The sequence below is a fragment of the Pandoraea faecigallinarum genome (assembly GCF_001029105.3).
Classification (GTDB): domain Bacteria; phylum Pseudomonadota; class Gammaproteobacteria; order Burkholderiales; family Burkholderiaceae; genus Pandoraea; species Pandoraea faecigallinarum.
In genome coordinates, this window is record NZ_CP011807.3 from 3744941 (window position 1) to 3858235 (window position 113295).

The following is a 113295-nucleotide window of genomic DNA, read 5'->3' on the forward strand; positions in this document are numbered from 1 at the left end:
CATGCCGCACGTGGAGCGTCAGGCCGCAGCGCTGGCGCTGCTGGACGAAGCTGGCGCAGGGCCGCTGGTCGTGCGCTGGAATCTGAACAGCGGTCATAAGTACGAACAGGCGAAAGCGAAATACGCGCCGTTCGACAGGATCGTCGATCCCGATCCGGCCACACGCGACGTACTTGCCGCACTGGCCACCCACTATGCACTCGCCGGGCAACCCGTCTTCGTAATCGTCAACAACAAGGCCGAGGGGTCGTCGCCGCTGTCTTGCCATGCGCTGGCCGAGCGGATTTCCGACTTGTGGCAGACGGCGCACGCGCCGGACGCTTGATGGCTGACGCTCGACGGCCGAAGCCTGAAACGACAATGGCCTGAGGCCGGCACAACTGCCGACTCAGGCCATCGTCGATCGCTCATGCGACCGGCGGACTGCGCAGTCTTGCCCGGTAATGCCGCGGCTTACGCCACGAGATGCGCAATCGCGACGTCCGGATTCACATCCGCTTCGTAATCCACGCCCTCGATCTCGAAACCGAACAGACGCAGGAACTCGTGCTTGTAGCCCGCGAAGTCCGTCAGTTCGTACAGGTTCTCGTTCGTCACCTTGTCCCACAGTGCCGAAACCTCGCTTTGCACGTCCGGCGAGAGTTCCTTCTGATCGGTGCGCAAGCGGCCTTCTTCGTCGAACTGCGGCGCGGCGTTGTACAGGCTGTCCCTGTACAGGCCGTAGATCTGCTCGATACAGCCCTCATGCGTGCCCTTGGCCTTCATGACCTTGAACAGCAGGGAGAGGTAAAGCGGCATCATCGGAATGGCCGAACTGGCCTGTGTGACCAGCGCTTTCAGCACCGCCACACGTGCGTCGCCGCCGGCGCTCGCAAGCTTGGCGCGGATGCCGAGCACTCTCTCGTCCAGATCCTTCTTGGCAGCGCCAATGGAGCCGTTCCAGTAGATGTCGTGCGTGATCTTCTCGCCCAGATACGTGAACGCGGTGGTCTTGGCGCCGGGGGCGAGTACACCGGCGTCGGCCAGCGCGTCGATCCACATCTGCCAGTCTTCGCCGCCCATGACGGCCACCGTGTTCTCGATCTCTTCCTGCGAAGCCGGTTCGAACACCGATTCCTTCACGACTTCCTTGTCCGTATCGATACCGCGCAGCGTCACCGACTTGCCCACCGGCTTGAGCACGGAGTTGAACACCTGCCCGGTTTCCGGATGCGTGCGGCGTGGTGCCGCGAGGCTGTACACGACCAGATCGACCTGACCGAGATCGTTCTTGATCGTCTCGATGGTCTTGGCCTTGATTTCCTTGGAGAATGCGTCGCCGTTGATGCTCTTCGCGTAGAGGCCCTTTTCGGTGGCGAACTTGTCGAAAGCAGCGGTGTTGTACCAGCCCGGCGTGGCCGGCTTGGTATCGGTGCCCGGACGCTCGAAGAACACGCCGAGCGTGGCGGCGTCGCTGCCGAAAGCGGCGGTGATACGCGCAGCCAGTCCGTATCCGGTCGACGCGCCGATCACGAGCACCTTCTTCGGACCGTTCGCGATCGGGCCCTGCGCCTTCACGTATTCGATCTGTTGCTTGACATTGGCTTCGCAGCCAACGGGATGAGTGGTGACGCAGATGAAGCCGCGCACGCGTGGCTTGATGATCATGGAAACCTCGTTCACAAAATTCGGTGATGCCGGCTCACCCGGCAAACACCGCGCATTGTAAACGAGGTCGGGCGCCGGCCGGCATTTTGGGCCCGTCCGGGGCCGGCTTTTGCGCCATTCGGTAATGCCGGATCAGACGTCGCCGGAGCACTTTCGGATCATTCCGGTGTAGCGACGACCGTGCGATCGATACGCTTCGGAAACTGGATCTGACGAATGCGCCGCACCAGCAAGGCCGCGACGATGGCGGCAACGCCCGTGAGCAGCACCCCGGCATGAACGGCGTTCACGAGCGTCTGACGCGCCGTTTCGACCAGCGGCGCCCCGTCGATGCCCATCGCCCGCAGGTCCGTCAGCAGCTCCGTACGAACGGCCGGGTCGATCAGAATGCGGGGATCGAGCGCCCGTGCCACGGCATGCGCGGCCAATGTCCCGTCGAAACCCGAGACCGCGCCGGCCACGCCACGCGCGTACCAGTGATTGACCAGCGTTCCCACGATGGTCGTGCCGAGCATGCCGCCGACCATGCGGGTCGATTGCAGCAACGCCGTGGTGATGCCGAAACGCTCTCGCCCGGCAATCTCCTGTCCGAACACGTTCATGTTGTTGAGAATGAAGCCGATGCCGATCCCGGCACAGGCCATCGCCAGCGCGAGCAAACCGTGCGGCGTATCGCGATGCGACAGTCCCACGCATGCCGACGCAATGGCGAGCAGGCAGAAGCCGATGACCAGCATGTTGGTCGGGCGCGCCAGCCGCACGACCACCGGCGTATTGATGAAGCTCCCCAGCGCGATGCATGCCGCGATGGGTGTCGCGATCAGCCCTGCCGCCTGAGGACTGAGGCCGAATCCGCCTTGCAGGAGCAACGGTGCGAAAAAGATCAGCGAATACATCACGAACCCGATCAGCACCGACAGTGTGAACAGCACTACGAGTTGCGGGTGACGAAACATGTCGAGCGGAACGATCGGGTGCGTGGCGCGCCGTTCGGTGCGCAGCAACACGAAGCACCCGATGGCTACGGTGAGGAGCAACAGCAGGTTGCCGGTCGATGCGCCGTGCGACGGCACGTTTTCGATGAATATCTGAAATCCGCCGAGCACGACCGCGATCCACAACGCGCCGCGCCAGTCGACACGCACGTCGCCCCGATGCGCCGGCGGGAATTTCGGCAGATAGCGCCACACGAAGTACAGCGCCGCCAGACCCACCGGCAGATTCACGAAGAACGTGGAGCGCCAGCCGAAATGCTCCGAGAGCAAACCACCGAGCGAGGGGCCGGCCGCCGTGCCGATGCCGTACGCCGTGGTAATCACGACCTGCCAGCGAACACGGGAGCGCGCGTCCGGGAAGAGATCGGGTACGGACGCGAATGCGGTGCCGACCATCATGCCGCCGCCAATGCCCTGCAATCCGCGCGCGAACACCAGAAACGGCATGTTGGGCGCCAAGCCGCACAGCAGCGAGGCAACGGTAAACGTCAGTACCGACGCGATCACGAAGTGGCGCCTGCCGAAGTAGTCGCCCAGCCGTCCGAACACCGGCACGGTCACGACGGAAGCCAGCAAGTAAATGCTCGCGATCCAGGCGTAATACTCGAAACCCTTGAGCTCGGCGACGATGGAGGGAAGTGCCGTACTGACGACGGTCTGGTCGAGGGCGACCAGCATATTGACGAGCGCGATGCCGATCATGGCCATCAACGCATCGCGAAAAGGCAGGGGGCGCACGGCGGACTACCTGAAGACTTCATTGAGGAGAGTCGCCATTCTATGCGAAAAATAATGAATATATGAACGTTCATGCGCGGCGCGCATTATCGGCCGAAAGTGCCCCGTATGCCTCGTCGCACATCGATCCGCATCGTTTGATACCTCAACGAATTCGCGAAAACACAACACTCAATGGTCACCTTAAAAAAACTCAACGACTCGGGGCCAACCCTTCCCTACGGCCCTGGGTGACGCGAATCCTGCAAAACGGGCGTTGTCCGATACCCCTTTCGGACACACCTCAACCCCACGTGCCGCCCGGGCGGGCATCATCTTTTCACCGCCATCCACGCGGGACGAAACAAATGCGGCAAAGCCGGACGCATTCGCCAAAACGGCGTCCGAACAACGGCCGCACCATCGCTCGACGCTTCGCAAAGCGTCATCGTCACTTCTATGGAGACACGTCCATGAAACACCGCCCCATGCGCGAAGACTACGAACGCTGGCTGAGCGCACAGCGCGTCAGGACGCTGGCGGACGGGCAGTCCGGCGATCCGGCGACGCTCACATTCCCGGAGATTCCGGCGACCCTGCCGTTTGCCGGTTACGTCGTCTGGTTCCATGGGAACCTCACGTATCTCGACATCCGCTTCGATCACCAGCGCTTTGCCATCGTCACGCAACAGGTGGCGAGTGCCGCAGAAGCGTTCTACTTCGATCATCTCGAAGCCGCTTACGGACACGCCGGCGACGCCGCGGACCCGTGCCTGATCCTGTACGCGAAAGCGGCCGGCGCGCCGGTCTGTGTAGTGGGCTGAGCAATTGCGCACTTTGCGTGAACAGTTAGTGCCTTCTTTCATTGCGTGGGACAGCCCACAGTCTATCGACATCGAATGAGGAGTCTTTCCATGCACTTGCCCTCGCAACCGCTAACGGGTGACTGGCCGCAACTTTCGAACTGGCAAGTGAAGCCGGTCGAAGCGTTGGCCGACGGGCACGCGTTGGCGACATTCACGAGCATCAGGAACCGCCTGCGGGAAGGGCACGCCATGTCAGTGGAATCGCTGAACGCCAGATCCCCCGTGCGCGCCTCAGGCGTCGAGTGCGTCGAGTGCGTCGAGTGCGGCGCCGTGCAAGTGGACGACTATATGCACGACGTACTCGCCGCATTGGTCACGCCGCAGGACGGCAGCCCGTCTCGCCGCTATACGCGCAACGCCGATTTACGAGCGTCGGTCGCTACGGCGCTGGCCCTCCATCCCGACGGTGGCGACGCATTGCTGGAGGCTCGGCTCAAGGCGTTGGGGTTGCCCTCTTTGCTGCGCGACGAATCGCAGTACTTGCCGGGCACACTTGAGGCACTTCGTTACGACGTGGGATCGCGCATTGTGGCGATCGAGCGAAGCAGACTTCCCGATCTCGCAGATCTCGAAGCGCCGGGGGACGCCGCATTGCACGCAGCCGGCGCCCGTGAACTCGCGTATCTCGATGCCGGGCATCCCCATGCAGCGCAGGTGGCCTTGGACCACAAGCGGATTCTCGACTTCCATTACCGTGCAGCGGGCGCCACAACGTGGGAGAGACTTCCCGGTTCTCGCAGTCCGGTAGACCGTGAGAGCCGAGGGACACATGAGAGCAATGAGAGCGAAGAGAGCGGTGAAGACCGTCAGAGCCGTGAGCGCAACGGGATTCTTCGGAGCCGAGGGGGCGGCGAAAGCCTCCGGCAGCGCGCAAATCACGAACAGGGAATCGGCCGGTTCCTTGAGCATCTCGTGCGATGCCGGCAGCGGCGCGAGCCGGCACATCCCCCGGCGCAAGCCAGCGAGCGCGTTCCGATCTCACAGGACATTGAAGTCCAGCGTTCGCGCCGCAAGGCAAAGGGTGAGTCGCCACCGTACCCGCCCCACCCGCTCTCACCCCGGCACGACATTCTTTACAACTGCACGTTGCTCTGAAGGCCTTATGAAGCGCGAAGCGTGCATCCGGGCAACACGCGCCAGCCACTCACGCTTCGCAACACATACACCGTCGTGTCGATCGATGGCCCCGTGCCCTGGCTCACGCGGCGGACTTCAGCCGACGCGCGAACTTCTCGCGGAATTTCTTGAGCTTCGGCGCAACGACATAAGCGCAGTAGCCCTGATCGGGGTGCTGGCGGAAGTAGTTCTGGTGATACGCCTCGGCTGGCCAGAACGTTTGCGCCGGCACGACCTGCGTGACAATCGGGTGCTGGTATGTCATCTCAGCCATCAGTTCGGCGATGAGACGGTCGGCCGCTGTTTTTTGTGCGTCGTCGTGATAGAAGATCGCCGAGCGGTACTGCGTGCCGATGTCGTTACCCTGACGGTTGAGCGTGGTCGGATCGTGGATCTGGAAGAACACGACGAGAATTTCTTCGAACGTGACGACGTCCGGGTCATAGGTCACCTGAACCACTTCCGCGTGACCAGTCTCGCCTTCGCAGACCTGCTCGTAGGTCGGATTGTCCACATGCCCGCCTTCGTAGCCGGAGACGACGGACTTCACCCCGTCCAGTTGCTGATAGCAGGCCTCGAGGCACCAGAAACAACCACCGGCCAGCGTGGCGACTTCGGTACGGGTATCGCTGGGAGACTTCGTCTGCTCTGTCATCTTGACCTCGCTTGTCGACTGCGTTCGAGTGTGCGCGCGCCTCCATTCATGACGCGCCGCACCAAACAAATAGGGCGGGCGACCGATGGTTCGATCGCCCGCCCTATTGTCGCGCAGAAGTTCTGCGAACGGCGCAAATACCTTTTGCGCCCCTCGCCGCTCGGCCGGTGCGCCCGCCGTGCATTGAGGCTGCATCGACCGTACGCCGACCACAGCAGGGCGCGGCTTTATCCGGCCTAATGCGACTCGATGCGACTCGATGCGACTTGATGCGGCCATGCCATCCCTATGGGGCCGCGTCAGCCCTCCAGTTGCGTGATCAGCGGATGCAGCAGACGTGCACCGACACGCGCCGTCAGGCCGTCACGGTCATACGTCGGGTTGTACTCCGCGATATCCGCCACGCGCAGCTTGCCCGAGCGTCGTACCACGCCGATGAGCGCCTCGACCACTTCGAACGCCACGCCATGCGCCGCCGGCGCCGACACGCCCGGCGCCTTCTCGCCCGGCAGCACGTCCATGTCAATGGTCAGATACACGTGGCTCACCGTCGCCAGCTTCTTTTCCAACTGCTCGCACATCTGCGGCAGACGATGCGCGAGCATCGTCTCGTCAAGCCAGTAATCGACGTTCAGCGCGCCCGCGCGCTCGAAAAGCGCTTCCGTATTGCTGTAACGGCTCACGCCGAGACACGCGTAATGGAACGGTGCCCGACGCCCCGCGAGCAGTTGCGAGATCTGCCAGAACGGCGTGCCGGAACTGGCCGTGGGCTGCGCACGCAGATCGAAGTGCGCATCGAAATTGAGAATCAGAATCGGCTCGTCGCGCAGGCGGTCGCCGAAATGCTCCGCAACGCCGAGGAACGTGCCGTAGGCAATCTCGTGCCCACCGCCCAGTACGACCGGACGCGCCCCCGCCGCCAGCACTTCGGCCACGCGATGTCCCAGCGCTGCCTGCGCCGCTTCGAGGCGATCGTCCGCACAGACGATGTTGCCGCCATCGAACACGACAGGCGTGCCTTGCACCGGCAGACTCGCCAGCGCGCGGCGCAGCATGTCCGGGCCGGCAACCGCCCCCGGACGCCCATGATTGCGGCGCACGCCCTCGTCGCTGCAAAAGCCCAGCACCACAGCGCCGCCAGCGATGTCCGAGGCGTCGCTCGCGTCGTAATCGCGCAACACCTGATGCAGACGCAGCGTATGGCCTGCTTCGCCGGTATCCACCCGGCCTTGCCAGACCGTTCGATCGATTGTCATACGTTTTCCTGCCTTGCCTTACCTTACCTGTGTCGTTACCGGATGCCTGCGCACGTTGTTGCGAATGCCACTAATGCCACTAATGCCATCGCCGTGCACCGGCACGATTCACGCGCATTACGCCGATCGCGTGAGCACCGCTTGCAGGAATTCACGCGTACGCGCTTCACGCGGCGCGGTGAAAATCTGCTCGGGCGGTCCGGCTTCGATGATGCGGCCCTGATCCATCACGACAACGACGTCGGCCACTTCGCGGGCGAAGCCCATTTCGTGCGTGACGACCAACATCGTCATCCCATCGTTGGCGAGCGCCTTCATGACTTGCAGCACTTCACCGACCAGCTCCGGATCGAGGGCGGACGTCGGCTCGTCGAACAACATGACCTGCGGCTGCATGGCCAGTGCGCGCGCAATCGCCACGCGCTGCTTCTGACCGCCGGAGAGCGTGCCCGGGTAGACGTCCGCCTTCGCGGCGAGGCCCACCTTCGCGAGCAGTTCGCGCGCCAGCTTTTCGGCGTCGGCGTTCTTCATGCCGCGCAGCTTGCGAGGCGCGAGCGTGACGTTATCGAGGACCGTCAGGTGCGGGAACAGGTTGAACGACTGGAACACCATGCCCACTTCCATGCGCAGATGGTTGAGCGCGTTCTCGCCCATCATCTTGCCGTGATCGACGAGCTTCTTGCCAACGATCTCGATGGTGCCCTGCTCTGCCGTTTCCAGCCCGTTGCAGCAGCGCAGGAACGTACTCTTGCCCGAACCGCTCGGGCCAATGACCACGACGACCTGGCGGGCGTCGACTTCGAAATCGATGCCCTTGAGCACCTGATGGCTGCCATAGGCCTTGCCCAGCCCTTCGATCTTCAGGATCGGGGCGCCGGTGACTTTCTTCACTTCGCTCATTGCACGGCACCTCCGGCACGCAGGGACTTCTCGGCGCGCTGCAACAGCAGCGTGGTAACACCGGTCAAAATCAGATAAACAAAAGCAATCGCCAGATACACTTCCAGCGAGCGATACGACACGCTGATGATCTTCTGGCCTTCATGCATCACGTCGTGAATCGTGAGCAGCGACACGAGGGCGGAATTCTTGATGAGCGCGATGAATTCATTGCCCAGCGGCGGAATCATGCGTACGACCGCCTGCGGCAGAATCACCGAGCGCATGGCCTGACCGTACGGCATGCCGAGCGAACGGGCGGCTTCCATCTGACCGCGTTCGATCGACTGGATGGCGCCACGCACGATTTCCGAGACGTAGGCACCGCTATAGATGCCCAGACCCAGCACGCCGCACACGAACGCCGGCAGCAGAATGTTGAACTGCGGCAGACCGAAGAACAGGATGAAGAGCTGCACGAGCAGCGGCGTGCCACGAATGAACGTGACGTAAGCGGTACAGATGCCGTAGCGAATGCGATTGGCCGGGTTGAGGCGGCCCATGCCGACCAGCAAACCCAGCACACAGCCCAGGGCCAGGGCACAGGCAGTGACTTCGACGGTCACAAGCGCGCCACGCGCCAGGTCCGTCCAGTTTGCCCACACCGGCGAAAAATCGAGTTCCATGCGTACTCCGTCAGTTGCTCTACTGCGCTAATGCCTATGACTTGGGCGGGCGACGTCACCCTGTGATCAGGGATGACGGCCAACCCGCCCGGTATTGCTTTGGTATTGCCTTGCTGTTGCTTTGGTATTGCCCGGATGTCGCCCGGCGTTGCGCGCGGGCGACTGTCTCGACTGCATTACTTCGCGCTACCGAAGTACTTCGTCACCAGCGCAGCGTACGTGCCGTCGGCGCGCACCTTCTCCAGCGCCTTGTTCATTTCTTCGGTCAGCGCCTTGTCGTCCTTGCGCAGGGCGAAGCCGTAGCGCTCGATCGTCAGCGTCTTGTCGAGCACCTTCACGCTCGGATTGGCCTTGGCGTACAGCAGCGCTGCCGGCTTACCGGTCACTGCGGCGTCGGCACGGCCGATCTTCACGAGTTCGAACATCTGGTCGTTCTTCTCGACTTCCACGCGCGAGACCTTCGGATAGTTTTCCGTGAGGAACTGCACCGACTTCGTGCCGACCTGCACCGAGACCTTCTTGCCGTTCAGATCGGCCGGCTCCTTGATGCTGGTGTTATCGGCCTTGACCATAATGGCCAGACCGCCGGTGTAGTACGGGTGCGTGAAGTTCACGGCCTTCAAACGTTCGTCCGTGATGTAGATGGCCGAAGCCGCCACGTCGACACGCTTGGACAGCACTGCCGGGATCAGCCCCTTGAAGTCGATATCCGTCCACTCGACCTTCTTGCCCATCGCCTTGCCCAGCGCTTCGATCATTTCGACGTCGAAGCCCGTACGCTTGCCGTTTTCCACGTATTCGAACGGCGGGAAGGTCGCGTCGGTAGCAACACGCAACACGTCGTCGGCAGCGAAAACCTTGGTCGAGCAGGTGACGGCCAGCGCCATCGTGAACAGGATGTGACGCAATTTCATCTGGTACTCCTTCGTGTAGTCTCAGTTCGGAAAAACCGGTTAAAAGTACTGCAATCGATTCGAAATACGCTCTGCCGCCGCCACCGTGAGGCGGATCAGCTCTTCGTGGCGCTGCGCCACACGCACGGCCGGCGCCATCAGGGTGATGGTGCCTTCCAGACGTTCCTTCGCGGCAAAGACCGGGGCCGATACGCCCCAGACGCCGAAATCCACTTCGCTTTCGGACACCGCATACCGTTGCTTGCGAATCTCCTCGATCTGCGCGATCAGACGCTCCTGCGCCACCGGCTGGCCAGCCAACTGACGGCCGATCAGGTTGTCGCGAGTGGTCTGGGGCAGAAAGGAAAGCAAGGCCTTGGCCGACGCGCCGTGCACCAGCGGATGCGCACGGCCCTTGGCGAACGAGCAACGCAGCGATTGCTCGCTCTCGTGCATGTCGAGACACACGACCTGACCGTTCGCGGCCACGAGCAGACCGACCGTCTCGCCCGTGCGCTGCACGAGGGCGTCGATTTCTTCGCGCGCCTGGGTGACAAGATGCGAGTTGTGGTCGAAACCCCACGCCAGTTGCACGCCCACCGGCCCGGGTTCGTAGAGCGCCTCATGGGCGTGCTCCTGCACCAGGCCCCACTTCTTGAGCGGCACGAGGTGGCGGTAAACCGTGGAGAGCGGCAGGCTCGTTTGCGCGGCGATCTCGCGTGCCGCGATCGGTCGTCCATGACGCGCCACAGTCACGAGGACTTGCAGTACACGCTCGGAGACCGATTGAGCTTCGGTGGTGTCCATCGTCTTCAAAAACCAAAGAAAGCAAAAAATCAGCGGGATGTGCCGCCGATGACGACATGGGCGCTATCTTGCGATGCAATTCCCAAAGTAAAAAATGTAATTCTCAGCAGATGGTAACAAATTGGGAGATTACGCATAGGGATTTTCCCTTACGCATCGCGGGTAGCGGCCATAAAAAAACGCCGAAACCTTTGAAAAACAAGGGTTTCGGCGTTTTTAAGCAAAAACCGAATAAAGCTTCCGATTACCGAATGTGGGTTGCCGTTGACGAATCCCGGCTGTCGGATAGCCATGCGATGAGAATCGGTTTTTGCACTTTCCCAAGTGCGCTCTTGGGCAGGTTCTCAACAATGACAACACGGCGCGGCAATTTGAAGCGAGCGATACGTGTCGCGAGAAAGTCGAGAACGGAGGGTTGCGTGGCGGGCGCCTGCGACGTCGGAACGACGACGGCGACCGGCACTTCACCCCATCGCTCGTCGGGCACACCGACGACCGACGCCTCCATGACGCCGGGACAGTCGACGAGCGCATTCTCGATTTCGGCCGGATAGATGTTCTCGCCGCCCGAGATGATCATGTCCTTGCTGCGGCCGACGACTTCGATGCAGCCATCGTCACGCAGCCGCGCCAGATCGCCGGAGTGGAACCAGCCGTCTTCGAAGCCGGCGTGGCCGGGGGCGCGCCAGTACTCGCGCATCACGTTCGGGGCGCGCACGAGAATTTCGCCGACGTCGCCCGGTGCGACTTCCTGCCCTGCCGCATCGACCAGACGCACTTCCACGCCCGGACACGGGCGTCCCACTGCGCCGGGATGCGCCTTCGCTTCGCCGAAACGCAGCGCGATCGACACCGGACCGGTCTCCGTTGCACCGTACACCTGACCAAGCGGAATGCCACGCGCGTGGAACGCGTCGATGGCCGACATGGGCACCACGCTCGATCCGGCCATCACGCCGCGCAGCGACGAGAGATCCGTCGCCGCCCACATCGGGTGCGTCTGTACGGCACGCAGGGTGGCGGGCACCATCAGCGAGAGCGTCGGACGATGCCGGGCGACGTCCGCGAGCCACGCGGCCGGATCGAAGCGCGGATGCAGCGTGACACTCGCGCCGCGCAGCAGCGCCGGCAACGTCTGAATACAGAGTCCGCCGACGTGAAACATCGGCAATGTCGACAGGACATGATCGTCGGCGCGCATGTCGTGCGACCACCAACTGGCTTCGGCGTTGGCCAGCAGTCCGGCCTGCGTGTGCAGCGCCCCTTTGGGCTCGCCGGTCGTGCCCGACGTATAGGCGAGCAACACGGGGGCATCGGCCGGCACGTCGGGATAGACGACCGGCTTGACCGAAGGCACGGCGATCAGCCCTTCGATGGGGGCGATGGCCGGCGCAGGCAAATCGGTGATGGCGTCTTGCTCCAGCGCGTCGCGAATCTGGCGGGCCGTGTCGCGATGCATGGCATCGAACCAGAGCACGCGCACGCCCGCATGGCGCACGATGGCCGCCAGTTCCGGCACCGCCAGACGGAAATTGAGCGGCAGAAAGATGGCGCCGGCCCGCGCACACGCGAACAGCAACGCCAGTTGCAGTTCGTCGTTCAGACCGAGACAGGCCACGCGCTCGCCCGGCGCAATGCGCCACGTCTCGCGCAGATGGCCGCCAACGCGCTCGATGCGCCGCCACAACGCGGCATAGTCGGTCGTCAGGGCTTGCTCTCCAACGCCGCACCGCAGCGCCAGCCGCTCGGGCGTGGCGCGCGCGTGACAGGCAAGCGCTTCTACAAAAGGCGTCAACTTGTTCTCCGTGACAAGAGAGACGGCGAGGCTATCGTCGCCGCGCCGCGTCGCTGAACCACTGACTTGCTGATGGGCTGCCGACCGAATGTCGTGCGCGCGCCGAAGGGTTGTGCAAGCGCCTTACTCGTCGCGCTCGCCCGGCTCATAGAGCGCTTCGCGGCCGATGCGATCCAGGCACAGCTCGGCGGTCCAGGGCAGCATCAGCGCGCCGCAACGCGAATCGCGATACATGCGCTCGAGCGGCAGCGTCTTGAGCATCGACTGCCCCCCGCACGTGCGAATCGCGAGACGGCACAGCTCGTTGGCATTCTCCATGATCGTGTACTGCGCCGCATAGGCGCGCAGACGCGCGTCCTTGCCGGGATCGGCCCGGCCATCCTGCAACGCCCGCAGGAACAGCGCGCGCGTCTGCTCCAGCATGATGTGCATTTGCGCGACGGCGATCTGCTTGGTCGGGTACATCCGGCGCTTGACCGGCGCCCCCATGCCTTCGGCTTCGCCGCGCAGATAGCGCACCGTGAAATCGTACGCGGCCTGCGCGATCCCCATGTACGTCGGCGCGAGCGTCATGAACATGTGCGGCCAGCGGCTGGCGGCCTGATAGTAGACGCCGCGCGGCATCAGTTGCAGCGCGTCGGCGACGAACACGTCCTTGAAGAGCAGCGTGCGCGAGACGGTCCCGCGCATGCCGAGCGGATCCCAGTCGCCGGTGACGGTCACCCCCGGGGCGTCGCCCGGCACGGCGATGTAGAACGTGTCCTTCATCGACAGCTCGGGTTTGTCTTCCGTGCACAGCACGCCGTAATAGTTTGACGCGCCCGAGAGCGACGCGAAGATCTTGCGGCCGTTGATCAGCCAGCCACCGTCGACCTTCGTCGCCGTCGTGCCGAACGGCGCCTTGCCGGCGGCCGCCGCGCTGCCCTCGGAGAACGGTTGTGCGTAGATCGCGCCGTCCTGAATCACGCGCTCGAAATGATGCTTGCGGTAGCCGGCGTGTTCCGTGCGTTGCTCGGGCGTCATGTCGAGGTCGTCCGCGAGAATGCCGGTCCACATCATCGAGCAGGTGTGCATGTTGAACGTGAGCGCCGTCGCACCGCAGTGACGGCCAAGTTCGGCCGAGACCATCATGTAGGTCGCGAAGTCCGCGCCCAGACCGCCGTCTTCTTCGGGAATGCACAACTTCAGCAGGCCCGCGGCACGCATGTCGTCGTAGTTCTCGAACGGGAACGACGCTTCGCGATCCCAGCGCGCGGCGCGCGGGGCGAGCGACTCGCGTCCGACCTGTTCTGCCAGCGCCAGCAGGCGCCGCTGCTTGTCCGTGAGCGGGTAATGCTCGCCGACGATCGAAGGGGGCTGATAGGCCACGGTAGTCTCCTGATGTGTTCTGGGAATGCGCTTGAGTGAGCGAAGGTGCGCCTGGGATGTCCGATGTACGCCGGGGTGTCTCGCGAGCGCTTATATCCGGGCGAGGAACGCCTGCACCTCGGTGTCGAATGCCGCCGCATGTGTGAGATTCATGAGATGCCCCGCGCCGGGCAGGCAGACGTAACGCGCCTGCATGATGGCGTCGGCCATGCGCGCCATGACCTTCGGCGGTGCGTTGTTGTCGTGCTCGCCCGCGATGAGCAACACCGGCACGCTCAGGCGCGCCAGGGCCGCGCGCTGTTCGAAGCCAACGAGCGCCTGCAACGCCGCGCGATAGGCCCGCGGCGAAACGGCGCCCATCGCCTCGACGGCCAGCGCGTGCGCCTTGCTGCGCGTCGCGTCGTCCGGCTCGCCGAGCATGCCGGGCACGATCGCTTCGGCCATCTCGCGCAAGGTCTTGCCCGCGTCGAGCGGCGCGGTACGCTGGCGCACGAACTCGCGCTGAAAATCGCCGTCCGGTTTACCGAATGCGGCAGACGTGCCGCACAGCACCAGCGCCGCCACATCGCGCGTGAACGGTGCGCCGCGCGCCATCAGTTCCTGTACGACCATGCCGCCCATACTGTGACCGACGAGCACGAAGCGCGAAGGACCCAGCGCATCGAGCAATGCCCGCAGGCTGTCGGCAAGCGCCGCCATCGTCGGCTCGGCTGGCGGGGCGCTGTCGCCATAGCCCGGCATGTCCCACGCGAGCACGCGATAGCCCGCGGCGACGAATGTCTCGAACTGTGCAGGCCAGAGGTCGCGATTCCCGCCAATGCCGTGCAGCAATACGAGCGTGATCGGCCCCTGCCCGGCCACGCGGTACGCGGGGCACGCTGGCGCAGCGGAGGACGTCGGCACGACAACGGATGAGGTTGACGATGCGGACGAAGCGAATGAAGCGCACGGAGCGCACGGAGCGGATGACGCGCACGGGAGTGAAGCGCCGGCGGCCGGCGGAGCAGGCGTCGTCATGCGAATTCGCCCTGAAGTTGTCCGTCACGCACGACAACGTCGCCGTCGAGCGCGATCGTGCATTTGCGTAACGGCAAATCGAAGTGACCCAGCGTGTGGCGCCCTGCCACCTCGTTGGCCCCCGTCGAATAGAGGAAGTTGCCCGCAAAGGCGCGCTGTTCCGTGCCGTTGCAATCGCGCTTGTCGTAGCAGGCGAGCGCATCCCAGCGCGCACGCGGGTTCAGGCCGAAGCCGACGTGCGAGACGGCGTAGGCCTCGCGGTCTGCCCACGCGGAAAAATAGTCGCGCATGAGGTCGACGTCGACGCCCTCGCCGTCGATCGCGACGACGTAATCGTCTTCGACGGTAAGCGCAACGCGCTCACGCAGGTACTGCTTGAAGGTGAGATTGATGTCGCCGGGCGCGAGGACGAGTTGCCCGTTCACGCTGTGCGCGGCAGGAAATGCCAGCGCAAGACCGCCAGGCCAATGCGCCACCTGACCAGGTTTGGCGCACCACCCCCATACACCGCCCACTCGCGCCTCGCGCAGTCCGATGCGCAGGTCGGTGCCCGCCGCGGACGTCACGTGCATTTGTGCTGCACCGCGCAAACGCTTGATGGCCGCGCGCACTTTCGGCTCAAGGGCCGGGTCCGTCGCGCACCGCTCCAGAATCTCGGGATGCTCGTTCGAGACCATCAGCACGCGCGCGCCGCCGCCAAGGATTTCCGGCAGTTCGGGCGCGTGCAACAAGCCTTCGACGGTACAGTCGACCACCAGCGTTGCCGTTCTGAGCGCCGCCACGACGGGAGCCAGTTGACCCAGTGCGTCGCTCGCGCCGGTGGAGCGCACGGGCACCGGGGCCTGCACGCGCGGGCTCGGCACCACCAGCCGGAACGGCCTTGCGCCAAGCGACTCCGCGGCCAGTTGCGCTAATTCCACGTTGACAGGCCGGGATTGCGTTTCGGCTACAATCGCCACCACGTCGCCGGGCCGTATGTCGCAGCGCCGCAAAGTCTCGGCAAATACATCGATCCACTTATGCTCGATTCGCTCGATCAGCATATCGTCTCCTGAGCGCCTGACCCTTGCGCCCCTGCTGGGCTCCGTTGGCCATCACGCGTCTTGTCGATCTGTCGTTCGTGCCATAGTATATGAATATTCATACAAATCAACCCGATCAAATTAGCCGGACGGGAGTGCAGGGAAAGTGAACGCCAAACGCGCCGCAACGCCGGATTTCGACAGCACGGCTTTTCGCAATGCACTGGGTCAGTTTGCGACCGGGGTCACGGTGATCACCACCCGAGCCGAGGACGGTTCGCTCATCGGCATTACCGCGAGTTCGTTCAATTCGGTCTCGCTCACGCCTCCGCTCATCCTGTGGAGCCTCGCCACGCGTGCCGGCAGCATGCCCGTCTTCCGTGAAAATACGCACTACGTCGTGAATGTGCTCGCCGCCGATCAGCTCGACATCTGCAAGCGCTTTGCAACGATGAAGGGCGACCGGTTCGCGGGGGTGCCGTATACGCTGTCCGCCTCCGGAACGCCGGTTCTCGAAGGGGCGCTGGCCTGGTTCGAATGCCACAACCGCAGTCGTTACGACGAAGGCGATCACGTCATCTTCGTGGGCGAGGTCGAGCGTTGCGGCGTACACGCGCAAGCCTCGGATCGCATGCCGCTGATCTTTCACGCCGGCGGCTTTCACAAACCGCAGTCGCTGGGCTAAGACGCGTCATGTCTGCCACGCGATCCGCTTCGGGTACGCCGTTCGTCGACGATTATCTGGCGTACCTGCTTGCCCGAGCGAGCGCGCTCGTGTCCGACGAATTTCACCGCGAAGTCGCTGCGGCCGGTCTCGGCGTGCTGGAGTGGCGTGTGCTCGCCACGCTCTCGGACACCCGGGCGCGTACCGTCAATCAGTTGGCGGACATCGTGCTCGCCAAGCAGCCGACCGTCACCAAGGTCATCGACCGTCTCGAAGCATCGGGTTACGTGGTGCGTGGCGAGAGCGCGACTGACCGGCGTCAGTCGCTCGTCTCGCTCACCGATGCGGGCGTCGCCCATGTTGCCCCGCTGCTGGAGAGCGCCCGCCGTCACGAAGCGCGCGTGCTTGCGCGATTCGGCGAGGCGCAGTCGGCACAACTCAAGGACGCCCTGCGCGAACTCATCCATCAGATGACGCATCGCCGGTCGCTTTAACGCTGCCGCCAGTCCCCGCCCGGCGCCTTACGCCCGACCGCGCCGCCGAATTCCGATGAACTCGCATCGAATTCGACCAATTTCTGGAAAATTAAAATAATCCACCGATAATCCGGCAAAATCGCTTGCCGAATTTCAATCCGACGTTTCACGCCATTCGAATACGCAAGCACCTGCGGCGAGGAATTTCCTAAACTATGTGGGATTTTTCCTTTCATGAATCGCCCTCGCAAGGCGCTTGCGTATGAACGTTTCGAACGCTGCGGATAGCCCCGCGGACCGTCCCCGCACGCACGAGCGTCGCGTATGGGATATCAGTGCACCGCTGAGTGCCGACACGCCCGTGTGGCCGGGCGACACACCGCTTACCGAGGCTCCCGTCTGGCAGATCGGCCCGGGCTGCCCCGTCAACGTGGGGCGCGTCACCCTCTCGCCGCATACCGGTGCGCACGCCGACGCGCCACGTCATTACGACGACGAAGGGGCATGCATCGGCGAAGTCGATCTTCTGACGTATCTGGGGCCGTGCCGCGTCATCCATTGCATCGGCGCGTCGCCGGCGGTCACTCCCGAGATGGTCGAAGCGCATCTGAAGGATGTGCCCTCGCGCGTGCTGCTGCGCACCTATGCACAGGCGCCGGTATCGCGCTGGAACAGCGCGTTCTGTGCCGTGGCCCCCGCCACCATCGATCTGCTCGCCTCGCACGGCGTGACGCTCGTGGGCATCGACACGCCGTCGCTCGATCCGCAGCAGAGCAAGACGATGGACGCGCACCACCGCATTCGCGCGCATCGCATGGCGATTCTCGAAGGGTTGGTGCTCGATGCCATCGAGCCTGCCGATTACGAACTCATTGCGCTGCCGCTGAAGTTCATGCGGCTCGACGCCAGCCCCGTTCGCGCCGTGCTGCGTTCGCTCTGAACGTCGCGGCACGCCCGCTTCTTTTCATCGTTTCCCTTACCAACCAACGCAAACCATGACGTCTTCTCGCAACGATTGTCTGGCCCTCGACGCGGCCGATCCGCTTGCCCCGTTGCGCGCGCAGTTCGACCTGCCGCCGGGCGTGATTTACCTTGACGGCAACTCGCTGGGCGCGCGTCCCATTGCGTCGGCCAAGCGCGCACAGGAAGTGATTACGAGCGAATGGGGTGTCGGCCTCATTCGCAGCTGGAACGAAGCCGACTGGTTCGCGCTGCCGCGCACGCTGGGCGATGCGCTGGCCCCCATCGTGGGCGCGGGCAAGGGCGAAGTCGTGGTGACGGACACCACGTCGAGCAACCTCTTCAAGGTGATGGCCGCCGCGCTCGACGCACAGCGCGTGCGTGCGCCGCAACGCAAGGTCGTCGTCTCCGAGCGCAGCAACTTCCCGACCGACCTGTATATCGTGCAGGGGCTCACGCGTTTGCTCGACGACGGCTACTCGCTGCGTCTGATCGATTCGCCGGACGAATTGCAGAGCGCCCTGGGCGACGATGTCGCCGTGGTCCTGCTCACGCATGTGAACTACCGCACGGGCGCGATGTACGACATGGCCGCGCGCACGGCCGAAATTCACGCATCGGGCGCATTGGCCGTATGGGATCTGTGCCACTCCGCCGGTGCGGTGCCGGTCGACCTGAACGGCGCGAACGCGGACTACGCGGTCGGCTGCACCTACAAGTACCTGAACGGCGGCCCCGGTTCGCCGGCTTTCGTGTGGGTCAACAAGAAGCATCAGGACACGTTCTGGCAACCGCTCTCGGGCTGGTGGGGCCATCGCGCCCCGTTCGCGATGACGCCGGAATACACGCCGGACGACGGTATCGGGCGCTACCTGTGCGGCACGCAGCCGATCGTCTCGCTCTCGCTCGTGCAGTGCGGCCTGGACATCTTTGCGCAGACGTCGATGCAGGCGCTGCGTCGCAAGTCGCTGGCCCTCACGGATCTGTTCATCGAACTGGTGGAATCGCGTTGCGCCGAATTCCCGCTCACGCTCGTGACGCCGCGCGACCATGCGGCACGCGGATCGCAGGTGAGTTTCGAGCATCCGGAGGGCTTTGCGGTGATTCAGGCGCTGATCGCGCGTGGCGTGATCGGCGACTATCGCGAGCCGCGCATCATGCGTTTCGGCATGACGCCGCTGTACACGAGCTTTGCCGACGTGTGGGATTCGGTCGAGATTCTGCGTGACGTGCTGAGCACGGGGTCGTGGGACAAGCCCGAGTTTCATCGTCGTGGCGCGGTGACCTGAGCGAGGAGCTGTCAGTATGAGCAAGACTTCCCCCACGTCCGGCAACCCTGGCGCGCCAGCCGACGAACGCGCCACGCCGGCTCAGGGCGGCTGCCCGTTCGGACATCGGAGCGACGAGACGTCCGGCGCGGCGCCTGCCGCGAAGGACACCTCGCCCGAACCGGCGAATTCGACGCAATGGCACGACGCCAAGCTCGACTTCTCCAAGAGCATGAGCTACGGCGACTACCTGTCGCTCGATCCGATTCTGAATGCGCAGCATCCGCGCTCGACCGATCACAACGAGATGCTGTTCATCATTCAGCATCAGACGAGCGAACTGTGGATGAAGCTGGCGTTGTACGAACTGCGGGCTGCACGTTCGGCCGTGCACAACGACGAGCTGCCTCCGGCGTTCAAGATGCTCGCACGCGTGTCGCGCATCCTCGAACAACTGGTGCAGGCGTGGAGCGTACTGGCCACGATGACGCCTTCGGAGTATTCGTCGATGCGCCCGTCGCTGGGCAGCTCGTCGGGCTTTCAGTCGTATCAGTACCGCATTCTGGAGTTCATGCTGGGCAACAAGAATGCGGCCATGCTTCAGCCGCATTCGCATCGCCCCGATCTGTACCAGCAGGTGGAAGCGGCACTCAAGGCGCCTTCGTTCTACGACGAGGTGGTGCGTCTGCTGGCCCGTCGCGGCTTCGCGATCGCGCCGGAGCGTCTGGAGCGCGACTGGACGAAGCCGACGCCGCACGACAAAAGCGTCGAGGCGGCCTGGCTGGAGGTCTACCGGAACCCGTCGCAGCACTGGGAGCTTTACGAGATGGCCGAAGAACTGGTCGATCTCGAAGACGCCTTCCGCCAATGGCGCTTCCGTCACGTGACCACCGTGGAGCGCATCATCGGCTTCAAGCAGGGGACGGGCGGCACCAACGGCGCACCTTACCTGCGCAAGATGCTCGACGTCGTGCTCTTCCCGGAGTTGTGGCACGTGCGGACTCTGCTGTGACGACAGTGGCGCTGAGCCAGGATCGCCGCACCGTACCGGCAATCGCCGTTGCGCCGTGTTCGGGGCAGCGGCGATTGCCCGTCGATCAGGACTGTCCGCCAAGACGCGCCGCCAACTGTTTCAATCGAGGTCCGATCTCGTCACGAAACACCGAATCCGGAATCGAGGACGACGGCCCACTGCAACTGATCGCGAGCCAGCGATTTTGCCGGACGTCCCTGAGCGGCACCGCCACCGCGTTCACACCCTCGTGCCACTCACGAAACGAGTAGCAGCATCCTTCCCGCTTGTAAGACTCGATGGCTTTATCGACGCCGGACTGCAACGCATCCCATCCGACGTTGCGAAGTGCCGCCGGATTCGCGTCGTAGGCGTCGTGCAGATCCGAGAGCATCGTCTCGCGCTCGGTCGGCGTCATGGCCGCGAGGTAGACGCGCCCCATCGAACTCGTCAACATCGACAGACGAGAGCCGGCGCTCAGGCCAAGCGTGAGATGCGCCGAGTCGCTACGAATCGTCTCCAGATACATCATGTCCAGCCCTTCTCGACACCCCAGCGAAATGGAGCAGCCCATCTCCCTGGCCAGCGCACGCATGTGCGGACGCGCGAGCGTCAACATGTCCGTGCCGTTGAGGAAGGCGTAGCCGAGCGCCAGCACGCCGGCGTCCAGCGCATACTTGCCCAGCTCGGCGTCGTAACGCAGATAACCCAGCTCGGTAAGCGTGTAGGCCAAACGGCTGACAGTCGCCTTGGGCAATCCGGTGCGTGCCGCGAAATCGCGGTTGCCGAGCAAGGTGTCGTCCGGCCCGAAGGCGCGCAGCAATTCCAGACCGCGCGCGAGCGCCGTCACGAACTTGCGCTCGTCGTGCGACGGCGGCACGCCATGCGCCGGTGCACCGGCAAGGGCAGACAGGGTCGTTCGGATCACAGCCATCGCGTACTCCGCTTTTTCGTTTCGCTTTCGATCCCGGGATTTCAGTCCCGAGAAACAGATTCGGCCAGTGTACGCACTAGCCGTTGCCCGGCAAAAAACTTTAGTGTTAAACTAACTTCGATTTCAGAACATTGTTCCGCATTGCGGAACTTTCGTCAAGTTGAACGGAGGAGATGGGTCATGGCAGGCAATGCACAGTTTCACTGGGAAGATCCGCTGTTGCTCGACGCGCAGCTCACTACCGACGAGCGCATGATTCGCGACGCCGCCGCCGCGTATGCGAACGACAAGCTCGCCCCGCGCGTGCTCGAAGCGTTCCGTCATGAGCGCACCGATGCGTCGATCTTTCGCGAGATGGGCGAGATCGGCCTGCTTGGCCCGACGATTCCGGAGCAATACGGCGGCCCCGGCCTCAACTACGTTGCCTATGGTCTGATCGCGCGCGAAGTCGAGCGTGTGGATTCGGGCTATCGCTCGATGATGTCGGTGCAGTCCTCGCTGGTCATGGTGCCGATTCATGAATTCGGCAGCGAAGCGCAGAAGCAGAAGTACCTGCCGAAGCTCGCGAGCGGCGAGTGGATCGGCTGCTTCGGCCTGACCGAACCGAATCACGGCTCCGACCCTGCCGGCATGACGACGCGCGCCAGGAAGGTCGCCGGCGGCTATGAACTGAGCGGCGGCAAGATGTGGATCACGAACTCGCCCATCGCCGATGTGTTCGTCGTGTGGGGCAAGCTCGCCGACGACAACGGCGAGGAAAAGATCCGCGGCTTCATCCTGGAAAAGGGCTGGAAGGGTCTGTCCGCTCCCGCGATCCATGGCAAGGTCGGCTTGCGAGCGTCGATCACCGGAGAGATCGTGATGGATCAGGTGTTCGTGCCGGAAGAGAACCTGATGCCGGGCGTCTCCGGTCTGAAGGGGCCGTTCACGTGCCTGAACTCAGCGCGTTATGGCATCGCCTGGGGTGCGCTGGGCGCCGCCGAATTCTGCTGGCACACGGCGCGTCAGTACGTGCTCGACCGTCAGCAATTCGGCCGGCCGCTCGCCGCCAATCAATTGATTCAGAAAAAGCTGGCCGACATGCAGACGGAAATCACACTGGGCCTGCAAGGCTGTCTGCGTCTGGGCCGCATGAAGGACGAGGGCACGGCCGCGGTCGAGATTACGTCGATCATGAAACGCAACTCATGCGGCAAGGCGCTCGACGTCGCTCGTCTCGCGCGCGACATGCTCGGCGGCAACGGCATCTCGGACGAATTCGGCATTGCCCGTCATCTCGTGAACCTTGAAGTGGTCAACACCTACGAAGGCACGCATGACATTCACGCCCTGATTCTGGGGCGCGCTCAGACCGGCATTCAGGCTTTCTTCTGAGGTATCGAAGCGGCCGCGCGTCGGTTACATCGACACATCGATGCATCGACGCGCGGGCGCATTTGTCCGGTACGCGTCGTTCTCGAGCCGCATGCCGCGGGCCGTCAATCCCACGAGTGACGGCGCGTACCAAACGAAAAAGCCAGCTCATCCGAGCTGGCTGAGCTGGCTTTTTGCCCTCACCGCCGCCGACGGTTTGCTACCGGCTTACTTGTTCGGTTGCGGCGTCAGGCGCAGGTAGGGACGCACGGCCTTGTAGCCCTTCGGGAATTTTTCCTTGAGCACGGCTTCGTCCTTGAGCGACGGCACGATCACGACGTCCTCACCGTCTTTCCAGTTGCCCGGCGTGGCGACCGAGTAATTGTCGGTCAGTTGCAGCGAGTCGATCACGCGCAGGATCTCATCGAAGTTGCGGCCCGTGCTGGCGGGGTACGTAATGATCAGACGCACCTTCTTCTTCGGATCGATTACGAACAGTGAGCGCACCGTCACCGTTTCGCTGGCGTTCGGGTGGATCATGTCGTACAGCTGTGAAACCTTGCGGTCCTTGTCGGCCAGGATCGGGAAGTTGACCGTGGTGTTCTGCGTCTCGTTGATGTCGTTGATCCAGCCCTTGTGCGATTCGACATCGTCGACCGACAGCGCAATGGCTTTCACGTTACGTTTTTCGAACTCGCCCTTGAGTTTGGCGGTCAGACCGAGTTCAGTCGTGCATACCGGCGTGTAGTCGGCCGGATGCGAGAAAAGGACACCCCAGCCATCGCCAAGGTATTCATGAAACTTGATCGTGCCGATCGACGAATCCTGCTCGAAATCGGGAGCGATATCACCCAAACGCAGTGTCATTTACGGTCTCCTTGAAAACCTAAAACTTAGTGGGATCAAGACTAAAGGATGCTAAGCTTAGTCAGAACGAATAAAAAATTTGTTCCAAATAACGTTTCGAAATATACCGTTGTCCTGGTGTTGTTTTCTGACAACGAAGCGTTGAAAGCGGTACGATACGCTCATATCAGCTGCACATCCCTTCCGCATTTTCCTCCCAGAACCGGGTAACGACTATGTCGCAAGCGCATACCAACAAGGAGAAGTTCATGACCGATATCAAATCCGTACTGGCCGACGCCGAAGACCTGCTCAAGCAAGCTGCCAACACGACCGGCGAACGGGCTTCCGAACTGAGCGACAAGGCCCTCGCGCTGCTCAAGCAAGCCAAGGAAAAGGCCTCGGATGTTCAGGTCGTCGTCGTGGAAAAGAGCAAGCAGGCCGCTCGTGCAACGGACGACTACGTGCATGACCACCCGTGGCAGGCTGTGGGCATCGCCGCCGGTATCGGCGTGGTGATCGGCCTGCTGCTCAATCGCAAGTAAGCCTGCACCGACGCAAGCCACTCTCTCGCCTACTCTGCCCGAGGCGGAGCCTGCCTGACCGGTGCGACGGGTCGGGTGGGCCGCCCAGTTCTGCCCATGACCGACAATGATCGCACGACCCCGCCGCGGCCTTCACTGCGGCGCCTCGCCGGTGCGTTGCTCGAGATCGTACAGTCGCGCATCGAACTCATCGGCATCGAGCTGACCGAAGAAAAGGAACGCCTGATGGGCGTGGCTTTTCTCGGCCTCGCCGCAATGCTCTTCGGCGTTCTCGCACTCGTGTCGCTGACCGCGCTGGTAATCGTGATTTTCTGGGACACCTATCGCCTCCAGGCCATGTGCGGCATCTTCATCGTGTATCTCTTGCTCGCAAGCTGGTGCGCCATGCGCGCCCGTAACATTCTGCGCGATGCGCCGATGCCGTTCGAAGCCACGCTGGCCGAGTTCGAAAAGGACCGCGACGCTTTGCGTCCGGACTGAAGGAGATCTGCCCGTGCCGCTGGAACAGAACCGCACTCAACGCCCACGCCGCCCGCGACAGTCGCGGCGTTCGCGCCACGAACTCCTCGCCATTCGCAAGGAACTCGTGCTCACGCGCATCGCCGTCGAACGCGCCGAACTGATTCAGGCCTCGCACATGACGCGCGAACGGCTGCGCAACTTCCGCTGGGTTCGCTATCTGCTGCCCGGCGGTTTCGCCGGTCTCTCCGGCCTCGGTGGACTCGCCAATTCGGGTCTCAAACTGGGTGGGCTGCTCGAACGCTACCCGCTCGTGAGTTCGGTGGCCTCGATCGCGCTCACCGGCTTGTCGCATACGTCGATCGGACGCCTCGCACGGCACGGCATCAAATGGGTTGGCCTCGGAGTACTCGCCTGGCAGGGCATCAAGCTGTGGCAGGAATCGACGAAGTCGTCGGCTTCGCAGACGAAAGCGCCGGACACTGCCGCCGCGGCAACGGCGCGCGCGACGAGTGCCGCGGTCGCTGCCGACTCCCGGAGCGACTCCAGGGCCGACTCCAGAGCCGACTCCAGAGCCGACAAGCGCGGCGCCCCGCCGTCAATGTGAGCGTCGATGCCCGTCGATGCCCGTCTACGCGTCGCAGCGCTTTGCAACGCGGGCGCGACCATAGGCGTTGATGGTGATGCAGATGCGCCGGTCGTGCCCTGCGATTCGCACTGTCCCCGAGAGCCATTTACGCGCTTCCGTCCGGATGAATCCACTCTCCGAGAACGCGAGTCCCTCGGTGTAGTACAAGCCCCATCTCGCTTCGATGGAAACGCCCTGCGGCAAGGGCGCATGGCGGGCCAGCAATAATTCCCCATCATCGAAGCGATGATTGCGGTTCTCGTCGACAAACGTGATCCAGCCGCTGCTCAGACTCGCACCGTCGTGCGGGGCGATCGCAATCCGGCGATGCCGGCCCAGCGCCTCGGCGCGCGCGGACTGCATCGTCGCCATGAAGGCCCGCGCCGTGATGTCCACTCCCACGCGCCGCCGCGCCGCCTCTATCGATGGTGCCACCGCCAGCAAGGCAATCGCGAGCACCGCCATCGCGACGAGGCATTCAATCAAGGTGACGCCGCGCATTGCGCCTATCCCGCCTCGCTCACACATCGCATCGCTCACGACGCCGTCCCGGCATAGCCTTGAGTGCCGAGTTGTCGTGCCACGCAACCACCTCGCGCCAGTTCAGCAAGCGCGACGAGAATGTATCCGGCGCGCCCCGGCCTGCGCCTCGCCCGCGTGGTGTTCTCACCTCATAGACCGCTTGCAGGAAGACGCGAGTCCCCGGCAGCTTGCCGCAGCCCATCGCACTCACCCGGTAGCGGCGTATCGGCGACTCCCTCGCAGCCGTCGCCAACGGGGGATCGGGAAAGACACCGGTAAAGGCAATTCGCTCGATGAAGTACCGTGCGTTGTCCGTTGCCGTGACGTCTCGCCCGTTCCAGTCGACCTTCGCCCACCCCACCACGCGGTTCTGCTCCCGAAAGCCCGTGAGATAGCTTGCAGCGATCACGCCGTGCGGTCCCCTTTCGAACTCGGCCAACGCCGCGATATTGGCGGCCTGCTCGCCATTCACAAGTTTTTCACGGGCCGCCAGAAGTGCCTTGTCGGCCGCCACGAACGCCTCGGCCCTGTCGTTGGTGTACGCAATGAAGCGCATCGCCATCTGCCGGTGTTGCATGCCTGACGCAGCGAGCGTCATCAGGGCTGCCAGCCACATTACGATGAAGACACCAACCATGCCGCCTCCTCGCCAATACCGCCATCGTTGCGGCGATAGGCCACCGCGTTGAACACGTGAAGATGAACGTTGCCGGCGTTGGAAAACCATTTGTACTCACGCCCGCCCGTCGCCTTGTCGAACACCTCGACGGTTCGCCCGGCGCGCGTTTTGCCACCGGCACGCGGCGCACCGCGCAGCACGAGTGAGATCGCCACCGCGCTCACGTTCTCCCAACCGCCGGAGCCGGCAGGCGGATTCGGCGGCTTGCGACGCGCGCTTTTGACCGGCGACACCCAACGTAACGGCCCCGTGCCGTTTGTCCGGATGCCAAGGCGCAGGTACATCGCTTCCACACCCGCAACCAACACCTGCGCGGGATGCAAATCGGTGAAATGCGCCGCGCGCTCCCCATAGCGGCAAAACAGTGAGGGAATGCCGTCTTCGCCCTTGTCGACGTAGAAGATGCTCAGATTGCGGTTGTCGTCACCGCTTCGTGCGATGACATTCATGCCGGCGCAGTTCTGTACCGCGCCACTGCCATTGCCGTTGTCGTCGCCGAACCCGGCGCCGTGAAATTGCACCTCAAGGATCGAACTGCCCTGCCAACCGCGCTTCGGGCAGGTGTCTATCGTGCTGGCGCATTCCGCACTGGCGCGAAGCGACGGCCAGTCGCGCTTGCCTCCATCGTTGAGCGGACGGATCAATCCTTCGACTGGATCCCAGTTGCGATAGCCCGCCATGCCAACCGCGCGCGAAAGTTGCGTGAGCGCGAAGATGGCGCGCTCGTTCACGTCGTATCGCTCGGCCTGTACTCGCCATAATCGAATACCCGCCAGATAGATCGCCGTCGCCGCCGTCACAATGAGCAGGCCCAGCGGCATGGCGATCACCCATTCGAGCAAGGTGAAGCCCCTTGCCCGGTACCGTCGCGTCGCCGGGTCGAGGAGGTCGCGCGTGGTCATGATGGCTGACGGCCGCCGACCAGGCTGCCATTCGTGGCGACGAAGGCTGTGGTGATCGGCGCGTCCGTCGGCAATGACAGCGATGACAGAGATGGCCGCGACACATCCGGTGCGTCCCATGCGTCCCGTTCGTCCCATGCAGCCCATGCGTCCCCTGAGTCCCGTGCGGCCGATGCGTCGGTCGCCACCGACATCCCGCCTGATGCCAGCCAGCGTCGCTGCGCGATGGGCGTCGCGTCCCGCCCGGCGAGTCCCGGCATCGCCATCATGACCACCTTCGGTGTAGCGGCAAGCTCCGCAGACGACATGCCACCAGCCGCCTGCCAATGCGCAAAGCCTTGCGCTCCCGCCATCAAGGCAGTCAGCGTGAACATCACATCGAGCAGCGCAGCGCCTCGCATGGCGTGACGGCGGCGTATGCCATGCGCATGGCGGGCGAGCGCGGCGGTGACTCCCGAAGACGTCGCTGCCCGCGATCGCGCGTCACCGCCCTTCATTCGCGGAAGCGAACGCGGGCGTGCCTCACCTGGGGACGGCACTCCCGGATGTTGCACCGGCAATGTTCGCGCGCGGCGCATCCGCCGATCGGTGCGCACATCTCGCGACGTGTGTTGGCCGGTCATGTGCATCATGTGATGGCGATCCTGTTGCATGGTCGGAGTCCTTATCTCGTTGAGGGTTGGCGACGCGTCCATCGTCGCGCGCCGCTGCCATCACGCCAATCGGACAACACCGCAAATCCACCCCCGCTATCGGCCACCTCACTCTTCGCGTACGCACTGCGGGATACCGCCATGTCACGCGTTCACGCTTGAATTTCACGCACAAAAAAACGGCGACCGAAGTCGCCGTTCCTGGCATGTTGCGCAATGCGCCTTGGTGAGGCTCCGCCGTGACGCCGTGACGCCGTGACGCCGTGACGCCGCGATGCCGCGCGTCGCACGACGCGGGTGCGCGGTCCTCGATCAGCCCTTGAGCGAGTCGATGAGTTCGACGTAAGCCTGCTGGACTTCTTCCTTCGACTTGCCCTTGAGCATTTCCCACGCATCGAATTTGGCGCGTGCGACGAAATCCATCGCACCGGGGCGGGAACCGGTCACGTCGCCTTCGGTGCCCTGCTTGAACAACGCATAGATGCGCAGCAGCGTCAGATTGTCGGGGCGTTCGGGCAGCGTCTTGGATTGGGCTACGGCCTCGTCGAAGCGGGCTTGAAGATCGCTCATGGTGTCTCTCCCTGGGAATACGGTCAGCTTATAAATGTCCCGCGCGACGGGACGGCGAGGGCCGGAAACGTCGAAAGACGTCGAAAAAGGTCAAAAAGGCCGGAAAAGCTCTCGCGTCGACGCACGGAGGTATTGCGAATACAACGCGATCAAGGATAGCGACGATGGTCCGCTCAAGGTAGAGGCCAGCGTAGAACCCCGCGTCTAAACCTCTTGGGAACTGAGTCGATTTTTCAAGAAACCATGCCGCATGGTGCCTCAATGCAAAACGCCCGGCGCGTTGACGTGCCGGGCGTTTCGATTTGTGAGACTTACCTCACGGCGAGGGCTTCAGGTGCATCGGAGCGCCTTCGTATCGCGCCGCGAGATCACGACGCCGATGCCGCAGGCGCCGACGCCGCACCGGCATTCGCCGGCACACTGTGCTCTTCCCAGCCGCCGCCAAGCGCCTTGTACAGCGTGACGAGGTTGGTCCAACGCGCCAGACGCGTTGCGATCAGCGTTTGCTGCGCCGAGTACAGCGTGCGTTGTGCAACGAGCGCGTTCAGGTAGCTGTCCACGCCTTTGCGGTAACGCATGTCCGAGAGCTTGTAGCTCTCGTCGCTCGCCTTCACCAGCGACTCCTGCGCCGCGATCTGGTCGTCGAGCGTGCCGCGTGCGGCCAACCCGTCGGACACTTCGCGGAACGCCGTCTGAATCGACTTCTCGTAGTTGGCGATCTCGATGCGCTTTTGCACCTTGGCCAGATCGAGGTTGGCGATGTTCTGCCCGCCCGCGAAGATCGGCAGCGTGATGGTCGGTGCGAACGACCATGCGCCCTGCCCGCCCTTGAACAGATTGCTCAACGAGGCGCTCGCCGTGCCTGCGCTTGCCGTCAGGGAAATCGACGGGAAGAACGCCGCGCGTGCCGCACCGATGTTCGCGTTGGCGCCCTTGAGCGTGTGTTCGGCGGCCGTCACGTCGGGGCGACGCAGCAACAGATCCGACGGCAACCCGGCGGGCAGATCGGCCAGCAGGCCCTGCCCGTCGAGCGGACGTCCCGGCGGCAGATCGGCCGGCAACGGCTGGCCAATGAGCAGCGCCAGCGCGTTCTCGTCCTGCGCTACCTGACGCGTGTACTGCGCGAAGTTGGCCCGCGCCGTATCGACCGGCGTTTGCGCCTGACGCAGATCGAGACCGGAAGCCGTGCCCACGTCGAAGCTGCGCTTGGTCAGGTCATACGACGATTGCTGGCTCTTGAGCGTGTCCTGCGTGAGCTTGAGCAGTTCCTGATCGGCCAGCCACGTGAGATAAGCCGTCGCGACCTCCGAGACCAGCGTCATGTGCGCAGCCTTGGCGGTGTCCTCGCTCGCCAGATACGTCTCCAACGCCTGATCCTTCAGACTCTGGATACGACCGAACAGATCGAGTTCGTACGACGTGAAGCCCACGCCGACCTGATAGCTGCGGCTGATGCCGGCGCGGCCCGACGACGACAAATCTGCCGGCGAGCGCTGCACCGACGCCTGACCGGCTGCCCCTACCGAGGGCAGCAGCGCCGAGCGCTGAATCTGGTACTGCGCTCGGGCGGCTTCGACGTTGAGCATCGAAACGCGCAGATCGCGGTTGTTCTGCAACGCGATCTCGATCAGCTTTTGCAGGCGCGGATCGGTGAAGAACTCACGCCAGCCCAGCTCGGCGGCCACGACATTACTGTCGGCGGCGCCGTTCTGGTTCGCCGCAGCGGGCGTCTTGTAAGCCGGGCCCGTGGGGAACGACGTGGCGACCGGCGCCTCGGGCCGCTCGTAATGCGGCGCGAGGGTACAGCCTGCCAGGAACGCTGCCGCCAAGGCAATCGGCAATGCTTTGTGCTTCATAGGTCAGTTTCCTTCCTTGGCGGGGCCGCCGGTTGCGTCCGGGTTTTCATGACGTGCCTCCGGATGCTCCACCGTGTCCAGATCCTCATGTGCGAAGCGCTTGCGCACCAGCACGAAGAACACCGGCACGTAGTAGATCGCGAGGAACGTCGCGGCCAGCATACCGCCGATCACACCGGTACCGATCGCGTGCTGCGACGCCGAGCCCGCACCGTTCGAGATCGCCAGCGGCAGCACCCCGAGAATGAACGCCATCGACGTCATCAGAATCGGTCGCAGACGCAGTCGCACCGCTTCCATCGTTGCTTCCATCAGCGTGCGTCCCTGCTCTTGCAGATCCTTGGCGAATTCCACGATCAGAATCGCGTTCTTCGCCGACAGACCCACCGTCGTCAACAGACCCACCTGGAAGTACACGTCGTTGGACAGTCCGCGCAGCGTCGCCGCCAACAGTGCACCCAGCACGCCCAGCGGCACCACCAGAATCACCGAGAACGGGATCGACCAGCTTTCGTACAACGCAGCCAGACACAGGAACACGATCAGGATGGAGATCGCGTACAGCGCCGGCGCCTGCGAGCCCGAAATACGCTCTTCGAACGACAGCCCCGTCCACTCCAGACCGATACCCGGCGGGAGTTGCTTCGCGATTTCTTCCACGGCCTTCATCGCATCGCCCGACGACTTGCCCGGTGCCGGCATGCCCTGGATTTCCACGGCAGGCACACCGTTGTAACGCTCCAGACGCGGCGAGCCGTACGTCCACTTGCCCGTGGCGAAGGCCGAGAATGGCACCATCGTCCCGCTGCTGTTGCGCACGTAGAGCTTGTTGATGTCCTGCGGCAGCATCCGGTCCTTCGGTTCCGCCATCACGTACACCTTCTTCACACGACCGCGGTCGATGAAGTCGTTGACGTACGACGAGCCCCACGATGCCGACAGCGTCTGGTAGACGTCCGAGATCGACAGGCCCAGCGCCGCGGCTTTCTCTTCGTCGACGTCTACCTTGTACTGCGGCGTGTCGTCCAGACCGTTCGGACGCATGTTCGCGAGGTTCGGATTCTTCGCCGCCATGCCCAGCAACTGATTCCGGGCCGCCATGAGCGCGTCGTGGCCAAGGCCTGCGCGATCCTGCAACTCGAAGTCGATACCGCCCGCGTTACCGAGTTCCGGCACCGACGGCGGGTTGATGGCGAAGATCATGGCGTCCTTCACACTGGCGAACGCCTGATAGGAACGCGCGATCACGGCCTGCACCTTGAGGTCGGACGACTGACGGTCTTCCCACGGCTTCATCATCGTGAACGCCAGACCCACGTTCTGACCCCGGCCGTTAAAGCCGAAACCCGTCACCGTGAAGATCGAACGAACCGAATCCTTTTCCTTCTCGAGGTAGTGCTTCTCGACCTGCTTCATGACGTCGAGCGTACGTTCCTGGGTCGCGCCCGGCGGCAATTGCACGAGGTTGAAGAAGTACCCCTGGTCTTCGTCCGGCAAGAATGCGGTCGGCATGCGCACGAACAGGAAGCCCACCACCGCCACGATCACCACGTAGACGACAACGAACGGTGTGGTGCGCTTCAGAATGCGCTCCACCTGGCCCTGATACGCCTTCGAGCCGTTGTCGAACTTGCGGTTGAACCAGCCGAAGAAGCCGCGCTTCTCGTGAACTTCGCCCTTCTTGATCGGCTTGAGGATCGTCGCGCACATGGCCGGCGTCAGCACGATAGCCACGAGCACCGAGAGCGCCATGGCGGCCACGATGGTCAGCGAGAACTGGCGATAGATCGCACCGGTCGAGCCACCGAAGAATGCCATCGGCACGAACACCGCCGAGAGCACGAGCGCCACACCCACCAGCGCGCCGACGATCTGATCCATCGCCTTCTTCGTCGCTTCCTTCGGACTGAGCCCCTCTTCGGCCATCACCCGCTCGACGTTTTCGACCACCACAATGGCATCGTCGACGAGCAGACCGATGGCCAGCACCAGACCGAACATCGAGAGCGTGTTGATGGAGAAGCCGGCGGCCCCCATGATGCCGAACGTACCGAGCAGCACGACCGGCACGGCAATCGTCGGGATGATCGTCGCCCGCAGATTCTGCAGGAACAGATACATCACGAGGAACACCAGCACGATACCTTCGATGAGGGTCTTGATCACTTCCTCGATCGAAATCTTCACGAACGGCGTGGTGTCGTACGGATAGTCGACCTTCATGCCCTGCGGGAAGTACGGTTCGAGCTCGGTGACCTGCTGCTTGACGGCAGTCGCCGTTTGCAGCGCGTTCGCACCGGTGGCCAGCGTAATGGCCAGACCGGCTGCCGGTTTGCCGTTGTATCGCGCCACCACCTGATACGACTCGCCGCCGAGTTCGATGCGCGCCACGTCGCCCAGACGCACCTGCGAGCCGTCCTTGTTGACCTTGAGCAGAATCTTGCGGAACTGCTCCGGCGTTTGCAGACGGCTCTGCGCCGTCACGGTCGCATTGAGCTGCTGGCCCTTGACCGCCGGCGCCCCGCCCAGTTCACCGGCCGAGATCTGCACGTTCTGCGACTGAATGGCGTTCGAGACGTCGATGACGGTCAGGTTGTAGCCGTTGAGCTTCTGCGGATCGACCCACACGCGCATGGCGTATTGCGAACCGAACAGCTGGACCTGACCCACACCGTTCACACGGCTGATCGGATCCTGCACGTTGGCAGCGATGTAGTTCGCCAGATCGATGTCGGTCATCGTGCCGTCATCGGAATACGCACCGATCACCAGCAGGAAGTTCTTGGTTGCCTTGGCCACCTTGATACCCTGCTGTTGCACCTGCTGCGGCAGCAGCGGCGTGGCGAGTTGCAGTTTGTTCTGCACCTGCACCTGAGCGATGTCGGGGTTGGTCCCCTGCGCGAACGTCAGCGTGATCTGAGCGGTACCCGAGCCGTCGGACGTCGACGACATGTATTCCAGGTGATCGATACCGTTCATCTGCTGCTCGATCACCTGCGTGACCGTATCCTGCACGGTCTGCGCCGAAGCGCCCGGATAGGTCGCGGTGATCTGCACGGACGGCGGTGCGATCGGCGGGTACTGCGAGACCGGCAGCTTCAGAATCGAAAGCGCACCGGCCAGCATGATGACAATGGCGATCACCCAAGCAAAGATCGGGCGATCGATAAAAAACTTTGCCATGAATGAGGCTCCGCGTTATTGGGCTTTGGCGCTAGAGGCGGCGTTGGCCTGCGATGCGCTCGCAGCGGCCGGTGCGCTGGCACCCGCCGGGGCTTGCGCCTGGGTACCCGGCAACTGCGCCGGAACCGCCTTCGCCGGCGCGCCCGGGCGCGCCTTCTGAAGACCGGACACGATCACCTGGTCGCCGGCTGCCAGACCCGAACTCACCAGCCACTTGTCGCCGATCGCACGGTCGGTGACGAGTTGACGGAGCTCGACCTTGCCTTCCTTATTCACGATCAGCGCCGTGGGCTGCCCCTTCTGGTCACGCGTGACGCCTTGCTGCGGCACCAGCAGACCGCCTTCCTTCACGCCTTCCTGGAGTCTGGCGTGCACGAACATGCCGGGCAGCAACTCGCGGTTGGGATTCGGGAAGATTGCGCGCACGGTCACCGAGCCGGTCGTCTGGTCTACGGTGATGTCCGAGAACTGGAGCTTGCCTTCGAGCGGGTAGGTCGTGCCGTCTTCCAGCGTCAACTCGACCTTGGCGGCGTTCTTGCCGGCGCTCTGGAGCTTGCCGTCGGCCAGTGCGCGACGCAGACGCAGGCCGTCGGCGGCCGATTGCGTCACGTCCACGTACATGGGATCGATCTGCTGCACGGTCGTCATGAGCGTGGCCGCGCCGGCTTGCACGTAGGCCCCTTCGGTCACTTGCGACAGGCCGGTGCGGCCCGAGATCGGGGCCGGCACGTCGGTGTAACCGAGGTTGATCTTCGCCGTATCGACCGCCGCCTTGCCGGCCTGAACGTCGGCATCGGCTTGCAGCGCCGCGGCGACTGCATTGTCGTAGTCCTGCTTCGACACGGCTTCGACGGCGACCAGTTGCTTGTAGCGATCGGCCAGCAGCTTGGTGGACGCCTGGTTCGCCACGGCCTTCGCAAGCGTTGCCTTGGCGTTTTCGTAAGCGGCCTGATAGGTTGCCGGATCGATCTTGTACAGACGCTGGCCTGCCTTGACGTCACCGCCCTCGGTGAAATCGCGCTTGAGCACGATACCGTCGACTCGCGCACGCACGTCGGCGACGCGATAGGGTGCCGTGCGGCCGGGCAGGTCGGTCGTCAGCGTAACGCTCTGGGGTTGCAGCGTCACGACGCCGACTTCCGGCACCATGCCCTGCGGCTGCTGCGGCTTCTTGCCGCACGCGGCCAGGGTCAATACCGCGAACGCTACGGCAGTGACCATCCCCAGTGAACTTCTCTTGACGTGCATATACGCCCCCGATAAATGGAATGCGGTCAAACAAAATGACGAATACGTTGCGACGATTGCGACGGCGAAGGCCGGTCCGCAATCCCGTCGCACAAGGCGGGCGGCGAATGCCAAAAGGCCCGTGGTGAGCGGGCCGCCGGAGACAAGCCCGCGTGGCGGGCCAACAAGACGTCCCCGGGCGCGGCGGTCGCCGCGCACGCTGGCACTCGAGTGAGATCGTCGAACAGGCTCCGGGACATCAGGCGACCTTGGCATGCGCACCTCATATCGAACGAGGCGGCGCGTCCTTACCAATTCGCGCTCTCCGGCCGGGAAGGTTTCCCCTTAGAGGAGGCAGCTTAAATGGTCCCTGTGCAATAGAGCAAGCGGCTGCTATTATAGATACATTCATGAATGTATGTAAATCACATTGCGTCGCACCATAGTGCGGCGCCGTTTACATCGCATTCCACAATTTCCGCCGCCCCCTGTGACCCTGTGACACGACGATGGCCCGCAGAACGAAAGAAGAAGCGATCGAGACCCGCAATCTGTTGTTGGATACCGCCGAGACGGTGTTCGCTCAGAAAGGCGTGTCGCGCACCTCGCTTGCCGACATCGCCGAAGCCGCCGGCCTGACCCGCGGCGCCATTTACTGGCACTTCAAGAACAAGATCGATCTCTTCAACGCCATGACGGACCGTATTCGTCTGCCGATGGAGCGCATGATCGACGAAGAATGTGCTGAACCCGAGAACGGCGACCCGGTGCAGCGCATGCACGAGATCTGCAAGCTCGTGCTCAAGGAAACGGCTCGCAACGAGCGCCGCCGCCGCGTGCTCGACATTCTGTTCCACAAATGCGAGTACACCAACGAGATGCTCTCGGTGCTGGAGCGCCAGCGCGAAGCCTGCGCGGATGGCAAGCAGCGCATCATGCGCGACATGGAGCGCGCGATCGAGCGTGGTCAGTTGCCGGCAGGTCTGGACACGCGCCGCGCGGCCATCATGCTGCATGCGCTCGTGGTCGGCATGATGTCGGACTGGCTGTTCCTGCCCGACTACGATCTCGGGGCGGAGTGCGACGCCGTGGTCGACGGTTTTTTCGACATGCTGCGCACCAGCCCCGCCATGCTCCGCCCCGGCAGCAAGCCGGGTCAGCCGGTATCCGCCTGAGCGCCGAAGGGTCCCGTCAAGGACCACCCCCGATTTACTACATATATTAATTAGCAGTTGCGGCCGGACCGGCCGTCTCGCGACCCGATGGCCCGTTCCTCAACGGACATCACCTACGCACACTGTCCCGCACTGTCCCGCACTGTCCCGATTTCTCCGTTTTGTCACGCGGCGTTGCCGCATCGCACCCCATTCGCGTACCGTGATATCGCATATCGCTGTACAGCGCCGCAGCGTTATATATAATCCTACACAACGCATCGGAGGCCCCGCCTGCGCAGCCATTCTTTAGCCATTCGCAGCCCGGCCGCGCCCGCACGCCCCGGCCCGCCGATGCCGACACGCCGCATTGACGCCACACTGATGATTGCCACCGAGGTTCGACGTCGCACGTCGCGTCGGCTTTGGCACTACCCGCCGGAGACCCTTTTCGTGAAAGCTGCTGTCGCAATTCCCGTTACCGTTAGCCTGAAATCGCGAGCCACGCAGGCCACGCGAGCGACCTGCACGGTGCTGCGCCGCTCGCTGGGCATCGCCGCCGTTGGCGCCAGTCTGTTGTTTTCGGGCCACACCGCCGCCCAGCAAGTGTTTGCCGCAGCCAGCATGAAGGATGCACTCGACGACCTGTCGGCCGCCTACACGAAGGAGACGGGCAAGAAGCCGGTACTGGTGTACGGCGCGAGTTCGACGCTCGCGCGCCAGATCGAGAAAGGCGCGCCGGCCGATGTGTTCATTTCGGCGGACCAGGACTGGATGGATTACGCTCAGAAGCATGACCTGATCGACACGGGCACGCGCCGCAATTTGCTGGGCAACGAACTGGTGCTGATTGCGCCGGCCACGACCACCGGCGACGTCGACCTCAGGTCCGGCACCGACCTCGATGCGAAAATCGGCAACGGCAAGCTCGCAATGGGCGATCCGGCCCACGTGCCGGCGGGCCTCTACGGCAAGGCCGCCCTCGAAAAGCTCGGTATCTGGCCGAAAGTGCAGGGCAAAGTCGCCGCCGCCGACAACGTGCGCAATGCGCTGCTTCTGGTCGCACGGGGCGAAGCGCCGTACGGCATCGTCTACAAGACGGATGCCAACGCCGAGAAGCGGGTGCGCATCGCCGGCACGTTTCCCGCCGACAGTCATGCTCCGATCGTCTATCCGGTCGCCGTGACGAAGCAGGCCAATCGTGCCGACGCCGATCCGTTCTACAAATTCCTGCTAACGCCGGCGGCTCAGGCCACGTTCCAGCGTTTCGGTTTCAGCCGTCCCTGATCCGGCACCCGAGGACATTGCAGACATGGGCCTGACCCCGGACGAATGGGGCATCGTCGAACTCAGCCTGCGCGTCGGCCTGTGGGGCACGCTATGCAGCCTGCCGTTCGCCTACGCCGCTGCCTGGCTGCTCGCACGCCGGCGTTTTCGCGGCAAGGCGCTGCTCGATGCCGTCCTGCATTTGCCGCTCGTGCTGCCGCCCGTCGTCGTCGGCTTCGCGCTACTGGTGCTGTTCGGCGCCCAGGGCGCGATCGGCAAACTGCTGCGCGAGTGGTTCCATTTCACCTTCGCCTTTCGCTGGACGGGCGCAGCGCTCGCAGCCGGTGTGATGGGCTTCCCGTTGCTCGTGCGTGCGATCCGTCAGGCGCTGGAGGCATCGGACACGAAACTGGAACAAGCCGCGCAGACGCTCGGCGCGGGTCCCTGGCTCACATTCCTCACCGTGACGCTGCCGCTCACGGCGACCGGCGTGCTGCATGGTTTCGTGCTGGCGTTCGCGCGTGCGCTCGGCGAGTTCGGTGCAACGATCACGTTCGTCTCGAACATTCCCGGGCAGACGCAGACGCTGCCGCTGGCGATCTACACAGCCACGCAGGTCCCCGATGGAGACGCGATGGTCTGGCGCCTGTGCGCGATATCGACCGTGCTGGCTGTCGCCACACTCATCTTCTCCGAAGTCATGATCCGTTTCGGCCATCGCAAGGCGCTCGGCCATGACGGTTGAAGTTCGCCTCACACATCGCTTCGGCAACTTCGCGCTCGACGCCGAATTCGCCGCCGGCATGGGCGTGACCGCGCTGTTCGGCCCGTCCGGCAGCGGCAAGAGCACCGTGGTCAACGCGGTATCCGGACTGCTCAGGCCGGATGCGGGGCGCATCGTCGTGGGCGGCGACGTGCTCTTCGACAGGGCCAACGGTATCGCGCTGCCGACGTGGCGCCGCCGCATCGGCTACGTATTTCAGGACGCGCGCCTGCTGCCGCACTTCACCGTGCGGCAGAATCTGCTGTTCGGACGTTGGCTGCGCCGCCGTGACGTTGCGGCGGCGGGCGGCGGCGCCATTGCGCTGGAACATGTGCTCGAGGTGCTCAACCTCGGCCACCTGCTGAACCGGCGTCCGGGCGCGCTGTCCGGCGGCGAGAAGCAGCGGGTGGGGATCGGCAGAGCGTTGCTGTCATGCCCGCGCATGCTGCTCATGGACGAGCCGCTCGCTTCGCTCGATCATGCGCGACGTCTCGAAATCCTCGACTATCTGAACCGCATTCGTCACGAACTGAAGTTGCCGGTGCTGTACGTCACGCATTCGCTCGACGAGGTCATGCGGCTCGCCGATCAGGTGGTGCTCTTCAGGGAGGGACGCACGATCTCGCAGGGCGCGCCGGCCGATGTCCTCAACCTGCATCGCGACGCACTCGACGGCACGACGGAATCGCCGGGCACGGTGCTGGATACGCGCATCGTCGCGCACGACACGCAATACGGACTCACGGAGCTTGCCGTCGATGGCAGCGAGACCGTTCGGCTGCGTGTGCCGCGCGCGGGCGGGGCGCCGGGAGACGCCTGCCGCATACTCGTGCGCGAGCGCGACGTGGCAGTCGCCACCTCCGCACCGGCCGACACAAGCGTGCTCAACGTACTTCGCGCACGCGTGTCGACGCTGCGCGATCTGGGCGACGCGGTGGAGGTCGACGCGGCGTTACTCGGCGGGGGTGCGCAAACCTCCCTTCGGGCTCGGATCACGCGCTACTCCGCCGACCAGTTGCGGCTCGCCCCGGGCCGCGACGTGTATTTGCTCGTCAAATCGGTAGCACTGACGCGATGATGCGATGACGAAACACCGCGCGTCCGTCGGGGCCGCGTAGCGAATCGGCAACATGGCCAAAGCACAAGGCGTCGCCACGGAATTCCGCTGCGACGCCCTGATGCTTTGATGCCTACCTGCCGCGATGCGCCTTACTTGCTCATCGCGTCGCCCTTGCCCATGGCGTCGCCCTTCTTCATCGCGTCGCCCTTGCCCATCGCGTCTCCCTTGCCCATGGCGTCGCCCTTCTTCATCGCGTCGTGCTTGCCCATCGCATCGTGCTTCGCCATCGCGCCGCCCTTGCCCATGGCATCGCCCTTGGCCATCGCGTCGCCCTTGCCCATGGCGTCACCCTTGCTCATGGCGTCCTGCGCAAACGCTGCGCCCGTACCGAGCGCCAGACCCATTGCCATCACTGCCAGATATCGTGTCTTCATGCTATTCCTCCAAGAGTGAGAAGTTTCCATCGAGACGCTGCCTGCGCGTCCCGTCCATCGTGCAGCGTTGTGCGCCCAGGCCGGTCGAGCCGCCCCGGGGTGTCGCATCAACTGCCGCCGAACCAGTTGTAGCCCTGGTCCTCCCAGTACCCGCCCGTATACGTGTTGGTCACGTAAATCGCTTGGATATGTTTGGGATTCTTGTAGCCGAGCTTCGTCGGCATACGCAGCTTCATCGGAAAGCCGTATTCCCTCGGCAGCGTCCGGCCGTCGTAGGTCAGCGCGAGCAGCGTCTGCGGATGCAGCGCCGTCGGCATGTCGATGCTCGTGTAGTAATCGTCCGCGCACTTGAAGCCAACGTATTTCGCGGAAGTGTCTGCGCCGATGCGACGCAGAAAGTCGGCGAACGTCACGCCACCCCACCGGCCGATGGCGCTCCATCCCTCCACGCAGATATGCTGGGTGATCTGCTCGGACGCACGCGTCGCGGCGAAATCCCGCAACGCATCGAGTCGCCAGGGCGCCTTGTCCGCGATCAGCCCGGATAACTCCAACCGGTAATCGGTCTCGTCCACGTCGGGCGCGTCGTCGATCGGGTAGAACGCATTGAACGGGAACGGACGCGTAATGGCAGACGCCGGAAACGTCGGCGCCAGCGCGTCTTTGCGAAACAGCGCCGCCTGTACACGGTCGTTCCAGCGCGAGATCTTGATCAACGCCGACTCCACGCTGGCGTTGTCATTGAGCGAACAGCCCGAGAGCAGCGCCACGCCGCCGAGCGAGAGCGTGCGCGTGAGAAACGCGCGGCGCGAGGGCTCGGTGACACGGCGCGCCACCAGCGCGCGGGCTTCGCGAAGCACGGCCTCGCCGTCGCGGACGATCGGCGCGTCGGGCGCGACGATCCGGGGTTTGCGTTCGAGTGTCATGGCAGTACCGTCCTGATCTTTCGTCTCGTTCGTCTCGTTCGTCTCGTTCGTGCCGTGCTGGGGGTTCACGATGCCTGACGTCGCCCGGCGTCGTTTCGAACTTCTCCGCCGCCAACGCGCTCAGCGTCCCGTAATCATGGTGCGCAGCGTGCGCGGCACCAGTGCCACCATCGCCACGTGGACCGCGATAAATGCCACCAGTCCTGCCATGGCAATGAAGTGCACCAGACGCGCGCCCTGAAAACCACCGAAGACGGCGACCAGCCAGCCAAGCTGCACCGGCTTCCAGATGGCGAGTCCCGACGCGACGAGCAACACCAGATCGAGCACCGCAAACAGATAGGCAGCGCGCTGCACCTGGTTGTAGTGACCGGGATCGTCGTGCGCGAGGCGGCCTCGCAGCGCCGCAACGAGCTCACGCACCACGCCGATCGGTGTCAGTGGAAAAAAGCGCCGCGAGAAGCGCCCGCTCGCCAGGTTCATCGCCAGGTAGATCAGGCCGTTGGCCGCCAGCAGCCACATCGCCGCGAAATGCCATTGCAACGCGCCGCCGAGCCAGCCGCCAAGCGTGATTTCGTTCGGGAAGCGAAAGGCGAAGATGGGCGACGCGTTATAGATGCGCCAGCCGCTCATGATCATCGCGACGACCGCCAGCACATTGAGCCAGTGGGTCACGCGCAGCCACCCGGGTTGCACCGGTGCGCCATGCACGGGAGACGGTGCCGCAGGGGGCACGGACTTCGTCAAAGTGGACATCGGCGTCTCCATCAAAAAGTGACTTTCGATGGCGCTAGTGTCGCGTCGCTGCGGTGACGAAGTCCTCACAAAAACTTAACGTTTTCGTGAAAAACGAGGAATGCCCTGAATAAGGAATGACAAACGGTGTAGCAAGCGGCGTCGCTATACGTTCTTACGTGTCGTTGTGCGGTGTCATGCGTCGTCCGGCGCGACGTTCGCGCCGCGTTTGAGATACGCGTCGAAGGTCGGAACGTGCGCGTCGATGAGCGAGCGGATTTCTTTGATGAGAGTGTCGTAATGCGCGACGAGATTCTGCGCAAAGGGCGTAAGTTGCGCCCCACCGCCGGACACGCCGCCGATGTGACGCATGACGAGCGGTTCGCGAAATTCGTGGTTCATCGCTTCGACGAGCAGCCACGCGCGCCGATACGACATGTTCATGCGACGCGCCGCTGCCGAGATCGACCCGGTGGCGTCGATGGCGCGCAGCAAGGTCAAACGCCCCGGGCCGAACACCGGCGTCTCGCCGTCGCGAATTCGCACGCGAACGTCGTAGCCTGCCACACCGGCCGCCGCCGGCTCCCGGGCCGCGGCTTCCAGCGCCTCGGCCGTCGCGAGCAATTCGCTGGCGAGCGAGTCCTGCGCTTCGTTGTGGTTGGCCGATGTCATCGCAGCGCCCTCTTCATCGCCCTCATCGCCCTCATCGCCCTCATCGCCCTCATCGCCCTCATCGCCTTCATCACCTTCATTACCGTGGTTCGCTTCGTTCTCGTCATTTCCCCGCTTCGCGGCTTGCGCGCCGATTGCGCCTTGCCGCCGACGGCGCTCAACTGGCATGGTTGCCCCACAGCACGATGAAGATCAGCACCAGCAGCGCGACGGCCCACGGCCACCAGCGCGCCATCTTACCGCGTGCCGACGGCATGTCGCGCATGGCGGCGTCGGTGGCGAGCGCAGCCGCGACCTCGCCGTCGGCCGCGACGGGATCGTTGAGCCGATGATGCGGCGCGATCGCCAGGCTCAGACGACGGAAGAATTCGTCGGCGAGTTCGCGCGCCGCGCCATCCATCTGCGGTGTGTCGAGTCCCGCATATTCGCCGCCGAACTTCGCCTGGAGGTCATACGTCAGCAATGTCGTCATCGGTCCTTGCGAATGCAACGTGACGACGGCCCGGCCGCGCGTGAGTCCGGCAGACGACCCCAGCCCGTCGAAGGTCAGGGTGTAGGCCGTGGGCGCGACCACGTCGGTAAGTTTGATGCGCCCGCTCCAGCGCCCGCCCACGGGACCAAGCGTGGCGGCCACGACGATCGTCCACGTCGTGTCGTCGATCCGCTCGATCGACTCGCACCCCGGAATGCATCCCTGCAATACGCCGGGGTCGTTCAGGGCGATCCATGCGACGTCCCGGGAAACCGGAAGTTGCCGGCTGCTCTGTAGTTCCATGGCTTCGTCTCCTTGAGCGCGCGACGGCTGTCGCGGACGGTGCGTCCTGCCGCGAATGGGAAGGAAAGCGGTGGAGCGGTGCGGCGTTGTCTCGAACATCGAACTATTGTGACATGAGTTACCGCTCCTCAGATCACACGTGCGGCAGTTCACCCCGCGCACGCGCCCGCCCGGGCCCTGCTCGCCGGCACCTCCGTACCGGCGAGCCGTTGCGGACCCACGCAGACGGCTGTGGACCGCTGTGGACCGCTGCCGGTACGACCGACCGGAATATCAGCTGGAATACAGCGCTCGCCAAGGCGCGATATACTCACCGCATCACATCGGGCGGCGCGCTATCGGAATCCCCGGAGGCCTTTGGCCACACGGCGGCGGCCCGCGTATTGGCGAAGGAAGCGAGTGCTATGGACAGTGTCGATCTGGAAGTGCTGAAGTCCGCCGTACAGTGGACCCGCGCGGGCTTTTTCGTCACGCTGGGCACCGTTGTGCGCACCTGGGGCTCGGCCCCGCGCCCCGTGGGGTCGATGCTTGCAATCCGGGAAGACGGCCATCTGGTCGGCTCCGTATCCGGCGGTTGCGTCGAAGACGATCTCGTCGCTCGCATTCGCGCCGGCGACTGGCCCCAGGATCGCCCTCAAATCACCAGCTACGGTGTGACGGCCGAGGAAGCGCATCGCTTCGGCCTGCCCTGCGGCGGCACACTGCAACTCGTGCTCGAACCCGTGCGGGAAGCTTCGCGCATCGAAGCGCTTCTCGACGCCATCGGCCAGTTCCGCCTCGTCGTTCGCGAACTGGACATGAAGACGGGCGCCGTGCGCATGGCGCCGGGCCATCACACACCGTCCGTCGAATTCGACGGCGAGCGTCTCATCACATCGCATGGTCCGCGTCATCGGCTGGTCGTGATCGGCGCAGGACAACTCTCGAAGTACGTGGCGAGCATGGCCTGCGCCCTCGACTATCACGTGATCGTCTGCGAGCCGCGCAGCGAGTATGCGCACGAATGGCAGGTGCCCGGGACCGAACTCTCGCGTGAGATGCCCGACGACCTCATCGTGCGTCTGCAGCTCGATTCGCACAGCGCGGTGCTCACGCTCACGCACGACCCGAAGCTCGACGACATGGCGCTGCTCGAAGCGCTGAAGTCACCGGCGTTCTACATCGGCGCCATCGGCTCGCGCCTGAACAATGCCCGACGTCGCGAACGCCTGTCGCTGTTCGATTTGAGCACGACGGAAATCGAGCGCCTGCATGGGCCGGTCGGCATGCACCTCGGTGCGCGCACGCCCGCCGAGATTGCCGTCGCGATTCTTGCCGAGATGACTGCCATCAAGAACGGCATTGCCGTCACGCAGACGTTCGCGGTGTGCACCGAAGACACGGCTGCCCGCAGCGGGACGTCCACCGACGACTGCCGCAGCGCCGCCTGAGCATTGACGCCGTGCGGGTCGGCGTGGCCCCCTGCGGCCGGGGGCAGCCGGGTGTATCCGGCGTGGCCTCGGCGCGGCTTCGGCGCAACAAAAAAAGCGCCGCCACGAAGCACATGGCGGCGCAACTCGCTCACTCGTTGCAGAGTGGTACTGCCTGGTACTGCTCGATACTGCCTGGGTTAGCTCATCGTCCGTGGTATTGCGCGTGCACAACCGGCCGGCACATCAGTCGTGCGGCCACAGGAATGATGCGACGGCGTGCCCCTTGGCCGAAACCTTCACATCCCGGGTCATGGGTTTGCCGTTGTACGTCACCTTCACGGTGTAATTGCCGTCGGGCAACTTCACCAGCATGTACGGGCCTTTCGCGCGCGTGTCGAGCACGGTCGTGCCGCCACGCAGAATCTCGACCTGCGCATCGGCGATGTACTCGTTCTTGCCGTCGCCACGTGCGGCCATCTCGATGGATAACGGCCAGCGCGACGCTTCCCGCTTGAAAGTGCCCGACTCGTCGCTGTCGATACCGCCCGAGACGTAGGTCACATTGCCTTGCTGCATGGTCTCGGGCAGCGTGCCGCCCTGCGCGTGGGCGACCGACACGCCGCCCAGACCACCCGCGAGTGCTGCGGCGGTAGCGGCTGCCACCGACCAGCGTTGCCATTGCTTCTGCCACATGTTCACCTCCCCTTGCATGACTGCTCGATGCCGGATCGTCCCGACGGGCCGCCGCCGGGACACAGGTAGCGCATGGCATCCCGTAACGGTCATATCAGCGGTATCGCTGCTCAACCGAGATCGACCGGGATGAAAATCTGTTGTCCGTCGCGCTGCACGAGCAACGCGACATTATTGCCCGCCTTCTTGAGCTTCTCGCTCAGTTGCGCGGCGCTCGTAACGGGCGTGCCGTTGAGCGAGAGGATGATGTCGCCCTCTTCCACCCCGGCCTGCGCCGCCGGACCGCCGGCACGGGCGACCAGCAGCCCGTTCGTGACCTGCGCTGCACGTTTTTCCTGCGGCGACAGTTCACGCACGGCAAGCCCCAGACGTCCGTGCGTGGCCGAATCGTCGGCGCTCGCGACATCCTTCTTCTCGCTGAGCGCTCCGATCTTCACACTCACGTCCTGCTTCGCGCCGTTACGCCACACCGTGAGCGTCGCCGTCTGGCCAGGGCGCATATCCGCAATCTTCTCCGGCAACTGCGCCGAATCTTCGATGGCCGTGCCGTTGACTGCGAGAATCACGTCGCCCGGTTTCAGGTCGGACTTCGCCGCCGGGCCGTTCCTGTCGATGGACGACACGAGCGCGCCTGTAGGCTTGGGCAGACCGAACGACTTCGCGAGCGACTGATTCACTTCCTGAATCGCCACACCGATGCGGCCACGACTCACCTTGCCGTACTGCTGGAGCTGCGTCTTGACCTTCATCGCCATGTCGATCGGAATCGCGAACGACAGGCCCTGGAACCCGCCGGTACGCGAGTAGATCATCGAGTTGATACCGATGACCTCACCGTTCAGATTGAACAGCGGTCCGCCCGAATTGCCCGGGTTGACCGGCACGTCCGTCTGGATGAACGGCGTGTAGTTCTCGTCAGGCAGCGCGCGCGCCTTGGCCGACACGATACCTGCCGTTACCGTGTTGTCGAAACCGTACGGCGAACCGATGGCCACGACCCATTCACCGGCCTTCGACTTCGACGGGTCGCCGATTTTCACCGTCGGCAGGCCCGTGGCGGCAATCTTGAGCAATGCCACGTCACTCGCCTTGTCGCTGCCCACGACCTTCGCCTTGTACTCGCGCTTGTCGGTGAGTTTCACCGTCACCTGGCTCGCGTCGTCCACGACGTGTGCGTTGGTGAGGATGTAGCCGTCCGGACTCACGATGAAACCCGACCCGAGACTGCGCGTCGGCCCGCTGCCATCGCCGCCGTCATCGCCATTGCCACCGCCGTCGTTGCCCGGCGCGCCATAGAAACGACGGAAGAACTGAAACAGCGGGTCGTTCTGATCCATGCCCGGAGGCAGTTGGCTGGCTGCCGAGCCGCGCGGCCCCGAAGGTTTCCCATCGTGCGTCACACTGATGTTGACTACGGCGGGTCCGTATTGTTCCGCCAGTTGCGAGAAGTCCGGCACCAGCATGCGGGGCGCGGTATTCGGCGTGTTTTGTCCGCTCGCGGCGAGGGCGGCGGCGGGAGTGGCCGTGGCCACGCTCGCCGCGCTGGCGTCGCTGACCACTTCCGAGGCGAGCGGCGTCTGCCAGTGCTGGCGCCCCGCGACGTAACCGCCCGTCAACGCGACGAGCACCGCACCGGCAACCAGCGTACGAGTGAGCTTCGAGGTCCGCATGAGTCTCTCCTTACCGACAACCACGTTTGAACATGACTGCCATCGTAGAGACGCTCCCTTAAGAGAACCTTAAGGCCGACGATCGGTGGACACTTTCGTGCGTCACCCCCTCAAAAGACACGCATCGGCGGCGAATTGTAGGGCTCGCTGAGCGCTTTACGTTACGGTTGCCTGCGTTTGAAGGCACAACTCGCGTAGTTCGCCTTGCGGACGACGGATGCCGCTGTCTACGGTGGCGTAGTGGCGCAATTCCGCGCCGCGTGTTTTTTGCCTACAGGAGAGTCGCGATGCGTACGCAATTGGATCGTCAGGTTTCCCGAGCTTCCCGAGCCCGTCGCTGGATGGGTGCCGCGGGTGCCTTCATGTGTCTGGCGTTCACGGTGTCTGCCCAAGCCGCCGCCGGCAATGGCAACGGCCCGGGCACCCAAGGTCCGGCCGAATCGACGCCGATGCAGGGACAGATGCCGGGGCAGACGCCCGAACCGATGCAGGCACAGAACGGCACCTGCCCGAAGGACGCCCCGGCCGATCAGGCGCTCGTCGGCAAGTCGCTCGCCGAAGCGAAATCGATGCTGCAAGGATGTCCGTGGCGCATCGGCATGCAGGATGGCAAGGCCATGCCGGTCACGCGCGACCATCGTCCGGATCGCCGCACGCTCACGATCGAGCATGACAGGATCACCGACGTGACGCGCGGATGAGCGCCATCACTTGGCGCAAGCACGGTGCCGGTGGCGACACCGGTGCCGTGCCATGGCGCGAGGAACAAGTCAGAGCGCGGGAGGTGCGGACGTCGCGCCGCCGAAGCTCACACGCACGCGCAGCCCGTGGCCATTGCGTGCGTCGAACAACTCTACGCGCGCACCATGCGCGCGAGCAATGTTGCGCACGATAGCGAGTCCCAGACCGCTGCCTTGTGCGCGCGGCGCGGTATTTTCATCATGAGCGGCTGGAACCGGCGCCTCGGGAGACGTCTGACCTTGCGCCGTTGCCGCACCACCGCGGAAGAAGCGATCGAACACCCGTTCGCGCTCGGCGGGCGGGATACCCGGTCCCGTATCCTCGATCTCGACGACCGGCGACGGCGACGCCGACACCAGGCGCACGTCCACGCGCCCGCCGCGTGGCGTGTACTTCAGCGCGTTGTCGACGAGATTGCCGAAGAGCGTCTGCAATGCATCGGCGTCGCCTCGTACGCGACTGATGGCCGCGAGCGCATCGGGCGCGTCGAGCCCGAGATCGATGCCGCGCGCCACCGCCAAAGGCGCGTGATGCGCCACCACGTCCTGCAACAACGGCGCGAGCGGCAATTCGGCGAAAGCGGCGGCGGCGCGCGCGGCATCCGGCTCCTGACGCGCCAGCGTCAGCAATTGCGCCACCATGTGCGACGAACGGCGCACGCCCTCACGCAGGTCGCGCATCGCTTCGGCACGCGCCTGCTCGGTGTGTGCGCGTTCCAGCAACTGCACCTGAAGTTGCAGGGCGGCCAGCGGCGTTCGAAGTTCGTGCGCAGCGTCGGCAACAAAGGCCTTCTGTTGCACCAGCGCTTCGTCGAGCCGGCCGAGCAGGCTGTTGAGCGCACGCACCAGCGGCCTCACCTCATCGGGCAATCCCGCTTCGGGGAACGCCTCCATCGCGCCGGGCGCACGCGCGTCGAGCGCCTTCGTCACGCGACGCAGCGGCCGCAGCCCGCGCCCGACCACGATCCAGACAAGCAGCCCCAGTAGCGGCATGGCCACCACCAGCGGCAACAATGTGCGCAGCGCCATCGACACGGCGAGCGAATCGCGGATGACCATCGGCTGCGCGAGCTGCACAACGTTGTCGCCAACGAGCGCCGCGTAGACGCGCCAGTCGCCAGCCGGTGTCCGCACGGTCGTGAAACCGAGTTCGGCGCGTGGCGGCAGCGGCGTGCGCGGATGCGAGTAATACAACTCCACGCCGTTGCGGCTCCATATCTGGATGACGAGACCTTCCGTGTCGTTATGCTCGCCCGGCACGCTCGAAAACGATTCGGCAGGCAACGACAACGCCATCTGTTGCAATTGGAAGTCGAACAGTTCGTTGGCCTCGGTACGCGCCTGGCGGAAGATGGCAATGCCCGCGAGAACCAGCGCGACGGCCAGCGTTATCAACAGCCCCACGAGAAGACGACGGCGGATCGAGCGCATCAGGTCGCCTCCGGAGCATCGTTCACATCGCTCACATCGTTCGCCTCGTCCATGCCGCCGACGTTGGCCGGCATCATGTAGCCGACGCCGCGCACGGTACGAATGGCGTCGGCCCCGAGTTTCTTGCGCAGGCCGTGCACGTGGACTTCGACGGCATTGCTCGCGACCTCCTCTCCCCAGCCATAGATGCGTTCTTCGAGTTGCGTCTTCGACAACACGGCGCCGGGACGGTGGAGTAACGCTTCGAGCACGGCATATTCGCGCGCCGACAGCACGACGGGCGAGCCGTTGCACGAGACCTGACGTGTAGCCGGATCGAGCACGATACCGCCGTGACGCAGCAGCGGTTCGCTGCGCCCGGCCTGACGCCGCACGAGCGCACGCAGCCGTGCGGCGAGTTCGTCGAGATCGAACGGTTTGACGAGGTAGTCGTCCGCCCCGGCATCGAGGCCTTTGACGCGGTCCGCCACAGCGTCGCGCGCCGTGGCGATCAGCACCGGTAATGTCTGCCCGCGCCCACGCAACGTACGTAGCACGTCGATGCCGTCGCGACGCGGCAGACCGAGGTCGAGCAGCAGCGCGTCGTACGACTCGACAGCGAGCGCATCGAGTGCGCGCTGGCCGTCGCCGACATGGTCGACCGTCCATCCGTCCTGCCGCAGCCCTTTCGCGACGGCTGTCGCAATCATCGTGTCGTCTTCCACCAACAGGATTCGCATGAATCGAGCACCGTTATATGCGTTGTCCGAGCGTCACATGACGGGCGCGCAACGTCGCATGATGTTGCCTTCGAGTGACATTCCGCCCGGAATTCGACTCATTGTAGCGACAGTTAGCGGCACGCCGGACTTACAATGGCACGCACGCGCCGCGCGCCAAGACGCATTCGCGGCCAACTTTACCGCTTAACATTGCTGCACAGCCGCGTCCGCTCCGGCTCTGTTTGTGCCCCTCGCGCATTCGGTCCGCACGGTTTCGCTGCGCGCAACATTGGAGAACCCCGCCCGCCATGCGCGTCCCTCGCCTGTCCTTCTTGCCCCGCTTGTCGTTTCTGCCCATCCCGCCCCTCCCGCCCCTCCTGCCCCGCTCGGCACGCCGCACCGGCGTCCTCCATGCCGCTCGCGCCCGCCTAACAGCCTTGAGCGCGGCGCTGAGCATGGCAATGCTCGTGAGCGCACCGGTGCAGGCGAAGCCCGCCAGGCTCGCGAAGCAGGCGCCCAGGGTCCCGGTCACCGCGGCGCACGCCACCCCGCTGCCGCAGCCGCTGGCGCGCGCGCTTGCCGCGAGCAAGGTCCCCGCGTCGCATGTGAGTGTCATCGTGGCGAAGGTCGACAATCCGCTTCAGACACGGGGCGCGATTCCCGCACCGATGCTCGCGCTCAACCCCAACGTGCCGCGCAATCCGGCGTCGACCATGAAGCTCGTCACGACGATCGTCGCCCTCGACACGCTCGGTCCGGATTACCGCTGGCGCACGCAGGCGTTCACCGACGGGTATTCGGACGGCCGCACGCTCAACGGCAACCTGTACTTCAAGGGCACCGGTGATCCGAAGCTCGTACCCGAGGAGATGGAAAAGTTCGTGGCGGAACTGCACAACGCGGGCGTGACGAACATCAATGGCGACATCGTGCTCGACCGCTCGGCGTACAGCGCCGACATCGGCGCACAGGGCCCCATCGACGGCGACACCGACCGCCCTTACAACGTCTCGCCCGACCCGCTGCTGTACTCGTTCAAGGCAATGTCGTTCACGTTCACCAGCAATCCGAACGGCACGGTGGATGTCGGTGTGCTGCCGCCGCTCGCGAACCTGCAGGTCTCGAACGAGATGTCCTCGGTGCCCGCCGGCAATTGCGGCGACTGGCTCACCCGCATTCACCCGACCCTCAGCACGACGCCCGACGGCGCGTATCTCGCGCACTTCTCCGGGGCCTATCCGGCGTCGTGCGAAGACAAGGGATGGAACATTGCGGCGCCCGATCGCGACCGCTTCTTCCTCGGCGGGTTTCGCGCCCTGTGGCAGGCGTCGGGCGGACAGTTCAACGGCAATGTGCGGACCGGTACCGTGCCGCCGGGTGCGCGCCTTCTTGTCACGCATCGCGGTCAGACACTGGCGCAAGTCGTGCACGACATGAACAAGTTCAGCAACAACGTGATGGCACGGCAACTGTTCCTCACGCTCGGGCTGAGCGCCGATGGCAAAACGCCGGCAAGCATCGCCCGTTCGCGTGAAGTCCTTAACCGCTGGCTCGAGAAGAACGATCTCGCCATGCCGAGTCTCGTCGTGGAGAATGGTTCGGGCCTCTCTCGCATGGAGCGCATCAGCGCCATGGAACTGGCGCGTGTGCTGCAGCACGGCATCAACAGCCCGACCGGTCAGGTGCTTGTCGAGTCGATGCCGACGGTCGGTGTGGATGGCACCATGCGCAATCGTCTGGTCGATCGCGAAGTCGCGGGCAACGCGCATATGAAGACAGGCACGCTCGACGACGTGGGCGCGGTCGCCGGTTACGTCGCCACACGTTCGGGCAGTACCTACGTCGTGGTGTCGCTCATCAACGACCCACGCGCCAGCAACGCACGGGGGTTCAACGACGCCCTGATTTCCTGGGTGTACGAAAACGCACCGTAACTTGGGTTAAGTCTCCGTCTGCCGAGGAGACACTCCAGGCGGGCGGACCTATTTGACGTTTCCCTCTAACACGGCGCCGGCGCGGTCCGTTCGCGTCAGAATAGACGTTCCATCGGTGTCACCCGCGCCAGACCCATGAGATGCGGGGACACCGGTTCAGATGACCCAATCGTGAGGAGACGCGAGGTCATGAACGTCGAACTGATTCTGCTGGCGCTCGCACCGGTATTCATGCTGTGCATTGGCATCGAAGCCTGGTACTGGCGGCGCCGCCGCCCAGGCATGTACAGCCTCAAGGACACCGTGAGCAACGCCACACTCGCGCTCATGCACCAGGGCGCCGACAAACTCGCGTGGCTGCTCATCGTGCCGGTCTACGCGTGGCTCTACGACCATCACCGCCTGTTCACGATGCCCGCCGGCTGGGTCGGCTTCCTGCTGCTGTTCGTCGTGCAGGACTTCCTCTATTACGTATTCCATCGCGCCAGTCACCGCATTCGCTGGCTGTGGGCCGCGCACGTCGTGCATCACTCGTCGGAGCGTCTGAATCTGTCCACAGCCTTCCGCCAGAGTCTGATGTATCCCGTTGCGGGCATGTGGCTGTTCTGGACGCCGATGGCGCTCATCGGTTTCACGCCCACGCAGATCGTGGGCGTAGTACTGCTCAATCTCGCTTTCCAGTTCTTCGTGCACACGCAGGCGATCCCGAAGCTCGGCTGGCTGGAGTATGTGCTCAACACGCCCTCGATCCATCGGGCGCATCACGCGCGCAATCCCCGTTACATCGACCGCAATTACGCGGGCGTGCTGGTCGTCTGGGATCGTCTGTTCGGCTCTTACGTCGAGGAGAGCGATGCCGAGCCCTGCGAATTCGGCATCGTCGATCAGATTCACACGCACAATCCGATCACGCTGACGTTTCATGAGTGGCGCACGATGGCACACGATGCCGTCACGATGCCGGGCTGGCACAACAAATGGATGGCGCTGTTCGGACCGCCGGAATGGCGGCATGCGTGGCAGGCGTCGCAGCGCACGCAGCCCCCGCAAGTCACGCAAGGGTAAGAGGCGTCAGGCGATGCGTTCGAAAGCCGCGGCCGCCCGGCCGAGACGGTCGGCGACAGCGGCCCACGCGGGCGTGTCGGGCAGGCGTTCGAAAAGGATATGCGTGACGTTGGCGCGGTCGAGGCGTCGCAGCATCGCGTACAGGTCGGTCGCCAGTGCGGCGGGCGTTGCGGGCAGCACGATCTTCACGATGCCGTCGGACTCGGCAATGTCGACCGGCAGGGCCGCCAGCGTCGGCGCGAATGCCACCACCGCCACGCGCTCACCCGCCGGGTGGACAGCCAACGCCGCCGCAAACTGAGCGGCGTCGCACAGATACAGCGGCGTGCGCGGAGCGTAATGCGCCTTGAGTGTGCCCGAGGCGCGCGGCGCGTCGCTGTCCTGCCCGGGCAGACGCGGCATCTCGCCCAGCACTTCGGCGATCTGCGCGGGCGTAATATGCCCAGGACGCAGCAGCGCCGGGAACCCACGCGAGAGATCCACGATCGTCGACTCGATGCCGACGGCCGCCTCGCCGCCATCGAGCACATGAACGGTCACGCCCGGCAGACCGGCGAATTCGTCACGCACGTGCTGTGCGGCGGTCGGACTCACCTGCCCGAAACGATTGGCCGACGGCGCGGCCACGCCGCCCTGCCCGCCCTTGATACGTTCGAACTCGCGCAACAACGCCTGTGCCACTGGATGCGACGGGCAACGCAGACCGACCGAATCCTGACCGCCGGAGACAGCGTCGGGGATATGCGGGGCGCGCTTGAGAATGAGCGTGAGCGGACCGGGCCAGAACGCGTCCATCAGCTTGCGGGCAGCCGGCGTGACGTCGTCGCTCCAGTAACCGGGATCGCCGTCCGGTGAAAAATGCACGATGACCGGATGATTGGCCGGTCGCCCCTTCGCCGCGTAAATCGCCGCCACGGCGGCAGGACTCTCGGCGTCGCCGCCGAGGCCATAGACCGTTTCCGTCGGGAACGCGACCAGTTCGCCCGCGGCGAGTTGTTCCGCCGCTCTGGTGATGGCCTCGGCGGACGGCATGACGATGCGCGGCAGATCGGGCGTGGTCATCGTTCAGTCTTCCAGCGGGATATCGAGGCTCGCCGCTGCCGTCACGCAGGCGTGCCGCGCTTCGTCGAGCGAGGCCCCGGCGAACGTGATGTGCCCCATCTTGCGGCCCACGCGCGCGTCTTCCTTGCCGTAGAGATGCAGGCGGGCGGAAGGCAGCGCCACCACGTCGGCCCACGCGGGCACTCGCGCCCGGTCCTTTGCAGGACCTTCGAACCAGACGTCGCCCAGCACGTTGAGCATCACCGCAGGCGAATGCTGGCGTGTCTCGCCGAGCGGCAGTCCGGCCATCGCGCGCACCTGCTGATCGAACTGGCTCGATGCGCAGGCATCGATCGTGTAGTGACCGCTGTTGTGCGGGCGCGGCGCCATTTCGTTTGCCACGAGCGAGCCGTCCTTCAGGATGAAGAACTCGACGCACAGCACGCCCACATAATCCATTTGCGACGCAATCGCTGCGGCCGCCGCGCGTGCGGCGTCGGCAATGGCCGGCGCCGCATCGGGCGCGGGGACAGTGGTGGTCGCGAGAATACCGTCGATGTGCACGTTCTGCGCGAGCGGATACGTGGCCACCGCACCATCGGCACCGCGAGCGCTCAGCACCGAGACTTCGAAGGCCAGTGCCAGGCGCTTTTCCAGCACGCACGGCACGCCACCGAGCGCGGCATAGGCCTCGCGGGCTTCGGCCGCGGTGTTCACGCGCACCTGCCCCTTACCGTCGTAGCCCAGGCGTGCCGTCTTGAGAATGCCGGGCAACACGCTCTCGATGGCCGAATCGCCGATGGCGGCGAGCGCTTCGTTCGATTCGATCACCAGATGCGGCGCGACAGGCACGCCGCAACTTTCGATGAAACGCTTCTCCGCGACACGATCCTGCGCAATCGCGACGCAGCGCCCGGCGGGGCTCACGGTCGTGGTTCGGGCCAGGAAGTCGAGCGACTGCGCCGGCACGTTCTCGAACTCGGTCGAGACGGCCGGACATAGCGTGGCCAGCTCGGTCAGGGCCGTTTCGTCGCGATAGTCCGCGACGATCAGTCGATCGGCCACGGCGCCGGCCGGACAACGCGGGTCCGGGTCCAGCACGCAAACCTTGTAACCCATCGACTGGGCGGCAAAACAGAACATGCGGCCGAGTTGGCCGCCGCCCAGCATGCCCAGCCATTGGCCGGGAAGGACAGGCGCAGCGGAGGCAGAATTCATCTTCGTGAAAGCGCAGGCAGTAGCGGGGACGTTGGGGGACGTTGGCTTCTTTTACAGCGCCGGCAGCGTCATGCCGCGGGCCGCTTCGGTCTGCTTCGCGCGAAACGCGTCGAGCCTGGCGGCAAGCGGCTTGTCACCGGCCGCGAGCATCGAGACGGCGAACAGGGCCGCGTTGGCCGCGCCCGCCTCGCCGATAGCGAAGGTCGCGACCGGCACGCCCTTGGGCATCTGCACGATCGACAGCAGCGAGTCTTCGCCACGCAGGTACTTGCTCGGCACCGGCACGCCCAGCACCGGCACCGTCGTCTTGGCAGCGATCATGCCCGGCAGATGCGCGGCACCGCCGGCACCCGCGATGATCGCGACCAGACCGCGCTCGCGTGCGGCTTCTGCGTAGCGGAACATGTCGTCCGGCATGCGGTGCGCCGAGACGACCTGTGCTTCGTACGGCACACCGAACTCGGCCAGAATGGCAGCCGCGTTCTTCATCACTTCCCAGTCCGAGCTGGACCCCATTACCACGCCAACGCGCGGCGCCACGGCTTGTTTCTCGCTCATGTCGTCGGTCGTCCCGCTCACGCCAGTTGCTGACCGGTCAGGCGCTCGAGCGCCTCGCGGTACTTGGCAGCCGTCTTCTCGACGACATCGGCCGGCAGTGCCGGTGCGGGCGGGGTCTTGCCCCAAGGCTGGGTTTCGAGCCAGTCACGCACGAATTGCTTGTCGAACGACGGCGGATTGCTGCCCACCGCGTACGAATCCGCCGGCCAGAAGCGCGACGAGTCGGCCGTCAGCGCTTCGTCCATCAGGTGAAGCTTGCCGTCGTCGTCCAGTCCGAATTCGAATTTCGTGTCGGCAATGATGATGCCGCGCGTGGCCGCATAGGCGGCGGCTTCCTTGTACAGACGGATGGATATCTCGCGGATCTGCTCGGCCAGTTCGCGGCCGATGCGGCTCACCATGTCGTCGAAGCTGATGTTTTCATCGTGCTCGCCCAGTTCGGCCTTGGCCGCCGGGGTGAAGATCGGCTCCGGGAGTTGCTGGGCGTTTTGCAGGCCGGCCGGCAGCTTCACGCCGCACACGGCGCCCGTTGCCTGATAGTCCTTCCAGCCGCTACCTGCCAGGTAGCCGCGCACCACGGCTTCGACGAGGATCGGCTTGAGGCGCTTGACCACGACGGCGCGGCCTGCGACCTGAGCGGCTTCGTCGGCCGCGACGACCGACTCCGGCGCCACGCCCGTCAGGTGGTTCGGCACGACGTGCGCGAGCTTGTCGAACCAGAAGTTGGCCATCTGGTTGAGCACCCGGCCCTTGCCCGGAATCGGCTCGCCCATGATGACGTCGAACGCCGAGAGGCGGTCCGTCGTCACGATCAGCAGCTTGTCGTCGCCGACGGCGTAGTTATCGCGCACCTTGCCGCGCGAGAGCAGCGGCAGGCTCTTGAGGGAGGATTCGTACAGGGCGTTCAGAGCGGGGGTAGTCACGGCGGGACCCAATATCAGGAAGGGCAAAGGCGTAATTATACGCGCGTCGGCGGGCGATTCACGAAGATGTCGGCCCCACGATGCCCCGGGGCCGGCATCTTGCCCGGGGCGCCCGCCGATGCATGCGTGCGAAAACGCTTCGGGCACCGGGCTGCGCCGGCCTTCCCGGGTTCAGGTCCGGAACTCGTTTTCCAGACGCGCCTTCTGGGTGGCATGCACGAGCAACGCCACGACCGGCGAGCGCGATATCGGGTTCGTCAAGACGCTGCCGCGCCGCTCGCATTCGCGGTGCCAGTCGGCCACGGACCTGACGTCGTAGTACTTGTTGTCGCACGTCAGCCCGTAGTCGTCGAGCGACACCAGACGCACGGCGTCGCGGCTCTGCGGGTCGACATCTTCCTGCGAAATCCGGTCGACGTGTGCGCCGACGTAAGCCGGGCTGAGAAAACGCACACCGCACAGCACGTCGACCTCGTGATGCAACCACAGCAACGCCGTGCCCGGCGGCAGGCCACCAGAGGCCAGCAGCGGCGCCACGCGCTCGAAATTCGCTTCGAGAATGTCTGCCAGCCGGCGACGCCCTTCGCGGCTTTGCCAGTCGACGTGGCCGCTCGCGACCAGCTCGGGCAGACGTTGCCGCAACAGGACGACCTTGCGCTCCCAGCGCGGATCGCCCCGCCCCGGCGCGCGCAGCATGGCGCTTAGCCTCGCCAGTTCCGCGATCAGGTCGAGGCCGCGCGCCGCCACGCCGATATGGTGATCGCTGGCCTGCGAACGCTGGCGTATCGCTTCGGTGCCAAGCTGACTGCGCAACCGCACGTCGCCATCCTGCAATTGAAGCGCTGCGCTGGCAATGACCGCGCACGGCCGGGCGATGCCATGCTCCGAGCAAACGAGCGGGATCTTGCCGGGATTGTCCCGCATGAAGTCCGCCACCCCCTTGCCCGCACGCCAGAGCGTCGCGCTGTCGATCTTCGCGTCGATGCGTGTCATGCCGTCGAATGCCATGAACCGGACATGGGACAGGCCGCCCTCGAGATGCCCATAGGACGGTGGCGACGGCCTCGACGAGGTCGATGGCCGCGGCGTCCCCGCCGGCGCATCTGCCTCGCGCGGGTCGGCACTGCGGCGTGCGACGCGGCAGAGGTACGCGCTGATCGGCCGCTCGCAATAGCCGTGCCGAGTCTGTGCCTCGCGAGGCTCATGCTGCCCGCCCAATGCGCCCGGCTCCACGCAGAAGACAGCGCCGATCTGAGGATTGGTCTTGAGCATGAGCGTCAGCACACGCGCCTCCGCCGGTGTGGCCGTCGGTCCCACGATGAAGCGATGTCCACCCAGATCGATCAGCCCGTAACGCGTGCATTCGGCCCCGACGCGAATCAATCTCGACGTATTCACGCCATAGCGGTCGGCCCAGTCTTGCGCCATGGCACGCGTCGATGACGCCCAGTCCGGCGACGGATCGTCGCACTCCCAAAGCCGAATCGGCATCGCGATCGGCCGCTGCGCCTCAGTCCGGTCTTCGGTGCGCACACGGCATGTGGCAGGGTTTTGCCAGTCGGCCGCCATCGTCATCGGCATGTCTGGCGACGGATCGACCGAAGCGTGAACCGGCGCGGCGGCTGAATTGCGCGCGTGCCGCGCCGGCGAGGGCTGCGCAGTCTGCGAGGCCTGTGCCGACGCATGGGAAACGCCTCCGGGTCCGCGTAGCGCTGGCGTACGGTTGAGCGTCCCCGTCAGGTTCCTCGCCATGGCGTTGGCACGCGGCGGCGGTGCGGCGCTGGTTTCGTCTGGGCTGGGCAGCCCGAGGCACCGGGTGACGGCCTTGGGAAAACGGTTGAGCGGCATCGATAACTCCGGGGTAGCCCATGACGGGCAGGTTGGCGGGAGGCACGGAGACTGCCACGCCAGTCGCGGGCGGACTTCCGGGATCGATCGCATGCCTGTCGTTTCACGCCGGAACTGCGCGGAATCACGGCCAACGGCATAGGAAACCGCGTGCGGCGGGACATCGCCGAAGGGCGGGATTTCACCGTCGCGCCCCGAAGACGGATGTTGCCTAGAATGGAAACGTTCACCCGGCCAATGGGGGCTGCCATGACAACCCGATCAGGAACGGACCATGTCCGGCAGCCACGTCTCGTCCGGCGTGCCGCTCAGGCGCCGCTGATGGTGCTGCTGGTGCTGGCAGGCGGTGCGCACATGGCGCAAACCGCCCACGCACAAACGGCGAAAGTGGCGAAAGTGGCGAAAGTGGCGGAAGTGGCGCAAACGGCGCCCGTCTCACCGCCTCACCGGACAACGCGGCAAGATGCGACACCTCACGCGATACCTCACGCGGCACCTCATACCGCACCTCATACCGCACCTCATGCCGCACCGCGCACGGCATCCGGCGCCGGCGCATCGAGTCCATCGGCCGATGCCGCCACTTCGCCAGCCCTGCCTCGCCTGATCGCCATCACGCCGCAGGATAACGACGACATCGCGCGCTTCGCGCTTTACGCGGCGCGCGATATCGAACAGTTGGGCTTGCAGTTTCCGGCACACGCGAGCAACGCCGGCAATGCCTCGCCGGACACGGAGGTGGTCATCACGATGAGCCTGCGCGACGGCGCGACCTCGCGCATGCGCGACTTTTCACGTCAGCATATGAACGAGCCGATGACGCTGATCGTCGACGGCGTGGAGATGCTTACCGCAACCATCCGCTCCGAACTCGGCGGGAAATTCCAGTTGCAATTGCCAAAAGACAAGGCCCGGCTCCTGTTCCAGCGTGTGCTGGCCAAAGCCGGGCCTGCGACCTGAGCGGCAACGCCGCCCGGGCCTGCTTACTTCACGATCTGCGCGAGGTCGCCGCTCTTGTACTTCTCGGCCATCTTCTCGAGCGAGATGCTCTTGATCTTGCCCGCCTGACCTTCGCAGCCGAACGACAGATAACGCGCCTTGCAAACCTGCTTCGCGGCTTCGCGGGCCGGCTTCAGGTAGTCGCGCGGGTCGAACTTGCTCGGGTTTTCGAACAGATAGCGACGGATCGCGCCGGTCATTGCCAGACGGATATCGGTATCGATGTTGATCTTGCGAACGCCGTGCTTGATGCCTTCGACGATCTCTTCGACCGGCACGCCGTACGTTTCCTTCATGTCGCCCCCGAATTCACGGATTTCGGCGAGCAGTTCCTGCGGCACCGACGACGAACCGTGCATCACCAGATGGGTGTTCGGAATGCGGCGGTGGATTTCCTTGATGCGGTCGATGGCGAGAATGTCGCCCGTCGGCTTGCGGCTGAACTTGTAAGCGCCGTGCGAGGTGCCGATGGCGATGGCCAACGCGTCGCACTGCGTCTGCTGCACGAAGTCGGCAGCCTGGTCCGGGTCGGTCAGCAGTTGTTCCCGGGTCATCGTGCCGTCGGCGCCGTGACCGTCTTCCTTGTCGCCCTTCATCGTTTCGAGCGAACCCAGCACGCCCAGTTCGGCTTCCACCGTCACGCCGATGTAGTGCGAGAACTCGACGACCTTCTTCGACACTTCGACGTTGTATTCGTAGCTGGCCACCGACTTGCCGTCGGCTTCGAGCGAACCGTCCATCATCACGCTAGAGAAGCCGCTCTTGATAGCGGCCATACACACGGCCGGCGATTGGCCGTGATCCTGGTGCATCACCACCGGGATATGCGGGTACGCTTCCACCGCAGCCGAGATCAGGTGGCGCAGGAACGCTTCGCCAGCGTACTTACGGGCACCGGCCGACGCCTGCATGATGACCGGCGCACCGACTTCGTCGGCGGCGGCCATGATCGCGGAGACCTGCTCCAGATTGTTGACGTTGAAGGCCGGCAGACCGTAGCCGTTTTCGGCGGCATGGTCGAGCAGCTGTCGCATAGAGACTAGGGGCATGATGTTCTCCTTGGAATCAAAAACTAAGCAAATCTTTCCTCGATCCAGAGGCGCCCCCCATGACGACAGCTCGCGTCGCGGCGCGGCGGGGGTCTTGCCCCCCACCCCGCCGCCCTCGCGCGGCCTTCATCGTCATGCGTGACCCACCTGGACGATCTTCAACGTATTGGTACCACCGGGTTGTCCCATCGGCTCGCCCACCGTCAGCACGATCGTGTCGCCACGCTTGACCACACCGCTCGAGAGCAACAGTTGCTCGGCTTGCTTGAGCGCGTGATCGCGGTCGTGCGTGGCGTCTGCGCGCATGGCGTAGACGTTGCGATACAGCGCCATCTTGCGGTGACTGCTCAGTTGCGACGTCAAGGCAAAAATCGGCACATGGATCTTGTGACGGGACAGCCACAACGCGGTCGCGCCCGACTCGGTCAGCGCCACGATCGCTTTCGCGCCAAGATGATACGCGGTAAACAGGGCGCCGGCCGCAATCGTTTGATCGATGCGTGTAAAAGTTTGGTCCAGCCAGTCCCGATCGAGTTCCACGGTCTCCGAGCGCTCGGCTTCGACGCAAATCGCCGCCATCGTTTCGATCGTTTCGACCGGATACTTGCCCGCGGCGCTCTCGGCCGAGAGCATCACGGCATCGGTACCGTCGAGCACGGCGTTGGCGACGTCCGACACTTCGGCGCGGGTCGGCACCGGATTGTGGATCATCGACTCCATCATCTGCGTGGCCGTGATGGTCGTCTTGTTCATCTCCCGCGCGAGCTTGATCATGCGCTTCTGAAGTGCCGGAACCGCCGCATTGCCGACCTCGATGGCCAGGTCGCCACGCGCGACCATGATGCAGTCCGAGGCCGCCAGAATTTCTTCGAGCGCCGGAATCGCTTCGGCACGCTCGATCTTCGCGATCATCAGCGGCTTGATGCCGTACGGCTCGCCTGCCACGTTCGCCAGACGCCGCGCCATTTCCATATCGGTGGCGTTCTTGGGGAACGAGACCGCAACGTAATCGGCGCCCAGCGCCATCGCGGTCTTGATGTCTTCCATGTCCTTGGCGGTCAGCGCCGGCGCGGTCAGCCCGCCACCCTGACGGTTGATGCCCTTGTTGTTCGACAGGTCGCCGCCGACCTTCACGGTCGTATGGATCTCCTGATCGATCACGCGATCGACGATCAGCACGATCAGGCCGTCGTTGAGCAGCAGCACATCGCCCGTGCGCACGTCGCGCGGCAGTTCCTTGTAATCCAGCCCGACGCGCTCATCGTTACCGAGTTCGCAGTTCGCGTCCAGAATGAACTTCGCGCCGGCTTCGAGCGTGGTCTTGCCGTTCTCGAACTTGCCAACACGAATCTTCGGGCCCTGCAAGTCGGCCATGATGGCCACTTCGCGGCCCGCCGCCTTGGCGGCCGCGCGCACCATCTCGGCGCGCTCGATGTGATCTTGCGCCTTGCCGTGCGAAAAATTCAGGCGAACGACGTCGACGCCTGCGGCGATCATGCGCGAAAGCACTTCCGGCGTGCTCGATGCCGGACCGATGGTGGCGACGATCTTGGTGGAGCGGTTCATTACATCCATCTCTTCATCCTCTTTTGGTAACAGCGCTTTCGACATTACTGGCGCTTAGAGGTTTGTAACGCAATTAGGCCGCCGCAGGTTAACCAAAAAGTTCGTATTGTCCGTACGAAATCGTTTGATTCGATCTCATACGTTCGCAATAAAGCGGTCAAAACCGCCGTCCGCGAACGCATTCCAGACCGCCCAACCTGCCCGCAAGCCCCGCCCCACCAGCCTTTGGACAACTCGCCCGGCGCGCCGGATCAGTTCGACTGCGCAGCGCGTTGTTGCAGCACGTCCACAGCCGGCAACGTCTTGCCTTCCAGGAATTCCAGGAACGCGCCGCCGCCGGTCGAGATATAGCTCACCTGATCGGCGATACCGTACTTGGCAATGGCGGCGAGCGTGTCACCACCGCCGGCGATCGAGAAGCCCCGGGCTGCGGCGATGGCGCGCGCGAGCACTTCCGTGCCGTGACCGAACTGGTCGAATTCGAACACGCCGACCGGGCCGTTCCACACGATCGTGCCGGCGTTGCCCAGTTGCTCGGCGAGCTTCGCGGCCGTTTGCGGGCCGATGTCCAGAATCATGTCGTCGGCGCCCACTTCGGCGACCGGCTTCACCGTCGCTTCGGCCGTTGCGCTGAATTCCTTGGCGCACACGACATCCGTGGGAATCGGCACCGAGGCGCCGCGCGTGGCCATGGCGTCGATGATGGCCTTCGCTTCGTCGACCAGATCGGCTTCGGCAAGCGACTTGCCGATCGGCAGTCCAGCGGCCAGCATGAACGTGTTGGCGATGCCGCCACCCACGATCAGTTGGTCGACCTTGTCGGCGAGCGTTTTCAGAATGGTGAGTTTGGTGGACACCTTGGAGCCGGCCACGATAGCCACGAGCGGGCGCGCCGGTGCGTTCAGCGCCTTGCCCAGCGCTTCGAGTTCGGCGGCGAGCAGCGGGCCGGCGCAGGCGATGGGCGCATACCTGGCGATGCCGTGCGTCGTGGCTTCGGCACGGTGGGCGGTGCCGAATGCGTCATTCACATAGATGTCGCACAGCCTGGCCATCTTCTGCGCCAGTTCGTCGTTGTCCTTCTTCTCGCCCTTGTTGACGCGGCAGTTCTCCAGCAGCACGACCGTGCCCGGCGCCACCTCGAAGCCGCCGTCGACCCAGTCGGACACCAGCTTCACTTCGCGGCCAAGCAGTTCCGACAGACGCTGCGCCACCGGGGCGAGCGAATCGGCGGGCCTGAATTCGCCTTCGGTCGGGCGGCCCAGGTGCGACGTGACCATCACGGCGGCACCGGCGTCGAGCGCCATCTGAATGGCCGGCACCGAGGCGCGGATTCGCGTGTCTTCCGTGATTCGGCCGTTATCGTCTTGCGGCACGTTCATATCGGCGCGGATGAAGACACGTTTGCCCGCGAGGCGGCCCTGAGCGATCAAATCGGAAAGACGTACGACGGAAGCCATGAGAATCCGGAATAAATAGTGGGAAAAACATGCATTTTAACCGATCCACCCCACCGGATGCCCATTTTCACGGCCGGGCGTTCCGCCTACAGGAACAGCCGTCCAAGCGTGTAGACAGCCATACCGATCGCGATCATCTCGATCATGTTCTTGCGCCAGATGAACCAGCCCGTGGCCGCCACCGCCGCTGCGAGCTTGTGATTGCCCAGATGCACCGCGAACTGATGATCGAGCAGCACCACTTCGGGCACCACGATCACGGCGAGCGCCGCGGCGGGCGCGTAGCGCAGCGCACGTTGCAGGCGCTGGGGCAGCGCGACCCGCTCTCCCGCGAGCAGGAAGAAAGTGCGGGTGACGATGGTGATCGCCGTCATGGCGACGAAAGCGAACCAGATTTCGAATGTGCTCATCCGCGACGATCCTCCGACGGATGACGCGCCGAGTGCACGGCGTCTTTCTGCGGTTCGACCGCGTTGGGGCCAGCCGCAGCGGGCGGGGACGCCGCGATCGGCACCTTCACCGGATGCGCCGGCGCAAGCCTTTTGGCATGGCGTGCCGCCAGTTCGTCGCACACCATGCCGGCCGCCAGCGCGCCGAGCACGCCCAGCACGAGATTGAGGCGATACGGCAGATCGAACGCCAGCACGCCGATGAGCGAGGCCAGCGCCACCGCCAGCATGGTCGAGCGGCTGTTGATCGTGTGAACCATCATGGGAATGAGCGCGAGCGTGCCGGCGAACCCGAGTCCCCAGCTGTCGGGCACGAGCGCTCCGAGCACGATGCCCAGAATCGTCGACACGTGCCAGACCGCCCAGTTGCTGAGCGTAATGCCGTAATAGGTCCCTTCCTTGCCCGGTACGTAGCCGTTGCCGAAGTTCTGATTCATGAACATCACGAATCCGAGATCGCCGTTGACGTAGCCGAGCGCAATGCGACGCGGCAACGACAGGTAGGAAAAATGCGGTTGCAGCCCGGCGCTGAAAATCACGAAGCGCAGGTTGACGATGCCGACCGTGAGCAGAATCGTCCACAGCGGCATGCCCGCGGCGAACAACGGCAGCGAGGCCAGTTGTGCCGAGCCGGCGTAGAGCATCAGGCTCATGCCGATGGCCTGCGGCACGGTCAGCACCGATTTGCTCATGGCGACACCGGTGACGAGCCCCCATGAAAAGATGGCGGGCAAAAGCGGCGAAATAATGCGAAAACCGGCCGCGAACCCTTCACGTTCAGCGGCAGGCAAACGAAGCATTGGCATGGTCGGCTGGGGGGGCGAGCGCCGTGACGAACGGCGCGGAGTCTGGCATTGCGGGGCAAAGCGGTCCCGACGGCGCCCGGCACGCCCAAGATGACCGCTAGCGGCCACTGCGCCCGCCAGGGTTGCCGGAATGTCTCTTGAATATGTTCGTCTTTGGCGGCGGACGACAAGCCATTATAGCCACGGTAAACGGTTACTTAGTACGCGAAAAACTGTCGTGCGCCTGATTTTTCCGATCTCGCCGCGGCGTTGTAGCATACGCACCACGCGGGCTGGCTGCGCGGCGCGGCGCCCGGGCATGGAACGGGTGAGCCATCCGCAAAGGGCTGCTGCTGCTTTACAATAGCGTCTTTTGGCAAGCGGGCAATGGCTCGCAACGCCCACCGAATACCCATCACGGTCCGAACCCCATGAGCGAAGTCAAACAAATGCCGGTCGTCGAAATCGGCGGCGAAGATCTCCCGGCCTACTGCCCGAACCCGAAGATGCCGCTGTGGAGCAGCCATCCGCGCGTCTACATCGACGTGAGCCATGGCGAAGCCGCCTGCTCCTATTGCGGCACGCGCTATCGTCTGAAGCCGGGTACCGTGATCAAGGGTCACTGATTTCCTGTTTGCCTCGCGATGCGGACCCGGTGGGCGGCGCGCAGCAAGTGCGGCTTGCGCCGATTGCCCCGCCCCGCCCGGTCCTCCGCCCGTTTCATCGTCACGCTTAACGTATAGAGTCTCCGCCACGATGCATAAAGCCTTGGTGATCGCCCCCAACTGGATTGGGGACGCGCTGATGGCGCAGCCGTTGTTTACCCTGCTCAAGCGTCTGCATCCGCGTCTGACCATCGATGCGATCGCGCCCGGCTGGGTCGCCCCGGTGCTGGAACGCATGCCGGAGATTTCGCGCGTCGTCGCCACCGACCTCGCGCACGGCAAATTGCAGCCGCTCGAGCGCTACCGGCTCGCGAGCGTGCTCGCCGACGAGGGTTACGACGCCGCCTACGTGCTGCCGAATTCGCTGAAGTCGGCCCTGATTCCGTGGCTGGCGCGCATTCCGTTGCGTATCGGATACAAGGGCGAGCAGCGCTACGGCCTGCTCAACGTGCGCCACACGAACCCGCGCAAGGACGAGCGTCCGCCGATGGTTCGGCACTACGCGGCGCTGGCGTTCGCGCCCGGCGCCAAACTGCCCGAGACGCTGCCCACACCGCGCATCGAGGCCGATCTGAACGAGTCGGCCCGCGTATTCGCGCGCTTCGGCCTCGATCTGCGCGTGCCGCTTGTGGTGTTCTGCCCGGGCGCCGAATTCGGGCCGGCCAAGCGCTGGCCGCCTGGTCACTTCGCGCAGCTCGCGCAGTTGGTCCGCCGCTCGTTCCCGTATGCACAGATCGTCGCGCTGGGTTCCGGCAAGGACGGCGCGCTGGCGCAGCAGATCGCCGCCGACGCCCCGTTCGTGCGCAACCTTTGCGGGCAGACCTCACTCGCCGAAGCCTGTGCGCTGCTCGCGCGCGCCAACGCCGTGGTGAGCAACGACTCGGGACTGATGCACGTGACGGCCGCGTTGCGCCGGCCGCAGATCGCCCTGTTCGGTTCGTCCGATCCGCGCCACACACCGCCATTGTCGGATCAGGCGCATATCCTGTGGCTACAATTGGAATGCAGCCCGTGTTTCGCCCGCGAATGCCCATTGGGCCATACGCGCTGCCTGAATGAACTGATGCCTGAGCATGTGTTCGTGAACCTGCGCAACATTTTGCTTACCCAGCGCTGAACCCCGGCGCCGGACCGCGCAAAATGCGAGACGTCGAAAGGCTTCGGCTCGATCCCGGTAACACTCAACGGTAAATCCTCATGCCACGTTTTGTCCGTCTGTTCGATGCCGCCAGTGAAACCATCACGGCCTTTTATGACGCGCTGCGCCGGGGCCAGACGGACCGCGCCATGGCGCTTTGGGCGAACGAGGATTTCGTCAGCTACATTCGCGCCGACGGCACTCGCTGGGACGGGCTCGAGCAGATCCGCAGCGGCCTCGTCGCGCAATTCTCCCAGAGCGTGGTGCTGATCGATTCGCTGGACACGACCGAATACGACACCGTCGGCACGGTCGTACACACGGCGACCGAAGCCATTCGTGTCGGCAACGAAGACGCCGGGCAAAACACTGCCCAGCTCATCCACACGACCTACGTTCTGGTTCACGAGCAGGGTGACTGGCGCTTCGCCCACATTCACTCCAGCCCGCTGCCGCCGCATGCCGTCGAGCAATTCAGCCTGATGATGCACGCGCGTCCGGACGGGCTGCATTGATCGGACCGGTGCCCGGATGACAGCGCGCCAGGCGCCCTTTCTCGCACAGGATTACCGGCCGCCCCGGTGGCTGCCCGACGGGCATAGCCAGACCATCTACCCCGCATTGCTTGGCCGCCGCCCGTCGGTCGAGTTCCGTCGCGAGACATGGGATACGCCCGACGGCGATTTCGTGGACGTCGACTGGCTGATTGCACCGCCCGCGTCCGAAAAAACGCCGCCCGCGCCCGAGGCACTGGTCGACACGCCGCTCGTCGTGCTGTTTCACGGGCTGGAAGGCGGCTCGGGCAGTCATTACGCCCGCACCCTCATGCGTGAAGTCGAAGCGCAAGGCTGGCGCGGCGTAATCCCGCACTTTCGCAGTTGCAGCGGCCGCCTGAACCGCGCCCCGCGCTTCTATCACTCGGGCGACAGCACCGAGGTCGACTGGATGCTGCAACGCCTGCGCGCCAGCACGTCGGGGCCGATCTTCGCGGCTGGCGTGTCGCTCGGCGGCAACGTGCTGTTGCGCTGGCTCGGCGAGCGCGAGGGCCATGCCTCGCAGGTCGTGAGCGCGGCCTGCGCCATCTCCGCGCCGCTCGATCTCCGGGCGGGAGGACTCGCGCTGTCCCGTGGTTTCAACATGGTGTACACGCGCAATTTCCTCGGCACGCTCAAGAAGAAGGCGCTGGCCAAGCTCGACCAGTACCCGGGCCTCTACGACCGTGCGCTCATGATGGCGGCGCGCGATCTCGGCGAATTCGACCATGTGGTGACCGCGCCGCTACACGGCTTCCATAGCGCCTTCGATTACTACACGCGCGCCTCGAGCAAGCCGATCCTGCCGGCCATCGAAGTGCCGACGCTCGTCATCAATGCCCGCAACGACCCGTTCCAACCCGCCAGCGCCCTGCCCGGCGAAGACGACGTGGGACGCTTCGTTCAATTGCTGCAACCCGCGCACGGTGGACACGTCGGCTTCATGAGCGGGCCGTTTCCGGGCGGCCTGACATGGATGCCGCGCACGGTCGTCGACTATTTCCGTCAGTTTCTGCGGAGTGCGGTGTGAATGCCGCGTGAGCGTTCCATGAGCCCGCCATGCGTGCCCGGCAAGTCCCATGCGAGCGCCGCGCAGGCGTTCCGGGCACGTTCCGGCCCATCGACATACATGAAGGTGTCCTAATGGATGAAATCGTTCGACAGGCGATGGCCAAGTGGCCCAATGTGCCGCATTGCTACGGCTGGCTCGCCCTGGATCGCCGAGGCCAATGGCGCATGCGCGACGAACAGGCCCAGGCCGAAGGCTCGGCGGGCGATCCGATTCGTCACGCCGCATTGATCGCGTTTATCGCCCGCAACTATGCAAGCGACGACGAGGGCCGCTGGTATTTTCAGAATGGCCCGCAACGGGTTTACGTGTCGTTGGCGTACGCGCCGTTCGTGGTGCGGCTGACCTGGGACGCGTCGGCGAACGACGGTCGCGGCGCGCCGGTACTCATCGATCAGTTGGGGAAGGCGTTCGTCCCGCAGATCTGTCTGCTGGACGAAGACGGCAACGTGGCCTTTGCGGGGAACGCGCAGGGCGAAGAGAATACGTCGCTCGCGTTGCTACACGACCACGACATCGATCTGCTTACGCAGGTCTCCAATCTGCCGCAGGCCTATGAGATTGCGCAGACGTCGGACGATACCGCAGAGGCCAAAGGCGCCGTGCGACTGCATTGGCGCAACGGCGATGCCTTGCCTTTCATGACGGTGCACGCTGGCACGCTGCCTCAGACGTACGGGTTCGAGCGCGATCCCCGCGCGAGCCGCGCCGATTGACACGCGCCCCGGGGACATCGCCCCCGGACGTTCTCGCTGCCGTAGACAACGATCGTCGAATATTGCCGCCGAGAATCACCACCGAGAATCACCGCCGAAAATCACCGCCGAAAATCACCGCCGAAAATCACCGCCGAAAATCACCGCCGAAGGTCGTCGCCGAAGGTCGTCGCCGAAAAGGTCGGGATATCGGCGCAGGTAGAACGTCTCGACCTCGTCCCTGGCGTCACGCTGTGTCAGAAGCCGCCACGGCTCGCGCGAGACGCCCGCGGCGAGCGCGGCGGTGCAGGCCACGCCCACGTACCAGCCGTATTGCCCGCCCTCGGTGCCGGCGACAGACGACGCGCCATAAAACGCGAACGACAGCAGGCTCGCGAATTGCCCGGTCAGCAGCGTTGCGCTGGCGACTCTGATACGCACGGAGGATGGCATCGCCATGACGCGTCTATCGACGCCCGTCATGGACAGACAAGCCCCGAAGATGCCAGCAGCCATCAATGCAGCCCCCAGCGCGACGACGGCACTTGAGGCCGACGCGGTAACGAGGCTCGCGCAGAGCGCCACCCAGACCGACAAGTAACCCGGCCTTCGTCTCAACACGCCGGATAACAGCGGGTGGACGAGAACGACACCGCCAATCGACCCGGCAACGAACATGGAGACCAGCCACCCCACTTGTGAGTCGTCGAGACCGGTGCATCTCACCAATTGGGGAATCAGTATCGGCACGACACCCGCCGTTGCAACACCGAGCAAGATGTCTTGCAGCGAGAAGAATCGTTCGGCTGGCAAACGGAATTTCAGCACGAAGCCCGCGAGCGCCAGTCGCCAATGCGTCTCACGGCGGGTTGACGCCGTGCCCCCGGCGACCTTCGTTGCCGGCCATACCGGCAATCGCAGCGCCGGTGGAATCAAGAAACACCCGAGTATCGCGACACAACCCATGGCGTATTCGTGGCGCCAGCGTGCCAATGCGCCGGCGGCCAGCAAGGGCCCGCCAACGCGACCGAGATTCACGACGACCCGCCGCAGACGAAATGCCGACAGTACGCGGGCTCTGCCCGGCGTCTCCGCAGGGTAGAGACTCAGCAACGGTTGCACGACTGCGAAGGCGATCACGGCAATCACATCGTTCACCACCCAAAACACGAGGCTTTGCGTGGCGCTCATCGCCGCCAGCCGTGAGACGCCGGTGAGCGCAATGACACCACAAGCCCCGCGCATGACCCGACCTCGGGGTAATCGTTCGGTCCACGTGGCAGCAAGAGGCAACGCGATGACGGCACATACGGCGAGCGCCATCTCGTAGATCACGACGCTCGCGGTGCCGAATCGCGCAAGCAGGACGAACGGCACCATCGCGTTCCACATGCCGAGATAGGCTGCGAGCAACGCATCCAGGAGCAAATAGATGACGAATGACGGCACGATGAGATGAAAAGATGAACAGCCGCCCCGATAGACTGGGCGCGGCCGCCGCAGCGTTGGGATGCAAGCTCAGCCGAACTGCTTGTTGAAGTCCTTCTCGTCTTCCTTGTCTTCGCGATAGCGGCGCTGGAACTCGTGCAGTTTCGCGTCGATGGTCGACATCTCGTAGAAGTCGGCGTCGCCCGCATCGCGCGCCAGCTTCAACTGGCTGACCGCCGCCATCCATTGCCCCTGCAAGGCATATTGCTCCGCGAGCGCTTCATGCTGGCGTGCACGCTTGCCGCCCGCCGCCCACGCCCCGGCCAGCGCCCGCCACCAGATCGGTTCGCTGCGGTAGCGCTCGACCTGCGCCTGCAGGAACTTCGTGGCTTCCGGTATGCGCTGGCTGGCAACGAGAGCGTCGGCGTACGCCATGTCGGCAGCCTGCGACAACGGAAACGCGGCGCGCGCTTGCGTGGCGATGCGCAACGCTTCCTCGGGGCGGCCCGACTGCCGCGCAATGTCCGAACCCAGCACGGCCAGACTCGGCGTGCCCGGCCCCGTCCCGCCAAAGGCCGTGCGCGACTTTTCCAGCGCATCGCGTGCAGGTTCCCAGCGGCGCTGCTTGAACTCGGCGAGTGCGACAGCGTACCAGGCACCCGCCACACTCGGGGCTGTCTGGGTGCGAATGGCGGTCCGTTGTGCGTCGGCGATCGTCGCGTAATCGCTGGCCGACTTCTGTTGCAAGACGAGCGCGCGGGCGCGCACGAACGCGTATTCCGGCGATTGCTCAGGCTGACGGTACCCCGCGCCGCGCGAGCGATTGAGCATGTCGGCAATGCGATCGGTCGTGAGCGGGTGAGTCCGCACATATTCCGGCACCCCAGCTTCGTTAATAGCGTCGGCGCGTTGCAGGCGTTCGAAAAAGGTCGGCATGGCGTATGTATCGAAGCCGGCCGCTTGCAGCAACTGAAAGCCGACGCGATCCGCCTCGCGCTCCGCGTCTCGCGAGAAGCGCAGTTGCCGGTCGACGGCCAGCCCCTGCCCGCCCATCGCGATCCCCATGCCGAGGTCGGGACTGCGCGCGCCGATGCCCGCGAGCAAGCCAAGCAGCAGCCCGCCGAGCGCAATCCACGAATTTTGCGATTGCTGCCCGAGCATGCGCGCGATGTGGTGTTGCAGCACGTGCCCCGTTTCGTGACCGACCACCGACGCCAGTTCCGACTCGGTGCGCGTGGTGACGATCAGGCCGGTGTTGATGCCGATGAACCCGCCGGGCAGCGAGAAGGCGTTGATCGCCGGATCGCGCACGACGAAGAACTCGAAGCTCTGGCTGGCATCGAGTCCGACCTTGCGGGTGGCCGACACGAGCCGGCTGCCCAACGCATTGATGTAGTCGGAGAGCAGCAGGTCCGAGAGGTAATCCGGATCGGCGCGGATCGCGCGCATCACCCGCTCGCCGAGTTTGCGCTCCATCGCAGGCGACAGGTCGGACGCCGAGCTCTGCCCCAGCGTCGGCAAGCCTTGCGCAGCCGCCCGTGTCGGCACGATGGCGCTTGCGAACGTCATGACCGTCATCGCGGGCAGCAGCGCCCCCGCGATGGCGCGCCGCCAGCAAGCGACGCCGCTCGCGCGGGAGGTGACGACATGGGGCGTGCGGGCGAGCGTCGGCATGAGCGTCACGTGGGCATGTGCCGGCGAAGCTGAAGGAAACCAGGCATCGCGCATGGCGGGCAGGACATGCTGGAAACCGCGCAAAACGAATGCGATGAACGGAACGAAGGCGACGAAGGTAACGGACGGGGCATCGGCGTGTGATCGGCGTGGTTGACGTGATCGGCTTACGGATGTCGGGAAAGGCGCAGATATGGGCGCAGCGCGGCGCTGGTCATTCTTGGCTGCTGCTATGATAGCAGCCAGTCGCGCACGTTCCGCACCCCGGCCCGAACGTTCGAAACGTCAACCGATTCAAGCTCGCGACCGGCACGAACGCGGCGCATCCGGATCGCTGCCGCGTGCGTTCCCGGACATCTCCGGGCGATTTCCGGCATCTTCCCAGCACCTTCTCAGCATCGACTCATGGCAGAACTCACCCACTTCGACACCGCCGGACAGGCCCACATGGTTGACGTCGGCGGCAAGGACAGCACGCACCGCATCGCGGTGGCGCGCGGCACCATCCGCATGAAGCCGGAAACCCTGGCGCTGGTTCGCACCGGCACGGCCAGGAAGGGCGACGTGCTGGGCATCGCCCGCATCGCCGCCATTCAGGGCGCCAAGCGCACGGCCGACCTGATTCCGCTATGCCATCCGCTGGCCCTCACGCGTGTGACGGTGGAGTTTCTGATCGACGACGGCGCGAACGCCGTTCATTGCCGCGCGCAGGTCGAAACCATCGGCCGCACCGGTGTCGAGATGGAAGCGCTCACCGCCGTGCAGGTTGGCCTGCTGACGATTTACGACATGTGCAAGGCCGTCGACCGCGGCATGACCATGACCGACGTACGCGTACTGGAGAAGCACGGCGGCAAGTCGGGCGACTGGGTGGTGTCCGAATAAGCCGCCAGCGGCGGGACGATTACAGGACGGCATACGGCGGCTAACCGGTTCGCGACGCCGTCCACTGCACTGCCAGAATGCTCGCGAACACCATCGCGAGGCCGGCAAACGCCAGGCCTTCGATGGCTTGCCCCAACAGCACCCAACCGAGTACGACGGCCGTGAGCGGGCTGAGCAATCCCAGCGACGACACGGCCACCGGCGCCAGTCGCGCGATGCCGCGAAACCACAACGCGTAGGCCAGCAACGCGCCCGCCATCGACAGATACGCGTAACCCGCCACCTGGAACAAGGTAAGCGACGGCAACGCCGGATCGGCCATCACCGCCACCGGCACCAGCATCAGTCCTCCCAGCAGCAGTTGCCAGCCAGTCAACGCAAGCACCGGCATGCTCATCCGCCAGCGACGCGTGAGATAGGTCCCCGTCGCCATGCTAGCCGCACCGGCCAACGCCGCCACGATCCCGACGGGCTCGAAGACCGTACTCGGGGACAACAGCAACACCGCCATGCCGACAACGCCAGCCGCGGCCGCCCACACGGTGCTCGCGAATGGGCGCTTGCGCTCAACGCCCCACGCCAACGCCATGACGAGCAACGGTTGAATCGCCCCCACCACGGCGGCCAGACCACCCGGCAGCCGGTACGCCGCCACGAAAAGCAACGCCTGAAACGCGCCGATGTTCAATGCCGAAAGCACCAGTAAACGCGCCCAATCGCCCTTTGCGGGCAAACAACGCGCATGGAGCAACAACAGCAATCCCGACGGCAATACCCGAATCAATGCCGCCGTGAACGGCCGGTCGGGTGGCAGGAGTTGTGTCGTCACGATATAGGTCGAACCCCAGATCACGGGTGCGAACGCCGTAAGCAGTACATCGAGTCCGCTCACACGCCCAGGGATTTTCGTGGTCACGATGATTTATCTTCAGTTCAAGATAAATCGAAGTTTGGTATCCTTTTGTCTTGATGTCAAGATAAAAAGGAACGACGTATGACGAATCGGCCGGCAGGGAATGACATGGCTCGACGGCAACAAGGGGACACGACTGGCGGGGATGCCGTCGACACGATCCTCGCGCAATGGCACCGCGAGCGTCCCGACCTGGATGTCTCGCCGATGGGAATGATCGGCCGCCTCAAGCGTTGTGCCGCGCTTGTTCAGCAACAACTCGACGCAACGTTCGCCGAGTTCGACATGAGCGGGTGGGAGTTCGACATGCTGGCAACGCTGCGCCGGTCGGGCGCGCCGTATCGGCTCGCCCCGACCGCTCTGTTTTCCACGTTGATGGTCACGTCGGGCACGATGACGCACCGGTTGCAGCGGCTGGAGGGCCGGGGATGGATCACGCGCGTCGCCAATCCGGACGACGCCCGCAGCACGCTCGTTCAGTTGACCGACGACGGCTTCGCGCTGATCGAGCGGGCGGTTGAGGCGCACGTTGCCAACGAACATCGTATGCTCGCACCGCTTACAAAAGCGTCGCTCACAAACATTGACACCGGATTGAGCGACTGGCTGCGCGTGCTGGAAGGCAACAAATAATGACACCCGGTCATGCCGGACGTGACAGAGGTCCGGCATCGCGAACCTGTGTGCCTCTATCGCGACGTCAGGTCATCGCCGGCATGGCGATCGTCATGCCGCCACGGCCGTGCCCACACGCTGACGTTGCGGCCAGAAGTACCACACGGCGCCAATCGCCTGCAGCACCACCAGCATTGCCCATGCCGCGAAGTGGCCCTGCGCGCTGTGCGTGTCATAGGCCCCCAGCACGGCCCCCACGCCGACCTGGCACAGAAAAATCAGCAGGAAGATAACGAGGGTGAGCGACGTGTTCACGCGTCCGATCAGGGTGCCGTGGAAGTGTTCGGCCAGGACTGCGTACGACAAAATGCCCGTACCGCCGAAGATTCCGTACGCCGCCCAAAGCCAGACCGGCGGAATCGGCGCACGCAGCATCAGTAGCAATTGCACGGCCACGAACAGCACCATGCCCACGCCCGAGAAGGCGAACAGGCTTACCCCGCGCCGCTCCAGCGAGCGCGCCGCCGCGCCGAACACCACGCTCCCGGCCATCATCGCCAGTCCAACGACCGAGACCAGCGAGGCCGCCTGCACTTCCGACAGCCCTTCGACATCGCGCATGAAGGGGGCCATCCACAGCGATTGCATCGCGTAGAACACACCTTGCGTGATCCCGGAGAGCGACGTCACTTTCCAGAACATGCCGCTGCTCAATACCTTGCGCACGCCTTGCAACGCCTCGGACAACCCGCCCGGCGCGTGTGAGCCGGGCTTCTCCGGCGCACCGAACCACAGCGCCACCGACATGACAACCGTAAGCGCCGCCAGCCCGAAGGACACGACCCGCCAGTCCGTCAGGCCCAGCAGCCAGTTCAGCGGCGTGCCGACGACCACGCCGCCCATCCCGCCCACGGCCATCACCAGACCATTGACCAGGGGCAGACGCGCGACCGGGAACCACTGGGCGAGCGCCTTGAACGCACTTCCCAGACACACCGACACGCCAACGCCGATAAGCAGACGCCCGACCATCAGCGCACCGATTCCTTGCGCCAAACCGAACGTCGCCGCCCCGGCCGCCGCAAGCAGCAGGACCAGCGACGCGACACGGCGCGGCCCGAACTTGTCGAGCAGCACGCCCGCGGGCAGTTGCGCTCCGGCGAAGCCCAGAAAGTAAAGGCTTGTGAGCAGACCGAGGTCGGCGGACGAGAGACCCAGTTCGCGCGTCATGAACGGCGCAAACCCGATATTCACCCCGCGATACACGTACGAGACGAAGTAGCCGCAGGCGAATAGCACGAAGATTCTGATGGCTTTCGACATGGAGTAAACCCTGATAGCTCGCTTGAGGTTCGATTGTCGATGCAACGGCGAATGGAAGCCAACGAAACCTTTGTGCTCGCATTGTGAGTAGAATTTGACACTATGTTCCAGCACCTCCCTCCCCTCCAATCGCTGCGTGCGCTTGAAGCAGCCGTGCGTCACCGGAGCTTTACGCGCGCCGCAGAGGAATTGAATTTAACGCACAGTGCGGTCAGTCATCACATGCGCTCGCTGGAGCAGCAACTCGGCACCGCGCTGTTTCGCCGGGCGGGTGCGCGGATGATTCCGACGAGCGTCGGGGCGCGTCTGGCCGAGCGCGTGCGCATCGGCATCTCGGAACTCGACGAAGCCATGACCGAGGCCAAGGCGGGCATCACGCCCGATGCCGCCCCGGCCATCGTCCGCCTGGAAATCAGCGTAATGACGGATCTGGCGGCGCAATGGTTGATTCCCCGGTTGTCGCGCTTCAGCGAGCGGCATCCCGGCATCGATCTGGTCGTGCGGATTCATGCGGACATCTCGGCGCCCGATCCGTATTCGGTCGACGTCGGCATCTGGCACCAGCGCGTGGAAGCGACGGGATTTGTCACCCGCAAGTTGCTCGACGACTTCGTGATCGCCGTCTGCCGGCCCGATCTGATCGCCCGGGTACCGGGCTTCACTGTCGCCGACACCCACAAACTGCCGATGCTGCGCTTCGCCTACCGGTCTTGGCGCGACTGGCAGATCGCAGCAGGCCTGCCGCCACACGAGCCGACGCGCGGGCCGATCTTCGACGACTCCGGTCTGTTGCTGCGCGCGGCTCTCTCGGGACACGGCGTTGCGACCGCGCGCAGTCTGCTCGTGCGCGATTCGCTCGCCGCGGGGGAATTGGTGCAGATAGGCGACGTGCGCGTGCCGCCAAGTCTGGAATACCACGTAAGCTGGCGGGAAAATCATCCGCGCGAACGGGCGATTCACGCGTTCTGGGACTGGATGCAGGAAGAGATTGCGGCCACGGCGCCGCTGATGCCGTCCCCCATCAAAGGCGGAACGAGCTGAACGAACGATGCGAACGATGCGAGCGGCGATGCGAACAATGCGAACAATGCGAGCGGTGCGAGCGGTGTGAGCGGTGTAAGCGGTGTGAGCGGTGTAAGCGCGTGTGAACGATGTGAACGGCGAACGAAGCGCGGGCGCATCGCGCATAAAAAAACGGCAACGCATCCCGAGGAATGTGTTGCCGTTTCTGGCGTGGGCTCCGGCACCCGGATCGAAATCCCGGCGCGAAGCCCGGTAGCCAGGCACCCGGAGCGCCTTGCGGCGCCCCGTCATGCAGTCTCGTGCGAGACTTACATGCCCATGCCCATGCCGCCCATACCGCCCATGTCGCCCATACCGCCGGCCATCGGAGCATCTTCCTTCGGCAGTTCGGCAACGGCGCAGTCCGTCGTCAGGAGCAGGCCCGACACCGAAGCGGCGTTTTGCAGTGCGGTGCGAGTGACCTTGGTCGGGTCCACAACGCCCATTTCCACCAGATCGCCGTACTCGCCGGTCGAAGCGTTGTAGCCGTAGTTGCCCTTGCCGGCAACCACATTGGCCACGACGACGCTGGCTTCTTCGCCACCGTTGGTGACGATCTGGCGCAGCGGCTCTTCCATGGCGCGCAGGACGATCTTGATACCGGCGTCCTGATCGGCGTTGTCACCCTTCAGGCCCGAGACGGCCACACGTGCACGCAGCAGCGCGACACCACCGCCCGGGACGATGCCTTCTTCCACGGCAGCGCGGGTAGCGTGCAGCGCGTCTTCCACGCGTGCCTTCTTTTCCTTCATCTCGACTTCGGTCGCAGCACCGACCTTGATCACGGCAACACCGCCGGCGAGTTTGGCCACGCGCTCTTGCAGCTTTTCACGGTCGTAGTCGCTGGTGGCTTCTTCGATCTGGGCACGGATCTGCTTGACGCGTGCTTCGATGTTCACGGCTTCACCGGCGCCATCGATGATGATGGTATTTTCCTTGCCGATTTCGATGCGCTTGGCCTGGCCCAGCTCTGCGAGCGTAGCCTTTTCGAGCGTCAGACCGATTTCTTCGGCGATGACCTGACCGCCCGTCAGGATGGCGATGTCTTCCAGCATGGCCTTGCGGCGGTCGCCGAAGCCCGGGGCCTTGACGGCGCAGGTCTTCAGGATGCCGCGGATGTTGTTGACCACCAGCGTGGCGAGGGCTTCGCCTTCGACGTCTTCGGCGATGATCAGCAGCGGACGGCCAGCCTTGGCGACTTGTTCCAGGATCGGCAGCAGGTCACGGATGTTCGAGACCTTCTTGTCGAACAGCAGGACGAACGGGTTCTCGAGGATCGCGACTTGCTTTTCCGGGGTGTTGATGAAGTACGGCGAGAGGTAGCCGCGGTCGAACTGCATACCTTCGACGACGTCCAGCTCGTCTTGCAGCGACTTGCCGTCTTCGACGGTGATCACGCCTTCCTTGCCAACCTTGTCCATCGCCTTGGCGATGTAATCACCGATCGAGGTGTCGCTGTTGGCCGAAATCGAGCCGACCTGAGCGATTTCCTTGTTGGTGGTGCAGGGCTTGCTGATCTTGCGCAACTCTTCGATGGCGGCGCCGACAGCCTTGTCGATACCACGCTTGAGGTCCATCGGGTTCATGCCAGACGCAACGTACTTCATGCCTTCGCGAACGATCGACTGAGCCAGCACCGTAGCGGTGGTGGTACCGTCGCCGGCGTTATCGCTGGTCTTGGAAGCCACTTCCTTGACCATTTGCGCGCCCATGTTCTGGAGCTTGTCCTTGAGTTCGATTTCCTTGGCGACCGACACGCCGTCCTTGGTCACGGTCGGGCCGCCGAAGCTGCGCTCGAGCACGACGTTACGGCCCTTCGGGCCCAGGGTCACCTTGACTGCGTTCGCGAGGATGTTGACACCCTCGACCATCTTGGAACGAGCGGCATCGCCGAAAACGACTTCTTTAGCTGCCATTGCATTAACTCCTTGAATACTTTACGTAGATGTCTGGGGGCAGACAACTCAGGCGGCCACGACGGCCATGATGTCTTCTTCGCGCATGACCAGCAGTTCCTGGCCATCCACCTTCACGCTTTGGCCGGCGTACTTGCCGAACAGAACGCGGTCGCCCACCTTCACGTCGAGTGCGATCAACTTGCCTTGATCATCGCGCTTGCCCGGGCCGACGGCCAGGATCTCGCCCTGGTCCGGCTTTTCGGCGGCGGCGTCCGGGATCACGATGCCCGAAGCGGTCTTCGTTTCGTTGTCCAGGCGCTTGACAATAACGCGGTCATGCAAGGGACGAAGGTTCATTACAAGCTCCTCTTTCTCTCAGTGAGATCGTCAAAACTAAATATGCAATGAATTGCATATCCGACAAATTCATGGCGTTAGCACTCTGCGCCAACGAGTGCTAATTATAGGGACGGGGTTTTACGATTTCAAGACGCGGGGTTTTCCCGGATGTCGGAAGATGCGGCCGGGGTTCTCCGGAGCGTTCGCCATTCCCACCCCGCGGCTGTTCGTATGAGCGATTTCCTAAGGCACCTCCGGGAAATCCGTGGCATCAAAGCGGGGGGCGCGAATGACGGACTATCCGTCCATCGAACGCCGGTCCGGCCGGATACGGACAACCGACGCGCCACCCGCCCCATCCTTCCCGTACCAAGACGGGAAGTGCCGGGGACACCACCGCAAATCGAGGAGCCAGGAGATGAAAGAACTTGCCGGAGCCGCTGGCATCGCCGCGACCAGGACGGGAAGTTGGGCGATGTCCCGCCGCGACGTATGCATATTGCTGACCAACGCCGTCCTGATGGTCGCACTCATATTCGTGCTGCCGTTCGACGAAAAAACCAATCGCGGGCTCGCTCTCGCCGTCTTCGTCGCTGTGCTCTGGCTCTCGGAGGCCGTGCATCTGACGGCCACCGCGCTCATGGTGCCGGTGCTCGCCGTCATGCTGGGCATTCTGGAAACGCCAGCCGCGCTCACCTCGTTCGCGCACCCCATCGTCTTCCTGTTCTTCGGCGGCTTCGCGCTCGCCACCGCCATGCGAATTCAGGGACTGGACCGCTTCCTCGCCAACCGGCTCCTGCATCTGGCCGGGGGACGCATGGGCCGCGCCGCCCTCATGCTGTTCATCGCCACGGCCCTGCTGTCCATGTGGGTGAACAACACCTCGACCACGTCGATGATGCTGCCCCTCGCGCTCGGCATCCTCTCTCAGCTCGACGCCACCCGCGACCGCAAGACCATCACCTTCCTGCTGCTGGGCATTGCCTACAGCGCAAACATCGGCGGCCTTGGCACCATCGTCGGCAGCGTGCCCAACGCCATGGTCGCCACGCATCTGGGCATCGACTTCCTGACGTGGGCCAAATTCGGCGTGCCGCTCGTCGCCGTATTGCTCCCCCTCATGATCGCCACGACCTATGTCGTGCTACGCCCGCGACTGGACCAGACCGTCGACACGACCGCCGAATCGCTGGCGTGGACCGGCCCGCGCATCGCGGCCGTCGGCATCTTCGCGTTCACCGTCGTCTCATGGATCTTCAGCCAGCAGATCTCGGCCTGGCTCGGTGGCGTGAAGCAGCTCGACACGATCATCGCGCTGCTCGCCGCCATCCTCATCGCCACAACCGGCGTTGCCTCCTGGAAGGAGATTCAGGCGCACACCGACTGGGGCGTGCTGCTTCTGTTCGGCGGCGGCCTCACGCTCAGTGTGGTGCTGCGCAACTCGGGCGCGAGCGTCGTGCTGGCACAGGGTGTGTCGAGTGCTTTCGCGACCAGCCCCACCCTCGTGATCCTGCTCATCACCGCCGCGTTCATCGTCTTTCTCACCGAACTGACGAGCAACACTGCCAGCGCGGCGATTCTCGTGCCGATTTTTGCGGCGATCTCTTTATCGCTCGGCATGCCCGAGGCGCTGCTCACGATGGTGATCGGCATCGGCGCGTCGTGCGCCTTCATGCTGCCCGTGGCAACCCCTCCCAACGCCATCGTGTTCGGCACCGGCCGCGTGCCGCAGAGTGCGATGGTGCGCGCGGGATTCGGGATCAATGTCGTCTGTATTCTGGTGATCGCGGCGTTCGCGTGGACGCTGTGGCGCTCGCCCCCCCTGTGAGTCGCCGTTCGCCTCCGACGATTCGGCGCGCTCGCCACGCCTTGACAGGGTTTCGATCGTCCCTTGGTAGTCGCGTGATGCCCCATCCGTGAGGCCCTGAGGCAGACACGTCACACGGAGCCGGTACAATCTTGGAAAAATACCTTCGAATACCTCCGGCAACCTGTTGCGATGATGTCTGCTTCACCTGCCCGAACTGTCCGATCCATGCTTTTTTCACGTCCCGCGCGTGGTGCTCCGGCGCTTGCTGCCCTTACCACCGCACTTACCGCCGCACTTACCGCGGTACTGGCCGGTTGCGCCAGCCCGCCGCCGGGAACGCCCCCGGCCAGCCCGCCATCGGCGAGTGTCCCGGTAAGCGCGCCCGCGAATCCCGCCGCGTCCCCCGCTCCCGATACGCCGCAAGCGGCCGCGCCGCTCCCGTGGTGCGTGCAAACGCCCTTGCGCGAAGAAGACGACCTGATGCGCAACTTCGGCGGCATTCCCGCCGGCGTTCGCAAGATCGAGGAAACTCGCTTCATTGCGAGCTACGACCGCAGTACCGGCAAGGTCGGCCCGCTCGATAACGGCAATCGCTTCGTGATGGAGTTCGACGCGCAGGGGCATCTGCTCGCGAGCACCGACCGCGGACGCTACACCTACGACGCCGACGGCCGGCTGCACAGCATCAATGGCGCAAGCGTCGACTGGGAGAGCCCCGGCGCATGGGTGGTGCATGCCATGCGGCACCCCGCGTGGAAGGAACAGGTGCGTCAGGAAGACGGTCGCCTCGAATGGACGCGCAGCATCGTCCCGAATCCGGGCAACCTGCATCATCGCCGCCCGGGCACCGTACAGACGCGTCAGTTCGACGACGAGTGTTTCGCGCTCTCACGGCAATGGGAAGCGCCGAACGAGGCACGTCAGGTCGTCACGGCGGACGGCCGTGTCCGCCCGGCGCCGAAAATGGTGTCGTACCGCACATTCGCGAGCGTCGAGCGCAAACCCGACGGCAGCCGCATCGTACGCGAGAACGGCGCGGCAGCTTTCATCGACGGCCAATGGCTGCCGCTGGCGTGGGACAACGAGGTCTCCGAGTATTCACCGCGTCACGAACTGCTGCGCGTGACCCGGACCGACGCCGCCACCGGCGAACACCACGTGTCCGAGTATCACTATAAGTACGACGACCACGGCAACATCGTTCGCATCGTCATCACTTCACCCGCAGGCAAGTCCGGCGAGAAGATCGATCCGTTTGCCAACGTCTTCGTGCGCAAGTTGACGTACTTCGACGCGACGGCGGCGGCGCCGTCGGCCGACAAACTTACGTCGGCAAAGTAAAGCGGAACGTCGCGCCCTGCCCTGCCTGACCGGCCGTGTCCACGAGTGTGATACGCCGGTCGTGCAGTTGCAGAATGCGATGCACGATCCGCAATCCCAGCCCCCCTTCGCGACGCGCCCCACCGACCGTGAACGGTCGCTCGAACAGCCCCTCGCGCGCGCTCTCCGGAATGCCCGGCCCCGTGTCGCTCACCCGCACCTCGATCTCCGAGCCCACCGGCGCGACGGCCACCATGATCTCGCCGCCCGACGGCGTATAGCGCAGCGCATTTTCCAACAGGTTGGTGAGCACGCGCTCGATCAGCCCGAGATCGGCGCGCGCCGCCGGAATTTGCGGCGCCAACTGCGCGCGCAAGACCACACCGCGCGACTCGGCACTCAGTTCGAACTTCTGGAAGACGTCCTGAATCAGGTCCGTCACGGAGAACGGCTCGGCCTCGGGCTGCACGAAACCATGCTCCAGACGCGCCAGCTCGAACAAGGACTGCGCCAGAGCGCCGACCTTGCGACTCTGATCCAGCGCGATACCCAGATAGCGCCGCCGTTCGGCAGGCGTGAGCGTCGCATCCTTGAGCGATAGTGTCTCGAGATACCCGTGCATCGACGAGAGCGGCGTGCGCAGATCGTGCGAGATGTTGGCGATGAGTTCGCGGCGCTCCTGATCCTGACGGGTCAACGTGCGCCACTGCGTGCCCAGGCGCTCGACCATTTGACGAAACGCTCGTTCCAGCACCACGATCTCGTCGTTCGGTCGCGGCGGCTGGCCGGCCAATTCCCCATCAAGCCCGGTGGACGCGTTCGACACGGCGGCGACGGGCGGCGGCGCGGCGTCCATGTCGAATTCCCTCACGGTATCCGTGAGACGCCGCAGCGGCCGGGTAATGAGCGCGAACGCCGTCAGCCCGGCAACCAGACACAACGCCGCCACGAGTCCGATGGACCACAACGCCGTGTTCAGCGCAGCGCTCGTCGCACCACGCTCGGCGAAACGGTCATGCGCCTCACCGAGCAGCACGACATACACGTACCCGACTTCGCGACCGTCCACACGCAACGGCGCGGCGCTGAAGACCTTGCGCACGCCGGCGTTACGCGGATCGTCGCCATAGATCGGCAGCGATTCGCCGTCGAGCAGTTTGTGCACCGGTCCGAGATCGATCTGCATGCGACGCAGACGCCCCTGCGGCGCCGCGTGGCCGGTAATGCGTCCCTGCGCGTCGAGCAGATAGACCTCGACGCTCGGATTCACGACCATGAGTTGTCCGAACAGACGCCGCACGGCATCGGGCTTCATGCCGTTCGCATCCATCAGTTGCGCATTGGCGGCAATGTGTTCGGCCAGACCGCGCGAGAGCCCCTGAATCACTTCGGCCTCGTGCATGCGATTCGCCCGCACCTGCATCCAGGCCGACGTGCCGCTGCATATGAGCAGCAACACCGCGAACACGACCGACAGGCGTTGGGTCAGTGTGAGATTCCAGCGACGCATCATGCGGCTCCCGCGTTGGCGCCCGGCGCTTCGGACGCCCCGTCGCTGGCAAATTTGTAGCCACGTCCCCATACGGTCAGAATGCGCGCCGGCTGTGCCGGGTCGGCCTCGATCTTGGCGCGCAGCCGGTTGATGTGGGTATTGACCGTATGTTCGTATCCCTCGTGCTGATAGCCCCAAACCGCATTGAGTAAGTCCATGCGCGAGAAGACCTTGCCCGGCTGACGGGCGAAGAAGTACAGCAGATCGAACTCGCGCGGCGTGAGATCGAGCGACTTGCCGGCGAGCGACGCCTCGCGTGCGATCGGATCGATGAACAGTCCGGCAATCGCCAGGCTGCCCGCTTCCATGCGCGCGTTGCGCGCCAGCGCATCGACGCGCCGCATGAGCGCCTTGACCCGCGCCACCAACTCGAGTACCGAGAACGGCTTGGCGAGATAGTCGTCGGCGCCCAGTTCCAGGCCGAGAATCCGGTGAACCTCGCTGGAGCGGGCGCTCGTGATGATGATCGGCGTGTAGCGGGTCATCTCGCGGGCACGGCGGCAGATTTCCAGTCCGTCCACGCCGGGGAGCATCAGATCGAGAATCAGGGCGTCCCAGCCGCCTTCGGCCAGACGGCGCAGGCCCTCGTTGCCATCGGCGCAATGCACGACTTCAAAGCGCTCGTCGCGCAAATGCAGCGTGAGCAGGTCGGCGATATGCACGTCGTCTTCGACGAGCAGGACACGGCGCGGCGATTCCATCAGGGGGACGGCTCCCGGAAAGTGAGTCTTGATGGCCCCCATTGTGCGCAGAACCGGCCGCCGGAGGTATCACGAATTGTTTAATTTTACGTGAGGACTTCGCCATCGCCGGGGCACTAACCTTCAGTCATCGATCCGGCGCGGATCCCCTCTGTGCCGTACCACCGCCGTCGCGCTCCCCGGTTCTTGCCGCGGCGGAGCCAGCCCGCGCCGGATCGTCCCACTGACCGGAGCATGCCATGAGATTGTCCGATTTGTACCCGCCCAAGCCGCGAGCGCCGCGACAGGCCGCGCAGCGCGCTCCCGCCGCCACGGCCAGTGCTCGCCAGGCGCCTGCCCGCCGCGTGTTTCTGCTCGGCGCCACCGCCGCGGCGGCAGCCGTCGCCGCGGGGCTGGTCCCGCGCCTGGTGCGCCCGGCGCTCGCCGCGGATAGCCGTCAGGGCAACGCACCCGAGCGTTTCGAGGTCGCCCTGAGCGACGCCGAGTGGCGCAAGCGCCTCACGCCCGGCCAATACGACATCCTGCGCCGGGAAGGCACTGAGCGCCCGTATTCCAGCCCGTTGAACGACGAACATCGCGCAGGCACCTTCGCGTGCGCCGGTTGCGCGCAACCGTTGTTCTCGTCACGTACCAAGTTCGAAAGTCATACGGGCTGGCCGAGCTTCTGGACACCGCTCGACAAGGCCGTGGGCACGCGCACCGACACGACCTTCGGGATGGTTCGCACCGAAGTCCATTGCAGCCGCTGTGGCGGCCACCTGGGACACGTGTTCGACGACGGCCCGAAGCCAACCGGTCTGCGCTACTGCATGAACGGTCTGGCCATGACGTTTCATCCGCAGGCCGCCTGACGACGACAACACCCCGAATCCGCAGTCCGCCGGTCGCAGCGATACCACGCCCGGCACCGATGGAACCGAAAGGGTTGGCGGCTCGGGGCCGGCCAACGCCTGCCTCCAGCCTGATAGCAACACGCCTCGTCCGCATCCCGACCTCGGACGTCGCCAAAGGAGCGCTTCATGACTTTGCTCGTCCTTGCCTATCTCGGCGGGATTCTGACGATCGTCAGCCCGTGCATCTTGCCCGTGCTGCCGTTCGTATTCTCGCGTGCCGGCCAGTCGTTTTCGCGCAGCGTGCTGCCGATGCTCGCGGGTATGGTGCTGATGTTCGCGCTCGTCGCCACGCTCGCGGCGGTAGGCGGCAACTGGGTGGTGCAGGCGAACCAGTACGGACGCTGGCTGGCGCTCGCCCTCGTTGCCATCTTCGGCGCAACGCTGCTGTTCCCGAAGCTGGCGGAACGCCTCACGCATCCCCTCGTGTCGTTGGGCAACCGTCTGACGCAATCGGCGCAAGGCGGTACAGCGCCGGACGGCAAGGCTACGGGCGCAGGGCCGGGCGCGTCGTTCCTGCTGGGCATTGCCACCGGTTTGCTGTGGGCGCCGTGCGCCGGCCCGATTCTCGGTCTCGTGCTCACGGGTGCGGCACTGCAAGGCGCGAGCGCCGGCACCACGCTGCTGCTGGCTGCCTACGCTGCGGGCGCCGCCACGTCGCTCGCCCTTGCACTGCTCGTCGGCGGACGCGTCTTCGCGACCATGAAGCGCTCGCTCGGCGCGGGCGAATGGATCCGCCGTGTCCTTGGCGGCCTGATGCTCGCAGGCGTCGCGGCGATTGGGCTGGGCCTGGACACCGGTGTGCTCGCCCAGCTTTCGACGGCATCGACAGGCGGCATCGAGCAACGTCTGGTGGAGCGGCTGGGCGGGCGGCAGCGTATCGGCAATATCGGCAATATCGGCACGGCGAACAGCGCGGACAGCACGACTGCCACCCGTGCCGCCAACAATAGTCATGTCGCCGATGCCGCCGCAGCTCCGGGACAAGACACGCCGGCATCTGATGCCAATCCCGGCGGCGGCCCCGCCATGGTGGCCGCAAGCCGTGCCATGGCGCGCACGGCGACCAACGCAGTGGCAACGCTGCCCGTTGAAGGTCAGTTGCCCTCCCTCGACGGCGCAGTGCAATGGCTCAACTCGCCGCCACTCACTGCGCAGGCGCTTCGCGGCAAGGTCGTGCTCGTCGACTTCTGGACGTACTCGTGCATCAACTGCCTGCGCACGCTGCCGTACGTGAAGGCGTGGGCGGAAAAGTACCGCGACCAGGGTTTGGTCGTCATCGGTGTGCACGCCCCGGAATTCGCCTTCGAGCGCGACATCGGCAACGTCAGGAAGGCGGTGAAGGATCTGGGCGTGAACTACCCGGTCGCCATCGATAACAACTACGCCATCTGGCGCGGCTTCGACAATCGGTACTGGCCGGCGCACTACTTCGTCGACGCGCAGGGTCGCGTGCGCTACCACCACTTCGGTGAGGGCAATTACGCCGAGTCGGAGCGCGTGATCCAGCAGTTGCTGCGCGAAGCCGGCGCCAACCGGATCGCCGACGGCATTACCGAAGTGAAGGCCAGCGGCGTTCAGCAAGCCGCCGACTCGGGTGACGTGCGTTCGCCGGAAACGTACGTCGGCTACCAACGCGCCGAGCATTTCACGTCGCCGGGCGGCGTCGTGAAGGACAGGACGAACGAGTACCGGGCACCGTCGGCCCCGTCACTTAACCAGTGGGGGCTCGCCGGTGGCTGGAGGGTGGGCCCCGAACAGGCCACCGCGACGCAAGCCGGTGCCCGCATTGTCTATCGCTTCCACGCACGCGACCTGCACCTTGTGCTCGGTCCGGCAAGCGACGGCAAACCCGTGCGGTTTCGCGTGACGCTCGACGCTCAGGCACCGGGCGACGCACACGGCACCGATGTCGCCGCAGACGGCACCGGCATCGTGACCTCGCAGCGTCTGTATCAGTTGGTTCGTCAGACGGGCGACGTTCGCGAGCGCACCTTCAGCATCGAATTCCTCGACCCGGGGGCATCGGCGTATGCCTTTACCTTCGGCTGATCGCCCCGTATGACACCGCACCACCGCACGTCGCGAAACCGGCGAGCGCCCTGACCACCGCACCACCGAGGCGTTCACCGACGCCGGGAGTTTTCAAATGACCCAGTTCCAATCGAACCCGTCGAACCCATCGCACCTGTCGCACATGACGAATCTCTCGAACGCTTCGATGCATTCGCAGCAAGCATCGACGCCCACGCCGCAGGCCTTCGCGCCCGCGGCGCCTGCGTCATCGCAGGCCAAGGCGCCTGCTTCGCCGGCCGTCGTCTCGTCACACGCGTTTTCGAACCTGCGACGCGCGCTGCTGGGCGCCGCCGCTGTCGTGGCCGGTGTCTTCGCGTGGCAAGGCGGTGCGTTCGCCTTCGGCACGGAAGACGCAGTTGTCATCGCCGCGCCAAAACTCGACGAACCATCGACCGGCGCACGCACGGAAACTGCCGTCTTCGCGGGCGGTTGCTTCTGGGGCGTGCAAGGCGTCTTCCAGCACGTGAAAGGCGTGACGAAGGCCGAGTCCGGCTACGCGGGCGGCACTGCCCGCACGGCCGACTATGAAACGGTCGGCACAGGCTCGACCGGTCACGCCGAGTCGGTCCAGGTGACGTTCGATCCGCGGCAGGTGTCCTACGGCAAGCTGCTGCAAATCTACTTCTCGGTGGCGCATGACCCGACGCAGGTGAATCGTCAGGGCCCAGACTCGGGTACGCAATACCGCTCGGCCATCTTCCCGATGAACGATGCGCAACGCCAGGTCGCTGCCGCCTACATCGCGCAGCTCGACGCCTCGCACGTCTACAGCAAGCCCATTGCGACGAAGGTCGAGAAGTACACCGGCTTCTATGCCGCCGAGGGCTATCACCAGGACTTTCTGACCGAACACCCGAACTATCCGTACATCGTCATCAACGATCTGCCGAAGGTGAGGAACCTCAAGCGCATCTTCCCCGCGCAGTATCGCGACACGCCGGTGCTGGTAAAGACAGCGTCGGCCAAATGACTCGTCGGCTATCGGCTTTCGGCCAGCTTGTACACGCGCAAGCGATGCCCATCCGGATCCGAGGCGACGAAGGTACGGCCGAAGTCCATCGTCGTCGGCGCCTGAAGAATCGTGATGCCCCGTGCGCTCCAGTCTTCCCACGTCGCATCGACGTGGGCGTTCGACGCGACCGGAATCACCACCTCGCTGCCGCCCGGCGGCGCAATCACCGTCGGTGCCACGGCGTAGCGCGCCCACAGCCCCAGCTTCATTCCCGACGCAAAGGCGAACAGGGCAAATCCCGGCGAGGCCTCGACCGGCTCCATGTCGAACAGCTCGGAATAGAAACCGGCGCTCTCGGGCGGGCTTGCAACGTATAAATTGATCATGTCCGGATGTGGCATGACTCGCTCCTGTCGTTCGTTATCGATGAAGTTTTCCCAAGGACACGCGCACCGGTCGCTCGTCTGTCGAACGCCGTCGCGCGTTGTCGTGAACGTCATCGTACGAAGAGATGCTGTCAGTTTTTGTCAGCAGTGGGAGTCAGCCTCTGCCGCTCGTCTCGCGCCACGCCTTGAGCAGCGAGCGGCGGCCCCGGGGATAGCGGGTCTCGAACACGGTCATGGCTTCGATACGGTCACAGCGAAAGCTGCGGAAATCGTCGCGCAGTTCGCACCATGCGAGGATCATCCGCACGCGATCGAAGAAGCCCAGCGCGAACGGCCAGACGACGCGCTCGGACATCCGCCCGGCCTCGTCCCGATACGAGAGACGGAGTTTGCGCTCGGCGCGAATGGCCTCGCGAATCTCGGTCAGCTCCACGACCATGGGGGGCAACGGATCGCCCGGTCCGATGAGCAGCGTGGACGCTTCAAGCGATGCGCGCAGATCCGGCGGCAGGGCCGCCGCGATCTTCGCCAGCGCGTTGGCAGCCGCATCGGCGAGCGCCCCGTCGGTGCGCCTGGCGACCCAACGCGAGCCGAGCACGATCGCTTCGATTTCCTCCTCGGAGAACATCAGCGGCGGCAGCATGAAACCCGGCTTGAGGACGTACCCCAAGCCCGGCGCTCCCTCGATATGCGCCCCCTGCGACTGCAATTCGGCGATGTCCCGATAAAGCGTGCGCAAACTCACGCCAAGCGAAGTGGCGAGCGCCGCACCCGCCACCGGATAGCGATGACGGCGCAGCAGTTGCATGAGGGAGAAAAGACGTTGTGTGCGGGACATGGCGCGCATTATGCGCCATGTCCGCGTCGATGCGCGGCGCCGGCCGGCGCCGCGGCAAACTTCGCATTGACTTCCGGTCTACTTCTGACGCAATTGCCTGACGATCTCGGAATTCACGTCGCCCGCCTGCCCGCCGTAAGCGACGCGCAGGTAGTTGGACAACTCGGAGATCTGCGCGTCGGTGAGCCGCTTGTCGAATCCGGGCATGTCCTGCATCGCTTCGAGCCCCGGGAATTTCTGAGCTTCCACGCCATCGAGAATCGCGACGATCAGATTACGCGGGTCCTTCTGGCGCACCGTCGAATTGCCCAGCATCGATACCGCCACGTGCGGCTTGCCGGTGCCGTCTGCCGCGTGACAGCCGGCGCACACGGCGAGGTACATGTTGCGGCCTGCCGTCAGCTTGCCCGTATCCGGAGACTGCGGCAGCGGCTTGGGCGCCGGTGGCGCATCGCCGAGCAGGTACGTCGAGAGCGAACGCAGGTCGTCGGGCGTGAGGTACTGCGTGCTCAGATGCACCACCGGATACATCTCGCCGAATGCCGACCCTTGCGGTGCGATCCCCGTGCCGAAGAACGTTTGCAGATCCTTCACCGTCCAGCCGCGTGCGGCCAGCGCTTCGGGCGTGAGGTCGGGCGCGGCGATGCGGGCAAGCGCCGCCCCGCCGAGCGGCCTGGCCTTGTCCAGTTGCCCGAACGTTCCCCGCGGCGTGTGGCATTCCGCGCAGTGACCGAGCGCGTTGGCGAGATAGCGTCCGCGCAGCCAGTCGGCAGACTGTCCCTTGGACGCGTCGGGCAACGTGTCCTTGAGGAACATCCAGTCCCACGCCCGCATGGCGAAGCGCATGTTGTACGGGAACGAGAGATCGTGCTTGCGATTGGCCACCGCGACGGGCTTCACCGACATCAGGTAAGCATAGAGGGCGTCGCTGTCCGCGCGCGTCATTTGCCGGTAGGACGTGTAAGGCATCGCCGGATAGAGCACCTTGCCGGGCGCCACGCCGTCATGCAGGGCGTGGTAAAAATCGTCCGCCGTCCAGCCGCCGATGCCGTTCGTCCTGTCCGGCGTGATGTTGGTACCGTAGAACGTGCCGAACGGCGACTTCAGCGGCACGCCGCCCGCGAACGGCGCGCCGTCCGCGCTCGTATGACAGGCGGCGCAGTCGGCCGCCCGGGCAAGATACTTACCGCGCGCGATGAGCTCGGCGGGTGCTGTCGGGGCGGATGCGGGCCCGTCGGCCGCCGTTGCGCTGGTTACGAGCGACGGCACCAGCGATGTTCTGGGCTTGGGCGGCTGCCCGGGTTCGGGCGGCTTGGGCGCCGTCGAGTCGTTGCAGGCGGTCACGAGCAATACGGCCGCGACACACGCCGCACGAACGCTCCATCGGGTCACGCGAGTCAGATGCATGGCGGCTCCTCTCATTTCGCATCCTTCACGCACCCCGGCGTTTTCAGAATCACGTCGCGCACCGCCTCGTAGTAGCGCACATACCCCGTGCACCGGCAGATCTGATCGTTGAGTCCTTCGGTGATCGCCGCCTCGAGATCCGCGCGTGCCACCGGCTTGCGCTTGAGCCGCTCGACGAGCACCGTCGCCGCATTCACGAACCCCGGCGTGCAATACCCGCACTGGAAGCTGAAGTGATCGAGGAACGCCTGCTGAATCGGTGCGAGCGTGACTTTGCCGTCGGCATCGCGCGTGGCATGCCCCTCCACCGTGCGCACGGTCTTGCCATCGAAATAGTTCGCGCCGGTGATACAGGTGCGTACGGTTTCGCTGCTGCCGTCGGCGTGATCGACGATCACCACGCACGCGTGGCAAATGCCTTGTCCGCAGCCCAGACGCGAGCCGGTCAGGCCCAGCGTCTCGTGAAGGAAGTCGATCATCATCAGGCCCGCGGGCACGTCCATCGGGCCGTGCGACACGCCATTGATCTTCACCGTGACGGGCAATGTCTCCCACGGCGTCTTGCCGCCCGGCGGGGCCGGGGCCGCCACGGGCGCCGTCGTGGTGCCCGGCGTGCCGGGCGCGCCTGTGGCGCCCACCGCCGTCGCCGCACTTGCGTTGTTCGTCTGTTGCGCCATCGCGCCCGACGCGCTCGCGCCCGATGCCGTCCGGGGTGCGTTCGTCGTGTCCGTCATGCCAGTACCTCCTGGATCTTCTCCGGCGTCACCGGCAAATCCGTAAATCGATGGCCGATCGCATGCGCGAGGCCGTTCACAATCGCGCCCACCACGGGAATCATCACCACTTCGGCAATGCCCTTGGGCACATCGGTCTCGGAGATCGGCGGCAGCACTTCACCCGTTTGCGTCCACACGGCGACGTCCACCGCTCGTGGCAGGTGGTAGCGGTTGAAGTTCCACGTACCGTTGCCGGGACCGTCCTCGTACAGCGGCAGATACTCGTGCAACGCGTGCCCGATGCCCATCGCCAGACCGCCCTGCAACTGCCCGGAGACAAGTTGCGGCGAAATCTGATTGCCGCACTCCATGATCGAGTGGTGCGTGAGCAGTTCGACCTTGCCCGTCGCCTCATGGACGGACAATTCGACCAGCGTGCCCACGGCGCTGTAATAAGTCACGGCGGCATTGTTTCGCTGCACGGGCGGGTAGTACACGCGTTTGCGATCGAGCGTGCGATAGCCGGTTGCGGGCGTGGGCGCAGCCACGTGCATGCCCGGGTGGCCGGAATCGGGCGACGGCGCGCCCTTCGCACCGTGCGAGCCGCTCGCGGCGGCTGCCGCCACGGCGGGCGATGCCGACTTCGCCGGTGCGTTGCCGCTGCGATGCGCCGTCCTGGCCGCAACCGTATGCGTGGCGGGGGCCTGTGCTGCCGCGGTTGCCGGGTTTGCACCGCCCTTGCCGAAGCGAAGCGCGATGCCGTCGACCGGCAGGCGCTGCGTCACGCCATCGCCAAGATCCCAATCGGCTTCGGCCCACTGCCAGCGATTGAACACATGCACCGTCGCGCCTGTCACCAGCCCGAGGTCGTGCGCCGTTCTGGCGAGCATGCCGAGCGGCAGTGCTTCGAGCCCGGCGGCCGTAAGCTTGCCATCGACCCAGCGCGCATCTTCGGCGCGTACCACGAGCGGTGCGGCCTGACCGCCGCCCAGGCCGCGCCGCCAGATCGAGAGCGCTGCGGGCCATAGCCCTTGCAGGAACACGAGGCGCGCCGCTTCGCGCGTACTGTGCGTGAAATAGAACGCGGAGTTCGTCGCGCTGGACGGTGACGCATAGCCCGGCGACCAACGTGGGTTGGCGGCGAGTTTGTCCTGATCGGCCTGCGACATGAGGTACGGATCGCCGCTGGTGACGACCGGCAACTCCGGCCAGTCGGTGATGGCGATGTGCACGTCGGTCGCGGGCATGCCGAGCCATTTCGCCACGGCGACCGCCTGCGACGTGGAGGTTCCCGTGCCGATCTCCGCGGCCGTGTGATACAGCGAAATCCTGCCCGTCTCGTCGAATTCCACCCGCGCGAACGACGTCTCGGCGCCCGTGCCGAAGTCCTTCTGCACGCACGCGAATCCCACACCGTAGCGGCGCCCCGGATGCGCGGCTTCGTACTCGGCCTTCTTCTTCGCACGCTGCGTCCACAACGGATGCGCCTTCGCGCGCGCAAGCACCTCGTCCACGCGCACCGCACCGGCCGGAATCGCGCCCTGCGTGTTCTTCATGCCCGAGCGCAAGGCGTTCTTGAGACGGAAGTCGATGGCGTCGACGCCGAGTTGCGCGGCCATCTCGTCGATCATCATTTCGGTCGCCGCCATCGACTGCAACGTGCCGTAGCCACGCGCCGAGCCCGCATCGATGGCGCGCGACGCAATCGCCACGCTCGCCAAGTCGCTTTGCGGGAAGTAATAGATCGACTGGGCGGCCGTGGCACCGACCATCGCCACCGAAGGCGAGAAGTTCATGCGCCCGCCGCCGTTGCACTCCATGTCGGCCGCGAACGCCTGTAACATGCCCGTCTCCTTGTCCACCCCGATGCGGTAACGCATCGTGAACGCGTGGCGCTTGAGCGACGTCTGGAACTGCTCGTAACGGTCGTTCGCGAGCCGTACCGGCAAGCCGTCGCCGTACATGGCGGCCGCCAGTCCGTAGAACGGCATGTTGTAGTGATCCTTCGAGCCGTAACCGACCGTGTAGCACGGATAGACGATCAGACGCCTGACCGGCAGGCGCCCCTTCGCAGCCATCGCCGCGGCATTCTCCGCGACTTCGGATGGCGACTGCGTGGGCACGACCATGTGCAGCGTCTGCGTCGCGGCGTCGTACCAGCAGTTGGCGTTATCGGGTTCGAGTGCCGCCGTGTCGACGGACTGCGTGCGGTACTCGCGCGACATCACCAGCCAGTTCGCCGGCGGATGGGCTAGCGCATCGCCGATCTTGCCGGCGTATGCCATGCCTTGCTCGTCGAGCTTGCCGTGGTCGTTGCCGTCGGGCCAGACAGGCAGGTGCTTGCGCATCATGCTCGGGAAGATCGGCGCGTCCTTGAGACTGGAGTAGACGTCATCGTCATAGGCCGTTTTGCCGCCCACGCGCACGTACCGGAAGCTCCCCCACGGGTCGCGCTCCAGCGGCCCCGTCACGTCGCCATAGCGAATGATTTCGTCGTGGAACTTGAGCTTGTCCTTGGCGAACCGGAAGCGGGTGAAATCGCGGTAGATCAAGATCGCGACGGCATGTCCCAGATAGGCGGGCGTCTTGCCCGTGGGCAGGAGCATGTCGTCGCCGTAGAACTCGGGAAAGGCAATGCCGTCTCGCGCCAGATCGTCGGCCGTCACGATACGGTCGGGTTGCAGGCCGTCGTCGAGACGCGAGAGATCGAAGCCGAGATAGGGCCGGTCGGCGAGCGTCGTGCGCAGCACGAACGCATGCGCCTGCTGGGCGGGCCAGCCCGGCATGTCGCGCGCGCGAACGTCGCGCGCGAATATCTTGCTGCCGATGACTTTGGCCGTGCCGTCGATGCGGAATCTGGCTTGTCCTCTGGCGGCGTTCCATGCCACCGGCGTGAGGTTCCTGTCTTCGAAGAGCGCAGCGAAGGCGCGGCTGCCCATCGGGGCGATATACACGGAAATGCCCGCAATCACCGAGGCTTTGAGAAACCCGCGTCGCGTCAAAGCGAAACCGGGAGACGCATCGGTGGCCTGAGCGGCGGGAGAATATTGGGATGTTGCGCAAGCGGCATCATGGCGAGCGTCATCGCTCGACACTGCCGCTGTTGGACTGTGTTTTCTTGGCAGGCGCGGCATAAGCGTTCCGTCCGTCTTGTTTTGGGGGGGACGTGTCGCAATCACGAATGCGATGCTGCAACTCCCGAACGACAAAACGGCACTGCAACGACTCACGCGGTCACGACAAAAGTTACGTCGTCATGGCCCCCACGATACATGTTCACAATGCGTGACATTCGCGCGCCGTGATGCGCTCGTGAAGTTCGATAAGAACACGCTTCATGAGTGACACCGGACGTTTCAAGGCTACACGCCGGCTCCCGGAATGACAAGGTTGGACATGACGCACTGCGTGAGAACACCGTGCGGGCGCGACGCATTGCGCACCGGTTGGCGGGCGTGAGCAGGCGGTATTTACGATGAATGATGTTGGCTATGCCAAATAAGAAATGCCGCTATATCCAGACGGAGACAGCGGCATCGAAGCGGTTTGTGCAGCGCGTGCTTTTGGGGCGCTCTGCGCCAGCACAGCAGTTAAACGATGCGTAATTCCATGCACGTCAGATCGAGCCAGCGGCCGAATTTGGTGCCCACTTCGCTGAACGTGCCGACCGTGCGAAAGCCGAGTTTTTCATGCAGGCGAATCGAGGGCGCGTTCTGCGCTTCGATGGCGGCAATCATGACATGCACGCGCAATGCGCGCGCCCGTTCGATGAGCGCGCGCATCAATGTCTCGCCAATGCCGCCGCCCCGCGCATGCCTGTCGATGTAGATCGAATGTTCGACGGTATGGCGATAACCGTCGAAAGCGCGCCAGTCGCCGAACGACGCGTAACCCACGGTCTTGCCCTCGCGCTGCGCCACGATGACCGGATAACCGCGCTTCAGACGCGCGGCCAGCCACTCGCGACGATTGTCGAGGTCGACGAGGACGTCGTTCCAGATGGCGGTCGTGTGCTCGACGGCGTCGTTGTATATGTCGCGAATGGCGGGGAGGTCGGCGTCGGTGGCGTCGCGAATCGTCAGTGTGGCGGATGAAGCAGTCATGTCGGTGGTCCCGCAAGCAACTTGCCGTGAGTCACTGTAAATCACGGTGAGGTCACGGTGTGGGAAGCGTTCGTGTGTTGCCGTGTCGCATGGCATCGATATCCATTTTACTAGAAATATATTTCCATTAAACTGGACACCATGGACATCAACGAACGCATCGCCCGCCGGGTGCGCGACTTGCGCAGCGAGCGGGGTTACTCCCTCGATACGCTGGCCGAGCGCAGCGGCGTGAGCCGTTCGAGCATCTCGCTCATCGAGCGCGCGCAGACAAGCCCCACGGCCAACGTACTGGACAAGCTCGCTACGGCGCTGGACGTCACGCTGGCGTCGCTCTTCGACGAGAAGGCCGTCGCCGGCGCCTCGCCCTCGCCGCTGTCGCGATACGCGGACCAGCCCGTTTGGACCGATCCGGATTCCGGATACGTGAGACGCAATCTGTCGCCGTCGCAGCCGTCACCGCTTCAGTTCGTAGAAGTCCGGTTCCCCGCCGGCGAGCGCGTCGCTTACGACACCGGCGCGAGAGACAACGAGATCTGGCAGCAGATTTGGGTCATTGCCGGCACCATCGAAATCACGCTCGGCGCGACCACCTGGCGGCTCGACACCGGCGATTGCCTTTCGATGCGCCTCGACCAACCCATCGGTTTTCACAATCCCGCGTCGACCACGGCGCGCTACCTCGTCGGCCTCGTGACCTTACCGTTCGTTCCTGCAAGGAGATCGTCCTGATGTCTCCCGCCCCAATTACGGTGCAACGGCTGGACGGCGCACAAGCGCTCGCCGCCGTCGACGCGCTGGCCGACGTTCTCATCGACTGCGTGGAAGGCGGCGCGTCGGTGAGCTTCCTGCTGCCGCTCACGCGCGAGCGCGCGACGGCATTCTGGCGCAAGGTGGCCGAGAGCGTCGGCCGGGGCGAGCGCGTGCTGCTCGTGGCGCGTCGACGACGTGAGGAGGCCGGAGCCGACGGCAATGCAGACAATAGTGCCGGCGCTTGCGGCATCGTCGGCACGGTGCAACTGCTGCTCGATTTGCCCGAGAACCAGCCGCACCGGGCGGACGTCGCCAAGATGCTCGTGCACCGCTCGGCGCGCCGTCAGGGGGTGGCGCGGCAACTGATGGCGGCCGTCGACGACGTGGCACGCGCCCACGAGCGTCACGTCCTGGTGCTCGATACCGTGACCGGCGGCGACGCCGAACGTCTCTACCAGCGCAGCGGCTGGCAGCGAGCAGGCGACGTGCCGAAGTTCGCCCTGATGCCCGATGGGGCATTTTGTGCGACGACGTTCTATTACAAGCACCTCCGATAGGCGGCTGGCAGCCGTTCGCCGGGCCGGTTAGTGCAGCGCCGCCAACCCCGCGAGTAACGCTTTGTGAAAGGCTGCGGGGTCCTGCATCTGCGGTGCATGTCCCAGATCGGGGAATTCGACGAGCGTGGAGCCCGGAATCGCGGCGTGTGCCGTCTTCGCGAGCGCGGGGTAGTGGCCGATGCGCGCCTGCACTTCGGGCGGCGAGAAGTCCTTGCCGATGGCGGTCGTGTCCTTGTCGCCGATCATCAGAAGCGTCGGCACGCGAATCTTGCCAAACTCGTACACGACCGGTTGCGTATAGATCATGTCGTACAGCAGCGCCGAATTCCACGCCACGATTCGCTTGCCCGGCCCGCGATACATCCCGGCAAGCATCTGCACCCACGGCTCATAACGCTCGCTCCACTGACCGGCGTAATAGGTCGATCGCTCATAGCGGCGGATGCCTGGCGCGCTAGTGCGCAATTCGCGGTCGAACCACTCGTCCACCGTTTTCGACGGCACGCCGAGCGCCTTCCAGTCTTCCAGACCGATCGGGTTGACCAGCACCAGTTGCTGCGTCTGCGCCGGATACATCAGTGCGTAACGCGCGGCCAGCATGCCGCCTGTCGAATGCCCGATCACGGTCGCCGTCTCGATACCGAGCGACATCAGCAATGCGTGCGTGTTGTTGGCGAGTTGCTGGAAGCTGTATTGATATTGTGCGGGCTTGCTCGACTTGCAGAAGCCGATCTGATCCGGCGCGATCACGCGGTATCCCGCGCCAGCGAGGGTATCGATCGTTTCCTGCCACGTGGCCGCGCAGAAGTTCTTTCCGTGCAGCAAGACGACGGTGCGCCCGTTGGGCTGCGCGGGCATCACGTCGATATAGGCCATGTGCAGCGGCGTGCGCTGCGACATGAAGTCGAAGCGGTTGACCGGATATGGATAAGCGAAGCCCTGCAACTCCGGTCCATAGGCAGGTCCGGCATTGCTCTCGGCATTGCTCTCGGCGTTGCTCGCGACAAAGCTATCGCCATTGCTCTCGGCGTTGCCACGCGCAGGCGCCGTCGCAACGATCGTTGCACTGCTTGCGGCACGGTGCTGGGGATCGCCCCCCGGGGCCGGCGGGGTCGGCGCGGCGTTCGCGAGCGTCGCACAAAAGAGAGAGATCAGACTGACGGCAGCGTGTCGCGAAAGGCGGCACGCGCGCCGATAGCGCATTGACGGCATGGCAGAGGGCGGGCGCGATGGCACGGGAAGTGGAACAAGATGGAATGGGACGATTCTGACATGTCCCCAAATTTTGCGAGTGACACCCCATGGACACCCCATGGTCGCCACGCCGGAGAGGTTTGCCGCCCGGGAATACGGCAAGCCGCATGACTCGCGCAAGAACAACGCGTCACCGGCATGCAGGGAAAGCCCCTTATTTATGAGGGGTTATTCGCCACACTTTCTTTACATCTTCACCAATTTTTCGAAGCCGTGGCGTGCCGCATGTTTCGGTACCCGCAACGCTATGACGGTGGGCGCTCACATTACAAGTAAGTGAGCGCGAACCCCGTCAGGGCTGACGTTAGGGGAATGTTGCCACGCTTCAAACGCCCGTATAAGCGAGTCCTCGCTTCGGAAACCGAAAGAATTGCGCAAAATTCGACCGCCATCATGCGTTGCGCGCATGGTGGCCGGAACTTTGACGTTTTGGGAATGGTTTTCAGAGCGGCCCGGGAAACTCGGTAAAATCCGCAGCGGCATGGGAAGGCGTCCATATATGAACGGTACCCCCTTGCACGAGAGGTCGATCGTCGCCAGGGCCTCTCACCGAAGTCGAAGTCAACGGCGGGCACGCCGCCCAAGGGAAGACAAGCCTCAGATGAAAGCGCCCAGCAACCTGATTACTGGTGAAGTGCGGACCAAAATCCGCAGCATGATTCTCGCCTCGGAACTCAAGCCCGGGCAGCGCCTCATCGAGGACGACCTCATCCAGTTGCTCGGCGTAGGCCGCACACCGGTGCGCGAAGCTCTGCTGATTCTGCAAGGCGAGGGGTTCATTGCCCGCAATCGCGGCTGGGAAGTGCAAGGGGCCGATCACCTTCCCGTGCGCGCCATCTTCGAGAGTCGCATGGCCGTCGAAGCCGAAACGGCGCGCCTCGCCGCGCGCAAGATCACACCCGAGATGTGCGACGCGCTCGACGCCCTCATCGAGCAGATGGAGCCGAGCGGACATCAGCCACGTCTGGCGTTGAATCGTCTCAACACGGCGTTTCACGACCTGATCGTGAAAGCGGCGGATAACGTCGTTATCGCGCAGTTTCACGAACGCACGCAGTTCTATTACTGGGCGCTACGCGTGCCCGTCATGTTCTCGGACGAGCAGCTGCGCGCGACCAACGAACAGCATCGCGAAATACTCGCAGCGCTGCGCGCGCACGATGAAGCACGCGCCGAAACGGTTGCGCGCGCCCACGTCGAAACGACGATGCATATCGTCGAGCCCGCCTTGCCGCGCTAACGCGACGACATCGCTTACCGCGACGACGCCGGCCGGGCGAGCCTTGCGCAGCCGCCCCGTCAGGGCACTTACTGCGCCCTTTAACTGCGCCCTTTCCCACATCTTCTACCGCACCAGATACCCGGCAACGCGCCAGCGGCCGTCGATACCGAACACCATCGTCACCATTTCCTGCGCCTCGGCCTTGTTCTCGAACACGGTGTCGTACTGAATCACCACATACTCCCCGTCCGGCTGTCCGGGCAGCGAACGCGTGAATACGGCGTCGTGCGTCTTGCGCGACTTCACCTTGCCCAGCGGCGAGCGCGCACTTTCCAGGCTGCTCGCCCAGTCCTGCGCCGAGATCGCTCGCTGAAACACCGGCGCAGCCTGCTGCCAGCTTTGTTGCGCCCGGTTCACGTCGGCCAGCCCCAACCAGAGATTGGCGGCTTCGAGCGCCGGACGCATATCGCGATTGATGTCCGCCGCCGGGGCGGTGGCGTTGCTCGCCGGCGCGGAGAACAGCGGTGGCTGCGCCGAACGGCGTTGCATCGGTTCTTGCTGGGCCAGTGCGGGCACGGCGCCCAGACCGGCCGACATGCCGAGGGCGAGCGCCGCCGCGCGCAGAAAAAAGGAACGATGTGACGAATCGGAATGGGCCGTCGGCATTGACGAGAACTCCTCGAAGCATGAATGGCAAACCCGGCCATTCTACTGGCGTGGCACGCGAAGGACTGTAACGCGCATCGCGCCGTACATTACAATGCTCAACACATGTCAGCCCCCCCCATTGGCCATTGCCATGTTGACGACGTCCCTGCTTGCGATCACCTCACTGCTCAGCTTCATGATGCTGCTGATCGTGGGATCTCTTTTACGCTCTCGCGTGGCAGGTGTGCGTGAATGGTGCTTCGCCAACGTCGCCGTCCTGAGCGCCCTGCCGCTGTTCGCCCTGCGCGGCGTCGTCCCCGACTTCCTCTCGATTCCCGTTGCCAATCTCACGCTTGGCGGCGGCCTGACGCTCTACTATGCCGGCTGCGCACGTTTTCTCGGACGCCCGCCTCGCTGGCATCTGCTCGGCGCGTCGCTGGGCGTGCTCGCCGCGGCAATGCTTTTCTGGCATTACGGCATCGACAATCCGCAGCTGCGCGTCGTCATCGTTTCGGCTTATCACGCGACGTTACTGCTCGCCACCGCGCTGCTGATCCTTCGGCATATCCCGCCACGCCGTCACCCATATAACTATTGGCTGACCGCGGGCATGGCGGCCGCCTTCGCCGTGGGTCACATCGTGCGCGGCGTCGTATTCGGGTCGGCGCCCGCACCGGGCCCCGAAATCTTCGCGCCGACCCTGTTCAACACGGTCATGCTCACGATCGGCGCGATCGTCATGCCCGCAATGACGATGGGCTCGGTGCTCATGATTCACGACGCCATGCTCGCCACGGCCGAAGAAGCCGCCAATCGCGACTATCTCACGGGCGCGATCTCTCGCAAGCACTTCGACCTGCTGGCGCGTCAGGAGATGGCCCGGGCGGTGGCGCGTGGCTGGCCGTTGTCGATCGTCGTCATCGATCTCGATCACTTCAAGGCGATCAACGATACGCACGGCCATGCCGGCGGCGACACGGTGCTGCGCGAATTCGTGAAACTGGTGCGCGACAGTCTGCGCGAAGGGGATGTCTTCGGACGGCTGGGCGGCGAGGAGTTTGCCGTGCTGCTGCCCGGCACCGACACGCCGGGCGCCATCCGCATCGCCGAGCGGTTACGCACGCAGGCGAGCCGGCATCTCGTGGCAGGTCCGTTCGGGGTATGCCACTACACGCTGAGCGGCGGGGTCGCGACGTGGCTGGAGCATGAAAGCCTGGAGGCGCTCTGCATTCGCGCCGACCGCGCGCTGTATGCGGCGAAGATTTCCGGGCGCAACCTCGTGCTGTCCGACGTGCTGCCAAGCGATGAGACGGCGTCGGAGGCGGGTTGACGGTACTCCCGTCGTCAGGCGCTCGCGCCTTGCGCCGCATCCGGAAAGAACCGGCGGCGCATGCGCGCCACGTACGCCGTCAGATTCGGATGGTTCTCGATCTCGTCGCGTAACGGCTGCCGGAAGCTCGGCGTCATGGCCCCGGCGATGAAACCGAAGGCCGTCGCATCGGCGCCGCACGGGGTCTCTCCGAAGAAGTACGGCTTGTCGCCGAGCATCTGCGCGGCAGCCTGTGCGCCCCGCGCAAGCAGTTGACGCTGCTCCTCCGGCTGGTAACGTCCTGTGCCTTGTCCGTGCAGGGTGTTGCGGATCTTGCGACGGATCACCGCCTGCGCGACGGGACGCACCGGCCACGGAATCGACTTGAAGAACGAGGCCGGACCCCGGGCGAAATTCTCGTCGTCGCACCACCTCGCCTGCACCACGTGCCAGTAAAAGTGGTCCTCCAGCGCCTTCTCGAACATCCATGCGGCGCCGCGCTGTTCCGGCGTCAGTCCGGCGTCGAAGTCGAACCCGTATTTGCGCTCGATGTGCAGCCGGATCAGAGTCGAGTCGGCCACGATCTGTCCGTCGTCGTTGATATAGGGCAGCTTGCCCTTGGGGGCGCGACGAAAACCGCCGCGATCCGTGCGATACGGCAGCCCGGCAAACTTGAGCAGCATCTCCGCCTTGACGACGAACGGACTCGCGTCGGGCAGCCCGAATGCCGGGCCGAAGGTATACAGAGTCAACATCGGGTGTGCGCTCCTGTGCGGAAAGAATGGCGCAGAGTATTACACGCCGGGCCGCCCGCGCGGCCGCCCGCTCGACGTGCGCCGGCAACACCGGACGTGCCGCAGTGCGCCGAAACTGACGGCATCCCGCTCAGAATACGTGACTCGCGCACTGTGATTTTATACAGTATCATATCCCCCAATCGAGGAATATCTCATGGAAATCATCGACTGGGATCAACTGGCGCTGAGCGCCGCCGAACGCGACCTGACCGGTATCGTGCGCGAGATCGCCGCCCGCTACGCACGTGACGGGCGTGCGGTGTCACATCGTGCGCAAGCCACCGAAACAGGCGCCGCAGGCAATGCCCCTTCAATGACGCCGGACTGGCGCACGCTCGTGGCCATCGCGGACGAAGCGGAGGCGGACCTCGGACTTCACGCGCGGCATGAGCCGTGGGTGCTCGCGCGCCTGCTGCGCCTGCCCGGCGACGAAGCGCTGCGGCGCGGCGGCGAATTGCCCTCGCTCGACGCGGCGGTCGATCTGCAATGGCCCGACATGGCTGCGCCCGCGGTCTTTCGCGCCATCGTGGCTGCTTTTGCGCACGACGATCTGCCGGCGGACGATGCGGCATCGCCGCTGCCCGGCGGGACGATGCTGCCGTGCGCATCGGTTACGGCGGCTGCGGTCTGCGCGGTAGCGATCGGCACCGGCGTCCCCACGCGGATGGCCTGAGCCGTCAGACACCGCCCCCACATCCATTCCGCAAGACTGAGGAACCACCCGGAACGGGGTTCCGGGACGCCAACAGGAACGAGGTTCACGAAGTGCCCGAGAACGTGATCGAAGACGCTGCTCCGCATGCCTGGCAAGGCGCTCGCGAGGTCATCCCCGAGATGATCGATCCCGACGCGCTTGCCCGCTCCCTGCCCGCGCCGATGGTCTTCGTGGATCTGGAGACGACGGGCGGCAACGCGCTCGAGGACCGCATCACCGAGATCGGCGTGGTCGAGGTCGGCCCGCACGGCGTGGAGCAATGGAGCACGCTGCTCGATCCGGCCGAGCCGATTCCGCCGTTCATTCAGAAGCTCACCGGCATCACCAACGAGATGGTGAAAGGCCAGCCATCGTTTGGCGCGCTCGCGCAGGGCCTGGCCGAACGCCTGCAAGGCAAGTTGTTCGTCGCGCACAACGCCCGCTTCGATTACGGCTTTCTCAAGAACGAATTCCGCCGTGCCGGCATGGCTTTTCAGGCGGACGTGCTGTGTACCGTGCGGCTGTCGCGCCTGCTGTTTCCCTCGGCGGCACGCCATGGACTGGACGCACTGATCGCTCGCTTCGGCCTCACGCCCCAGGGGCGCCACCGTGCCCTCGCCGACGCCGATCTGCTCTGGCAGTTCTGGCAAAAGCTCCACACCCTCTATACCCCCGAACTCATCGGACAGGCGGTACAGCGGGTCACGAAGCGCTCAAGTCAACCGCCGCAATTGCCGGACGAAGCCATCGACGCGCTGCCCGACAGCCCTGGCGTGTATCTCTTCTACGGCGAAGGCGACACACTGCTGTATGTCGGAAAGAGTGTCGACGTGCGGGCGCGTGTGCGTTCCCATTTCTCCAGCGACCATCAGGCCGCCAAGGACTTGCGTATCTCACAGGAGATTCGCCGGGTGGAGGTGCGCCGCACGGTCGGCGAGTTGGGCGCGTTGCTGCTCGAATCCCGGCTGGTCAAGCAGTTGCAACCGGTGCACAACCGCATGCTGCGTCGCGCGGCGAGTTTATATAGCTGGCAGTTGTCGCAGGACAGCGATACCCCCAAACTCGTCAGCGCCAGGACGGTCGACTTCGCCGGCGCCGATTCGCTGTATGGCACGTTCACGTCTCGTAATGGCGCCGAGAATGCACTGCGCGCGCTGGCCGACGAGCATCGGCTGTGCTGCGCCCAGCTCGGGCTGGAAAAAGTCGCGAAAGGGCGTCCGTGTTTCGGCTATCAGGTCAAGCGCTGCGACGGCGTGTGCGTGGGCGAAGCGCCGCTCGCCGCCCACACATCGCGTACACGCGAAGCCCTCGCAATGCTGCAACTCGAAACATGGCCGTACGACGGCCCCATCGCCATCGAGGAACACAGCGACGATGGCGATGCCGTCGACTACCACGTAATCGATCGCTGGCAATATCTGGGCAGCGTGGCGTCTCGCGAAGCGCTCGACACGCTCGTCGATGGCATGCCCGCCGCCACCGGCTTCGATCCGGACATCTACCGTTTGCTGGGGCGGCGTCTCGCCGTGCCGGTGTCCAGCGGCGAGACGGCCGGCACCATCACAGAGCCGTCCCCCGCGCTGTCCGCTCGCCGCTCGCCGTCCCCGCTCACGATCCTGCGCCTCACGCGTGCGGCGTTCCGTCTGAGCCACGTCGAACCGCCAGTCGACACGCCCCCAAAGCCTCGCGGCGTTGCGCTGTTGCGTCGCCGTCACCCCCGCCCCGAAGATCCGAACCAGTTGCGACTGCCGTTCGACCCGCATTAGCCGTCCCTCGCGCGCCCCTGCCGTCTCGCTTCCTGCGTCTCACCTCGCGAGACGCCTTCGCACGTCGTGCATCGTGCCTAAATTTCTTTCCGCCTTGTGCCACCTAGGCAAAACCCGCCTATCCACTTCGGGTCATGAGCATATAAATATTAAGTATTTGCAAGACGCATGCTGGCAGCCGAAGAATACGCAATCCGAATACAACAGGACTTGCGGCATCGACGGCCGTAGCGTCGTCGACGACCGGGGATCCGGGGCGTAGGGGTACGCGCCGGGTCCTCGCCCCACACCGAGCCAGATGGAATTACGCCAACTCGAAGCCTTCGCGGCGGTCATGTCGACCGGCAGCATTACTGCTGCCGGGCGTTTGCTCGGGCGCTCGCAACCTGCCATCACGCGCATGATTCAGGAGCTGGAAGCGGAGATCGGCTACGCCCTGTTCACGCGCAGCGGCCCGCGCGTCACGCCGACCGAACAAGGTTTTCTGTTGTTCGAGGACGTCGAGCACGTGCTCGCCGGTTTGCAACAGATCCGGTCCCGCGCCGACGAGATCGCCCGCGGCCAGACCCGTGCGTTGCACGTCGCCGCCACGTCGGCACTGGCCGCCGGGCTCGTTCCGGCAGCGCTCGCCGTGCCAGGTCCTGCACGCGACACCCATCAGATTCAACTGCGCAGCACGTCGCCCGAGCAGGTGGTGCACGCCGTACTCACCGGTGCGGCCGACATCGGCGTGACCAGCCTGCCGCTGGAACATCGCGGCATCGTCGTACACTGGATCGGCGAAGCCGCATGCGTGGCGGCCGTGCATCGAGACGACCCGCTGGCCGGCCACGCGCGCCTGCCGCTGGCCGCCTGTGCCGGACGACGCATCATCACCATGCAGAACCCGTACCGCCTGCGCCGCCGCCTCGATCAGGCGTTTGCGCAGGCGGGCGTCGCGCCGGCCGGCCTGATCGAAACGAACGCGTCGATCAATGCGATGACGGCCGTGCGCGCCGGCCTCGGTGTGGCCGTGCTCGAACCGGTGACAGCCTACGGTCTGCCACTCGCCGACGTGGCCGTGCGTCCCATCGACGCCGACATTCCGTTCTTCTTCGGTGTCATTACCCGCGACGCCCGCGCACCGTCTCCCGCCGCCCTCGCTTTCGTCGACGCGCTGGCCAACGCCGCACGCCATCTGTTGCCCGGCTTCGCGCAGCGCGCCGCCGCCGAACACGCCCAAGTCTTGCAGTCGCTCTACGGCGACTTGCCCGCTCCCAAGGAAGCCCAGTCGTCATGACCACGTCCCCGACCTCCGCCACCGGCCTGCCTGCGCTCGAAGCGCGTCTGCGTCAGGACCTCGCCTGGCTCGAACTGCCCGCCAGGCATTGGGTGCCCGAGCGCACGCACGATGCGCAGCCCGTGCTCGACGTCGCCATCGTCGGCGGCGGCATGGCCGGACTGGCCGCCGCAGCGTCGCTCACGCACCTGGGCGTGGGTGCTGTCATCTTCGATCAATCGCCGCGCGGCTTCGAAGGACCGTGGGCGACCACGGCGCGCATGGAAACCCTGCGCTCGCCCAAGCAACTCACGGGCCCGGCGCTCGGCCTGCCTGCCCTGACCTTCCGTGCGTGGTTCGAGGCGCAATTCGGTCTTCAGGCGTGGGAAGCGCTCGACAAGATTCCGCGTCTGCAATGGATGGACTACCTGCGCTGGTATCGCGACGTGCTCGCCATCGACGTGCGTAACGAACACCGCATCGACAGCGTGACGCCACGCGGCAGCGACGGACTCGTCGAATTGTCCGTGACGTCGCCCGAAGGCCACCGCATCGTCTACGCGCGCCATGTCGTGCTGGCCACGGGCCGCGACGGCCTCGGCGGACCGACTGTGCCTGCGTTCGCCCGCGACCTGCCGCGCCGCTTCTGGGCGCACTCGTCGGACGTGATGGATTACGCGACGCTGCGCGGCAAACGCGTCGGCGTCGTCGGCGCGGGTGCTTCGGCCATGGACAGCGCCGCCACCGCGCTTGAGGCGGGCGCGGCCGGCGTCGATCTGTTGATTCGTCGCGCCGACATTCCGCGCGTCAACAAGGGCAAGGGCGCCGGCAACCCCGGACTCACGCACGGCCACCTCCATCTTCCGGACGAATGGAAGTGGCGCATCCGTCATTACGTGAATGCGCAACAAGTGCCGCCGCCGCGCGGCAGCACGCTGCGCGTGTCGCGTCACGCGAATGCGCGTTTCAATCTCGGCGCACCGATTCTCGACGTCGTGCCGGTCGGCGACGAGCTGCGCGTGCGCACCGCCAAGGGCACCTTCGTGCTCGACTTCCTCATCTTCGCGACGGGCTTTCGCATCGATATCGAGGGACGGCCGGAGTTCGCCCCGTTCTCGAAATTCGTGCGCAAGTGGAGCGATCGTTACACGCCCGCCGCAGGTGACGAAGACGCCGAACTCTCGGACTCGCCGGATCTCGGCCCGACCTTCGAATTCCAGGAAAAGACGCCAGGGGAATGCCCCGGTCTCGAGCGCATTCATTGCTTCTGCGCACCGGCCACGTTGTCGCACGGCGCCGTCTCGGGAGACATCCCGGCGGTCAGCGAAGGCGCGAAGCGGCTGGCGCAGGGGCTCGCGGGCACCTTCTACCGAGAAGACGTCGCGCATCACTACGCCAACATGGAGGCGTACGCCGAGCCGGAAGTCTACGGCGACGAATGGACCCCGGCCCCGCCGCCGCCCGCCGTGCCGGACATGGCCGCATCGGCAGACAGGGAGCGTCTCGCATCATGACCGCATGGATTCTGCGCCGCGCGCTGCAAGCGGTGTTCGTGGTGTGGCTGATGACGCTGATCGTGTTCGTCGGCCTGCACGCCATCGGCAATCCGGTCGATATCCTCATCGGTCAGGACGTCGATCAGATCGACCGCGCGCGCATCATCGCGCAGCTCGGCCTCGACCAGCCGTTGTGGCGTCAATACCTGTCGTTCCTGAGCGGCGCGCTGCACGGCAATCTGGGCAATAGCTACGTGTACAACGTGCCGGCCATCCAGTTGATCCTGCAACGCCTGCCCGCCACGCTGGAACTGGCGTTTGCCGCGCTCATTCTTGCGGTGCTCATCGGCATTCCGCTCGGTCTGTTCGCCGGCCTGTATCCGCGCAATCCGATCTCGAAGCTATTGATGACGGGAAGCATCGTCGGGTTCTCGCTGCCGACGTTCTGGGTCGGCCTGATGCTCATCATGTTCTTCTCGGTGCATCTGAGCGTGCTGCCCGCGAGCGGCCGCGGCGAGACGGCAGGTCTGTTCGGCGTGCAATGGTCGTTCCTCACCGCCGACGGCTTGCGTCACCTGATCCTGCCCGCGCTCAATCTGGCGATGTTCAAGATCTCGCTGGTGATGCGTCTCACGCGGGCCGGCGTGACGGAAGTCCTGCCGCAGGACTTCGTGAAGTTCGCGCGCGCCAAGGGTTTGTCGCCGTTGCGCGTCGTGCTCGTCCATGTGTTGCGCAATACGTTGATTCCGCTGGTGACGGTGTTGGGGCTCGAATTCGGTTCGACCATCGCCTTTGCCGTCGTGACGGAAAGCGTGTTCGCGTGGCCCGGCGCGGGCAAGCTCATTCTCGACAGCATCAATTCCATCGACCGCCCGGTGATCGTGGCATATCTCATCGTCGTGGTGTGCCTGTTCGTGTCGCTCAACCTGATTGTGGACGTGCTGTATAAGTGGCTCGATCCGCGTGTGCGCGTGGAGGCCGCTGCCTGATGCCGCTCCATCCCTCCTCCAACGGCACCCCCGCGCCGGCGTTGGCGACGGAACCGGTGCCGATGCGCCGCGAATCGCCGTGGCAGCAAGGACTGCGCGAGTTTCTGCGCTCGAAAAGCGCCGTGCTCGGCCTCGTCGTGCTGGCGATCCTGATCGCCGCGGCTCTCGCCGCGCCGTGGATCTCGCCGCAAAATCCGTACGACCTGAGTCAGCTCGATGTGATGGACGCGCGCCTGCCGCCCGCCACCGCGAACGGGGCCGCCACGTACACCTACTGGCTCGGCACCGACGGTCAGGGTCGCGACCTGCTCTCCGGCATCATCTACGGGCTACGGATCAGTCTCGGCGTGGGCGTCGGCTCGGCGCTCATCGCGGGCATTCTCGGCACGATTCTCGGACTGGTCGCCGCGTATGCCGGCTCACGCGTCGACGCGCTCATCATGCGCGTCGTCGACTTGCTGCTCTCGTTCCCGTCGATCCTCGTCGCACTGATGATCCTCGCGTACGTCGGCAAGGGCATCGGCAATGTCGTGCTCACGCTGGTGGTCCTCGAATGGGCGTACTTCGCACGAACGGCGCGCGGACAGGCGCTGGTCGAATCGCGTCGCGAGTACGTGGAGGCAGCGCGGTGCCAGGCGATTCCGAACTGGCGCATCGTGCTCGGGCACATCCTGCCGAACTGCCTGCCGCCGCTGATCGTCGTCGGCTCGCTGCAAGTCGCCCGCGCCATTACGCTCGAAGCCACTTTGTCGTTCCTCGGCCTTGGCGTGCCCGTTACCGAGCCGTCGCTCGGCCTGCTCATCGCGAACGGCTATCAGACGATGCTCTCCGGCGAATACTGGATCAGTCTGTATCCCGGCCTGGCGCTGCTCGTCACGGTCGTCGCCATCAATCTCGTGGGCGACCGCCTGCGCGATGTGTTCAATCCAAGGTTGCAGAAATGAGCGGCGCAGTCCCTTCCTCATCGGCAGCATCGGCGTCATCCACGCCCTTGCCCCTCACACTGGAGGTGCGCCATCTGCGCACGCAGTTCGTCACGCGCGCCGGCACGCTGCCCGCCGTGGACGACGTCTCGTTCTCACTGCCACCGGGCCACATCATGGGCCTCGTCGGTGAGTCCGGTTCGGGCAAATCGGTGACCGGCTTCTCGATCATGGCGCTCGTGGATGCGCCGGGGCGCATCGTCGGCGGCGAAGTGCTGTTCCAGGGCCGCGACCTCACGAAGATGTCGCCCGCGGAGCTGCGTCACCTGCAAGGCAATCGCATTGCGATGATCTTTCAGGACCCGATGATGACGCTCAATCCGGTATTGCGCGTCGACGCGCAGATGATCGAAGCCGTGCGTGCGCACCGGAAAGTATCGAAGTCGCAGGCACGCGAGCTTGCGCGCGACACGCTCGGCATGATGGGCATTCCGAGTCCCGACGAGCGCCTGCGCGCCTATCCGCACCAACTCTCGGGCGGGATGCGTCAGCGCGTGGCGATCGCCATCGCGATGCTGCATCGCCCGGACCTCATCATTGCCGACGAGCCGACCACGGCCCTCGACGTCACGATTCAGGCGCAGATTCTGTCGGAAGTGCAGAAGCTCGCGCGCCAGAACGGCACTGCGCTCATCTGGATCACACATGACCTGTCGGTGGTCGCCGGGCTGGCCGACACGCTGGCCGTGATGTATGCGGGACGCATCGTCGAGCAAGGTGCCGTCGACGCCGTGCTCGACGCGCCGGAGCACCCGTACACCGCAGGCCTGATCGGCAGTCTGCCGAGCCTGAACAAGCGCGGTCAGCGCCTGCGCCAGATTCCCGGCATGACGCCGAATCTGCTGAACATGCCCACCGGTTGCGCATTCGCGTCGCGCTGCGCCTATGCGACGGCAGTCTGTGGCGAGCGTCCCGAAATGACGCCGACATCGCCGGGCCGCCTCGTGCGCTGCTTCCACCCGGGCGCCGCACTGCAAAAGGAGATGGTATGAGCACGCCGCTGCCGCAAAGCCAGCCGGCCGGCGCCGGCTACGGCAAAACAAACAGCCCGAGCGCGACACTGCCCGCACCCATCGTCTCGCTGCGCGGCGTGAGCAAGCGTTTCGGCGAGCGAAAGGTCGGTGTGGCGGGACGCCTGCTCGAACGCGCGGGCCTGGCTCACCGGCCCGCCGTCGTGCGCGCGGTCGACAACGTCGATCTGATCGTCAAGCCGGGGGAAGTCGTCGGTCTCGTGGGCGAGTCGGGCTGCGGCAAATCCACGCTCGGACGCATGCTCGCGGGGCTGCTCAAGCCGTCCTCGGGCGAAGTCCAGATCCATGGACGCGCGGCGCAGTCGCTGAGCGCGGACGAACAACGCAACGCCCGCCTCAAGATCCAGATGATTTTTCAGGATCCGTACGCGAGCCTGAACCCGCGCCTGCGCATCGACCGTATCGTTGGCGAGGGCGCACTCGTGCACGGGTTGACGGATCGTGCCGGCTTCGACGACTACGTCAGCGCGCAATTGCAGCGTGCGGGTCTCGACCCCGCATTGCGGCACCGCTATGCGCACCAGTTCAGCGGCGGACAGCGCCAGCGGATCGGCATCGCCCGTGCGCTGGCCGTGAATCCCGATCTGCTGGTGTGCGACGAAGCCGTGGCTGCGCTCGACGTCTCCATTCAGGCGCAAATTCTGAATCTGTTCATGGACCTGCGCGAGCAGCTTCGGCTCACGTACGTTTTCATCAGTCACGACCTCGGCGTGGTCGAGCATCTGTCGGATCGCGTAGTCATCATGTATCTCGGACGCATCGTCGAGAGCGCCCCGGTCGACGAAATTTTCCGTCGCCCGAACCATCCTTACACGCAGGCGCTGCTGGCGGAGATTCCGCGCATTGACGTGCGTCACAAGACTTTCTCCGCGATCCGCGGCGAAATCCCGAGCCCGATTGCGCCGCCAGGCGGCTGTCACTTCCATCCGCGATGTCCGCACGCCATGCCGCGATGCCGTACGGAAGTGCCGACGCTGCGCGGTGTGGCGATCCATCACGTCAGCGCGTGTCACCTTAACGATCAGTGAGCCGGCTCGCTGACTTTCCATCCCATCACTCACGACCAGGATCGATTGATAATGAAACGCTTCTTGTTGTCCTCTCTGGCAGCCGCTTTGCTCGTCACGAGCGCAGCGGCGTCTGCCCAAAACAGTCAGACACTGCGCATCGCGTTTGCCGATCCGCTCTCGTCGCTCGACCCGCAGCTGAACAACCATGCGGGAGACCGTTCCGTCGATCTGCACTTCTGGGATCTGCTCGTCGAAAACAAGTGGAACAAGCTTCAGCCGGGCCTCGCCGTGTCGTGGAAAGCGCTCGATTCGAAGACGTGGGAGTTCAAGCTGCGCCCGAACGTGAAGTGGCACGACGGTCAGGCATTCACCGCCGCCGACGTCATCTACTCGTATCAGCGCGCGCGTAACGTGCCGGGCAGCGTGGCGACGTTCGCGGGCTACCTGCGCACGATCGACACGATGAGCGCGCCGGATCCGCTCACGCTCGTCGTCAAGACCAGGATTCCGAACCCGGATCTGCCGCTGAACCTCGCATCGGTGCACATCGTGAGCAAGCACGTGGGCGAGAAGTCGAACACGGACGACTACAACGCGGGCCGCGCCGTGGTCGGCACGGGGCCGTTCAAGTACGTTTCGTACACCCCGGGCGATCGTGTGGAGATGGTGCGCAACGACAGCTACTGGGGCGGCAAGCCGGAGTGGGAGAAGGTCGACTATCGCTACATCAACAACGGTGCAGCGCGTACTGCCGCCCTGCTCGCCGGCGACGTCGACGTGATCGACAAGGTGTCGGCGTCGGACATTCCGCGTCTGAAGAAGGCGCCGAACGTCACGGTGTACCCATACCCCGGTCTGCGCGTAATGCTGCTTCAGCCGACGTTCCGCGAAGGCACCAACCAGTACATCACCGATAACGCCGGCAAGCCGCTCGCCAGGAACCCATTGCTCGACGTGCGCGTGCGTCGTGCGCTCTCGCTGGCCATCAACCGCGAAGCGATCGTCTCGCGCATCATGCAGGGCACGGCCAGCGTGGCCAACCAATGGATGCCGAAGGATACGTTCGGCTACAACCCGGAAGTGAAAGACATTCCGTTCGACGCCGCGCAGGCCAAAAAGCTGCTGGCTGAGGCCGGTTTCCCGGAAGGCTTCAAGCTGACGATGCACGTGCCGAACGACCGTTACCCGCAAGGTCCCGAAACGGCACAGGCCGTCGCGCAGTTCTGGACGCGCATCGGTGTGAAGACACAAGTGGAAGTGGTGCCCTGGGCGGTGTATTCGAGCCGCGCGAACAAGAACGAGTACGCCATGACGATGCTTGCATGGGGTAACGGCACGGGAGAAGCGAGCTACGCGCTCGTGAACGTGCTGGCAACCGTCGACGCGAAGAAGGGTCTCGGAGCGTCGAATTGGGGCCACTACAGCAACCCGGCCATCGACAAGGCGCTCGACGCGTCGACGGCCGAGTTCGACGAGGGCAAGCGCGAAGCGATCCTGCGTCAGTCGGTGAAGGTGGAGACGGACGACGTCGGCACGATCCCGCTGTATCACTACCAGAACATCTGGGCCGCGCGTAAGGGCCTGAAGGTGACGCCGTTCACGAGCGATCGCACCGTTGCGATGCAAGTGACGAAGGCCGCCAAGTAAGCCGGCCGCCGCGTTATGACGTCATCGCATACTTCGTCGCTGATATTGACGGCGACGCCCGCCGACGCCCTGATCGATGTGCCGCGTCACCTCGTGGTGCGCGGCGCGGCGCCCGGGGCGCACGTCACGCTCACCGCCCGCACCGCGCGGGCCGGCGGCGTGGTGTGGCACGCGCATGCCACGTTCGTGGCGGACGCCGACGGCGTCGTCGATGCCTCGCGCGACGCACCGGTGAGCGGGAGCTATCGCGGCGTGTCCGCGATGGGCCTCGTCTGGTCGCAGGTGCCGGAAGACGGCAAGAGCCGCGATGTGTTCCCGCAACCGGTCATCGCTCCGCTCGTAACGACGGTTATCGCGCAGGTGAGTCACGCAGGTACAGCGGCTCTCGCAGGCGACGACGCAGCCGCGTCGCACGCGCATCCGGTGCCCGGGAACACGTCGTCGGTATCGTTCACGCAACGGCTTGCCGCCGACGGCGTGACGCGGCGTGACGTGCGGGAAGACGGGCTCGCGGGCACGCTGTACCTGCCGCCGGGCGACGGGCCGCATCCCGCCGTCATGGTCCTCAACGGCTCGGGCGGCGGGATCAACGAACCGCGTGCGGCGTTGTATGCGTCGCGTGGCTATGCGGCGTTTGCCCTCGGCTACTTCAAGGGCCCCGGGCTTCCCGACTACATCTCCAACACGCCGCTCGAATATTTCAAGAGGGGCATGGACTGGTTGCGGCGCACCGTGCGTCCGGCCCATGACTTCGTGGCGCTCTCGGGGCAGTCGCGTGGCGGCGAGTTGGTGCTGCTGCTCGGTGCGACATTCCCCGACGCCGTCTCGGCTGTCATCGGTTACGTGCCGAGCGCACTGATCCACAGTGCGCAGAACGCCTGCGATCCGGCCATCGGCCGTGAAGGCCTGACGTGGCTGCTCGGCGGCAAGCCGCTGCCGCACATCTGGGAAAACAACCGGACGGCGTCGTGGGCGCCGTTCGACGAAGGACCACCACCGCATCGTCACGCCAACGCGATGCTGACCGCGTTGGATGACGCGGACGCCGTCGAGCGCGCCCGCATCCCCGTCGAAAAGATCCGTGGGCCGGTGATGTTGCTGTCTGCCGGAGAC

General features: G+C 64.7%; 107 protein-coding genes (2 of these 107 only partly in view). 48 read left to right on the forward strand and 59 right to left on the reverse strand.

All coding sequences use genetic code 11. The annotated features are described in order from the left end of the window. Nucleotides 1–325 carry the 3' portion of a DUF72 domain-containing protein gene (locus AB870_RS16355; protein WP_064674855.1) on the forward strand. The gene continues 827 nt to the left of window position 1, outside the view, so only the last 325 of its 1152 coding nucleotides appear in the window; its start codon lies off the left edge, out of view; it ends in the stop codon at nt 323–325. Between the two features lie 128 nt (nt 326–453). Here the strand turns inward: AB870_RS16355 and fabV are convergent, their stop codons facing one another. Together fabV and AB870_RS16365 are read right to left on the reverse strand one after the other, a co-directional pair. Then, nucleotides 454–1647, reverse strand: a complete 1194-nt coding sequence (gene fabV, locus AB870_RS16360) for an enoyl-ACP reductase FabV (protein ID WP_047905524.1) — start codon at nt 1645–1647, stop codon at nt 454–456. A gap of 158 nt (nt 1648–1805) precedes the next feature. Further along, nucleotides 1806–3344, reverse strand: coding sequence for an MFS transporter (locus tag AB870_RS16365; protein WP_047908305.1), 1539 nt, complete (start codon nt 3342–3344; stop codon nt 1806–1808). Nucleotides 3345–3832: 488 nt separating this feature from the next. Between AB870_RS16365 and AB870_RS16370 the strand changes: the two genes are divergently transcribed. Then, nucleotides 3833–4183, forward strand: a complete 351-nt coding sequence (locus tag AB870_RS16370; RefSeq protein ID WP_157112360.1) for a hypothetical protein — start codon at nt 3833–3835, stop codon at nt 4181–4183. 90 nt (nt 4184–4273) lie between these two features. Continuing rightward, the gene (locus AB870_RS16375) at nt 4274–5320 is read left to right on the forward strand and encodes a hypothetical protein (protein WP_071386892.1); all 1047 of its coding nucleotides are present in this window, start codon (nt 4274–4276) and stop codon (nt 5318–5320) included. A gap of 103 nt (nt 5321–5423) precedes the next feature. On the opposite strand, the gene msrA (AB870_RS16380) is transcribed toward AB870_RS16375, so the two are convergent. The 10 genes from msrA (AB870_RS16380) to AB870_RS16425 form a co-directional block, all read right to left on the reverse strand. Next, the gene (msrA, locus tag AB870_RS16380; protein ID WP_047908306.1) at nt 5424–5996 is read right to left on the reverse strand and encodes a peptide-methionine (S)-S-oxide reductase MsrA; all 573 of its coding nucleotides are present in this window, start codon (nt 5994–5996) and stop codon (nt 5424–5426) included. A gap of 299 nt (nt 5997–6295) precedes the next feature. Next, nucleotides 6296–7252, reverse strand: a complete 957-nt coding sequence (gene hutG, locus AB870_RS16385) for a formimidoylglutamase (protein ID WP_047905527.1) — start codon at nt 7250–7252, stop codon at nt 6296–6298. A 117-nt stretch (nt 7253–7369) separates the two neighbouring features. Continuing rightward, the gene (locus AB870_RS16390; protein ID WP_047905528.1) at nt 7370–8152 is read right to left on the reverse strand and encodes an amino acid ABC transporter ATP-binding protein; all 783 of its coding nucleotides are present in this window, start codon (nt 8150–8152) and stop codon (nt 7370–7372) included. Then, nucleotides 8149–8817: an amino acid ABC transporter permease gene (locus AB870_RS16395; protein WP_039396703.1), complete on the reverse strand. Its 669-nt coding sequence runs from the start codon at nt 8815–8817 to the stop codon at nt 8149–8151. Before AB870_RS16395 ends, AB870_RS16390 begins: the two co-directional genes overlap by 4 nt. Before the next feature lie 176 nt (nt 8818–8993). Then, complete coding sequence (locus AB870_RS16400) at nt 8994–9731, reverse strand: transporter substrate-binding domain-containing protein (RefSeq protein ID WP_053059413.1); 738 nt, start codon at nt 9729–9731, stop codon at nt 8994–8996. A gap of 39 nt (nt 9732–9770) precedes the next feature. Then, a complete protein-coding gene (locus AB870_RS16405) occupies nt 9771–10517 on the reverse strand; it encodes an IclR family transcriptional regulator (protein ID WP_047905529.1) in 747 nt (248 codons plus the stop codon). Between the two features lie 244 nt (nt 10518–10761). After that, a complete protein-coding gene (locus AB870_RS16410; protein ID WP_047905530.1) occupies nt 10762–12312 on the reverse strand; it encodes a class I adenylate-forming enzyme family protein in 1551 nt (516 codons plus the stop codon). Between the two features lie 123 nt (nt 12313–12435). Continuing rightward, nucleotides 12436–13680, reverse strand: coding sequence for an acyl-CoA dehydrogenase family protein (locus AB870_RS16415; protein ID WP_047905531.1), 1245 nt, complete (start codon nt 13678–13680; stop codon nt 12436–12438). A gap of 90 nt (nt 13681–13770) precedes the next feature. Further along, nucleotides 13771–14583 (reverse strand): alpha/beta fold hydrolase, encoded by an 813-nt coding sequence (locus tag AB870_RS16420; RefSeq protein WP_237169963.1) that lies wholly within the window; start codon nt 14581–14583, stop codon nt 13771–13773. 110 nt (nt 14584–14693) lie between these two features. Further along, complete coding sequence (locus AB870_RS16425; protein WP_047905533.1) at nt 14694–15740, reverse strand: 2,5-dihydroxypyridine 5,6-dioxygenase NicX family protein; 1047 nt, start codon at nt 15738–15740, stop codon at nt 14694–14696. 145 nt (nt 15741–15885) lie between these two features. Between AB870_RS16425 and AB870_RS16430 the strand changes: the two genes are divergently transcribed. Continuing rightward, nucleotides 15886–16404, forward strand: a complete 519-nt coding sequence (locus AB870_RS16430) for a flavin reductase family protein (RefSeq protein WP_047905534.1) — start codon at nt 15886–15888, stop codon at nt 16402–16404. A gap of 8 nt (nt 16405–16412) precedes the next feature. Continuing rightward, nucleotides 16413–16877, forward strand: coding sequence for a MarR family winged helix-turn-helix transcriptional regulator (locus tag AB870_RS16435; protein WP_047905535.1), 465 nt, complete (start codon nt 16413–16415; stop codon nt 16875–16877). On the opposite strand, the gene AB870_RS26450 is transcribed toward AB870_RS16435, so the two are convergent. Beyond that, the gene (locus AB870_RS26450) at nt 16874–17095 is read right to left on the reverse strand and encodes a hypothetical protein (protein ID WP_157112361.1); all 222 of its coding nucleotides are present in this window, start codon (nt 17093–17095) and stop codon (nt 16874–16876) included. The two genes, AB870_RS16435 and AB870_RS26450, sit on opposite strands and share 4 nt — an antisense overlap. A gap of 26 nt (nt 17096–17121) precedes the next feature. Here AB870_RS26450 and kynB point away from each other — a divergent pair, with 26 nt between their 5' ends. From kynB to kynA, 3 genes are read left to right on the forward strand one after another with little or no spacing between them, the layout of a single operon-like run. Further along, nucleotides 17122–17799: an arylformamidase gene (kynB, locus tag AB870_RS16440; RefSeq protein ID WP_047905536.1), complete on the forward strand. Its 678-nt coding sequence runs from the start codon at nt 17122–17124 to the stop codon at nt 17797–17799. A gap of 55 nt (nt 17800–17854) precedes the next feature. Further along, a complete protein-coding gene (gene kynU / locus AB870_RS16445) occupies nt 17855–19108 on the forward strand; it encodes a kynureninase (RefSeq protein ID WP_047905537.1) in 1254 nt (417 codons plus the stop codon). A 16-nt stretch (nt 19109–19124) separates the two neighbouring features. Then, the gene (kynA, locus tag AB870_RS16450; protein ID WP_047905538.1) at nt 19125–20099 is read left to right on the forward strand and encodes a tryptophan 2,3-dioxygenase; all 975 of its coding nucleotides are present in this window, start codon (nt 19125–19127) and stop codon (nt 20097–20099) included. Nucleotides 20100–20184: 85 nt separating this feature from the next. On the opposite strand, the gene AB870_RS16455 is transcribed toward kynA, so the two are convergent. Continuing rightward, nucleotides 20185–21033 (reverse strand): IclR family transcriptional regulator, encoded by an 849-nt coding sequence (locus AB870_RS16455; RefSeq protein ID WP_237169964.1) that lies wholly within the window; start codon nt 21031–21033, stop codon nt 20185–20187. Nucleotides 21034–21213: 180 nt separating this feature from the next. On the opposite strand from AB870_RS16455, the gene AB870_RS16460 reads away from it, so the two are divergent. After that, entirely contained in the window at nt 21214–22407 is a 1194-nt protein-coding gene (locus tag AB870_RS16460) for an acyl-CoA dehydrogenase (protein ID WP_047905539.1), read from the forward strand. A 207-nt stretch (nt 22408–22614) separates the two neighbouring features. On the opposite strand, the gene AB870_RS16465 is transcribed toward AB870_RS16460, so the two are convergent. After that, the gene (locus AB870_RS16465; protein ID WP_047905540.1) at nt 22615–23253 is read right to left on the reverse strand and encodes a peroxiredoxin; all 639 of its coding nucleotides are present in this window, start codon (nt 23251–23253) and stop codon (nt 22615–22617) included. A gap of 215 nt (nt 23254–23468) precedes the next feature. Here AB870_RS16465 and AB870_RS16470 point away from each other — a divergent pair, with 215 nt between their 5' ends. From AB870_RS16470 to AB870_RS16480, 3 genes are all read left to right on the forward strand, one after another. Continuing rightward, nucleotides 23469–23777: an ElaB/YgaM/YqjD family protein gene (locus AB870_RS16470; RefSeq protein ID WP_157112362.1), complete on the forward strand. Its 309-nt coding sequence runs from the start codon at nt 23469–23471 to the stop codon at nt 23775–23777. A gap of 96 nt (nt 23778–23873) precedes the next feature. Further along, nucleotides 23874–24257 (forward strand): phage holin family protein, encoded by a 384-nt coding sequence (locus AB870_RS16475; protein ID WP_047905541.1) that lies wholly within the window; start codon nt 23874–23876, stop codon nt 24255–24257. Between the two features lie 13 nt (nt 24258–24270). After that, on the forward strand, nt 24271–24843 hold the full coding sequence (locus AB870_RS16480) for a DUF3318 domain-containing protein (protein WP_053059414.1): 573 nt from the start codon (nt 24271–24273) through the stop codon (nt 24841–24843). Nucleotides 24844–24867: 24 nt separating this feature from the next. On the opposite strand, the gene AB870_RS16485 is transcribed toward AB870_RS16480, so the two are convergent. The 8 genes from AB870_RS16485 to AB870_RS16520 all read right to left on the reverse strand — a co-directional run bounded on the left by AB870_RS16485 (nt 24868) and on the right by AB870_RS16520 (nt 34477). After that, nucleotides 24868–25365: a GspH/FimT family pseudopilin gene (locus tag AB870_RS16485; RefSeq protein ID WP_047905542.1), complete on the reverse strand. Its 498-nt coding sequence runs from the start codon at nt 25363–25365 to the stop codon at nt 24868–24870. Nucleotides 25366–25384: 19 nt separating this feature from the next. After that, nucleotides 25385–26023 (reverse strand): pilus assembly PilX family protein, encoded by a 639-nt coding sequence (locus AB870_RS16490; protein ID WP_167362712.1) that lies wholly within the window; start codon nt 26021–26023, stop codon nt 25385–25387. Continuing rightward, nucleotides 26002–26967, reverse strand: coding sequence for a PilW family protein (locus tag AB870_RS16495; RefSeq protein ID WP_064674856.1), 966 nt, complete (start codon nt 26965–26967; stop codon nt 26002–26004). The genes AB870_RS16490 and AB870_RS16495 overlap by 22 nt, the downstream gene beginning before the upstream one ends. Next, on the reverse strand, nt 26964–27368 hold the full coding sequence (locus tag AB870_RS26810; protein WP_167362713.1) for a hypothetical protein: 405 nt from the start codon (nt 27366–27368) through the stop codon (nt 26964–26966). The genes AB870_RS16495 and AB870_RS26810 overlap by 4 nt, the downstream gene beginning before the upstream one ends. A gap of 564 nt (nt 27369–27932) precedes the next feature. After that, nucleotides 27933–28190: an acyl-CoA-binding protein gene (locus AB870_RS16505; protein WP_047905546.1), complete on the reverse strand. Its 258-nt coding sequence runs from the start codon at nt 28188–28190 to the stop codon at nt 27933–27935. Between the two features lie 368 nt (nt 28191–28558). After that, nucleotides 28559–30046 (reverse strand): AdeC/AdeK/OprM family multidrug efflux complex outer membrane factor, encoded by a 1488-nt coding sequence (gene adeC / locus AB870_RS16510; RefSeq protein ID WP_047905547.1) that lies wholly within the window; start codon nt 30044–30046, stop codon nt 28559–28561. Nucleotides 30047–30049: 3 nt separating this feature from the next. Next, nucleotides 30050–33229, reverse strand: a complete 3180-nt coding sequence (locus AB870_RS16515) for an efflux RND transporter permease subunit (RefSeq protein WP_047905548.1) — start codon at nt 33227–33229, stop codon at nt 30050–30052. 15 nt (nt 33230–33244) lie between these two features. Continuing rightward, nucleotides 33245–34477, reverse strand: a complete 1233-nt coding sequence (locus tag AB870_RS16520) for an efflux RND transporter periplasmic adaptor subunit (protein WP_047905549.1) — start codon at nt 34475–34477, stop codon at nt 33245–33247. A 488-nt stretch (nt 34478–34965) separates the two neighbouring features. Here AB870_RS16520 and AB870_RS16525 point away from each other — a divergent pair, with 488 nt between their 5' ends. The 4 genes from AB870_RS16525 to modC all read left to right on the forward strand — a co-directional run bounded on the left by AB870_RS16525 (nt 34966) and on the right by modC (nt 38717). After that, nucleotides 34966–35631: a TetR family transcriptional regulator gene (locus tag AB870_RS16525; protein ID WP_047905550.1), complete on the forward strand. Its 666-nt coding sequence runs from the start codon at nt 34966–34968 to the stop codon at nt 35629–35631. 432 nt (nt 35632–36063) lie between these two features. Further along, nucleotides 36064–36897 (forward strand): molybdate ABC transporter substrate-binding protein, encoded by an 834-nt coding sequence (gene modA, locus AB870_RS16530; RefSeq protein WP_237169965.1) that lies wholly within the window; start codon nt 36064–36066, stop codon nt 36895–36897. Nucleotides 36898–36922: 25 nt separating this feature from the next. Further along, entirely contained in the window at nt 36923–37621 is a 699-nt protein-coding gene (gene modB, locus AB870_RS16535) for a molybdate ABC transporter permease subunit (RefSeq protein WP_047905551.1), read from the forward strand. Beyond that, nucleotides 37611–38717 (forward strand): molybdenum ABC transporter ATP-binding protein, encoded by a 1107-nt coding sequence (gene modC / locus AB870_RS16540; protein WP_047905552.1) that lies wholly within the window; start codon nt 37611–37613, stop codon nt 38715–38717. The genes modB and modC overlap by 11 nt, the downstream gene beginning before the upstream one ends. Before the next feature lie 131 nt (nt 38718–38848). On the opposite strand, the gene AB870_RS16545 is transcribed toward modC, so the two are convergent. The 5 genes from AB870_RS16545 to AB870_RS16565 all read right to left on the reverse strand — a co-directional run bounded on the left by AB870_RS16545 (nt 38849) and on the right by AB870_RS16565 (nt 42241). After that, on the reverse strand, nt 38849–39133 hold the full coding sequence (locus AB870_RS16545) for a hypothetical protein (protein WP_047905553.1): 285 nt from the start codon (nt 39131–39133) through the stop codon (nt 38849–38851). 107 nt (nt 39134–39240) lie between these two features. Next, nucleotides 39241–40059: a molybdopterin-dependent oxidoreductase gene (locus tag AB870_RS16550; protein ID WP_047908312.1), complete on the reverse strand. Its 819-nt coding sequence runs from the start codon at nt 40057–40059 to the stop codon at nt 39241–39243. A 120-nt stretch (nt 40060–40179) separates the two neighbouring features. Further along, nucleotides 40180–40815 carry a cytochrome b/b6 domain-containing protein gene (locus tag AB870_RS16555; RefSeq protein WP_167362714.1) on the reverse strand — a complete coding sequence of 212 codons (636 nt, stop codon included), beginning with the start codon at nt 40813–40815 and terminating at the stop codon, nt 40180–40182. A gap of 174 nt (nt 40816–40989) precedes the next feature. Further along, nucleotides 40990–41466, reverse strand: coding sequence for a winged helix-turn-helix domain-containing protein (locus AB870_RS16560; RefSeq protein ID WP_084663793.1), 477 nt, complete (start codon nt 41464–41466; stop codon nt 40990–40992). A gap of 157 nt (nt 41467–41623) precedes the next feature. Beyond that, complete coding sequence (locus tag AB870_RS16565) at nt 41624–42241, reverse strand: CoxG family protein (protein WP_053059415.1); 618 nt, start codon at nt 42239–42241, stop codon at nt 41624–41626. A 404-nt stretch (nt 42242–42645) separates the two neighbouring features. On the opposite strand from AB870_RS16565, the gene AB870_RS16570 reads away from it, so the two are divergent. After that, on the forward strand, nt 42646–43671 hold the full coding sequence (locus AB870_RS16570) for an XdhC family protein (protein ID WP_047905555.1): 1026 nt from the start codon (nt 42646–42648) through the stop codon (nt 43669–43671). Nucleotides 43672–43896: 225 nt separating this feature from the next. On the opposite strand, the gene AB870_RS16575 is transcribed toward AB870_RS16570, so the two are convergent. Continuing rightward, entirely contained in the window at nt 43897–44346 is a 450-nt protein-coding gene (locus tag AB870_RS16575) for a carboxypeptidase regulatory-like domain-containing protein (RefSeq protein ID WP_084664191.1), read from the reverse strand. 110 nt (nt 44347–44456) lie between these two features. Further along, entirely contained in the window at nt 44457–46016 is a 1560-nt protein-coding gene (locus tag AB870_RS16580; RefSeq protein ID WP_047905557.1) for a DegQ family serine endoprotease, read from the reverse strand. A gap of 287 nt (nt 46017–46303) precedes the next feature. On the opposite strand from AB870_RS16580, the gene AB870_RS16585 reads away from it, so the two are divergent. Continuing rightward, nucleotides 46304–46717, forward strand: coding sequence for a hypothetical protein (locus AB870_RS16585; RefSeq protein WP_157112366.1), 414 nt, complete (start codon nt 46304–46306; stop codon nt 46715–46717). 69 nt (nt 46718–46786) lie between these two features. Here the strand turns inward: AB870_RS16585 and AB870_RS16590 are convergent, their stop codons facing one another. Both AB870_RS16590 and AB870_RS16595 read right to left on the reverse strand, forming a co-directional pair. Continuing rightward, nucleotides 46787–48187 carry an ATP-binding protein gene (locus AB870_RS16590; protein ID WP_047905558.1) on the reverse strand — a complete coding sequence of 467 codons (1401 nt, stop codon included), beginning with the start codon at nt 48185–48187 and terminating at the stop codon, nt 46787–46789. Further along, the gene (locus AB870_RS16595) at nt 48187–48906 is read right to left on the reverse strand and encodes a response regulator (protein WP_047905559.1); all 720 of its coding nucleotides are present in this window, start codon (nt 48904–48906) and stop codon (nt 48187–48189) included. Before AB870_RS16595 ends, AB870_RS16590 begins: the two co-directional genes overlap by 1 nt. Nucleotides 48907–49343: 437 nt before the next feature. On the opposite strand from AB870_RS16595, the gene dacB reads away from it, so the two are divergent. Next, nucleotides 49344–50822 carry a D-alanyl-D-alanine carboxypeptidase/D-alanyl-D-alanine endopeptidase gene (dacB, locus tag AB870_RS16600; protein WP_237169966.1) on the forward strand — a complete coding sequence of 493 codons (1479 nt, stop codon included), beginning with the start codon at nt 49344–49346 and terminating at the stop codon, nt 50820–50822. A 189-nt stretch (nt 50823–51011) separates the two neighbouring features. Then, nucleotides 51012–51887, forward strand: coding sequence for a sterol desaturase family protein (locus AB870_RS16605; protein ID WP_047905560.1), 876 nt, complete (start codon nt 51012–51014; stop codon nt 51885–51887). A gap of 6 nt (nt 51888–51893) precedes the next feature. Here AB870_RS16605 and AB870_RS16610 read toward each other — a convergent pair whose 3' ends face one another. From AB870_RS16610 to AB870_RS16630, 5 genes are all read right to left on the reverse strand, one after another. Beyond that, nucleotides 51894–52949, reverse strand: coding sequence for an L-threonylcarbamoyladenylate synthase (locus AB870_RS16610; protein WP_047905561.1), 1056 nt, complete (start codon nt 52947–52949; stop codon nt 51894–51896). Nucleotides 52950–52952: 3 nt separating this feature from the next. Beyond that, the gene (locus tag AB870_RS16615) at nt 52953–54146 is read right to left on the reverse strand and encodes a 5-(carboxyamino)imidazole ribonucleotide synthase (protein ID WP_047905562.1); all 1194 of its coding nucleotides are present in this window, start codon (nt 54144–54146) and stop codon (nt 52953–52955) included. Between the two features lie 51 nt (nt 54147–54197). Next, complete coding sequence (gene purE, locus AB870_RS16620) at nt 54198–54704, reverse strand: 5-(carboxyamino)imidazole ribonucleotide mutase (protein WP_047905563.1); 507 nt, start codon at nt 54702–54704, stop codon at nt 54198–54200. 17 nt (nt 54705–54721) lie between these two features. After that, nucleotides 54722–55612 carry a phosphoribosylaminoimidazolesuccinocarboxamide synthase gene (locus AB870_RS16625; RefSeq protein WP_047908317.1) on the reverse strand — a complete coding sequence of 297 codons (891 nt, stop codon included), beginning with the start codon at nt 55610–55612 and terminating at the stop codon, nt 54722–54724. 186 nt (nt 55613–55798) lie between these two features. After that, nucleotides 55799–57475, reverse strand: a complete 1677-nt coding sequence (locus AB870_RS16630) for a hypothetical protein (protein WP_047905564.1) — start codon at nt 57473–57475, stop codon at nt 55799–55801. A 249-nt stretch (nt 57476–57724) separates the two neighbouring features. On the opposite strand from AB870_RS16630, the gene AB870_RS16635 reads away from it, so the two are divergent. Continuing rightward, nucleotides 57725–58435, forward strand: coding sequence for a hypothetical protein (locus tag AB870_RS16635; protein ID WP_157112367.1), 711 nt, complete (start codon nt 57725–57727; stop codon nt 58433–58435). Between the two features lie 23 nt (nt 58436–58458). Here AB870_RS16635 and fba read toward each other — a convergent pair whose 3' ends face one another. The 5 genes from fba to AB870_RS16660 all read right to left on the reverse strand — a co-directional run bounded on the left by fba (nt 58459) and on the right by AB870_RS16660 (nt 63795). After that, entirely contained in the window at nt 58459–59523 is a 1065-nt protein-coding gene (fba, locus tag AB870_RS16640; protein WP_047905566.1) for a class II fructose-bisphosphate aldolase, read from the reverse strand. 132 nt (nt 59524–59655) lie between these two features. Then, nucleotides 59656–61089: a pyruvate kinase gene (pyk, locus tag AB870_RS16645; protein WP_047908318.1), complete on the reverse strand. Its 1434-nt coding sequence runs from the start codon at nt 61087–61089 to the stop codon at nt 59656–59658. A 251-nt stretch (nt 61090–61340) separates the two neighbouring features. Then, nucleotides 61341–62546, reverse strand: a complete 1206-nt coding sequence (locus AB870_RS16650; protein ID WP_047905567.1) for a phosphoglycerate kinase — start codon at nt 62544–62546, stop codon at nt 61341–61343. Nucleotides 62547–62632: 86 nt separating this feature from the next. Further along, a complete protein-coding gene (locus AB870_RS16655; protein WP_047905568.1) occupies nt 62633–62956 on the reverse strand; it encodes an AzlD domain-containing protein in 324 nt (107 codons plus the stop codon). Beyond that, on the reverse strand, nt 62953–63795 hold the full coding sequence (locus AB870_RS16660; RefSeq protein ID WP_047905569.1) for an AzlC family ABC transporter permease: 843 nt from the start codon (nt 63793–63795) through the stop codon (nt 62953–62955). Before AB870_RS16660 ends, AB870_RS16655 begins: the two co-directional genes overlap by 4 nt. A 416-nt stretch (nt 63796–64211) precedes the next feature. Here AB870_RS16660 and AB870_RS16665 point away from each other — a divergent pair, with 416 nt between their 5' ends. From AB870_RS16665 to AB870_RS16685, 5 genes are all read left to right on the forward strand, one after another. Then, entirely contained in the window at nt 64212–64406 is a 195-nt protein-coding gene (locus tag AB870_RS16665) for a zinc-finger domain-containing protein (protein ID WP_047905570.1), read from the forward strand. A gap of 130 nt (nt 64407–64536) precedes the next feature. Further along, nucleotides 64537–65562, forward strand: a complete 1026-nt coding sequence (gene waaF, locus AB870_RS16670) for a lipopolysaccharide heptosyltransferase II (RefSeq protein WP_047905571.1) — start codon at nt 64537–64539, stop codon at nt 65560–65562. Between the two features lie 80 nt (nt 65563–65642). After that, nucleotides 65643–66098 (forward strand): nuclear transport factor 2 family protein, encoded by a 456-nt coding sequence (locus tag AB870_RS16675; protein ID WP_047905572.1) that lies wholly within the window; start codon nt 65643–65645, stop codon nt 66096–66098. A gap of 16 nt (nt 66099–66114) precedes the next feature. After that, on the forward strand, nt 66115–67146 hold the full coding sequence (locus AB870_RS16680; RefSeq protein ID WP_047905573.1) for a YheT family hydrolase: 1032 nt from the start codon (nt 66115–66117) through the stop codon (nt 67144–67146). A gap of 113 nt (nt 67147–67259) precedes the next feature. After that, nucleotides 67260–67901 carry a DUF2946 family protein gene (locus AB870_RS16685; RefSeq protein ID WP_047905574.1) on the forward strand — a complete coding sequence of 214 codons (642 nt, stop codon included), beginning with the start codon at nt 67260–67262 and terminating at the stop codon, nt 67899–67901. 114 nt (nt 67902–68015) lie between these two features. Here the strand turns inward: AB870_RS16685 and AB870_RS16690 are convergent, their stop codons facing one another. Together AB870_RS16690 and AB870_RS16695 are read right to left on the reverse strand one after the other, a co-directional pair. Continuing rightward, entirely contained in the window at nt 68016–69329 is a 1314-nt protein-coding gene (locus tag AB870_RS16690; protein WP_047905575.1) for an MFS transporter, read from the reverse strand. Nucleotides 69330–69398: 69 nt separating this feature from the next. Next, on the reverse strand, nt 69399–70982 hold the full coding sequence (locus AB870_RS16695; protein WP_237169967.1) for a M48 family metalloprotease: 1584 nt from the start codon (nt 70980–70982) through the stop codon (nt 69399–69401). Between the two features lie 405 nt (nt 70983–71387). Between AB870_RS16695 and moaC the strand changes: the two genes are divergently transcribed. Beyond that, on the forward strand, nt 71388–71867 hold the full coding sequence (gene moaC / locus AB870_RS16700; protein WP_047905576.1) for a cyclic pyranopterin monophosphate synthase MoaC: 480 nt from the start codon (nt 71388–71390) through the stop codon (nt 71865–71867). Between the two features lie 40 nt (nt 71868–71907). On the opposite strand, the gene AB870_RS16705 is transcribed toward moaC, so the two are convergent. Next, on the reverse strand, nt 71908–72759 hold the full coding sequence (locus AB870_RS16705) for an EamA family transporter (protein ID WP_047905577.1): 852 nt from the start codon (nt 72757–72759) through the stop codon (nt 71908–71910). A 129-nt stretch (nt 72760–72888) separates the two neighbouring features. On the opposite strand from AB870_RS16705, the gene AB870_RS16710 reads away from it, so the two are divergent. Then, the gene (locus AB870_RS16710; protein WP_047908320.1) at nt 72889–73413 is read left to right on the forward strand and encodes a MarR family winged helix-turn-helix transcriptional regulator; all 525 of its coding nucleotides are present in this window, start codon (nt 72889–72891) and stop codon (nt 73411–73413) included. A 93-nt stretch (nt 73414–73506) separates the two neighbouring features. Here the strand turns inward: AB870_RS16710 and AB870_RS16715 are convergent, their stop codons facing one another. After that, the gene (locus AB870_RS16715) at nt 73507–74718 is read right to left on the reverse strand and encodes an MFS transporter (RefSeq protein ID WP_047905578.1); all 1212 of its coding nucleotides are present in this window, start codon (nt 74716–74718) and stop codon (nt 73507–73509) included. A gap of 102 nt (nt 74719–74820) precedes the next feature. Between AB870_RS16715 and AB870_RS16720 the strand changes: the two genes are divergently transcribed. Next, a complete protein-coding gene (locus AB870_RS16720; RefSeq protein ID WP_047905579.1) occupies nt 74821–75759 on the forward strand; it encodes a LysR substrate-binding domain-containing protein in 939 nt (312 codons plus the stop codon). A gap of 290 nt (nt 75760–76049) precedes the next feature. Here AB870_RS16720 and groL read toward each other — a convergent pair whose 3' ends face one another. Together groL and groES are read right to left on the reverse strand one after the other, a co-directional pair. Next, nucleotides 76050–77696, reverse strand: a complete 1647-nt coding sequence (groL, locus tag AB870_RS16725) for a chaperonin GroEL (RefSeq protein ID WP_047905580.1) — start codon at nt 77694–77696, stop codon at nt 76050–76052. A 48-nt stretch (nt 77697–77744) separates the two neighbouring features. After that, nucleotides 77745–78035 (reverse strand): co-chaperone GroES, encoded by a 291-nt coding sequence (gene groES, locus AB870_RS16730; protein ID WP_047905581.1) that lies wholly within the window; start codon nt 78033–78035, stop codon nt 77745–77747. A 400-nt stretch (nt 78036–78435) separates the two neighbouring features. On the opposite strand from groES, the gene AB870_RS16735 reads away from it, so the two are divergent. Then, nucleotides 78436–79845: a DASS family sodium-coupled anion symporter gene (locus tag AB870_RS16735; protein WP_084663797.1), complete on the forward strand. Its 1410-nt coding sequence runs from the start codon at nt 78436–78438 to the stop codon at nt 79843–79845. A gap of 207 nt (nt 79846–80052) precedes the next feature. Beyond that, nucleotides 80053–81168, forward strand: a complete 1116-nt coding sequence (locus AB870_RS16740; RefSeq protein ID WP_157112368.1) for an RHS repeat domain-containing protein — start codon at nt 80053–80055, stop codon at nt 81166–81168. On the opposite strand, the gene AB870_RS16745 is transcribed toward AB870_RS16740, so the two are convergent. Both AB870_RS16745 and AB870_RS16750 read right to left on the reverse strand, forming a co-directional pair. After that, nucleotides 81152–82660 carry a sensor histidine kinase gene (locus tag AB870_RS16745; protein ID WP_047905584.1) on the reverse strand — a complete coding sequence of 503 codons (1509 nt, stop codon included), beginning with the start codon at nt 82658–82660 and terminating at the stop codon, nt 81152–81154. The genes AB870_RS16740 and AB870_RS16745 overlap by 17 nt on opposite strands. After that, complete coding sequence (locus tag AB870_RS16750) at nt 82657–83400, reverse strand: response regulator transcription factor (RefSeq protein WP_047905585.1); 744 nt, start codon at nt 83398–83400, stop codon at nt 82657–82659. The genes AB870_RS16745 and AB870_RS16750 overlap by 4 nt, the downstream gene beginning before the upstream one ends. 239 nt (nt 83401–83639) lie before the next feature. Here AB870_RS16750 and msrB point away from each other — a divergent pair, with 239 nt between their 5' ends. The 3 genes from msrB (at nt 83640) to msrA (AB870_RS16765) (ending at nt 87336) form a co-directional block, all read left to right on the forward strand. Then, nucleotides 83640–84251: a peptide-methionine (R)-S-oxide reductase MsrB gene (gene msrB / locus AB870_RS16755; protein ID WP_084663799.1), complete on the forward strand. Its 612-nt coding sequence runs from the start codon at nt 83640–83642 to the stop codon at nt 84249–84251. Nucleotides 84252–84419: 168 nt separating this feature from the next. Next, nucleotides 84420–86342 carry a cytochrome c biogenesis protein DipZ gene (locus AB870_RS16760; RefSeq protein WP_047905586.1) on the forward strand — a complete coding sequence of 641 codons (1923 nt, stop codon included), beginning with the start codon at nt 84420–84422 and terminating at the stop codon, nt 86340–86342. A 97-nt stretch (nt 86343–86439) separates the two neighbouring features. Then, nucleotides 86440–87336 (forward strand): peptide-methionine (S)-S-oxide reductase MsrA, encoded by an 897-nt coding sequence (gene msrA, locus AB870_RS16765; RefSeq protein ID WP_335645719.1) that lies wholly within the window; start codon nt 86440–86442, stop codon nt 87334–87336. Between the two features lie 8 nt (nt 87337–87344). Here msrA (AB870_RS16765) and AB870_RS16770 read toward each other — a convergent pair whose 3' ends face one another. The 6 genes from AB870_RS16770 to AB870_RS16795 form a co-directional block, all read right to left on the reverse strand. Further along, entirely contained in the window at nt 87345–87719 is a 375-nt protein-coding gene (locus tag AB870_RS16770; protein ID WP_047908323.1) for a VOC family protein, read from the reverse strand. A gap of 139 nt (nt 87720–87858) precedes the next feature. Next, nucleotides 87859–88542 carry a helix-turn-helix transcriptional regulator gene (locus AB870_RS16775; protein ID WP_047908324.1) on the reverse strand — a complete coding sequence of 228 codons (684 nt, stop codon included), beginning with the start codon at nt 88540–88542 and terminating at the stop codon, nt 87859–87861. Nucleotides 88543–88620: 78 nt separating this feature from the next. Further along, the gene (locus AB870_RS16780; RefSeq protein ID WP_064674860.1) at nt 88621–89949 is read right to left on the reverse strand and encodes a c-type cytochrome; all 1329 of its coding nucleotides are present in this window, start codon (nt 89947–89949) and stop codon (nt 88621–88623) included. An 11-nt stretch (nt 89950–89960) separates the two neighbouring features. Continuing rightward, the gene (locus tag AB870_RS16785; protein ID WP_237169968.1) at nt 89961–90683 is read right to left on the reverse strand and encodes a (2Fe-2S)-binding protein; all 723 of its coding nucleotides are present in this window, start codon (nt 90681–90683) and stop codon (nt 89961–89963) included. Next, entirely contained in the window at nt 90680–93667 is a 2988-nt protein-coding gene (locus AB870_RS16790; protein ID WP_047905587.1) for a xanthine dehydrogenase family protein molybdopterin-binding subunit, read from the reverse strand. Before AB870_RS16790 ends, AB870_RS16785 begins: the two co-directional genes overlap by 4 nt. Before the next feature lie 588 nt (nt 93668–94255). Further along, nucleotides 94256–94768, reverse strand: coding sequence for a GNAT family N-acetyltransferase (locus AB870_RS16795; RefSeq protein ID WP_047905588.1), 513 nt, complete (start codon nt 94766–94768; stop codon nt 94256–94258). 141 nt (nt 94769–94909) lie between these two features. On the opposite strand from AB870_RS16795, the gene AB870_RS16800 reads away from it, so the two are divergent. Both AB870_RS16800 and AB870_RS16805 read left to right on the forward strand, forming a co-directional pair. Next, the gene (locus AB870_RS16800) at nt 94910–95500 is read left to right on the forward strand and encodes a helix-turn-helix domain-containing protein (RefSeq protein WP_047905589.1); all 591 of its coding nucleotides are present in this window, start codon (nt 94910–94912) and stop codon (nt 95498–95500) included. Further along, nucleotides 95500–96078, forward strand: a complete 579-nt coding sequence (locus tag AB870_RS16805) for a GNAT family N-acetyltransferase (protein WP_047905590.1) — start codon at nt 95500–95502, stop codon at nt 96076–96078. The genes AB870_RS16800 and AB870_RS16805 overlap by 1 nt, the downstream gene beginning before the upstream one ends. Before the next feature lie 27 nt (nt 96079–96105). On the opposite strand, the gene AB870_RS16810 is transcribed toward AB870_RS16805, so the two are convergent. Then, entirely contained in the window at nt 96106–97290 is a 1185-nt protein-coding gene (locus tag AB870_RS16810; RefSeq protein WP_084663801.1) for an alpha/beta fold hydrolase, read from the reverse strand. Between the two features lie 643 nt (nt 97291–97933). On the opposite strand from AB870_RS16810, the gene AB870_RS16815 reads away from it, so the two are divergent. Further along, entirely contained in the window at nt 97934–98572 is a 639-nt protein-coding gene (locus tag AB870_RS16815) for a GntR family transcriptional regulator (protein WP_053059418.1), read from the forward strand. A 105-nt stretch (nt 98573–98677) separates the two neighbouring features. On the opposite strand, the gene AB870_RS16820 is transcribed toward AB870_RS16815, so the two are convergent. Beyond that, the gene (locus AB870_RS16820) at nt 98678–99220 is read right to left on the reverse strand and encodes a DUF4019 domain-containing protein (RefSeq protein WP_157112369.1); all 543 of its coding nucleotides are present in this window, start codon (nt 99218–99220) and stop codon (nt 98678–98680) included. A gap of 133 nt (nt 99221–99353) precedes the next feature. Here AB870_RS16820 and AB870_RS16825 point away from each other — a divergent pair, with 133 nt between their 5' ends. After that, nucleotides 99354–100532: a GGDEF domain-containing protein gene (locus AB870_RS16825; RefSeq protein WP_047905591.1), complete on the forward strand. Its 1179-nt coding sequence runs from the start codon at nt 99354–99356 to the stop codon at nt 100530–100532. Between the two features lie 14 nt (nt 100533–100546). Here the strand turns inward: AB870_RS16825 and AB870_RS16830 are convergent, their stop codons facing one another. Then, nucleotides 100547–101266, reverse strand: a complete 720-nt coding sequence (locus AB870_RS16830; protein ID WP_047905592.1) for a glutathione S-transferase C-terminal domain-containing protein — start codon at nt 101264–101266, stop codon at nt 100547–100549. Nucleotides 101267–101462: 196 nt separating this feature from the next. Here AB870_RS16830 and AB870_RS16835 point away from each other — a divergent pair, with 196 nt between their 5' ends. From AB870_RS16835 to AB870_RS16880, 10 genes are all read left to right on the forward strand, one after another. After that, nucleotides 101463–101981 (forward strand): DUF2471 family protein, encoded by a 519-nt coding sequence (locus tag AB870_RS16835; protein ID WP_047905593.1) that lies wholly within the window; start codon nt 101463–101465, stop codon nt 101979–101981. Between the two features lie 92 nt (nt 101982–102073). Further along, nucleotides 102074–103768 carry an exonuclease domain-containing protein gene (locus tag AB870_RS16840; RefSeq protein ID WP_053059419.1) on the forward strand — a complete coding sequence of 565 codons (1695 nt, stop codon included), beginning with the start codon at nt 102074–102076 and terminating at the stop codon, nt 103766–103768. Nucleotides 103769–104066: 298 nt separating this feature from the next. Further along, nucleotides 104067–105047, forward strand: a complete 981-nt coding sequence (locus AB870_RS16845) for a LysR family transcriptional regulator (RefSeq protein WP_047905594.1) — start codon at nt 104067–104069, stop codon at nt 105045–105047. After that, nucleotides 105044–106540, forward strand: coding sequence for a flavin-containing monooxygenase (locus tag AB870_RS16850; RefSeq protein ID WP_047905595.1), 1497 nt, complete (start codon nt 105044–105046; stop codon nt 106538–106540). Before AB870_RS16845 ends, AB870_RS16850 begins: the two co-directional genes overlap by 4 nt. Further along, complete coding sequence (locus AB870_RS16855) at nt 106537–107511, forward strand: ABC transporter permease (protein WP_047905596.1); 975 nt, start codon at nt 106537–106539, stop codon at nt 107509–107511. The genes AB870_RS16850 and AB870_RS16855 overlap by 4 nt, the downstream gene beginning before the upstream one ends. A gap of 62 nt (nt 107512–107573) precedes the next feature. Further along, a complete protein-coding gene (locus AB870_RS16860) occupies nt 107574–108455 on the forward strand; it encodes an ABC transporter permease (protein ID WP_237170140.1) in 882 nt (293 codons plus the stop codon). Next, nucleotides 108452–109486 carry an ABC transporter ATP-binding protein gene (locus AB870_RS16865; RefSeq protein WP_047905598.1) on the forward strand — a complete coding sequence of 345 codons (1035 nt, stop codon included), beginning with the start codon at nt 108452–108454 and terminating at the stop codon, nt 109484–109486. The genes AB870_RS16860 and AB870_RS16865 overlap by 4 nt, the downstream gene beginning before the upstream one ends. 68 nt (nt 109487–109554) lie before the next feature. Then, entirely contained in the window at nt 109555–110553 is a 999-nt protein-coding gene (locus AB870_RS16870; protein WP_047908331.1) for an ABC transporter ATP-binding protein, read from the forward strand. Between the two features lie 51 nt (nt 110554–110604). Further along, complete coding sequence (locus tag AB870_RS16875) at nt 110605–112182, forward strand: ABC transporter substrate-binding protein (protein WP_047905599.1); 1578 nt, start codon at nt 110605–110607, stop codon at nt 112180–112182. Between the two features lie 15 nt (nt 112183–112197). Beyond that, nucleotides 112198–113295: the 5' portion of an acyl-CoA thioesterase/bile acid-CoA:amino acid N-acyltransferase family protein gene (locus tag AB870_RS16880; protein ID WP_047905600.1), read on the forward strand. The gene runs 294 nt beyond the window's last position; only the first 1098 of its 1392 coding nucleotides appear in the window; its start codon is at nt 112198–112200; its stop codon lies beyond the right edge, outside the window.

Bases quoted from the DNA above. Each gene is read 5' to 3' on its own strand.
- fabV (WP_047905524.1), bottom strand. From the start codon at position 1,647: ATGATCATCAAGCCACGCGTGCGCGGCTTCATCTGCGTCACCACTCAT.
- AB870_RS16365 (WP_047908305.1), bottom strand. From the start codon at position 3,344: ATGATCGGCATCGCGCTCGTCAATATGCTGGTCGCCCTCGACCAGACC.
- AB870_RS16370 (WP_157112360.1), top strand. From the start codon at position 3,833: ATGAAACACCGCCCCATGCGCGAAGACTACGAACGCTGGCTGAGCGCA.
- AB870_RS16375 (WP_071386892.1), top strand. From the start codon at position 4,274: ATGCACTTGCCCTCGCAACCGCTAACGGGTGACTGGCCGCAACTTTCG.
- msrA (WP_047908306.1), bottom strand. From the start codon at position 5,996: ATGACAGAGCAGACGAAGTCTCCCAGCGATACCCGTACCGAAGTCGCC.
- hutG (WP_047905527.1), bottom strand. From the start codon at position 7,252: ATGACAATCGATCGAACGGTCTGGCAAGGCCGGGTGGATACCGGCGAA.
- AB870_RS16390 (WP_047905528.1), bottom strand. From the start codon at position 8,152: ATGAGCGAAGTGAAGAAAGTCACCGGCGCCCCGATCCTGAAGATCGAA.
- AB870_RS16395 (WP_039396703.1), bottom strand. From the start codon at position 8,817: ATGGAACTCGATTTTTCGCCGGTGTGGGCAAACTGGACGGACCTGGCG.
- AB870_RS16400 (WP_053059413.1), bottom strand. From the start codon at position 9,731: ATGAAATTGCGTCACATCCTGTTCACGATGGCGCTGGCCGTCACCTGC.
- AB870_RS16405 (WP_047905529.1), bottom strand. From the start codon at position 10,517: ATGGACACCACCGAAGCTCAATCGGTCTCCGAGCGTGTACTGCAAGTC.
- AB870_RS16425 (WP_047905533.1), bottom strand. From the start codon at position 15,740: ATGCTGATCGAGCGAATCGAGCATAAGTGGATCGATGTATTTGCCGAG.
- AB870_RS16435 (WP_047905535.1), top strand. From the start codon at position 16,413: ATGTCTGCCACGCGATCCGCTTCGGGTACGCCGTTCGTCGACGATTAT.
- AB870_RS26450 (WP_157112361.1), bottom strand. From the start codon at position 17,095: ATGAAAGGAAAAATCCCACATAGTTTAGGAAATTCCTCGCCGCAGGTG.
- kynB (WP_047905536.1), top strand. From the start codon at position 17,122: ATGAACGTTTCGAACGCTGCGGATAGCCCCGCGGACCGTCCCCGCACG.
- kynU (WP_047905537.1), top strand. From the start codon at position 17,855: ATGACGTCTTCTCGCAACGATTGTCTGGCCCTCGACGCGGCCGATCCG.
- kynA (WP_047905538.1), top strand. From the start codon at position 19,125: ATGAGCAAGACTTCCCCCACGTCCGGCAACCCTGGCGCGCCAGCCGAC.
- AB870_RS16455 (WP_237169964.1), bottom strand. From the start codon at position 21,033: ATGGCTGTGATCCGAACGACCCTGTCTGCCCTTGCCGGTGCACCGGCG.
- AB870_RS16460 (WP_047905539.1), top strand. From the start codon at position 21,214: ATGGCAGGCAATGCACAGTTTCACTGGGAAGATCCGCTGTTGCTCGAC.
- AB870_RS16465 (WP_047905540.1), bottom strand. From the start codon at position 23,253: ATGACACTGCGTTTGGGTGATATCGCTCCCGATTTCGAGCAGGATTCG.
- AB870_RS16470 (WP_157112362.1), top strand. From the start codon at position 23,469: ATGTCGCAAGCGCATACCAACAAGGAGAAGTTCATGACCGATATCAAA.
- AB870_RS16475 (WP_047905541.1), top strand. From the start codon at position 23,874: ATGACCGACAATGATCGCACGACCCCGCCGCGGCCTTCACTGCGGCGC.
- AB870_RS16485 (WP_047905542.1), bottom strand. From the start codon at position 25,365: ATGCGCGGCGTCACCTTGATTGAATGCCTCGTCGCGATGGCGGTGCTC.
- AB870_RS16490 (WP_167362712.1), bottom strand. From the start codon at position 26,023: ATGGTTGGTGTCTTCATCGTAATGTGGCTGGCAGCCCTGATGACGCTC.
- AB870_RS16495 (WP_064674856.1), bottom strand. From the start codon at position 26,967: ATGACCACGCGCGACCTCCTCGACCCGGCGACGCGACGGTACCGGGCA.
- AB870_RS26810 (WP_167362713.1), bottom strand. From the start codon at position 27,368: ATGCGAGGCGCTGCGCTGCTCGATGTGATGTTCACGCTGACTGCCTTG.
- AB870_RS16505 (WP_047905546.1), bottom strand. From the start codon at position 28,190: ATGAGCGATCTTCAAGCCCGCTTCGACGAGGCCGTAGCCCAATCCAAG.
- adeC (WP_047905547.1), bottom strand. From the start codon at position 30,046: ATGAAGCACAAAGCATTGCCGATTGCCTTGGCGGCAGCGTTCCTGGCA.
- AB870_RS16515 (WP_047905548.1), bottom strand. From the start codon at position 33,229: ATGGCAAAGTTTTTTATCGATCGCCCGATCTTTGCTTGGGTGATCGCC.
- AB870_RS16520 (WP_047905549.1), bottom strand. From the start codon at position 34,477: ATGCACGTCAAGAGAAGTTCACTGGGGATGGTCACTGCCGTAGCGTTC.
- AB870_RS16525 (WP_047905550.1), top strand. From the start codon at position 34,966: ATGGCCCGCAGAACGAAAGAAGAAGCGATCGAGACCCGCAATCTGTTG.
- modB (WP_047905551.1), top strand. From the start codon at position 36,923: ATGGGCCTGACCCCGGACGAATGGGGCATCGTCGAACTCAGCCTGCGC.
- modC (WP_047905552.1), top strand. From the start codon at position 37,611: ATGACGGTTGAAGTTCGCCTCACACATCGCTTCGGCAACTTCGCGCTC.
- AB870_RS16545 (WP_047905553.1), bottom strand. From the start codon at position 39,133: ATGAAGACACGATATCTGGCAGTGATGGCAATGGGTCTGGCGCTCGGT.
- AB870_RS16550 (WP_047908312.1), bottom strand. From the start codon at position 40,059: ATGACACTCGAACGCAAACCCCGGATCGTCGCGCCCGACGCGCCGATC.
- AB870_RS16555 (WP_167362714.1), bottom strand. From the start codon at position 40,815: ATGTCCACTTTGACGAAGTCCGTGCCCCCTGCGGCACCGTCTCCCGTG.
- AB870_RS16560 (WP_084663793.1), bottom strand. From the start codon at position 41,466: ATGACATCGGCCAACCACAACGAAGCGCAGGACTCGCTCGCCAGCGAA.
- AB870_RS16565 (WP_053059415.1), bottom strand. From the start codon at position 42,241: ATGGAACTACAGAGCAGCCGGCAACTTCCGGTTTCCCGGGACGTCGCA.
- AB870_RS16570 (WP_047905555.1), top strand. From the start codon at position 42,646: ATGGACAGTGTCGATCTGGAAGTGCTGAAGTCCGCCGTACAGTGGACC.
- AB870_RS16575 (WP_084664191.1), bottom strand. From the start codon at position 44,346: ATGTGGCAGAAGCAATGGCAACGCTGGTCGGTGGCAGCCGCTACCGCC.
- AB870_RS16580 (WP_047905557.1), bottom strand. From the start codon at position 46,016: ATGCGGACCTCGAAGCTCACTCGTACGCTGGTTGCCGGTGCGGTGCTC.
- AB870_RS16585 (WP_157112366.1), top strand. From the start codon at position 46,304: ATGCGTACGCAATTGGATCGTCAGGTTTCCCGAGCTTCCCGAGCCCGT.
- AB870_RS16590 (WP_047905558.1), bottom strand. From the start codon at position 48,187: ATGCGCTCGATCCGCCGTCGTCTTCTCGTGGGGCTGTTGATAACGCTG.
- AB870_RS16595 (WP_047905559.1), bottom strand. From the start codon at position 48,906: ATGCGAATCCTGTTGGTGGAAGACGACACGATGATTGCGACAGCCGTC.
- dacB (WP_237169966.1), top strand. From the start codon at position 49,344: ATGGCAATGCTCGTGAGCGCACCGGTGCAGGCGAAGCCCGCCAGGCTC.
- AB870_RS16605 (WP_047905560.1), top strand. From the start codon at position 51,012: ATGAACGTCGAACTGATTCTGCTGGCGCTCGCACCGGTATTCATGCTG.
- AB870_RS16610 (WP_047905561.1), bottom strand. From the start codon at position 52,949: ATGACCACGCCCGATCTGCCGCGCATCGTCATGCCGTCCGCCGAGGCC.
- AB870_RS16615 (WP_047905562.1), bottom strand. From the start codon at position 54,146: ATGAATTCTGCCTCCGCTGCGCCTGTCCTTCCCGGCCAATGGCTGGGC.
- purE (WP_047905563.1), bottom strand. From the start codon at position 54,704: ATGAGCGAGAAACAAGCCGTGGCGCCGCGCGTTGGCGTGGTAATGGGG.
- AB870_RS16630 (WP_047905564.1), bottom strand. From the start codon at position 57,475: ATGCCGCTCAACCGTTTTCCCAAGGCCGTCACCCGGTGCCTCGGGCTG.
- AB870_RS16635 (WP_157112367.1), top strand. From the start codon at position 57,725: ATGACAACCCGATCAGGAACGGACCATGTCCGGCAGCCACGTCTCGTC.
- fba (WP_047905566.1), bottom strand. From the start codon at position 59,523: ATGCCCCTAGTCTCTATGCGACAGCTGCTCGACCATGCCGCCGAAAAC.
- pyk (WP_047908318.1), bottom strand. From the start codon at position 61,089: ATGAACCGCTCCACCAAGATCGTCGCCACCATCGGTCCGGCATCGAGC.
- AB870_RS16650 (WP_047905567.1), bottom strand. From the start codon at position 62,546: ATGGCTTCCGTCGTACGTCTTTCCGATTTGATCGCTCAGGGCCGCCTC.
- AB870_RS16655 (WP_047905568.1), bottom strand. From the start codon at position 62,956: ATGAGCACATTCGAAATCTGGTTCGCTTTCGTCGCCATGACGGCGATC.
- AB870_RS16660 (WP_047905569.1), bottom strand. From the start codon at position 63,795: ATGCTTCGTTTGCCTGCCGCTGAACGTGAAGGGTTCGCGGCCGGTTTT.
- AB870_RS16665 (WP_047905570.1), top strand. From the start codon at position 64,212: ATGAGCGAAGTCAAACAAATGCCGGTCGTCGAAATCGGCGGCGAAGAT.
- waaF (WP_047905571.1), top strand. From the start codon at position 64,537: ATGCATAAAGCCTTGGTGATCGCCCCCAACTGGATTGGGGACGCGCTG.
- AB870_RS16675 (WP_047905572.1), top strand. From the start codon at position 65,643: ATGCCACGTTTTGTCCGTCTGTTCGATGCCGCCAGTGAAACCATCACG.
- AB870_RS16680 (WP_047905573.1), top strand. From the start codon at position 66,115: ATGACAGCGCGCCAGGCGCCCTTTCTCGCACAGGATTACCGGCCGCCC.
- AB870_RS16685 (WP_047905574.1), top strand. From the start codon at position 67,260: ATGGATGAAATCGTTCGACAGGCGATGGCCAAGTGGCCCAATGTGCCG.
- AB870_RS16695 (WP_237169967.1), bottom strand. From the start codon at position 70,982: ATGCCGACGCTCGCCCGCACGCCCCATGTCGTCACCTCCCGCGCGAGC.
- moaC (WP_047905576.1), top strand. From the start codon at position 71,388: ATGGCAGAACTCACCCACTTCGACACCGCCGGACAGGCCCACATGGTT.
- AB870_RS16710 (WP_047908320.1), top strand. From the start codon at position 72,889: ATGGCTCGACGGCAACAAGGGGACACGACTGGCGGGGATGCCGTCGAC.
- AB870_RS16715 (WP_047905578.1), bottom strand. From the start codon at position 74,718: ATGTCGAAAGCCATCAGAATCTTCGTGCTATTCGCCTGCGGCTACTTC.
- AB870_RS16720 (WP_047905579.1), top strand. From the start codon at position 74,821: ATGTTCCAGCACCTCCCTCCCCTCCAATCGCTGCGTGCGCTTGAAGCA.
- groL (WP_047905580.1), bottom strand. From the start codon at position 77,696: ATGGCAGCTAAAGAAGTCGTTTTCGGCGATGCCGCTCGTTCCAAGATG.
- groES (WP_047905581.1), bottom strand. From the start codon at position 78,035: ATGAACCTTCGTCCCTTGCATGACCGCGTTATTGTCAAGCGCCTGGAC.
- AB870_RS16735 (WP_084663797.1), top strand. From the start codon at position 78,436: ATGAAAGAACTTGCCGGAGCCGCTGGCATCGCCGCGACCAGGACGGGA.
- AB870_RS16740 (WP_157112368.1), top strand. From the start codon at position 80,053: ATGCTTTTTTCACGTCCCGCGCGTGGTGCTCCGGCGCTTGCTGCCCTT.
- AB870_RS16745 (WP_047905584.1), bottom strand. From the start codon at position 82,660: ATGATGCGTCGCTGGAATCTCACACTGACCCAACGCCTGTCGGTCGTG.
- AB870_RS16750 (WP_047905585.1), bottom strand. From the start codon at position 83,400: ATGGAATCGCCGCGCCGTGTCCTGCTCGTCGAAGACGACGTGCATATC.
- msrB (WP_084663799.1), top strand. From the start codon at position 83,640: ATGAGATTGTCCGATTTGTACCCGCCCAAGCCGCGAGCGCCGCGACAG.
- AB870_RS16760 (WP_047905586.1), top strand. From the start codon at position 84,420: ATGACTTTGCTCGTCCTTGCCTATCTCGGCGGGATTCTGACGATCGTC.
- msrA (WP_335645719.1), top strand. From the start codon at position 86,440: ATGACCCAGTTCCAATCGAACCCGTCGAACCCATCGCACCTGTCGCAC.
- AB870_RS16770 (WP_047908323.1), bottom strand. From the start codon at position 87,719: ATGCCACATCCGGACATGATCAATTTATACGTTGCAAGCCCGCCCGAG.
- AB870_RS16775 (WP_047908324.1), bottom strand. From the start codon at position 88,542: ATGTCCCGCACACAACGTCTTTTCTCCCTCATGCAACTGCTGCGCCGT.
- AB870_RS16780 (WP_064674860.1), bottom strand. From the start codon at position 89,949: ATGCATCTGACTCGCGTGACCCGATGGAGCGTTCGTGCGGCGTGTGTC.
- AB870_RS16785 (WP_237169968.1), bottom strand. From the start codon at position 90,683: ATGACGGACACGACGAACGCACCCCGGACGGCATCGGGCGCGAGCGCG.
- AB870_RS16795 (WP_047905588.1), bottom strand. From the start codon at position 94,768: ATGACTGCTTCATCCGCCACACTGACGATTCGCGACGCCACCGACGCC.
- AB870_RS16800 (WP_047905589.1), top strand. From the start codon at position 94,910: ATGGACATCAACGAACGCATCGCCCGCCGGGTGCGCGACTTGCGCAGC.
- AB870_RS16805 (WP_047905590.1), top strand. From the start codon at position 95,500: ATGTCTCCCGCCCCAATTACGGTGCAACGGCTGGACGGCGCACAAGCG.
- AB870_RS16810 (WP_084663801.1), bottom strand. From the start codon at position 97,290: ATGCCGTCAATGCGCTATCGGCGCGCGTGCCGCCTTTCGCGACACGCT.
- AB870_RS16815 (WP_053059418.1), top strand. From the start codon at position 97,934: ATGAAAGCGCCCAGCAACCTGATTACTGGTGAAGTGCGGACCAAAATC.
- AB870_RS16820 (WP_157112369.1), bottom strand. From the start codon at position 99,220: ATGCCGACGGCCCATTCCGATTCGTCACATCGTTCCTTTTTTCTGCGC.
- AB870_RS16825 (WP_047905591.1), top strand. From the start codon at position 99,354: ATGTTGACGACGTCCCTGCTTGCGATCACCTCACTGCTCAGCTTCATG.
- AB870_RS16830 (WP_047905592.1), bottom strand. From the start codon at position 101,266: ATGTTGACTCTGTATACCTTCGGCCCGGCATTCGGGCTGCCCGACGCG.
- AB870_RS16835 (WP_047905593.1), top strand. From the start codon at position 101,463: ATGGAAATCATCGACTGGGATCAACTGGCGCTGAGCGCCGCCGAACGC.
- AB870_RS16845 (WP_047905594.1), top strand. From the start codon at position 104,067: ATGGAATTACGCCAACTCGAAGCCTTCGCGGCGGTCATGTCGACCGGC.
- AB870_RS16850 (WP_047905595.1), top strand. From the start codon at position 105,044: ATGACCACGTCCCCGACCTCCGCCACCGGCCTGCCTGCGCTCGAAGCG.
- AB870_RS16855 (WP_047905596.1), top strand. From the start codon at position 106,537: ATGACCGCATGGATTCTGCGCCGCGCGCTGCAAGCGGTGTTCGTGGTG.
- AB870_RS16860 (WP_237170140.1), top strand. From the start codon at position 107,574: ATGCGCCGCGAATCGCCGTGGCAGCAAGGACTGCGCGAGTTTCTGCGC.
- AB870_RS16865 (WP_047905598.1), top strand. From the start codon at position 108,452: ATGAGCGGCGCAGTCCCTTCCTCATCGGCAGCATCGGCGTCATCCACG.
- AB870_RS16875 (WP_047905599.1), top strand. From the start codon at position 110,605: ATGAAACGCTTCTTGTTGTCCTCTCTGGCAGCCGCTTTGCTCGTCACG.